The sequence below is a fragment of the Morganella sp. BCCO 40_0007 genome (assembly GCF_032989665.1).
In the GTDB taxonomy this organism is placed as follows: domain Bacteria; phylum Pseudomonadota; class Gammaproteobacteria; order Enterobacterales; family Enterobacteriaceae; genus Morganella; species Morganella sibonii.
In genome coordinates this window covers 287,524-402,866 of record NZ_JAVBIN010000002.1, presented here as the reverse complement: position 1 = coordinate 402,866, position 115,343 = coordinate 287,524, and the positions used below count along the sequence as shown (strand labels likewise).

Below are 115,343 nucleotides of genomic sequence, written 5' to 3'. Positions count from 1 at the left end.
TACCGCACCGTTTCTCGGCACGGCCGTCGCATTTGCCCTGGTGGCACCGTATTCTCAGTTGTGGATGATCTTTACCGCACTGGGGATCGGAATGAGCCTGCCGTGGTTGCTGATTGCCGCGTTTCCGGGGATCGCAAAAGCACTGCCGAAACCCGGCCGCTGGATGAACGGCCTGCGTCTGGTACTGGGTGCCATGATGTTTATTACGGCACTGTGGCTGATTAGTCTGCTTATCCCGCACACCGGGCCGGAAACGGCTGCGGTGATGGTGGGGGTTGTGCTGCTGGTATTGGCGCTGCTGGCTTTCCGCCGCGCCGGTATTAAGCGGGGCACTGCGGCACTGGTGGCGCTGCTGATAGCGGGTGGTGTCTGGGCCGGTATCAATATGACGGATGACCGGCAGCAGAGCCTGGTCAGTGATCAGGTGGAGTGGCAGCCACTGACGGAAGAGGCGGTGACCACCGCACTTTCGCAGGGGAAACGGGTCTTTGTGGACGTGACCGCCGAATGGTGTGTGACCTGCAAAGCAAACAAATACAATGTATTATTACGCGATGACGTTCAGGATGCTCTCCGTGAACCGGATGTTGTTGCACTGCGCGGGGACTGGACAAAACCGTCGCCGGATATTAACGCATTTTTACAAAAGCGCGGGCATCTGGCGGTACCGTTTAACCAGATTTACGGCCCTGCTTTACCTGAAGGTGAAATATTGTCACCATTACTGGATAAAGAAACTCTCTTACATCTGTTAAATCAGTCACAAGGAATTGAACCATGAAAAAAACACTCGCGGCTTTAATGATTGCTCCGCTTATCTTTACAGCCACAGCTCACGCGGCCGCTCTCACCGCTGACCAGGAAGCGCAGGTGCGCGTATTGGTTCGTGACACGCTGGTTAAAAACCCGGAAATTCTGGAAGAGGCGATTATGGCGCTTCAGCAGAAACAGACCGAAAAACAGAGCGCACAGATGAAAGATGCCGTGAAAGCCAATGCTGACGCGCTGTTCAATGATAAATACACACCGCGTATCGGCTCAAAATCGCCGAAACTGACCATTGTATCTTTCACCGATTATAACTGTCCGTACTGCAAACGTTTTGATCCGCAGCTGGAAGCAGTGGTGAAAAAATATCCTGACGTGGCGGTTGTCTTCAAACTGCTGTCGTTCAAAGGGGAAAGCTCCCTGAATGCCAGCCGCGCGGCTCTTTCTGTATGGGAGACCAAGCCGGAAGCCTTTGCACCACTGCACAGCCGCCTGATGCAGAAGAAAACCGCACTGACTCAGGATGATATCAACAGCGCACTGAAAACCGCGAAAGCGGGTGATGTGAAAGTCACCGACAACAGCATGAATACCATGCGTATGAATATGATGCTGGCAGAGCAATTAGGTGTTCAGGGAACCCCTGCGACGCTGATTGGTGATGTGATGCTGCCGGGTGCCGTGGATGATGCACAGCTGGAATCTGTCATTAAGGAACAGCTGGCTAAGGTTAAATAATGCGGTTACTGCGCAGATGGGGAAAGGAATTTCTCCTGCTGCTGGTGATTTTATTTATTGCGTCACAGGCGATGGACTACTGGCGCAAACCGGAGGCACCGGATTTAAACACGGTGCCTTCACTGACACTGACTGACGGCACACCGGTGTCCATTGCGCAGATGAGTGCGGAAAAACCGTTACTGGTCTACTTCTGGGCATCCTGGTGCGGGATCTGCAAACTGACCTCGCCATCAGTCAGCGATCTGTCTGAGTCCGGCTACAATGTGGTGACGGTTGCTATCCGCTCCGGTGACGATGACCGGCTGGCGAAAGGGATGGCGGCAAAAGGTTACCATTTTCCGGTAATTAACGACCCGGATGGCCGGATTTCTCAGCTCTGGGGTGTGAATGTCACACCAACCTTTGTGATTTATCACAAAGGAGAGATAGTCAGCTACACCAGCGGCTGGACCAGCCAATTGGGTATGATGGTGCGGCTGTGGCTGGCGAAATAATCCGTCTGAAATGAAAAATCCCGCCGGTGAGCAATCATGGCGGGATTTTTTTATCTGCGTAATCGCCTCGTATCAGCGAAAATGCAGACCGCGCTCGGTGGTCTTTCTGCGTTTTATCAGCGCCAGACCCAGGAAGATAACGGTGGCACCCCAGACCGGCCATGTTCCCATGCGGTAATACGGTGTAAAACCGGATGCAGAGGTAATGGTGGCACTCAGAGTGGCCTGTGTGAACTGCGGTAACTGCGCGGTGACTGAACCGTCCGGTGCAATAATCGCGGTGATGCCGTTATTGGTGGCGCGCAGCAGCGGACGTCCCAGCTCCAGTGCGCGCATCCGCGCCATCTGGAAATGCTGCCACGGACCGATGGAACGGCCGAACCAGGCATCATTGGAGGCGGTCAGCAGTACGCCGGTTTTATCGGTCATATTGCGGCGCACCTGCTCACCGAGGATCACTTCATAGCAGATCTCGGCGGTCAGCGTCATTTTTCCGGCGGTCAGCGGCGGCTGGACATAATCCCCGCGGCTGAAAGCGGACATCGGCAGATTAAAGAACGGCGCCAGCGGACGCAGCAAATCTTCCAGCGGAACAAATTCCCCGAACGGCACTAAATGGTGTTTGTAATAGCGGTTTTTGTCCCGGCTGTCGTATTCGCTCTTATTACCCAGCACAATCAGTGTGTTGTAAACATTGTATTCTTTACCGTCTGCTTTAGGAACGGCATCCACCACACCGGTAATAAGCTGTGCACCGCTGAGTGTCAGCAGGCCGTTGAGCTGCTCCAGGAACGCGGACTGACTGGCGGCGAAATCAGGAATGGCGGATTCAGGCCAGATAATCAGCGTGTCAGGGCGGAAGTACGGACGGCTCTCCTGAAGATAGATACCCAGCGTTTTATCCAGCATGCCCGGTTCCCATTTCAGGGACTGCGCGATATTTCCCTGTACCAGTGCGACCTGAGTCGGATCGTTGTTCATCTGATACCATTGGTAGTTACGTGCAAGCCACGGGGCGAACAGCAGCACCAGTGCGGGAACCAGCGGCCAGGCACGGCGTCGTGAGAGCGTCAGGGCAATCAGGCCGCTTATCACCATCAGCAGGAAAGTGATGGCATTGACGCCCAGGAGCGGTGCCAGTGCACGCATCGGGCCGTCAATCTGAGTGTAGCCGAATTCCAGCCACGGGAAGCCGGTCAGTACCCAGCCGCGCAGGAATTCAGTGAGCTGCCAGAGTGCCGGAGCGGCAATCACCAGACGCCAGACCGTGGCGTGCGGAAAACATTTGGCCAGCAGGCCGGCAAACAGCATCGGATAGAGCGCCAGATAGGCAGCCAGCAGGACAACAAGGAACAGGTTGGCGATTTCCGGCATACCGCCGAAATCCGCGATACTGACATATACCCAGTTTACGCCGCTGCCGAATAACCCCAGCCCCCAGGCGAAACCGATAGCACATGCCTGTTTGCCGGTCCGGTTCAGTGTCAGCAGCAGCAGCGCTGTCAGCGCGGGCAGCGCGAAAAACCAGAGATCAAAAGGCGAAAAGGCCAGCGTTCCGCCGGCCCCGAAAATCAGTGCCAGCAGCAGACGCGGCCACTGGCGTAAACCCTGAGGTGATTTCATCATGTCAGATTATCTTCATCCAAAGACGGGATAGGAGCATCGTCCGGAATCTTAACATGTAACTGGATAATTTTACGACTGTCCGCCATCGCAACTTTGAACTGATAGTTGTCAATTTCAATGGTTTCACCCCGGGTCGGCAGATGGCCGAAGGCCTGCATCACCAGCCCGCCGACAGTATCCACCTCTTCATCGCTGAAGCGGGTGCCGAATGCGTCGTTAAAATCTTCTATCTGGGTGAGGGCGCGGACAGAATAGGAGTGCAGACTGAGCTGACGGATATCCACGTCATCCTCATCATCATATTCATCCTCAATTTCACCGACGATTAATTCCAGAATGTCTTCGATAGTGACAAGTCCGGATACGCCGCCGAATTCATCGATCACAATCGCCATATGGTAGCGCTGGGAGCGGAACTCTTTAAGCAGACGGTCAACACGCTTACTTTCCGGCACAACAACCGCCTGGCGCAGAACTTTGTCAATACTGAACTCTTCGGAATCACTGCGCATAAACGGCAGTAAATCTTTTGCCATCAGCAGGCCTTCGATGTGATCTTTATCTTCGCTGATCACCGGAAAGCGGGAGTGGGCAGAGTCAATAATGACATCCAGGCACTCGTCGAGTGTCTGATTGCGCTTGAGTGTCACAATTTGTGACCGCGGGATCATGATGTCACGGACACGCTGATCGGAAATATCCATTACCCCTTCGAGCATGTCGCGGGTGTCAGGATCGATCAGTGCATTTTGTTCGGAATCACGGATGACCTCAACGAGGTCTTCACGGCTTTTTGGCTCGCCGTGGAACAGTTGCTGGCGCAGCAGAGAAAAGAAACCCTTTTTCTGGTTCGGTGTATCACTACCCGATGGATGGTCGTCGCTCATGGCGGTTTTTTTACATTCCCCGATTTAATGAAAGATGCCGTATTATGTAGCATAAAAACGGCATCGCTGACTACGCTTTTTCTGTGATATACGGATCAGAATAGCCTAATTTTTTTAAGATTTCCGTTTCCAGGCCTTCCATCTCTTCCGCTTCATCGTCTTCGATGTGGTCATAACCCAGCAAATGCAGGCAGCCGTGGACAACCATGTGTGCCCAGTGCTCCTCTTCGGTTTTTTCCTGTTCGGCGGCTTCGCGTTCCACCACCTGGCGGCAGATAATCAGGTCGCCCAGCAGCGGCAGTTCAATTTCCGGCGGTGCTTCGAACGGGAAAGAGAGCACGTTGGTCGGTTTGTCCATGCCGCGGTAAGTCAGATTCAGCTCATGGCTTTCTGCTTCATCCACCAGGCGGATGGTCACTTCACTCTCTTCCTGAAACATCGGCAGCACGCCGTCAACCCAGCGCTGAAACTGTGCCTCAGAAGGCAGATTGTCTGTGTTTTCACAGACGATTTGTAAATCAAGAACCGGATTACTCATGGGATTGTTCCTGCTGCGCCTGCGCACGTTCGGCATCACGCTGCTGCTTCAGCATTTGTTTGCGTTTCTGTTCTGCGGCTTCCCACGCTTCATAGGCAATCACCACTTTTGCCACGATAGGATGCCGTACCACATCTTCACTGTGGAAGAAGTTAAAGCTCAGTTCCGGTACATCCGCCAGCACTTCAATGGCGTGACGCAGACCGGATTTGTTGCCGTTCGGCAGGTCAATCTGGGTGATATCCCCGGTGATGACCGCTTTGGAGTTGAAACCGATACGGGTCAGAAACATTTTCATCTGTTCGATGGTGGTGTTCTGGCTCTCATCGAGAATGATAAAGGCGTCGTTCAGTGTCCGGCCGCGCATATAGGCCAGCGGCGCGACTTCAATCACGTTGCGCTCAATCAGCTTTTCCACTTTCTCAAAGCCGAGCATTTCAAACAGTGCGTCATACAGCGGACGCAGATACGGATCGACTTTCTGGCTGAGATCGCCGGGCAGGAACCCGAGTTTTTCACCGGCCTCAACGGCAGGGCGGGTCAGCAGAATGCGGCGGATTTCCTGACGCTCCAGGGCATCCACAGCAGCAGCCACGGCCAGATAGGTCTTCCCGGTCCCGGCAGGGCCGATACCAAAGGTGATATCGTGATCGAGAATGTGAGCGATATACTGCGCCTGGTTTGGCGTACGCGGTTTAACCACACCACGTTTGGTTTTGATATTGACGGACTTGCCGTAATCCGGTACATGTTCGTCGCTCTGTTCAAGCACACGGCTCTCTGCCACGGCGAGGTGAACCTGTTCCGGGTCGATATCGCGGATCACGCCGCGTACCGGGGCGGTTTCCACATAGAGCTGGCGCAGGATCGCCGCAGCGGCTTTGACACAGTGCGGTTTGCCGGTCAACCGGAAGCGGTTGTCGCGGCGGCTGATTTCGGTACCGAGGCGGCGCTCGAGCAGTTTGATGTTATCGTCGAAGGGACCGCAGAGGCTTTGCAGACGCTGATTTTCGGCGGGTTCGAGGAAAATTTCCTGTGTTGCTACCTGTGAAGGTGATGTATAGGTTTCTGTCACTGAATCTCTCTGTGTATTCTCACGCGCAGAGAGATCTGCGCGTGACGGGTTTTAGTTAGTGTACGGTTGGCTGGTAGATGCCGACACCCAGTTCGTCTTCTTTACGGGTGCGGGCAATGACGGATTCCGGGGTTTCGTGAACACGCAGGTTCATCTGCTCTTCTGTCCGGATCACGCTGCCGCGCAGTGAGTTGGTATAGACATCGGTAATTTCGACATCCACAAATTTGCCGATCATGTCCGGGGTGCCCTCAAAGTTCACCACACGGTTATTTTCGGTGCGTCCGGATAACTCCATCACGTCTTTGCGGGACGGTCCCTCTACCAGGATGCGCTGTGTGGTACCGAGCATCTGACGGCTGTAGCTCATCGCCTGCTGGTTAATCCGCTGCTGTAACAGGTACAGGCGCTGTTTTTTCTCGTCTTCGGTCACGTCATCCGGCAGGTCAGCCGCCGGGGTTCCCGGACGCGGGGAGTAGATAAAACTGAAGCTCATATCGAAATTCACATCAGCAATCAGCTGCATGGTTTTTTCGAAGTCGTCATTGGTTTCTCCCGGGAAGCCGACGATAAAGTCAGAGCTTATCAGGATATCCGGACGTGCTTTGCGCAGTTTGCGGATAATGGATTTGTATTCCAGCGCGGTATGGGCACGCTTCATCTGGGTCAGAATACGGTCTGAGCCGCTCTGTACCGGCAGATGCAGGAAACTGACCAGTTCCGGGGTATCTTCATAAACAGCGATAATATCATCGGTGAATTCAATCGGATGGCTGGTAGTGAAGCGGATGCGGTCGATACCGTCAATGGCGGCCACCAGACGGATCAGTTCGGCAAAACTGCAGATGCTGCCGTCAAACGCCGGGCCGCGGTAAGCATTCACGTTCTGGCCGAGCAGGTTCACTTCACGCACGCCCTGTGCGGCTAACTGAGCGATTTCAAACAGGACATCATCACACGGACGGCTGACTTCCTCACCACGGGTATAGGGAACCACGCAGAAGGTGCAGTATTTGTTACAGCCTTCCATGATGGAGACAAAGGCGGACGGGCCTTCTGCACGTGGTTCCGGCAGACGGTCAAATTTCTCGATTTCCGGGAAGCTGATGTCCACAATCGGGCTGCGGTCGCCTCTGAGTTTGTTGATCATCTCCGGCAGGCGGTGAAGTGTCTGCGGGCCGAAGACAATGTCCACGGCCGGTGCGCGGCGGCGGATAAAATCCCCTTCCTGCGAGGCCACACAGCCCCCGACACCGATGATAATGTCCGGATTCACATCCTTGAGATTTTTCCAGCGGCCGAGCTGGTGAAATACTTTTTCCTGCGCTTTTTCACGGATAGAACAGGTATTAAGCAGGAGAATATCGGCTTCATCGGCATTGTCTGTTAAAGTGTAGCCGTGGGTGCTTTCCAGCAGGTCAGCCATTTTGGATGAATCGTACTCATTCATCTGACAGCCCCAGGTTTTTATGTACAGTTTTTTACTCGTCGACATTTTCTCAATCCGCTGTTTTCAGTGAAACAATACCCGCAACACGGAAAAGCATTGTGTGTATTCAATCAGTTTTTGATGTAACCAATGGTCGATATTGTAGTCATTTGATACACCAGTGACCAGACCCGGCAGCACGGATCTTCACCTTTCCCGGTGAATTTACGGCAATTGAACAAAAAATCAACGTATTAGAATAGGTAGGTCATGGATAACCCGTTAACACATTCTGAAGTCACCGTTATCGGCGGGGGAATGATTGGTGCAGCCACCGCCCTGGGACTGGCTCAGGCCGGTTTCCGCGTCACAGTGGCTGAATTACAGGCACCGGCACCGTTCGATGCTCAGAGCCGCCCTGATGTGCGGATTTCCGCTGTCAGCCGCGCCTCTGTTGAGTTACTGGATAGCCTCGGTGTGTGGGAGCGAGTCCGTGAAATGCGCTGTGTGCCGTACCGCACACTGGAAACGTATGAGGAACCGGGCTCGGAAGTGACCTTTACCGCAGACAGCCTCGGATTACCCGAACTGGGGTATATGGTGGAAAACCCGGTACTGCAACGGGCATTATGGGAAAAAATCACGGCTCATGAGCTGATCACCTGTCTGTGTCCGGCACGGTTGCAGACTATGACAAAAGATGACGGGGAGTGGTTACTGTCGTTTGATAACGGTGATGTGATAAAAACCCGGCTGGTAATCGGCGCGGACGGTGCGAAATCACAGGTCAGAACCCTGGCCGGTATCGGCAGCCGCGGCTGGCAGTATCGTCAGTCCTGTATGCTGATCACCGTGGATACCGGACGTGAACAGCAGGATATCACCTGGCAGCAGTTTTTCCCGTCCGGCCCGCGTGCGTTTCTGCCGTTGTTTGATTCTTATGCTTCGCTGGTCTGGTATGACTCACCGGCGCGGATACGCCAGCTCAGTAAACTGCCGCCTGAACAGCTGAAAACGGAAATCCGTGCGTCATTCCCTGAACGTCTCGGCGATGTCACGCCACTTGCCTGCGGCTCTTTCCCGCTGGTGCGGCACCATGCCGCACATTATGTGCAGGACGGGCTGGCACTGATCGGCGATGCGGCTCATACCATCAATCCGCTGGCCGGGCAGGGGGTAAACCTCGGTTACCGTGATGCGGATATATTACTGAATACCCTGATTGCAGCGCGTGAGTGCTGTGAGGACTGGGGCAGCGAATCCGTTCTTAAACGGTATGAGCGCCGTCGTCGTCCGGATAACCTGCTGATGCAGGCCGGGATGGATGCCTTTTATCTGACCTTCAGTAATACCCTGCCGGCGTTACAGCCGCTGCGTAATCTGGCGCTGACAGTGGCACAACGTGCGACACCGCTGAAAAAGCTGGCGCTGAAATATGCACTGGGAGTTTGATTGCTGATTCAGGCAGGGCGGGAGATTCTCTTCTGCTTCCGGGGATGGCGGGCAGCAGGCAAAAACGAAAAGCCGCTGTAAACACGTCCGTGTGCGCTCAGGCGCGTCATCCCTGACGCGCCTGCTTTTCGTTGTTTTTGCCTGCTGTCGCGCGTTGTACATTGAGTACAAATGAAATCTTTTCCGGATTCAGAAAAGCAAAAAGCCCGTCAGAGACGGGCTTTCAGAATTTGGCTGGGGTACCAGGATTCGAACCTGGGAATGCTGGAATCAGAATCCAGTGCCTTACCGCTTGGCGATACCCCAAAAGATACTTATTGCAAAAAAGATGGTGGCTACGACGGGATTCGAACCTGTGACCCCAACATTATGAGTGTTGTGCTCTAACCAACTGAGCTACGTAGCCATCTTTTACTGCTTTAACAAAGCCGTTTTTCAGAATATGGCTGGGGTACCAGGATTCGAACCTGGGCATGCCAGGATCAAAACCTGGTGCCTTACCGCTTGGCGATACCCCACCTGAAAAACGAGGCTTATCATACTTCATTTTTCCACTGAGTGGAAGATGGCTGGGGTACCAGGATTCGAACCTGGGAATGCCAGGATCAAAACCTGGTGCCTTACCGCTTGGCGATACCCCATCCGGAAATACAATAAGCAACAACGAATGTCACGAGAAATGGTGCGGGAGGCGAGACTTGAACTCGCACACCTTGCGGCGCCAGAACCTAAATCTGGTGCGTCTACCAATTTCGCCACTCCCGCAAAAAAGATGGTGGCTACGACGGGATTCGAACCTGTGACCCCAACATTATGAGTGTTGTGCTCTAACCAACTGAGCTACGTAGCCATCTTTTTTTTGCGTGACCTTCATCGGCGTTGCGGGGCGCATTATGCGGATTACAGCCAAAAGCGTCAACTGCTTTTTGCAGATATTTTGATGAAATCCGTTTGTTTGCCTGCATAATAATCACTTTGAAGATAAACAGAACAAAAAACAGGATAAAATCACAGAGTTGATGCATTTATCAGGCAGCAGATTATTCTTCCGCATCCGGTTTGTTTTCGAGAACATGCAACAGCAATTCACCGTACAGCATGGCCCGTTTTATCAGGGCAAATGCACCGATAGCGGAGTTTGGCGGCAGCTGTGAAATCACGACCGGCAGATCCTCGCGGAAATTTTTCAGTGACTGCGTATTTATGCAGCTTTGCAGTGCGGGCAGAAGGACATTTTCAGCGGCGGTTATCTCACCGGCAATCACGACTTTTTGCGGGTTAAACAGGTTTATTGTGATAGCAATCGCTTTTCCGAGAGAATTGCCGACCTGTTTTATCACTTCAGCCGCAAGTGCATCGCCCCGGTTGGCTGCCCGGCAGATAGCACGAATGGAGCAGTTATCCGGTGTTAATTCGCTTTCAAACCCTTGTTCCAGCTGATGTTTTACCCGTGTTTCAATAGCGGCATCTGATGCGACGGTTTCCAGACAACCGAAGTTTCCGCAATGACAGCGCCCGCCGAGCGGATCAATCTGAATATGGCCTATTTCACCGAGATTACCGCGCCGGTTAAGCAGGATCTGATTGTTGATAATGATCCCCGCTCCGGCTCCGCGGTGAATACGTACCAGCAGCGAATCTGCGCAGTCGCGGGTGGCACCGAAATAGTGTTCAGCCAGCGCGAGGCTGCGGATATCATGCCCGGCGTAGCAGGGCAGGTTAAAATGCTGATGGAGGTTTTCGGTCAGCGGCCAGTCACTGACGGCAATATGCGGCATATAACGGACAATGCCGTGATCAGGGTCGACCAGCCCCGGCAAAATCACCGCAATGGCGATCAGCTCACGGATACGGCGCTGTTGTGCCTGCCTGAAGTTATCGATCAGTGCGATAAGTTTTGCTTCCGCATCCGCCTGAGAGGTGGCTTCCAGAGGACTGGTTTCCTCTGCAATGGCACGTCCGCTGAGATCAAACAGTGCGATGGTGGCGTCATGGCGGCCGAGACGCACGCCGATAGTCTGGAAAGCGCGGTGCTCGGAAATAATGGAGATAGCGCGGCGTCCGCCGGTGGATGCCTGCTGATCCACCTCTTTTATCAGGCCGCGCTCAAGAAGCTGACGGGTAATTTTGGTGACGCTGGCGGGGGCCAGCTGGCTTTGTTCGGCAATCTGAATGCGTGAAATCGGGCCGGAACGATCTATCAGGCGGTAAACTACCGCCCCGTTCAGCTGTTTGACTAAATCAATATTACCTATCTGCGGAATTCCGTTACCCATCGGCATCTTTTACTCATGATAAATGAACCACATTCCCGTTAACGATTGTCATACAGACAGAAAAATCAGCGGTGAAGGCGGTCAGGTTGGCAATACTGCCGGATTTAATACTTCCCAGTCTGTCCTGAACACCAATTGCCCGTGCCGGATAGAGTGTGGCCATGCGCAGGGTTTCATCCAGCGGGATACCGACATGCTGAACACAGTTTGCCACTGCGCGGATCATGGTGAGCGAAGAACCACTCAGAGTGCCGTTTTCGTCCACACATAAACCATCACGATAATATATCGTTTTGCCGGCAAAGATAAAATGATCCAGCTCGCTGGTTTGCGGATCAAGTCCTGCCGGTGCGGTGGCATCGGTGACCAGAATCAGCTTGTCGCGCTTGAGCGCTTTACTGTTGCGGATATTCGGCCAGGAGACATGCAGGCCGTCAGCAATAATCCCGGCATATATTTCAGAAGTATCATAAATCGCACCAATCAGTCCCGGCTGACGGCCGGAAATGTACGGCATCGCATTAAACAGGTGAGTGGAGAGGGTAATGCCGTTTTCAAATCCGGCACGGGACTCTTCATAGCTCGCATTGGAGTGCCCGGATGAAACCACAATGCCGGCATCCGTCAGTTTGCGGATAACAGCGGGCTCCACCATTTCCGGTGCCAGGGTGAGTTTGGTTATCACATCTGCGTTGTCACACAGGAAATCGATCATCGCGGCATCCGGTTTGCGGATATAAGCCGGGTTGTGCGTGCCTTTTTTCACCGGGTTGATATACGGCCCTTCAAGATGCAGCCCCAGCGCCTGGTTTTTATGTGTTTTCAGATAGTCGCGCATGGTGCTGACACTCAGTTTCATCAGCGAATCGGGGCTGGTGATCAGTGTCGGCAGGAAGCTGGTGCAGCCGGTACGCTCATTGGCTTTCTGCATTATGTCCAGGGTGCGGACAGTGATGTCGTCCTCATTGTCGTTAAACTGTACGCCGCCGCAGCCGTTGACCTGCAAATCAATAAATCCCGGGGAGAGGATGGCACCGCCCAGATCACGGGTATCAATTCCGTCCGGTAACTCACTGACCGGACACACGCTGCGGATTAATTCGCCGTCAATAATGACCGCGTGGTTTTCCAGACGATCGTGACCGGTATAAATAATGGCATTGGTTAATGCGTACATAACGCCTCCTGGGGGAGAGAATACTTATTTAAAGATAAGACAACACAACAAAAACCGCCCGGATAAAGGGCGGTCAGCATCGGTTATTCAGCAGAAAATTGTTCGATAATGTCAGATTCAAGGTGACAGAAATACTTCAGGGTTTTTACTTTCAGCTCAAGTGTGGCCGGTTCATCACACACCACAATGGCTTTCGGATGGATCTGCACACAGGTGATTGTCCACATATGGTTCACTGAGCCTTCAACCGCCTGCTGTACCGCCATTGCCTTGTTATGACCGGTGGCAAGGATCAGCAGCTCTTTGGCATCCATCAGGGTACCGACACCGACAGTGAGTGCATACTTAGGCACTTTATTGATGTCATTATCAAAGAAACGGGAGTTGGCGATACGGGTTTCCGGTGTCAGTGTTTTGACACGGGTGCGTGAGGTCAGTGATGAACCCGGTTCGTTGAACGCAATATGGCCGTCATTACCGACGCCGCCCATAAACAGCTGTACGCCGCCGTACGCTTTTATTTTCGCTTCATAGCGTTCACATTCCGCATCGGTATCCGGGGCATTGCCATTGAGCAGATTGATGTTTTCTGCCGGGATATCAATGTGATTAAAAAAGTTTTCATGCATAAATGAGTGATAGCTCTGCGGATGTGATTCCGGCAGGCCGATGTACTCATCCATGTTAAAGGTCACCACATGACGGAAGCTGACTTTCCCGGCCTGATGCAGGGCGATCAGCGCCTTGTAGGTCGCCAGAGGGGTGCCGCCGGTCGGCAGTCCCAGAACAAACGGGCGCTCTGCCGAAGGGCGGAACGCATTGATTTTGTCAGCGATGTACTGTGCGGACCACTGACCGACATCCTGCGCTTTCGCAAGAGGGATTAAACGCATATCGATTCTACCTCATTAAGTTATACCGGATTATCGGCCCGGTACCTGCTGTGCTGTCTCAGGAAGATTATTCCTTTCTCATCTATAACATGAATACCCGGGATTTATTAGTCACGGGGGAGAATACAGCCGCCGGAAAAGATATTTTTTATCTTAAAATAAGTTTTGTGTGACTGCCAGCATTTTAACCAGCCGGTGATGAATATTGGTGACAATAATCACAAATCACAGCTATTTAATTTGCGATGCAAAATAAACTTTTTAGACTGATACGTATAGTTGGCAGTAAAATAAGTGTTACACAATCCGGCAGGTAATCAGGCCGGTTGTTAAATAATCCGGTTGTACACAATAAGGCAGTCAGTCATGACTGTGATAATAATGCAGTAAAACAAAAAGGCCGTTCGTCAGGGCGGCAAGGGGGAGTGAGTGGGTATACTGAACTATCTGCAGCGGATTGGCCGGGCACTGATGGTGCCTGTCGCCACATTACCGGCAGCGGCAATTCTGATGGGGGTCGGCTACTGGATCGACCCGACGGGCTGGGGTGCGGACAACGTGGTTGCCGCGTTCCTGATTAAATCCGGTGCGGCGATCATTGAAAATATGTCAATGCTGTTCGCTATCGGTATCGCGTACGGGATGTCAAAAGACAAAGACGGTGCGGCAGCACTGACCGGTTTTGTCAGCTTTATGGTGGTCACCACTCTGTGTTCCACCGCGACAGTCGGTATGATTCAGGGTATCCCTCCGGAAGCGGTTCCGGCGGCATTCGGTAAGATCAATAACCAGTTTATCGGTATTCTGGTCGGTGTTATTTCTGCCGAACTGTATAACCGTTACAGCGGTGTTGAACTGCCGATGGCTCTGTCATTCTTCAGCGGCCGTCGTCTGGTGCCGATCCTGGCATCCTTCGTGATGATTCTGGTTGCTGCGGTGCTGATGTATGTCTGGCCGGTCATTTATGATGCACTGGTTTCCTTCGGTAAGAGCATTAAAGACCTGGGCGCATGGGGCGCGGGGATTTACGGCTTCTTTAACCGTCTCCTGATCCCTGTCGGTCTGCACCACGCACTGAACTCAGTATTCTGGTTTAACGTGGCAGATATCAACGATATCCCTAACTTCCTGGCCGGGCAGCAATCCATTGATGCAGGCACAGCGGTTGCGGGTATCACCGGCCGTTACCAGGCTGGTTTCTTCCCGATCATGATGTTTGGTATTCCGGGGGCTGCACTGGCGATTTATCACTGCGCCAAACCGGAAAATAAAGCAAAAGTGGCCGGTATTATGATCGCCGGTGCCTTTGCCGCGTTCTTCACCGGTATCACCGAACCGATTGAATTCTCCTTTATGTTTGTGGCTCCGGTGCTGTATGTCATCCATGCTTTCCTGACCGGTATCTCTCTGTTTATCGCCGCAACCATGCAGTGGATTTCCGGTTTCGGCTTCAGTGCGGGGCTGGTGGATATGGCGCTGTCCTCACGCAACCCGCTGGCGACTAACTGGTATATGCTGATTTTACAGGGGCTGGTCTTCTTTGCCCTGTACTATGTGGTATTCCGCTTTGTTATCACCAAATTTAATCTGTTAACTCCGGGTCGTGAAGCGGCGATGGCAACCAACGATACCGTTGATGGTTACAGCGAGAATGTCAGCAGCAACAATAAAGATGAGAAAAAATCCATCAGCAGCGAAGCGCGTCAGTATATCGCGGCTGTCGGCGGATCAGATAACCTGACCGGTATTGATGCCTGTATCACCCGTCTGCGTCTGACCGTGAAAGATTCTGCACAGGTGAATGATGCTTATGCGAAAAATATCGGTGCTTCCGGTGTTATCCGTCTGAACAAAGAGAGTGTGCAGGTGATTGTCGGTACCCGTGCCGAACTGATTGCCAATGCGATGCGTGATGTGCTGAAAGAAGGCCCGGTGGCTCCGGCTCAGGCTGCGGCAGCCGCCCCGGAAGCGGTTAAAGCCAAAGCGCAGGGCGACGGTAACGTGGTACTGACGCTGGTGGCACCATTCGACGGTGAAGTGGTTGATTTATCTGCTGTACCGGATGAAGCATTTGCCAGTCGTGTTGTTGGTGACGGTATCGCTATCAAACCGGAAAGTGACACCGTATATGCGCCGGCAGCAGGTACCGTGGTGAAAATTTTCGATACCAACCATGCGTTCTGTCTGGAAACGGATAATGGTGCGGAGATTATTGTTCACATGGGTATTGATACCGTGAATCTGAACGGTAACGGCTTTACCCGCCTGATTGAGGAAGGCGCGCAGGTTGCGGCCGGTGATGCGGTGCTGAAACTGGATCTGGCTTATCTGAACGAACATGCCAAATCAATGATAAGCCCGGTAATCATCAGTAATATCGACGATTATGATCGTGTGGAGATTGTTGCCAAAGGTCTGGTTAAGGCAAACGAATCTGAGTTGTATCACGTCATTAAATAAGTGATTGCAGTTATGATAATAACGGGAGGCATCTGCTTCCCGTTTTTTATCTGTTTTTTGCGCGAAGGCACCTGTCCTGCTGATATTTCCGTGATCAAGTGGTTGTATATGAGCGCATCATATCGGATGATATGGGGTTATTAACGCGCATATTGCATTGAGGAATTATGACAATGAACGAGGCTGATGCCCGCCCGACAAACTTTATTCGTCAGATTATTGACGAAGACCTGGCTTCCGGAAAACATACCACGGTTCACACGCGCTTCCCGCCTGAGCCGAACGGATACCTGCATATTGGTCATGCAAAATCAATCTGCCTGAATTTCGGCATTGCACAAGACTATCAGGGGCAATGCAATCTGCGTTTTGATGATACCAACCCGGTGAAAGAAGACGTGGAATACGTCAATTCCATTGAAAACGATGTCAAATGGCTCGGTTTTCAGTGGAGCGGCAAAGTTTGTTATTCCTCCGACTATTTCGACACGCTGTATAACTACGCTGTTGAGCTGATCAACAAAGGTCTGGCGTATGTCTGCGAATTAAGTCCGGAAGAAATCCGCCAGTACCGCGGTACCCTGAAAGAGCCGGGCAGAAACAGCCCGTACCGTGACCGCACCCCGGAAGAGAACCTCGCGCTGTTTGAAAAAATGCGTGACGGCGGTTTTGAGGAAGGGAAAGCGTGTCTGCGTGCCAAAATTGATATGGCATCCTCCTTTATGGTGATGCGTGACCCGGTTATTTACCGTATTAAATTTGCCACACACCATCAGTCCGGTGATAAATGGTGCATCTATCCGATGTACGATTTCACGCACTGTATTTCTGATGCGCTGGAAGGGATCACTCATTCACTCTGTACCCTGGAATTCCAGGATAACCGCCGTCTGTATGACTGGGTTCTGGATAACATCACTATCGATTGTCATCCGCGTCAGTATGAATTCTCACGCCTGAATCTCGAATACACCGTGATGTCCAAGCGTAAGCTGAATCAGCTGGTGACCGAGAAATTTGTTGAGGGCTGGGACGACCCGCGCATGCTGACTATTTCCGGTCTGCGCCGCCGTGGTTATACTGCCGCCTCTATCCGTGAATTCTGCCGCCGTATCGGCGTTACCAAACAGGATAACAACGTCGAAATGGCGGCGCTGGAATCCTGTATCCGTGACGATCTGAACGAAAGTGCACCGCGCGCCATGGCTGTTATTGATCCGGTGAAAGTCGTGATCGAAAACATGCCGGAAGGCGATGTGATGGTGACCATGCCGAATCATCCGAACAAACCGGAAATGGGCAGCCGTGAAGTGCCGTTCAGCCGTGAAATCTGGATTGACCGTGCTGACTTCCGTGAAGAAGCTAACAAACAGTACAAGCGTCTGGTGCTGAATAAAGAAGTGCGTCTGCGCAACGCGTTTGTGATTAAAGCTGAACGTGCGGATAAAGACAGCGAAGGTAATATCACCACTATCTACTGTACTTATGATCCGGAAACCCTGAACAAAGATCCGGCTGACGGCCGTAAAGTAAAAGGTGTTATTCACTGGGTCAGCGTGAAACACGCGGTACCGGCGGAAATCCGTCTGTATGATCGTCTGTTCAGTGTGCCTAACCCGGGTGCGGAAGATGACTTCCTGGCAACACTTAACCCGGATTCTCTGGTGATCCGTCAGGGCTTTGTGGAGCCGTCACTGGTGGCCGCAGACAGCAGCAAGCCGTATCAGTTTGAGCGTGAAGGGTATTTCTGTGCCGATGCCAAATTATCCTCAGCGGATAAATTAGTCTTTAACCGGACTGTCGGCCTGCGTGATACCTGGGCAAAAATGGAAAGTAAATAACAGATAACACATTGTTACTGATATAAAAAAGCCGTTCATGCGAACGGTTTTTTTGTTTGTGTCTGACGGAAAAAACACAATAAAAAAGGTGCATTACGCACCTTTCATACAATTCGGTTACCGGAGAGAATTATTTTTTCTCGTCGTGGATACCATCATCAGAACGGCAGTCGCCATCCGCACAGTGACCGTACAGGTACAGGCTGTGGTTGGTGAGTTTAATACCGTGACGTTCCGCGATATTTTTCTGACGTGTCTCAATGGATTCATCACTGAACTCAATGACTTTACCGCAATCCAGGCAGATCAGGTGATCGTGATGGTGTTGCTGGGTCAGTTCGAATACGGATTTACCGCCTTCAAAATTATGGCGGGTGACGATACCGGCATCATCAAACTGATTCAGAACGCGGTAGACAGTTGCGAGTCCAATCTCTTCACCGATATCGATCAGTTTTTTGTAGAGATCTTCCGCACTGACGTGATGGCACTCCGGATCCTGTAACACTTCCAGAATCTTCAGGCGGGGAAGTGTGACTTTCAGTCCTGCATTTTTCAATGCTTTATTGTTATCGGTCATGCGGATTTAGTCCTATATTGTCGCTGGTGAGCGCACTTCAGGGGAACGCTCAACGGCTGAACACAATGCCCGGCTATCAAAAGGCGTCAGGTGCGATTCGCCTGACCGATGCCGGACCGGATAATAATATCATTACATAAATAAGCAGAATTATCATTCGCAATTTACGGGGTAACCCTTAAATTGCCAGAATCTCGTCGAGACTCATTTCTTCGCGGATCTGCTCAACCCATTTTGCCACGCGTTCATTCGTCAGCTCAGGCTGGCGATCTTCATCAATCGCAAGGCCGATAAAGTGACTGTCATCTGCCAGTCCTTTTGACTCTTCAAAGTGGTAGCCTTCTGTCGGCCAGTGACCCACGATGGTGGCGCCGCGCGGCTCAATGATGTCACGGATGGTACCCATGGCGTCACAGAAATACTCTGCGTAATCCTCCTGGTCACCACAACCGAAGATCGCCACAATTTTACCGCTGAAATCAATTTCTTCCAGCGTCGGGAAAAAATCATCCCAGTCACACTGTGCTTCGCCGTAATACCAGGTCGGGATACCCAGCAGCAGGAAATCAAACCCTTCGATGTCCTCTTTGCTGCACTTGGCAACATCCCTGACTTCTGCGACATCATCGCCGAGTGATTTCTGAATCATTTTAGCGATATTTTCTGTGTTACCGGTGTCACTACCGAAAAATATACCTGCGATTGCCATAAATAAGCCTCTCAACCGAAAATCTCTGTACCTGCAAAAAGGACGCCGCAGCGACAACAAGCAGAAATTATAACTATTTCATCTTTATAAATACTATTCTGACGAAAACAGTATTTGAAGTCTGTCAAATTTGTGTGGTGTGTCGTCTCACAATTTGGTGCATAAATCTGAACGCTGAAGATAATCAAGCAGAATTTGCTCGATAAGTTCTCCCCGGTTCACGTTTTCTTCGTATGCCAGCTGGTTCAGGGCATCGACAATATCCGCATTCAGTTTGAGCTCAACACGGCGTAATCCGTTAACTTTGTCACGCCGCAGCTGATTGCGTTTGTTAATCCGCAACTGCTCATCACGGGAGAGCGGGTTTGTTTTCGGGCGTCCGGGCCGGCGTTCATCAGCGAACAAATCCAGCGTGGTACGATCCGTTTGTTCTTTGGCCATAATTTTACTACGAAAATGCGGATTACAATGATAAACGCGCAATGATACACCGCCATCCCGCATACCGCTACCGCTTCGCGGTCTGTTGCCGCGGATTTTGTACAGATTGATTAACATCGCACCGCACGGCGGCAGTGTTATCGCGGATGATATGGTGTATTGATGGTTTTTTGATTGCAATTATCATTATGAATATATTAGAAAAAAGAGATCGTTCCCATCAGGATAACGGAGTGTTTTTGACGGCGGGCATTACGTAGTATGTATTTTCGGCAAGGGAATAACAGAGGACGCGTACATGGAACGTATCTCAGAACCAGCACTATCATCGCGTATGTCACACAAAAAGCGTCTGTCCGGCAAAACAATCAAACAGATACTGGCCGTATTAAGCGGCCCGCTTCAGTATTTTTGTCTGATTTTATCGGGCTGCTGCCTGCTGGATATCTGCGTTGATTTGCCGGGACAGGATGTCAGACAGCAGGTACGTTCTGTTGTGGCCTGGTGGCAGGAGAGTGACACTGACAATCTGATACTGAGTTTCCGTCAGTGAATAAACGCCGCCGTGACGGCGGCACCGGTATCAGGCTTTATCCAGGAAACGACCGATGGCGCGCAGAACCGCGTCCGGTTTTTCAGCGTGTACCCAGTGTCCGCATCCGGCAATCACATGCGCGGTTGCCTGCGGGAACTGCGCCATAATTGCGTCGCGGTATTCCGGTTTTACATAGGATGAATTACCGCCCGGGATAAGCAGCAGCGGAACCTGTTGCGGGGGCAGGGTTTCCCAGCCGATGATGGATTCATACTGCGCTTTGATCACCGGCAGATTGAATTTCCACTCTCCCTGTTTAAAGGATTTCAGCAGAAACGGGATGACGCCATCTTCACGGATGCGCTGCGCCATAATTGCGGCGGCGTCTGTCCGGGTGCTGACACCGGCAGCGGTGACATCTTCCAGTGCCGCGATAATCTCATCGTGACGGCGTACGCCGTAAGCTACCGGAGCCATATCAATAACAATCAGCTTTTCAGTGACATCCGGTGCCAGTGCCGCCAGTGCCATGGCAATTTTTCCGCCCATGGAGTGGCCAATCACAATCGCTTTTTCAATATTCAGGGCACGGATAAGATCAAGCACATCCTGCGCCATTTCCCCGTAAGTCATGGATTGCGCACGTGGTGAATCACCGTGGTTACGGACATCAATCTGTACCACGGTATGCGTTTTCCGCAGTTCACGGCCAAGCACCCCGAGATTATGCAGATCACCGAACAGACCATGGATAAGTACAATGGGTGTGGTGTGATGTGATATTTCAGGCGTGAATATTTCATGATGAAGTAATGCAGGTAATTTCATATTAACAACCGATCCGCAGAGCAAAACAGGCAGCTATGATGACACGGCCACCTCCGGAAACCAACATGTTAAGCAAATGTTTCTGCACCGGATTATGCGTCAGGAAACGATAACTTACTGATTTATTTTTTAAATGCCGGATGTGGCAAACTGCGGTGGTTTTTAGTTTAAGTTATTGAAATTTTAATTGTTTTGTTTTGTGTTTTTCTATCTTATAATAACGTGTTTCGCGTTAACGAATAAAAGAACCGGGTAGAAATGAAAACAATCGATGTAGATGAAGAACTTTACAGTTATATTGCCAGCCACACACAGCACATTGGCGAAAGCGCATCGGTAATTTTACGCCGTATGCTTAATTTAGGCCCGCAGACGCCGGATGCCACCTGCGCACCCGCTGCAACGGACAGCGCAGATAATAACATCCCGCAGGTTACCGCCCGTCCGGTGAAAACCGTTTCTCAGGACCCGGTCCGCGTCATGCGCGAGCTGTTGTTATCTGATACCTATTCAGAGAAAAAGAAAACGATCGATCGTTTTATGCTGGTGTTATCCGCACTGTATAACATTGATCCGAACGGGTTCAGTAAAAGCACGGATGAGCTCCACGGCCGCACCCGCGTATACTTTGCCGGTGATGAACACACGCTGCTGGCCAGCGGTAAAACCAGCAAACCGCGCCACATTCCGGGCACGCCGTTCTGGGTTATCACCAACACCAATACTCAGCGCAAACAGAGCATGGTAGAACAGATTATGCAGGGAATGGGCTTCCCGGCAAATACTGTCGAGAAAGTCTGCAATACCCTGTAAGGGGTATTTATCTGCCGGTGACGGCGTAATCAGGGGAGAATGACACAGTGGCTCATACGCACCCGCGGGCTGGTCAGCCAGCGCAGCAATCCGATTTAATCAACGTGGCGCAGCTGACCTCTCAGTATTATACCCTTGCACCTGATGCGGCGGACCCGGCACAGCAGGTCAAATTCGGGACTTCCGGCCACCGCGGCAGCGCGGCGCGCGGCAGTTTTAACGAAGCACATATTCTGGCGGTCACTCAGGCTATTGCCGAAATCCGTCAGCAGCAGGGTATTACCGGGCCGTGCTATGTGGGCAAAGATACCCACGCGCTGTCTGAAGCCGCGTTTCAGACTGTATTGTCTGTACTGGCTGCCAATAATGTCCGCGTTATTATTCAGGAAAATAATGGTTTCACTCCGACACCGGCGGTGTCACATGCCATTCTGACTTACAACCGGGCACATACGGATAAAGCTGACGGCATTGTTATCACGCCGTCACACAATCCGCCGGAAGATGGCGGTATCAAATATAATCCGCCGACCGGCGGCCCGGCGGATACTGACCTCACCTCTGTTATCGAAAAACGTGCTAACGACCTGCTGGCCGGTCATATGGCACAGGTAAAACAAATGCCGGTGTGTGAGGCGCTGCGCAGTCCGCTGGTGAGTGCAGTCAACCTGATTGAGCCGTATGTCAGCTCGCTCAGTGATGTGATCAATATGGATGCTATCCGTAACGCGAAACTCAAAATCGGTGTGGACCCGCTGGGTGGTGCCGGGATTGAGTACTGGAAACGCATCCGTGATTTTTATGATCTCGATATTGAGCTGGTCAATGAACAGGTGGATCAGACATTCCGCTTTATGCCGCTGGACCATGACGGTGTGATCCGCATGGATTGCTCCTCAAAATGGGCAATGGCCGGGCTGCTCAGTATGCGTGACCGCTTTTCACTGGCTTTCGCCAATGACCCCGATTACGACCGCCACGGTATTGTGACGCCGAAAGGGCTGATGAATCCGAACCATTATCTGGCAGTTGCGATTAACTATTTATTTCAGCACCGTCCGGACTGGCCTGCGTCTGTCGGTGTCGGTAAGACGCTGGTGTCCAGCGCAATGATTGATCGCGTGGTGGCTGATTTACAGCGTGATCTGGCGGAAGTCCCTGTCGGGTTTAAGTGGTTTGTTGACGGACTGTATAACGGCACACTGGGCTTCGGCGGTGAAGAGAGCGCCGGTGCTTCTTTCCTGCGTTTTGACGGCACGCCGTGGTCAACCGATAAAGACGGTATTATCCTCTGCCTGCTGGCTGCGGAACTGACTGCCGTGACCGGTAAAAACCCGCAGCAGCATTATGATGAGCTGGCAGAAAAATTCGGGTCGCCGTGCTACAGCCGGATTCAGGCTGCGGCGAGTCATGCGGAGAAATCCCGCTTATCGAAACTGTCTCCGGAAATGGTAACCGCAGATACTCTGGCCGGTGATCCGATCACGGCACGCCTGACTACCGCTCCGGGGAACGGTGCATCGATCGGCGGTCTGAAAGTGATGAGTGAGCAGGGATGGTTTGCCGCGCGTCCTTCCGGTACGGAAGAGGCCTATAAAATCTACTGTGAAAGTTTCCGTGGCCCGGAACATCTGGCACAGATAGAAAAAGAAGCGATTGAGATAGTCAACCAGGTGATTGCAGACTGACGCATTCCCGGAAAAAGCGACGCGGAGCGGATTTTCCCCTCCGCGTTTTTTTTACCGCGGGCAGGGGGATATCAATTAACAACAGGAATATCATAAGGTATTTTCATCACTGTGGTAGCTTAATTTTTTAATAATAAATATGTTAATAAAATGATAAAAAGTAACAATTATGTAATTTAATTACCGGGAAAAGGGCGTTTTGTGCGCATTGTGCCGGGTTTAAGTGGTCAGATGAGTGGTAAAGTTTCACCAGCCGGGTTAATATGAAAGTGAAATACATTCGGTGATTATTGCCATTTTGCGATAATCCGTTATTAAGGAGGGTCTCAATGTCAACATTTCAGGAATATCCGTTGCATAAGGTTCTCTTGCGCCGTGCCGGTGCAGTCTCTTTAGGTATCCTGGCGTTCCCGTTCATGTTGTTTTACCGGGATCGCGCCCGCTTCTGGAGTTATCTGTACCGTGTGTGGACCAAGACGAGCGATAAGCCGGTCTGGCTGGCACGTTCAGAGAATGCGATCAGCAGTACACAGCATCACTGATACCGGCATCCGGCAGCAAAAGAGGCGCCCGGCGATATTATCGCGGGGCGTTTTTTTTGTCTGTAAATTGCTATTGGCAGGCCGGAAAGGTATGGTAAAGCGTATCCGCACGGACAGGAAAAAAGTATGAATCACATTGAATTAGAACAGATTATTAATGAAAAACTGGCAGTACAGGAATTTCAGGATTATGCCCCGAACGGTTTACAGGTTGAAGGACGTGAACAGGTTCAGCGGGTGGTAACCGGCGTCACCGCCTGTCAGGCTTTACTGGATGAAGCGGTAAGACTGAATGCCGATGCGGTGCTGGTGCATCACGGTTATTTCTGGAAAAACGAGCCGGTCAGTATCCGCGGAATGAAACAGCGCCGGATCAAAACACTGCTGTGTAATGATATGAATTTATACGGTTATCATCTGCCGCTGGATGCGCATCCGGAACTGGGTAATAACGCGAAACTGGCAGAGCTGATGGGGGTTACGGTGACCGGACAGGTCGACCCGTTACTTCCCTGCGGAGAGTTTGCTCAGCCGGTCAGCGGTGAGGAACTGGCACAGCGTTTACAGCAGGGACTGGATCGGGAGATTCTGCATTGCGGGGATAATGCGCCTGCTCAGATTAAAAAACTGGGCTGGTGTACCGGTGGTGGTCAGAGTTTTATTCAGGCGGCAGCTGATGCCGGTCTGGATGGTTTTGTGACCGGCGAGGTATCAGAGCAGACAATTCATATCGCCCGTGAATGCGGAATGCACTTCTTTGCAGCGGGCCACCATGCTACCGAACGCGGCGGGATTCGCGCACTGGGTGAGTGGTTACAGGCTGAACATGGTCTCGACGTGATATTTGTGGATATTCCGAATCCGGCATAACACGTAACAAGAAGAAAGCCGGTCATCTGACCGGCTTTTACTATATGGTTATCATGTCTTACTGCGCAGTTTGTGTACTTTGCCGTGCGTTGCGCGGTGCACAGATAAGTGTTCCCGCTGCACAGATAAACAGTGACATACCGAGATTCTGGCTCAATCCGGCCAGCGCCAGTCCGCCGCCAATCAGCAGGTAATACATCAGACCCAGCAGGGCGCCTGCAGTACCGAGGCGATCGCGGTAATCCCGTAACACACCGGCCAGAATATTCGGAATGGCCAGCCCGTAGGAAACAACAACTCCGGTGACCGGCAGTACGAACAGAACCGAGTCAGATAACAGCCAGACCGCAGAGGCACTGATAATCCCGATCACTGCCGCCAGACGAATCAGTGAATGGGTGTGCCATCCGCGTTTGAGTAACCGCCGGTTAATCAGTGATCCGGCTGCGACACCGAGAGCCAGCAATAATCCGCTGTAACCGAATTCCTGTTGTGTTAATCCCAGCTCACTGAAATAAAACGGTGCTAACTGGTAATAACTGAACAGACTGATATTCAGAAAGGCAATCAGCAGCACATTACGCAGGATAAATCCGTCTCTCAGCATTCGTCCTGCTGTTTCCGGCAGAGAGATGACGGTAATATGAGCCGGCGCTGTTTCCGGCAGCCGGAGCGCAGTCCAGACCAGTAAAACAACGGCCAGTACCGCAAGCCCGGTAAAGACGCCCTGATAACCGGCAAAACCGGTCAGTGCCGCGCCGCTGAACATACCCAGCGCCGGACTGACAGCCAGTGCGATCCCCATAACAGAGAACACCTTTGCCAGCTCATCGCCTCTGTAACAATCACGCATGATGGTTTGTGTGCCGACTGAACCGACCGCCGCCCCGAAAGCAGATAACATCCGCAGGATCAGTAATACACTGAAATCCTTCGTGATAACCGCACCGCAGGATGCGGCCGCGTAAAGAGCAAGCCCGCTCAGCATAGTGCGCCTGCGGCCTGCAATATCACATAAACGTCCCCAGGTGATCACGCCAAAAGCAAAGGCAAAAAAGTACAGTGACAGTGTCTGCCCTGCCTGTGCCGCACTGACACCAAAGCCTTGTGCAATATCTGTCAGCGCCGGGCTGTAAATGGTTTCCACTATCTGCGGGAACATCATCAGCGCAATGGCGAGCGTTAATGTCGGTTTTTGTATTGTCATTTTTGTCCCCTTTTCTGTAACTGAAATGAACGGGACGAAGATTAGCAAAAGAGCTGATGTCTTATTATAATAATCCGGACATTCTGTTTATCAAAAGGGACAACATGGCGTGGCTGAAACAAAGTGATGAATTTGATGCAGACAGCTATTCCGTACCGCTGATTGGTATTGCCGCAGAGATGGCTGCGCAGCATGATTCCGGCTTTCACCGTCATCAGCGCGGACAATTGCTGTTTACTGAACGCGGGGCGATTCAGATCACTCTGACTGATACGTTATCAGTGCTGCCGCCGACGCGGGTGGCGTGGATCCCGCCGCGGGTGCTGCACCGTGTGCAGATGTTTGAGGCTGTCGGCTACCGGTCGCTGTATCCGGATGCACAGCTCAGTGCCTGCCTGCCGGCAACCTGTGTCATTTCCGGGGTATCGCCGCTGCTGCGCGAGATCCTGTTTTTGTTTGCCGGGCTGCCGTTTGACAGTGACTGGACACAGCCACGGTTACAGCATCTGTTACCGGTATTTATGGATGAGATGGCGCTGGCCGGACGTGAAGATATGCAGTTACCGCTGCCGTCTGACCGGCGGCTGAAAACGCTTGATCCGCAGATTTTACCGCCGCCGCTGAATGAACTGGCATCGCGCTGTGGTGCGGGGGAAAAAACGATCACACGGATTTTCCGCCGGGAAACCGGCATGAGTTATCAGCAATGGCGGCAGCAGTGGCGACTAATTAAATCTGTTGAACTTTTGGCGAAAAAATACCGCAGCAGTGATATTGCACAGGCACTCGGATTTGCCAGTGACAGCGCCTTTGTCTCTTTCTTCCGCAAGATGACCGGAAAAACCCCCGGTGAATATATGGGAAAATGAATAAGACGCGGACAAAAATGCATAAAAAAACCCTCCGGAGAGGGTTTTATAAGGACGGATGCGGTATTAATACTATGAACAACGTTTAGTGACTTTGGTTTCAAACGAACGTTCAGTATAACCGGTATAAAGCTGGCGCGGACGGGCAATTTTGAGGCCGTCGTCGTGCATTTCGCTCCAGTGTGCGATCCAGCCGATGGTGCGGCCGATAGCAAAGATCACGGTAAACATATTCGACGGAATACCCAGTGCTTTCAGGATGATACCGGAGTAGAAATCCACGTTCGGGTAAAGTTTCTTCTCGATGAAATACGGGTCGTTCAGTGCGATACGCTCCAGCTCCATCGCCACTTCCAGCAGACTGTCATTCAGGCCCAGTTCATTGAGCACTTCGTGGCAGGTTTCACGCATTACTTTGGCACGCGGGTCATGGTTTTTGTACACGCGGTGACCGAAGCCCATCAGACGGAAAGAGTCATTTTTATCTTTCGCGCGCTCAATAAAGGCCGGGATGTGTTCAACGGTCTGGATCTCTTCCAGCATACGCAGGCAGGCTTCGTTCGCACCGCCGTGTGCAGGTCCCCACAGGGAGGCAATACCGGCTGCGATACAGGCGAACGGGTTGGCACCGGAAGAACCGGCGGTCCGCACGGTTGAGGTGGATGCGTTCTGTTCGTGATCGGCGTGCAGGATCAGAATTCTGTCCATTGCACGTTCCAGTACCGGATTTACCACATATTCTTCACACGGGGTGGCAAACATCATACGCAGGAAGTTACCGGCGTAGGAAAGATTGTTCTTCGGATAGACAAACGGCTGTCCGACAGAGTATTTATAACACATTGCCGCCACGGTCGGCATTTTGGAGAGCAGACGGTAGGCCGCAATTTCGCGGTGGCGCGGATTATTCACATCCAGCGAATCATGGTAGAACGCTGCCAGTGCACCGGTTACGCCGCAGAGGACGGCCATCGGGTGAGAGTCACGGCGGAACCCGTTGAATAAGCGGGTAATTTGCTCGTGGATCATGGTGTGGCGTTTTACGGTTTCTTTAAACTCGTCATACTCTTTCTGGCCGGGCGCTTCGCCGTAGAGCAGGATATAACACACTTCCAGATAATCAGATTTCATCGCCAGCTCTTCGATAGGGAAGCCGCGATGTAACAGGATACCTTCATCACCGTCGATATACGTGATTTTGGATTCACAGGACGCAGTGGAGGTGAAGCCGGGGTCAAAGGTGTAATAGCCTTTGCCGCCGAGCGTCCGGACATCGACTACGGGCTGGCCGAGAGTCGGGCTCAGGATATCCAGATCAGTAACCCTGACGCCGTTTAGTGTCAGCTCCGCCTTTATATTAGACATGTAGGTCTCCTTAGCGCATTTATTATTTGTTTTGCAATCTTTTGTGATAACCACGGGTGCGTTACCTGAATGGATACCGTACCTGGTATTACGTTATCCGGTACGGCGCACCAATGTGTTATCAGATTGTTAGTGAAACTTTGTGTTGCGATAAAAGTTATGTTGTACAGCAAGATATTGTGCATTTTTTGCAAGTTACACTTTTGCATAAGTTTGCACTTACGGGAAGTCTTTCTTGCCGGTAATCGTCAGTTTAATTTTTGTATTTAACCACATAATGTAATTCAATTGTTGTCAAAATGTCACAAGTAATAATAATGGGCGTTTTTATTGTGTGAACCGTGATCTTATTCACTGTTCTGGCTAAATCTGACCAAACATTTTGTATGGGAATTGTAATCATATTGTGAAGTCCATATACTGCCCCAAGGTCTCCGGAATTCCCTGAAGCAGGAGCACCCAGCGTAACTGAATCATTACTTTTGTAAAACAATACGGATGTGGATTTTACTTAAGGATTGTTCTTATTTCCCCAGCGCTGTCTGATTTCCGCCCGGGTCCGGAGGAAGGAAAAATAATAAAGAGCTGTGTGGGCAAAATTGTGAAAAAACAACGACCTGTCAATTTAGACTTGCAGACGATCCACTTTCCGATCCCTGCAATCGCTTCAATTTTACACCGTGTCTCAGGCGTCATTACCTTTGTGGCTGTAGCGATTCTGCTGTGGCTGTTAGGGTTGTCGCTGTCCTCACCGGAAGGGTTTGCGCAGGCTGCTGATATTATGAGCGGTTTCTTCGCGAAGTTTATCCTCTGGGGCATCCTCACTGCATTGGCTTATCACATCTGTGGCGGTATCCGTCACATGTTAATGGATTTCGGATTTGTTGATGAAACACTGGCTGCCGGTATTTCATCCGCGAAGATTTCCATGGTTCTGACTGTGATTTTAGCCGTGTTAGCGGGGGTTCTGGTATGGTGAATAATTCAAAAATCAGTGCGACCACGCTCGGCCGTAACGGTATTCAGGATTGGTTAATTCTGCGTGCCAGTGCGATTGTGATTACACTTTATGTACTCTACCTCATCGGCTTTGTGGCCTTTACTTCAGACATCACTTATGACGTCTGGCGTGGCTTCTTTGCCTCTTCATTCACTCAGGTGTTCACCACGCTGACATTGATAGCCATTCTCGCCCACGCCTGGGTCGGGTTATGGCAGGTACTGACGGATTACGTCAAGTGCCTGAGCCTGCGTCTGCTGCTGCAATTTATTGTGATTATTGCACTGGCCGCTTATGTCATTTACGGTTCAATCATTGTGTGGGGTGTCTAAATGAGCTTACCTGTCAGAGAGTTTGACGCAGTTGTTATCGGTGCAGGCGGCGCAGGTATGCGCGCGGCACTCCAGATTTCTCAGTCCGGCCTGTCCTGTGCCCTGTTATCCAAAGTGTTTCCGACCCGCTCTCATACCGTATCCGCCCAGGGTGGTATCACGGTGGCGCTGGGGAATACCCATCCGGATAACTGGGAATGGCATATGTACGACACTGTAAAAGGGTCGGATTACATCGGTGACCAGGACGCTATCGAATACATGTGTAAAACCGGCCCGGAAGCGGTGCTGGAACTGGAACACATGGGATTACCGTTTTCCCGCCTGGATGACGGCAGTATTTATCAGCGTCCGTTCGGCGGACAATCCAAAGATTTCGGGGGCGAGCAGGCTGCACGTACGGCCGCCGCGGCTGACCGTACCGGTCATGCACTGCTGCATACGCTGTATCAGCAGAACCTGAAAAATCACACCACAATTTTCTCCGAATGGTATGCCCTCGATCTGGTGAAAAACCAGGACGGCGCCATTATGGGTACCACCGCTATCTGTATCGAAACCGGTGAAGTGGTCTATTTCAAAGCCAAAGCCACGATTCTGGCAACCGGTGGTGCAGGACGTATCTATCAGTCCACCACTAACGCCCATATCAACACCGGTGATGGTGTCGGCATGGCCGTTCGTGCCGGTATTCCGTTGCAGGATATGGAGATGTGGCAGTTCCACCCGACCGGGATTGCCGGTGCCGGGGTTCTGGTCACAGAAGGCTGCCGTGGTGAGGGTGGTTATCTGCTTAATAAAGACGGCGAACGCTTTATGGAGCGCTACGCACCGAACGCCAAAGACCTTGCCGGGCGCGATGTGGTTGCCCGTTCCATTATGATCGAAATCCGCGAAGGCCGTGGTTGTGACGGCCCGTGGGGACCGCATGCGAAACTGAAACTCGACCATCTGGGTAAAGAGGTGCTGGAATCCCGTCTGCCGGGTATTCTGGAGCTGTCACGGACATTCGCTCACGTTGACCCTGTCAAAGAACCGATCCCGGTTATCCCGACCTGCCACTATATGATGGGCGGTATCCCGACTAAAGTGACCGGCCAGGTTGTGAGCATGAATGAGCAGGGTGAGGATGTGCTGGTTCCTGGTCTGTTTGCTGTCGGTGAAATTGCCTGTGTATCCGTCCACGGCGCAAACCGCCTCGGCGGTAACTCGCTGCTTGACCTGGTGGTCTTCGGCCGTTCAGCCGGTCTGCATCTGAAAGAGTCTATTCTGGAGCAGGGCGCAATGCGCGATGCCGGTGAATCGGATGTTGATGCGGCGCTGGCGCGTCTGAACCGCTGGAACAACACCCGCAGTGGTGAAGATCCGGTGGCTATCCGCAAGGCTCTGCAATCCTGCATGCAGCATAACTTCTCGGTATTCCGTGAAGGGGATGCGATGGCAAAAGGACTGGAAGAGCTGAAAGCCATTAAAGAGCGCCTGCAGTATGCGCGCCTGGATGACACCTCATCAGAATTCAACACCCAGCGTATTGAGTGCCTGGAACTGGATAACCTGATGGAAACGGCGTATTCCACTGCAATGGCCGCCAACTTCCGTACCGAAAGCCGTGGTGCGCACAGTCGTTTTGACTATCCGGATCGCGATGATGCGAACTGGCTGTGTCATTCCCTGTACCTGCCGCAATCTAAAACCATGACACGTCGTGCGGTGAACATGCAGCCTAAGCTGCGTGAACCTTTCCCGCCGAAGATTCGTACTTACTGATGTGTGGTGATGAGGCATTTGCGGAGAGAATACTATGAAAGTTGAATTTTCAGTTTATCGCTATAACCCGGATGTGGATAACGCACCTCACATGCAAAACTATCAGCTGGATGTGGAAGAAGGCCGGGACATGATGGTGCTGGATGCATTGATCCAGCTGAAAGAGCAGGACCCTAGCCTGTCATTCCGCCGTTCCTGTCGTGAAGGGGTGTGTGGTTCTGACGGTATCAATATGAACGGCAAAAACGGTCTGGCCTGTATCACACCGCTGTCGGCACTGACGAAAGGCGGCAAAAAGGTGGTGATCCGCCCGCTGCCGGGTTTACCGGTGGTACGGGATCTGGTCGTGGATATGGGGCAGTTCTACGCGCAGTATGAAAAGATCCGTCCGTATCTGATCAACGACAACAAAAACCCGCCGGCGCGTGAGCATTTACAGTCACCTGCGCAGCGTGAAAAGCTCGATGGTCTGTACGAATGTATCCTGTGTGCCTGCTGCTCGACGTCCTGCCCGTCTTTCTGGTGGAACCCGGATAAATTTATCGGCCCGGCCGGTTTATTAGCGGCGTACCGCTTCCTGACAGACAGCCGTGATACCGAGACAGAATCCCGCCTCGACGACATCAGTGATGCTTTCAGCGTATTCCGCTGTCACGGCATCATGAACTGCGTCAGTGTCTGTCCTAAAGGGCTGAATCCGACAAAAGCAATCGGTCATATTAAATCAATGTTACTGAAACGCAGTGCATAATTAACTTTATTCTGCTTAAGCGATTGATAATAATAAGATGCCTGCAAGGCAGGCATCTTTTACCAACCCGTAACAATAGGCATAATCTATCGCAGTAAGTGTTAGAAGCGACAATAAATGTAGTTAATTGTGATTAAGATGTGAGTTTTTTGGTTCAAATGTAAGTATGGTTATAGACAGCACAGGGATTTTCAGCAACGGTTATTCCGTTGCTAAAGGTTCCTCAGGGATACACAGAACATAAGATGCACAAGCACCACCCGGGAATCCTTTACGCACCGCAATGTATCGCGGTATTAGTTATCACGGCGAAAACTAAACCCGGCCTCATTCAGGTTGCAGGCAGCGGCAGACGGGGTAATCCGCAGAACAGCGTTATTCTGTTTTCCGGACGGACACGCAGCCGGAACACCGCAGCCGGAAAGACAACGGGGATAAAGCTCTAAGCTTAAGGGATCATAATGCAGAACGGCGCACTGAAGGACTGGCTGGATTCCAGCTTTCTGGCTGGAGAAAACCAGGCCTACATAGAAGATATCTATGAAGACTATCTGAACGATCCGGCCTCCGTCGATGAAAGTTGGCGGGAGATTTTCGACTCACTGCCGAAAGCGGATATTACAGAACAACCTCATTCACAGACACGCGACTATTTCCGTCGTCTGGCCAAAGATTCAACACGCTACCATACCTCCGTCAGCGATCCGGCGATGGATTCCAAGCAGGTCAAAGTCCTGCAGCTTATCAACGCATTCCGCTTCCGCGGTCATCAGAATGCCAACCTTGACCCGCTCGGCCTGTGGAAACAGGAACCGGTTCCGGATCTGGACCCGGCGTTCCACAATCTGACCAAAGCCGATTTTGATGAAACCTTTAACGTCGGTTCTTTTGCCATCGGCAGCGAAACCATGCAGCTGAACGAGCTGTTTGACGCATTAAAACGTATTTACTGCGGCTCCATCGGTGCCGAGTACATGCATATCACCAATACCGAAGAGAAACGCTGGCTCCAGCAACGCCTGGAATCCGTTGACGTCAGTAAACTGTTCAGTGCTGATGAAAAACGGCGTTTCCTGGCAGACCTGACCGCAGCCGAAGGGCTGGAGCGTTATCTCGGTGCGAAATTCCCGGGCGCAAAACGTTTCTCACTGGAAGGGGGCGATTCCCTCATTCCGATGCTGAAAGACCTGATTCGTCATGCCGGTAAACAGGACACCCGCGAAGTGGTGCTGGGTATGGCACACCGTGGTCGTCTGAACGTCCTGGTTAACCTGTTCGGTAAAAAACCGGCGGATCTGTTTGATGAGTTTGCCGGTAAACATAAAGATCATCTCGGCACCGGTGACGTGAAATACCACCAGGGCTTCTCGTCCGATTTCGTGACAGAAGGTGCTCAGGTGCATCTGGCGCTTGCCTTTAACCCGTCTCACCTTGAGATCGTCAGCCCGGTGGTGATCGGCTCCGTCCGTGCCCGCCGTGACCGTCTGCCGGAAAACCTGAGCAAAATGGTTCTGCCGATCACTATCCACGGTGACTCAGCGGTAACCGGTCAGGGGATTGTACAGGAAACCCTGAATATGTCTCAGGCGCGGGGCTATGAAGTGGGCGGGACTGTCCGCATTGTTATCAATAACCAGATTGGTTTCACCACCTCCAACCCGAAAGATACCCGGTCAACGGAATATTGTACTGACATCATGAAGATGGTTCAGGCACCGATCTTCCACGTCAATGCGGATGATCCGGAAGCGGTGGCCTTTGTGACCCGCCTGGCATTGGATTTCCGTAATACCTTTAACCGCGATGTGATGATTGATCTGGTCTGCTACCGCCGTCACGGCCATAACGAGGCAGATGAGCCGAGTGCAACCCAGCCGATGATGTATCAGAAAATCAAACAGCATCCGACACCGCGCAAAATCTACGGCGATAAACTGATTGCCGAAGGTGTGGTGGCCGCCGGTGATGTGACTGAAATGGTCAATATGTACCGTGATGCTATGGACCGCGGTGACTGCGTGGTGGAAGAGTGGCGTGAAATCGGTAAAGCGGCACTCACCTGGGAACCGTACCTGAATCATAACTGGAACGACAGCTACGCCAATAAAGTGGAACTGAAACGCCTCAGTGATCTGGCGCGCCGTATCAGTACTGTTCCGGAAGAAGTGCATATGCACCCGCGTGTCGAAAAAATCTATACCGACCGTGCGGAAATGGCGGAAGGCAACAAACTGCTCGACTGGGGTGCGGCGGAAAATCTGGCTTACGCAACGCTGGTGGATGAAGGTGTTCCGGTGCGTCTGTCCGGTGAGGATGCGGGACGCGGTACTTTCTTCCATCGTCATGCGGTTATCCATAACCAGAGCAACGGCTCCTGCTATGTGCCGCTGATGAATGTCCATAACGCCCAGGGTCGCTTCAATGTGTGGGACTCTGTCCTGTCTGAGGAAGCGGTACTGGCCTTTGAATACGGCTATGCAACGACTGATCCGCGTGGTCTGACTATCTGGGAAGCCCAGTTCGGTGACTTTGCCAACGTGGCGCAGGTGGTGATTGATCAGTTCATCAGCTCCGGCGAACAGAAATGGGGTCGTATGTGCGGGCTGGTAATGTTACTGCCGCACGGCTACGAAGGTCAGGGTCCTGAGCACTCCAGCGCCCGTCTGGAACGTTATCTCCAGCTTTGCGCGGAACAAAACATGCAGGTCTGTATTCCGTCAACCCCGGCACAGGTTTACCATATGCTGCGCCGTCAGGCACTGCGCGGAATGCGCCGTCCTCTGATTGTTATGTCACCGAAATCACTGCTGCGTCATCCGCTGGCGGTCTCTTCTCTGGAAGAGCTGGCTGAGGGCCATTTTGAAGCGGTTATCGGTGAGGCTGATGATCTGAATCCGGCGGATGTGAAGCGTGTTGTGCTGTGTTCCGGTAAGGTTTACTACGATTTACTGGAGCAGCGCCGCAAGAATAATCAGACGGATGTGGCGATTATCCGTATTGAACAGCTCTATCCGTTCCCGCATGAAGATATTCATGCGATTCTCGCACCATTCAGCCATGTGAAAGATTTTGTCTGGTGTCAGGAAGAGCCGCTCAACCAGGGCGCCTGGTATTGCTGCCAGCACAATTTCCGTGATGCGGTCCCGGCAGGCGCGTCACTGCGCTATGCGGGTCGTCCTGCATCTGCCTCTCCGGCCGTGGGTTATACGTCTGTTCACCAGCAGCAACAACAAGAGCTGGTTAATGATGCACTGAACGTTGAATAAATTAAGGAAAAGCAATGAGTAGCATAGAAATTCTGGTTCCTGACCTCCCTGAGTCTGTTGCCGATGCCACTGTGGCAACCTGGCACAAAAAACCGGGTGACAGCGTCGAACGTGATGAAGTGCTGGTAGAAATCGAAACAGACAAAGTTGTGCTGGAAGTGCCTGCCAGCGATTCCGGTGTTCTGGAAGCCGTGCTGGAAGAAGAGGGGGCGACTGTCCTCTCAAAACAGCTGCTCGGACGTATCCGTCTGGGTGACAGCACCGGTCTGCCTGCGGAAGTAAAAGAAAAAGTGCAGTCCACACCGGCACAGCGTCAAAATGCCGGCCTGGATGAAGAAAGCAATGATGCGCTGAGCCCGGCTGTCCGCCGCCTGATCGCAGAACACGGCCTGAAAGCAGCCGATATTGCCGGCAGTGGTGTCGGCGGACGTCTGACCCGTGAGGATGTTGAGAAACATCTGGCACAGCAGCCGAAAGCACCGGTGAAAGCGGCTGCGGAGCCGGTTTCTCAGGCTGGTTTACCGCATCGCAGTGAAAAACGTGTACCGATGACCCGTCTGCGCAAGCGTGTTGCAGAGCGTCTGCTGGAAGCGAAAAACAACACCGCAATGCTGACCACCTTTAACGAGGTGAGCATGAAGCCGGTGATGGATATGCGCAAACAGTACGGCGAATCATTTGAAAAACGTCACGGTGTGCGCCTCGGTTTCATGTCGTTCTATGTGAAAGCAGTGGTTGAGGCACTGAAACGTTATCCGGAAGTGAACGCTTCTATCGACGGTACCGATGTGGTGTATCACAACTATTTCGATATCAGTATTGCGGTTTCCACGCCGCGCGGTCTGGTGACCCCGGTTCTGCGTGATGCGGATGCGCTGAGCATGGCTGAAATTGAAAAACGCATTAAAGAGCTGGCTGTCAAAGGTCAGGAAGGCAAACTGACAGTCGAAGATCTGACCGGCGGTAATTTCACGATTACTAACGGTGGTGTATTCGGATCACTGATGTCCACGCCTATCATTAACCCGCCGCAGAGTGCGATTCTGGGGATGCATGCTATCAAAGATCGTCCGATGGCGGTAAATGGTCAGGTGGTGATCCTGCCGATGATGTACCTGGCACTCTCTTATGACCACCGTCTGATTGATGGCCGTGAATCTGTCGGGTTCCTCGTGACCATTAAAGAGATGTTAGAAGATCCGGCACGTTTACTGCTCGACGTGTAATGCTTTTTGTTTTTTAGTTTGGCTCATCCGGGCGGCATCGCGCTAAAACCGCCCGGCTGAACTCGCGACAGTGAATCTGTGTCCCTGCGCCGGGAAATCGGCGCTATCCAGGCAACAACAATAAGAGAGCCCGCTCTCATCAGACAAATTATGGATAGAACATCATGAATTTACACGAGTATCAGGCAAAACAACTCTTCACCCGGTATGGTTTACCTGCACCGGCAGGCTATGCCTGCTCCACACCCCGTGAAGCGGAAGAAGCAGCATCCAAAATCGGCAGCGGCCCGTGGGTCGTCAAATGTCAGGTTCATGCCGGCGGCCGCGGGAAAGCGGGCGGAGTGAAACTGGTTAAGAGCAAAGATGAAATTCGCGCGTTTGCCGAACAGTGGTTAGGCAAGCGTCTGGTGACCTATCAGACAGATGCACAGGGACAGCCTGTACATCAGGTACTGGTGGAAGGGGCAACAGATATCGCCAAAGAGCTGTATCTGGGTGCCGTGGTGGATCGCGGTTCGCGCCGTGTGGTCTTTATGGCCTCCACCGAAGGTGGTGTCGAAATTGAAAAAGTGGCACATGAAACACCGGAACTGATTCACAAAGCCGTGATTGAACCGCTGACCGGCCCGATGCCGTATCAGGGGCGTGAGCTGGCGTTTAAACTGGGCTTAACCGGTAAATTAGTCAGTCAGTTCACCAAAATCTTTATGGGACTGGCAACCATGTTCCTGGAGCGTGATCTGGCGATGGCAGAAATCAACCCGCTGGTGATCACCACTCAGGACGAACTTATCTGCCTCGACGGTAAATTAGGTATTGACGGCAACGCCCTGTACCGTCAGCCGGAACTGCGTGAAATGCATGACCCGTCACAGGAAGATGCCCGCGAAGCACAGGCTGCGCAATGGGAACTGAACTATGTGGCGCTGGACGGCAATATCGGCTGTATGGTGAACGGTGCCGGTCTGGCGATGGGCACCATGGATATCGTCAAACTGCATGGCGGTGAACCGGCAAACTTCCTGGATGTCGGCGGCGGCGCAACCAAAGAGCGCGTGACAGAAGCCTTTAAAATCATTCTGTCCGATGAAAATGTTAAAGCCGTATTCGTCAATATCTTCGGCGGGATCGTCCGTTGTGACCTGATTGCAGACGGGATTATCGGTGCGGTTGAGGAAGTCGGCGTCAGTGTGCCGGTTGTTGTGCGCCTGGAAGGGAACAACGCGGAGCTGGGGGCGGAAAAACTGGCGAAAAGTGGTCTGAATATTATTGCGGCAACCAGCCTGACGGATGCTGCGAAACGTGTTGTTGCAGCAGTGGGAGCGAAATAATGTCTATTTTAATCGATAAGAACACCAAAGTTATCTGTCAGGGATTCACAGGTAGCCAGGGGACTTTCCACTCTGAACAGGCGATTGCGTACGGTACCAAAATGGTCGGCGGTGTGACACCGGGCAAAGGCGGCACAACACATTTAGGTTTACCGGTCTTTAACACCGTGCGTGACGCGGTGGAAGCCACCGGTGCTACCGCCTCTGTTATTTATGTTCCGGCACCATTCTGCAAAGATTCCATCCTGGAAGCGATCGATGCGGGTATCAAACTGATTATCACCATCACCGAAGGTATTCCGACCCTGGATATGCTGACAGTCAAGGTGAAGCTGGATGAAGCCGGTGTGCGGATGATCGGTCCTAACTGTCCGGGCGTTATCACCCCGGGTGAGTGCAAAATCGGGATTATGCCGGGGCATATCCACCTGCCGGGTAAAGTGGGGATCGTTTCCCGTTCCGGTACGCTGACTTATGAAGCGGTGAAACAGACGACTGATGCCGGTCTGGGACAATCCACCTGTGTGGGGATCGGCGGTGACCCGATTCCGGGCTCTAACTTTATCGATATCCTGCGTATGTTCCAGAATGACCCGCAGACAGAAGCGATTGTGATGATCGGTGAAATCGGCGGCAGCGCGGAAGAAGAAGCGGCAGCCTTTATCAAAGACCATGTCACCAAACCGGTTGTGGCTTATATCGCAGGTGTGACTGCACCGAAAGGCAAGCGTATGGGCCATGCGGGGGCGATTATCGCGGGCGGTAAAGGTACTGCGGATGAGAAATTTGCAGCCCTCGAAGCTGCCGGTGTGAAGACTGTCCGCAGTCTGGCTGATATCGGTGATGCGGTAAAAGCGATCCTGGGTAAATAATTCCGGGCATTTTTATACAGCCGGGGCAGGCCTGATGCTGCTTCCGGCTGTTTTTTGATCTGAACACAATTCAGCTGTATCTGTCATATTGCGTATTTTTACGCAGCTGTTCCCTCCATTGCTGTCCTTTTAATCAATTTTCTGAATTAAGCCAAAACGCTTGCTGTATCGTTTACACAGCAAAAAGTCTCAGGTATAAAAGGGCGTTTTTATCATCTTGATTTATACTTAATTTTTAAGCCGGAAATGATTATTGCTCTGTGTTAATACAAACAGACAATAACAGTTTTAGTGATAATTTATTTATAATTGAATTATCGGGCTCATGAAATTAACCAGAAATACTGATGAAAATAAAACGTTAATGAAAAGAGCATATATTATTGGTATTTTTCTGTTTGGTTGTGTTTGTGTGCACATTGCATTAACAATAAAGCAACTCAATTACCATATATGCGATTTTAATTAACACGGTGAGGAAAAATTGACGTAAATCAATCTATTGCACTGGCATTATTTCGGTGATTTGTTTAAATTGTGGCAGATCAAAATAGCCGAAAATGACTGCGCTGTGCATTATTTGATATATCCTCAGAATTCCAATCTGAATCACGCAAAAGCAGTTTATTGTGTGCAAATATAAGCGTACTATTATTAGGGTGTCTATTTAGGTGTTTTTTTGTTACTAATTTGTTATTGCATTTAGAGGCATTTATTGCTGGTAGTTATGTTGCTTTCTTTCTTCAGGAAAGCTTGGGTTGCCGCATGTCGGTGTCTTCCTGCTAGGAGCAAGGAGTCAAGATGTTTGATATTGTCGAACTGTCGCGATTACAGTTTGCCTTAACAGCGATGTACCACTTCTTATTTGTACCGCTAACATTAGGGATGTCCTTCATGTTAGCGATCATGGAAACGGTATACGTCCTGTCCGGTAAACAAATCTATAAAGATATGACGAAGTTCTGGGGTAAGTTATTTGGTATTAACTTCGCTCTGGGTGTTGCTACCGGTCTGACTATGGAGTTCCAGTTCGGGACAAACTGGTCATACTACTCTCACTATGTCGGTGATATCTTCGGTGCGCCTCTGGCAATCGAAGGTCTGATGGCATTCTTCCTCGAGTCCACCTTCGTGGGTCTGTTCTTCTTCGGCTGGGATCGTCTCAGCAAGAAACAGCACCTGATGGTGACCTGGCTCGTTGCGCTCGGTTCCAACTTCTCTGCACTGTGGATTCTGGTGGCAAACGGCTGGATGCAAAACCCGATTGCTGCTGACTTCAACTTTGAAACCATGCGTATGGAGATGCTGAGCTTCTCCGAACTGGTTCTCAACCCGGTTGCACAGGTTAAATTTGTGCATACAGTAGCGGCCGGTTACTGTACCGGTGCGATCTTCGTACTGTCTATCAGTGCGTGGTATCTGATGAAAGGCCGTGATATCGCATTTGCAAAACGCTCTTTTGCGATTGCAGCAAGCTTTGGTATCGCTGCTGTGTTATCCGTTATCGTGCTGGGTGATGAATCCGGTTATGAAATGGGTGACGTACAGAAAACCAAACTCGCCGCGATTGAAGGTGAATGGCATACTCAGCCTGCACCTGCATCATTTAACGTGATTGCGTTCCCGAATCAGGAAAAAATGGAAAACAGTTTTGCGATTGAAATTCCGTACCTGATGGGGATTATCACCACCCGCTCTATCGATACTCCGGTTCTCGGCCTGCGCGACCTGATGGTGCAGCATGAAGCCCGTATCCGTAACGGTATGGTGGCGTATGATCTGTTACAGCAGCTGCGTGGCGGTAATACCGACCCGGCAATTCGTGATGCCTTTAATCAGAGCAAACAAGACCTTGGTTACGGCTTACTGCTGAAGCGCTATACCGACAACGTCGGTCAGGCAACTGAAGAGCAGATTCAGGCAGCAACCAAAGACTCTATCCCGCGTGTTGCACCGCTGTTCTGGGCATTCCGCCTGATGGTGGCAGCCGGTGGTCTGATGCTGATCGTTCTGGGTCTGTCATTCCTGAGTGTACTGCGCAACCGTATCGGCAAATCAAAATGGCTGCTGCGCGCTGCTTTCCTCAGCCTGCCGTTACCGTGGATTGGTGTTGAAGCGGGCTGGTTCGTTGCTGAATATGGCCGTCAGCCATGGGCAGTCGGTGAAGTATTACCGACAGCATATGCAACGTCACATCTGGCAGCCGGAGACATTCTGTTCTCTATGGCGCTGATTTGCGGCCTGTATACCTTATTCCTGATTGCTGAAATGTTCCTGATGTTCAAATTTGCACGTCTTGGTCCAAGCAGCTTAAAAACCGGCCGTTATCATTTCGAAACGTCCCCGGCACAAGACGCTAAGTAAACAGGAGCCCACTTATGTTTGATTATGAAATATTACGGTTTGTATGGTGGATCCTGATTGGCGTACTGCTGATTGGCTTCACTGTAACTGATGGCTTTGATATGGGCGTTGGTGTTCTGCTGCGTGTTATCGGCAGAAATGATACTGAACGCCGTATCATGATTAACGCAATCGCACCGCACTGGGATGGTAACCAGGTATGGCTTATCACCGCAGGTGGTGCACTGTTCGCAGCATGGCCGATGGTCTATGCGGCGGCATTCTCCGGTTTCTATATCGCTATGATTCTGGTACTGGCGGCATTATTCTTCCGTCCGGTCGGTTTTGACTACCGTTCAAAACTGGAATCACCAAAATGGCGTGGTATGTGGGACTGGGGTATCTTTATCGGCAGTTTCGTACCGTCATTAGTGATCGGTGTGGCATTCGGTAACCTGTTACAGGGCGTGCCGGTAGAAGTTAACTCTCAGCTGCAGGTATCTTATGCAGGGAGTTTCTTCGGTCTGCTGAACCCGTACGGTCTGTTAGCCGGTTTAATCAGCCTGATGATGATCGTGGCGCACGGCGGGACTTACCTGCAGATGCGTACCACCGGTGATCTGCATGTACGTGTGCGTAAAGCCACCAGTGTTACTGCTCTGCTGACATTTGTTCTGTTCGCAGTTGCCGGTGCATGGCTGATGTGGGGCGGTATTGAAGGCTTCCGTGTCGTGTCTGACATTGACCACTTCGGTGCTTCTAACCCGGTGACCAAAGAAGTGGTACAGGAAGCAGGCGCATGGATGGCAAACTTCAATGCTTATCCGATCCTGTGGATCCTGCCTGCTATCGGTCTGGCATCTCCGCTGCTGGTTGTGATGTTCACTGCAATGGATAAAGGTGCATGGGCATTCCTGTTCTCTGCACTGACAATTGCCGGTGTGATCCTGACCTGCGGTACAGCGATGTTCCCGTTCGTTATGCCTTCAAGCATCGACCCGAACGTCAGTCTGACCATGTGGGATGCGACTTCCAGCCTGTTTACACTTCAGGTAATGACGGTTGTTGCGATTATCTTCGTTCCGACAGTTCTCCTGTACACCATCTGGTGTTACGTGAAGATGGCAGGGCGTCTTGATAAGTCCTTCATCGAAGATAACAAACATAGCTTGTACTAAGGAGCAGACGAATATGTGGTATTTTGCATGGATCCTCGGAACGCTCCTGGCCTGCAGCATTGCTGTTATTGCAGCACTGGCTATTGAGCATCACGAAGATAAAGCCGCGTCAGGCGAGTAAGACTGATGCTGAATAAGTCTTACCAACTACTGGATAAGGGTCCCTTACGGGCCCTTGTCCTTGTAATGGCGTTGGGGCTGGCATTGTGTGTGATCTGGGATCCGTCGCGTTTTGCGGCAAACACCAGTTCATTACAGATCTGGCAGGGACTGCTGATGATCTGGGCAGTATGCAGCGGTGCAATTTTCGGTACGGCATTCCGTCCGGAGCGCACAATCTGGAAGATTATTTTCCATCCGCTTCCGGCGGTGGTGATTCTGGGTTACGGCCTTTATCATTTTTTCAGCTGATATGAACGTTTATAATAAAAGCGTTTATGACAACAAGCCGTTCATCTGAACGGCTTTTTTCTTTTCTGTTTTCGCCCCGGTTCACGGATAGCGCAGTAATGCGGTATTACCGGCAAAAAAGCGGGCAAAATAATCAATAAATACCCTGGTCTTCTGCGGCAGATGCGCTGCGGGCGGAAACACCATATTAATGCTCTGATCCGGTACCGGCTGGTGTGTGAATACCGGAACAAGTTTCTCCTCAGTCAGTTGCTCCCGGATATACCAGACCGGCAGCAGGCTGTAACCCTGATGTGCCAGCGTCATAGTACGGATCGCCTGAATTGAGTTAGAGATAAACACCCGGTTATCCGGAGCGGGAAGATGCGGACGACGGCTGAAACGGGCGGTGAGATTACTGTTGGCGATAAAGGGCAGGGCGGCGGGATCACTGTTTTCCGTTATCCGGTGCTGCCGGATAAATTCAGGCGTTGCCACATAACAGACCGGAAAATCAGCCAGTTTGCGGAACCTCAGACCGCTGTCACTCAGCGTACCCAGCCGGAACACCACATCCAGTTTCAGGGCAATTAAATCACTCAGACTGTGATCGACACGGTAATCCGCCCTGATCAGCGGATAGCGCTGTGTAAAGGCGGGCAGCTGCGGAAGCAGAAACTGACCGCCGAATTCGGCGGCGGCACTGAAACTCAGCGGCCCCTGAGGTTGCATCGTCCCCGTTCTGACCGCATCCATCGCACTGTCAAACTGCTGTAACAACGGTTTGAATTGCTGATACAGCGCCTGACCGGACTCTGTCAGAGTAAATTGCCGGGTGGTCCGGTGCAGCAATGTGGTGCTGAGTTCGGATTCCAGCGCTTTGATATGCAGACTGACCACCGATTTGCTCAGATTCAGGCGTGCAGCAGCCCGGGTAAAGGAACCGGTATCCACAACATAGATAAAGGTATTGATCTTCTCAACGGATGTCAGCATAAGATTGTTTCGTTTTCTCAAACAGTATTGTCTATTTTGATGCATAGACGGCTGTGGTCAACTGCTTTTACACTGCTGGCCGGAGGAAACCATGACTTATCGTTACCGTATCGCCCTGATTTTTTTACTGGGCTTTTTTATTGATTGCATCAATATCTTTATGTCTGCCATCACACTGCCTGCGATTGCAGAAGCTATGCAGGTTACATCCCTGTCGGTGACCTGGGTGGCAAACAGTTATATTCTCGGGCTGACACTGATTATCCCGCTCAGCCCGCGGCTGGCAGCGCGTTTCGGGATCAGGGAACTGATGACGGCCTCTATGCTGCTGTTTGCGGCGGCCGCCGTGCTGGCAGGCAGTGCGGAATCTTTTGCTTCGCTGATTTTCTGGCGCTTTTTACAGGGCGTGGCGGGCGGATTGCTGATCCCGGCCGGGCAGTCACTGACCTTTCAGTATTTTCAGGGGCGTGAGCGAAGCAAAATCTCTACCATTATTATGATGATTGCGCTGATTGCGCCGGCACTTTCCCCGATGGCAGGGGGAATTATCGTGGATCTGGCCGGATGGCGGCCTGTTTTTTACGTCAATGCGCCAGTGGCACTCTTTACCGCACTGCTGGCCTGGTGCTGGATACGTGAACCGAAAACAGACGCCGGAGACGCACCGGATCTCAAAGGGCTGCTTCTGGTCAGCCTGACACTGGCGTCACTCCTGATAGGCCTCTCTTTATACGGCGAATATCACAATATTGCCGGAGCGATGGCACTTGGCGCGCTGATGCTGCTCAGTGCCCTGGGATACTACCGCCACTACCGGCAGACACCTCAGGCTATTATCGATTTATCCCTGCTGAAAAATACCCGGCTGTGGCTCTCTGTCGCCGTGTATTACGCGGTGCCCGGCGTATTTACCGGTGCGAATATCCTTGCCATTTTTTATCTGACCACGGTTCTCGGCCTGACAACAGCGGTTACCGGGTCGTTTATGCTGCTGTATGCGGCAGGGGCGATGGTGGCGATGCTGATCAGCGGTGCGGTGTATAACCGGATCGGCGCCGGACGACTGTTTATTATCAGCCTGCTGCTGCACAGCGGTGGTATCGCACTGTTCGCACTGACTGACAGTCATACGCCGCTGTATCTGATCGGCCTGATTTATCTGCTGACCGGCACCGGCGGCGGTATTGCGGCAAATTGTGCACAAACTACCGCGCTGTATGACTTTCAGGGGGCGCAACTGAATAAAGCCAGTGTGATCTGGAATATTAACCGTCAGGTGGTGTTCAGCATCGGGGCGGCTGTCATGATGACGTTATATCAGACGCTGAACACCATTTTCCCGGGACAGGCATTTGCGCTGACATTTCTGGGGGGCGCACTGGCCGGGCTTATCCCGCTGATTTTTCTGTTCCGCCCGCAGTACCGCACATCACTTAAACCCGCAAAGGAGATTATCCGTGACTAACAGTATGTTTCAGCAGGCCTGTGACGAGATTCATCGTGTTCATGACCTTATTTTTAAGACATTTACAGTTTCCGGGGCAGAAGGGCAGTCGGCGCTGTCTGAGCTGCTGACCCATTTCACACCTGAGTTTTCTATGACCGGGATCAGCGGGGCGGTAATCGACCTCGCGGCGGTGAAAGAGATGTTTACCCGTATACAGGGTAAGAGGCAGGGAGCACCGATTGAAACGGCAGAATATCAGTGTATCAGCCTGACAGAAAACACCATATCAGTGCGTTATCAGGAGACGCAGCACTTTGCCGGAAGCACCACATCGCGGCGCTCACTGGTTATTCTGCGCCGGGGAGATAACGATAACTGGCTGTGGCATTATTTACATGAAACGCCATTGTCCGCAGAAAACACCACCGATAAGTAAAAGCGAGTTTTCAGCCGGTAAATCCGGACGGAAAATCTGTTTTCATAAAATAAAGATAAGGCGATTTAATTTATGGAATTACAATAAGTTAGAGTATGCCGTAAATAAATCGGTAGCACAAAAATCCGGATAATTCCGGATTTTTGCATATTCATGAGGAAAAATGTCTTTTAATAAGTGTTTAATGATAGCTTTAGAAGCAAAAAATAACGCCTCTAAGGTATTGTAATACGTAACAAAATATTTTTTCATCCCGAGCCCTTCAGGGGCTTGCGTGTTGGATAAAGGCGAGTATGATTAGCGCGCGGACAAACGGGCTTTTCTTATCTTTACGAACTAAGCATTTTCAATACGTTTGCTCTTCACGTATAGTTTGCAAAGCATGTTGTCTGATAAAGGTAAGTTGCGGGATATTCAATGTTCAGTTGGCCAATACGGGTTTATTACGAAGATACCGATGCTGGTGGTGTGGTATACCACGGGCAGTATCTGGCATTTCTTGAGCGTGCCAGAACCGAAATGTTACGGGAACGGGGCTTTCACCAGCAGCGTCTGCTGGAAGAGCAGCTCGGCTTTGTAGTCCGCAAATTAACTATCGATTACCACCATCCGGCAAGGTTAGACGATCTGTTAGAGGTACGCAGTGAGATCACGGACATCCGTCGTGCGTCTCTGACATTTACGCAGACACTTATGCATAAAAACGGAACTCTTTTATGTCGCGCAGAGGTACTGGTCGCCTGCGTGAATATTTCTTTAATGAAGCCGGTAGCGCTTCCTGAGTCTATTGTCGCGGAGTTTAAGCAGTGACTGACATGAATATCTGGGATTTATTCCTGAAAGCAAGTTACCTCGTGCAATTTATCATGCTGGTATTGCTGGGCTTTTCTGTTGCCTCGTGGGCCATTATTATTCAGCGCACCAAAGTTCTGAATGCCGCCACCCGTGAAGCAGAAGCGTTTGAAGACAAATTCTGGTCAGGAATCGAACTGTCCCGCCTGTATAAAGAAAGCCAGGCGCGCCGTGATGAACTGAGCGGCACAGAACAGATTTTCTACTCCGGTTTCAAGGAATTTGCCCGCCTGCATCAGGCGAACGTACACTCTCCGCAGGCGGTGGAAACCGGCGCGGCACGTGCTATGCGCATCTCCATGAACCGTGAGATGGAAAGCCTGGAAAACCATATTCCGTTCCTCGGAACTGTCGGTTCGATCAGCCCGTACATCGGTCTGTTCGGTACTGTCTGGGGGATCATGCATGCCTTTATCGCACTGGGTGCGGTAAAACAGGCAACGTTACAGATGGTGGCGCCGGGTATCGCGGAAGCACTGATTGCAACGGCAATCGGTCTGTTTGCGGCGATTCCTGCGGTTATGGCATACAACCGTCTTAATCAGCGCGTGAATAAATTAGAACAGAACTACGACAACTTCAGCGAAGAATTTCTGGCGATTTTACACCGTCAGGCCTTTGCTACTGCTGATAAGAAATAAGGCAGGAGATTATCATGGCACGTCATCGCGGACGCCGGCGGGAGCTGAAATCCGAAATTAACATCGTTCCTTTACTGGACGTGTTACTCGTGTTGCTGCTGATCTTCATGGCAACAGCGCCGATCATCAGTCAGAGCGTGGAAGTGGATCTGCCGGATGCCTCCGATTCTCAGTCCGTTTCCACTAATGATAATCCGCCGGTGATTCTGGAAGTCTCCGGTGTCGGCCGTTACACCCTGGTGGTGAAGCAGGATCGTCTGGAGCTGCTGCCGGAAGAGCAGATCATTGCCGCGGCAAAACAGTATCTGGCTGAAGATCCGAAGACTATTTTCCTGGTCGGCGGTGCCAAAGATGTGCCTTACGAAGAGATTATTAATGGCCTGAATATTCTGAAACAGGCCGGAGTGAAATCTGTGGGCCTGATGACGAAGCCGATGTAAGGTTTGTTATGCAGATGTTTTCACTCAGAAGGTTAGGGAATTAAGCGTGGGAAAGCTGAAAGAGCGTAAAGATAAATTAAATCGTTCTGTCATCACCTCTGTGGTGTTGCATCTTTTGCTGATTGCGCTTGTGATCTGGGGATCGTTTGTAACCAAATCAGGGCTGACCGGCGGTGGTGAAGGCGGTCAGGTGATCGATGCGATTATGGTTGATCCGAACGCCATGGTTGAGAACTTTAACCAGCAGCAACAGCAGCAGGCCAATGCAAAGCAGGCTCAGGCGCAGCGCGAGAAAAAAGCGAAGCAGCAGGAAGAAGAATTACGTCAGAAAGAACTGCGTGAGCAGGAGCGCTTAAAAGCTATCGAAGAAGAGCGCCTGAAAACCGAACAAAAAGTTGAAGATCAGAAAAAACAGGCTGAAGAGCAGCAAAAACAAGCTCAGGAAGCCGTGAAGAAAGCCAAAGAAGAGCAGAAGCTGGCGGAAGAAGCCGCAGCCAAAGCTCAGGCTGAAAAAGAAAAAGTGATTAAAGAGCAGGCGCTGGCGAAGAAACAGGCTGACGAAAAAGCCGCCGCACAGAAAGCCGCTGAAGAAGAAAAAGCCAAAGCAGAAAAAGCGGCTCAGGAAAAGGCCGCCAAGGCCGAAGCAGCTAAAGCGGAAGCCGCCAAAGCAGAAGCCGCTAAAGCTGAAAAAGCCGCCAAAGAAAAAGCGGCTAAAGAAAAAGCAGCCAAAGCCGCAGCGAAAAAACAGGCCAGTGAAGTGGATGATCTCCTCGGCGGACTGGCATCCAACGCACCGGGCACTGAAAGCGGCGGCGCATCCGCGGCTGGTCAGGGCGGCGGCAAGAAAAGCGGAACCAACTCGGATGGCGATATGAACGGTTATATCGCGCAGGTCCGGTTAGCGATTCAGGCGAAGTTTTATAATGCGGATATGTACCGCGGTAAAACCTGTACGCTGGAAATTAATATCACTGATAAGGGAACACTTATCAGTGTGAATGCGGTCGGTGGTGATGACGGTTTATGTCAGGCAGCTCTCGCGGCGGCCAAACAGGCTCGTATTCCTGCTCCGCCGAGTAAATCGGTCTGGCAGCAGTTTAAAAATACTAAACTGGACTTTAAACCGGAATAAATGGCAAAACAGCGTCAGTAACCTGTTATATCCTGTGATAGTTTTTAACAGGGTATCTGGTTTTGGTTATGAACGTTTGTTAAAATATGGGTTTGATGCGGGCATTGGTGCAACGAGGGAGAGAGAATGAAGCAGGCAGTGAAATACATGCTCGGTTTTCTGATGCTGTGGGCGACGGTTGCTCAGGCTGAAGTTCGTATCGAGATTACTCAGGGTGTTGATTCAGCACGCCCTATCGGAATCGTGCCTTTCCAGGTCGCCGGCGGCGGTACTGTGCCGGAAGAAGTCGGTGCAATTATTGCAGCGGATCTGCGTAACAGCGGAAAATTTAATCCTATCGATCCTAACCGTATGCCGCAGTTACCGGGCACCGCGTCTGAAGTGGTTCCTGAATCCTGGACCGCGTTAGGTATTGATGCAGTTGTTGTCGGCCAGGTTCAGCCGGGTGCCGACGGTAATTATCTGGTGAGTTATCAGCTGGTGGACACCTCAGGTGCTCCGGGCAGCGTACTCGCACAGAACCAGTTTAAAGTCACCAAACAGTGGCTGCGCTATGCCGCACACACTGCCAGTGATGAAGTTTTTGAAAAATTAACCGGTATTCGTGGTGCATTCCGCACACGTATTGCTTATGTGGTGGTTAAGAACAGCGGTGACTATCGTCACGAGCTGCGTGTGTCTGACTATGACGGCTATAACCAGTTCACCGTTCACCGTTCACCGGAGCCGCTGATGTCCCCGGCGTGGTCACCGGATGGTGAGAAACTGGCTTATGTTACTTTTGAGAGCGGAAGTTCAGCTCTGGTTATCCAGAATCTGTCCAGCGGACAGGTACGCCAGGTTGCTTCATTCCCGCGTCACAATGGTGCACCGGCATTTTCACCGGACGGAACCAAACTGGCATTTGCGTTATCAAAAACCGGTAGTCTGAATCTGTATGTGATGGATCTCGGCTCAGGCCAGATGCGTCAGGTAACAGATGGTCGCAGTAATAACACCGAACCTGCATGGTTCCCGGACAGCCAGACGTTAGCGTTCACGTCTGACCAGGCTGGTCGTCCGCAGATCTATAAGGTTGGGATTAATGGCGGTGCGCCTGAGCGCCTGACGTGGGATGGGACTCAGAACCAGAATGGTGACGTCAGTGCTGACGGCAGTTTCCTGGTAATGGTCAGTTCAGGCGGCGGGAAACAGCATATCGCCAAACAAGATCTAGTAGCGAACAATTTCCAGATTTTAACGGATACGTTCCTAGATGAAACGCCAAGTATCGCACCTAACGGCACTATGGTTATTTATAGCTCCTCACAAGGTATGGGAACTATATTGCAGCTGGTTTCGACCGACGGGCGTTTCAAAGCGCGTCTTCCGGCGACTGACGGACAGGTAAAATTCCCTGCCTGGTCGCCGTATCTGTGATGCATTAAAAATATGTATGGCAAATTATAAAAGGATCAAAGAGATGCAACTTAACAAAGTGCTTAAAGGGCTGATGTTAGCTTTACCTGTTCTGGCTGTTGCTGCGTGTAGTTCTAACAAAAACGACCAGACTGATGCGGGCACTGTCGACAATGGCGCAAACGCTGGTATGTCTGCGGAAGAACTGGCACGTCAGCAGCTGCAGGAACTTCAGAACAACAATATCGTATACTTCGGTTTCGACAAATACGATATCTCTCCTGAATTCCAGCAAATGCTGGATGCACACGCTGCATTCCTGCGTAACAACCCGTCTTACAAAGTGACTGTAGAAGGTCATGCTGACGAACGTGGTACTCCTGAGTACAACATCGCGCTGGGCGAGCGTCGTGCTAACGCAGCTAAAATGTACCTGCAGGGTAAAGGCGTGAACGGCGAACAAATCTCTATCGTTTCTTACGGTAAAGAGAAGCCGGCAGTTCTGGGTCACACCGAAGCTGACTACGCTAAAAACCGTCGTGCAGTCATCGTATACTAAGAGATATACATGAAAAGTAACTTCAGACGCCTGATGGTGAGTCTGTCGTTATTGATAGGTGTAGCGGCCCCCTGGGCCGCTATTGCTCAGGCACCCATCATCAATATCGGCTCAGGCTCCACTGATGACCGCCTTACGCAGCTCGAGCGTATTTCTAACGCTCATGGTCAGTTATTAACCCAACTTCAGCAACAAGTCATGGATAACCAGCGCGATATCGATATGCTGCGCGGGCAAATCCAGGAAAGTCAGTACCAGCTGAATCAATTGACAGAACGCCAGCGCGAACTTTTCTCACAGTTGGATTCGCTCAGCGGCGGCGGCAGCGCATCAACAGATAACACGTCCGCAGCATCCGGCAGTACGGGTTCTGCGGATAATACATCTGCGCCGGCCACTGCAGGTAAGGGCAATGAGAAAGATGACTATAACGCTGCAGTAAACCTGGCGATGAACACCAAAGATTACGATGGTGCAATCAGCGCATTTCAGAGTTTTATCCAAAGCTATCCGAAGTCCGGTTATCTTCCTAATGCCAATTACTGGTTAGGTCAGCTGAACTACAACAAAGGCAAAAAAGATGACGCTGCGGCGTATTTTGCTTCTGTGGTAAAAAACTGGCCGAAATCCCAGAAAGCAGGAGAGTCCTTCTATAAAGTCGGGCTGATCATGCAGGAGAAAGGGGATAAAGCGAAAGCGAAAGCGATTTATCAGCAGGTTGTTGCGAAATACCCGGGATCTTCCGGTGCAAAACTGGCTGAGAAAAAACTGGCTGGTTTATAACAGCCGGTTTATTTTTTTGCTCAGAGTATAGCCCCGACCGGTGGTTTTTTTACCAAACCGGGGCTAAGTGAGTGAATTATAAGCGTTTGAATAAGTTAATTTGAAAAAATCGTTGCACCGGCCGGATAAATCAGTATTATATCGTGCCGTTGGCAAGAGAGTACGGGTCGTTAGCTCAGTTGGTAGAGCAGTTGACTTTTAATCAATTGGTCACAGGTTCGAATCCTGTACGACCCACCATTCTCTTTTGCCCGAAATCTGAAACGGGTCGTTAGCTCAGTTGGTAGAGCAGTTGACTTTTAATCAATTGGTCACAGGTTCGAATCCTGTACGACCCACCATTTCAGACCTCCTCCGCAGTATGCAGTATTACGATGGGTCGTTAGCTCAGTTGGTAGAGCAGTTGACTTTTAATCAATTGGTCACAGGTTCGAATCCTGTACGACCCACCATCGTATCTTTCCCTCTGAGTTTTATTCTCCCCGGTCTCATACCGGAGATTATCTGCCGGTTACGATTTATTTTCCTGCGTCAGCAAATCAGCGGTATTTAACCGGTCAGTGACCAGTGCAATAATTTTATCTGCCAACGTTATATCAATATCAAATTTCTGTGCATCAATTACGCGGATCGCCACATCGCGGTAGAGCGTCAGCATCGCCATGTAAGCCCGTGCGGCACGGACACGATCACGGTTATCAAGTGTCGCCATAAAACGGCCGTACAGGGCCGGTGGCAGCCAGGTGCTCAGGTGGCGTCCGGCATACCAGACATCCTGTGTGCCGTCGCTGCGGAGCAGTACATGCCACTCCAGCAGGGTGATCAGCCACTGTTTCATGGCGACATCGCGCAGACGGGCTGTCCAGGTTTCATTACGCAGATAATAAACCGGCACTTGTGATGCCTCCAGCCAGAAATTTTGCCAGTTTTCCAGGAATGCCTGCTGATCCGGCGGGGTAAGTAAGGACGCAGGATCGGCATACTCCGGTAATCCGGCGGTCACACCGGTTTTATCCAGCAAAACGGCATAACCCCGCTGATAGATGTTATCCAGTCCGTGTTCAGCCATCCGTGTAATACGCTCACGTCCTGCCAGCATAAAACCGGCTTTACGGCCTTTCTCATACAGCACCTGACAACATGGCCAGCGGACACCATCGCTTTCATGGGAAAGCGCTTTACGGATAATCAGCGGCACACCAAACCGGTTCAGCCAGCGGCTGTCGTTAAACAGTTCATCAGGGGTGCTGCCAATCAGTTCGGTATTAATATCAGAAAAACGCTCTGCCTGGTTCTGACGCGCCGCAGGGCCGGTGATAATGACCGCATCAATACGGGGATCTAATAGGGCAAAAGAGATTATAGTGTTTATAATTTGCTCAATTGATTCCATTTCACATCTCATTCATATAATTAATAACTGGCCAGATAGTACGTCATAATCAAAAATAGCGGGAGTGCTCAGGTTAAAAAAACGTTATTATGTTTAGTGTATTAAACGAAATTTGTTACTATGGGATGATTTCACTGAAAACAGCAGGGTGAAACACACTACAATAAACATGCGGCAGGTAATTATCTGCGAGCTTCGGTAAATTTACTTAGTGCGGGTGGCGGAATGGAATTTTTTGATATCAATAATATTCTCGTGGTAATCCCTTACTGGAAAGAGGGGTCCTATGCTCTGTCCTGGATTGAAGCGGTGGGGGCGACCGCCGGGTTGTTGTGTATCTGGCTGGCAAGTCTGGAAAAAACAATCAACTATCTGTTTGGTCTGATTAATGTCACGCTGTTTGCGGTGATTTTCTTTCAGATTCAGCTCTATGCCAATCTTCTGCTGCAGATTTTCTTTTTCGCGGCCAATATCTACGGCTGGTATGCCTGGACCAGACAAAATGAGAAAGCAGAAGCGGAGCTGAAAATCCGCTGGATGCCGCTGCGGCAGACGGCTGTGATTGCCGCCGTCTCACTGGCGGCGATTTTACTGCTGGCGCGTTTTATCGACCCGGTCTTTACGTGGCTGGCACAGAGTATGGTCAGTATACTGAATGTCGCAGGGGCTGATCTGGCGATGCCGGTATTACTGCCGGATGCCTTCCCGTTCTGGGATGCGGCAATGACCGTGCTGTCCGTGGTGGCGATGATTCTGATGACCCGTAAGCTGGTGGAAAACTGGCTGCTGTGGGTAGTGATTAATATTATCAGTATTGTTATCTATGCTCTCCAGGGCGTATATGCGCTGTCACTGGAATATATCATTCTGCTGGGTGTTGCACTCAACGGCTCGCGGATGTGGATAAAAGCAGCGAAGCAGTCGTAAAACTATTTTCCGTACAATAATCCGGTGATTATAATGAGAGTCTGATAACAATCAGATTCTCATTAATCAGCAACAAAAGGAAATTCCTGTGGCCGGTGGCAGCTTACTCGCACTACTCGATGATATCGCAACTGTACTGGATGATATCTCCGTGATGACCAAAATGGCCGCCAAAAAGACGTCCGGGGTGCTGGGGGACGATCTGGCGCTGAATGCGCAGCAGGTGGCCGGGGTTCGTGCAGAACGCGAGATCCCGGTGGTCTGGGCGGTGGCGAAAGGCTCTTTTCTCAATAAGCTGATTCTGGTGCCGCTGGCACTGCTGATCAATGCCTTTGCCCCCTGGGCGGTCACACCGCTGCTGATGGTCGGTGGGGCGTTTCTCTGTTTTGAAGGTGCTGAAAAACTGGCACATAAATTTCTGCATAAAGCAGAGGGGGAATCCGGTGAAACGGCACCGGCGGAAGATCTTCAGACGCCGGAAGAACTGGCCGCATTTGAAAAGCGCAAAGTCAAAGGGGCCATCCGCACCGATTTTGTATTATCAGCGGAAATTATTGCGATCACACTCGGGATTGTTGCCACATCTCCCTTTATTAATCAGCTGGTGGTGCTGTCACTGATTGCAGTGGTTATGACTATCGGGGTATACGGTCTGGTGGCCGGTATTGTCAAACTTGATGACCTGGGATTTTACCTGCAAAAGAAATCAGCCGCGCTGCTGAAAAAGCTGGGTGACGGCCTGATCCACGCCACGCCGTATTTAATGAAAACCTTGTCAGTGGTAGGGACTGCCGCCATGTTTATGGTCGGCGGCGGTATTCTGACACACGGTATTCCGCTGATCCATAATCTGATTGAGAACCTGGCTCAGCAGAGTGCGCTGGTACCGGCATTTGGCGGCGTGCTGCATTTTATGACACCGCCGGTTGCTAATCTGTTGTTTGGCCTCGTCGCCGGTCTGGTGATTGTCCTCCTGTTTACTGTGATTAAACGTATTAAAACAGGATTAACGGCATAAACACCCCTCTCACAGGCAGCGGCTGATGAAGCCGCTGTTTTCCATCTGATTCATAACAATTTGTCCTGCTGATCTGAATATTTTCGGGGCGAAAAATTAATTTCAATTCCGGTGGCAGCTAATTGTTTACAGCTTGTTGACAAGCAGTTAGATTAAAATAACGACAATAACGAAACAGGACACCGGAAGAGACGGGTTATGAACTATCAGAACGATGATGTAAAAATAAAAGAAATTCGGGAATTATTACCACCAGTGGCGTTATTAGAGTCGTTTCCCGCGACTGAAACTGCCGCAGACACCGTTCGCCGCACCCGTCATGCAATCCACGAAATCCTGGAAGGCCGGGATGACCGCCTGCTGGTCGTTATCGGGCCGTGCTCAATTCACGATCCGAAAGCAGCGGTTGAATATGCTAATCGCCTGCTGGCACTGCGCAACACACTGAAAGGTGAGCTGGAAATCGTTATGCGCGTCTATTTTGAAAAACCGCGCACCACAGTCGGCTGGAAAGGGCTGATTAACGACCCGCACCTTGATCACTCCTTCGCTATCAATGATGGTCTGCGTATTGCGCGTAAACTGCTGCTGGACATCAATGATAAAGGGCTGCCGGCTGCCGGCGAGTTCCTGGATATGATCACACCGCAGTATCTGGCGGATCTGATGAGCTGGGGCGCTATCGGCGCACGTACTACCGAATCCCAGGTACACCGCGAGCTGGCCTCCGGGTTGTCCTGCCCGGTCGGATTTAAAAACGGCACAGACGGTACTATCAAAGTGGCGATCGACGCCATTAATGCTGCGGGATCACCGCACTGTTTTCTGTCCGTGACCAAGTGGGGACACTCGGCCATTGTGAATACGACCGGTAACGGCGATTGCCATATCATTCTGCGCGGCGGTAAAAAGCCGAACTACAGCGCGGAAGATGTCAGTGCGGTAAAAGACGGGCTGGCACAGGCCGGTCTGGCACCACGCATCATGATAGATTTCAGCCACGCCAACAGCAGCAAACAGTACAAGCGTCAGATGGATGTGAGTACCGATGTGGCACAGCAGATCGCCGGTGGTGAAAAAGCCATTATGGGCGTGATGGTGGAAAGCCACCTTGAGGAAGGAAATCAGAATCTGGAAGGCGATGCACCATTAGTGTACGGCAAGAGCGTGACAGATGCCTGCATCGGCTGGGAAGATACGGAGACACTGCTGCGTCAGCTCTCTGATGCGGTAAAAGCCCGCCGCGGCTGATAACACAAAGCAGGAAAAACCACGTTTTATCCTGCTTTGTCAGCAATCTCAACCCTGACAATGTCAGGGTTTTTTTTCACCGGAGAAAGCGGATTACTTCGCTTTACCCTGGTTGGCAACCGCAGCGGCTTTGGCAGCAATCGCATCCTGGTCACCCAGGTAGTAGCGGCGCAATGGTTTCATGTTTTCATCAAACTCATACACCAGCGGCACAGCGGTCGGGATATTCAGTTCGAGGATCTCATCCTCACCCATGTTATCCAGGTATTTTACCAGTGCACGCAGGGAGTTACCGTGTGCGGCGATGATCACTTTCTCGCCGGAAGCAACGCGTGGTTTGATAACATCAGTCCAGTAAGGCACAACGCGGTCGATGGTGATCGCCAGGCTTTCTGTTGCAGGCAGTTCACTTTCAGCCAGTTTTGCATAACGCGGGTCGTGGCCCGGGAAACGCTCATCACTTTTTTCCAGTGCCGGCGGGGTGACAGCAAAACCACGACGCCACAGTTTGACCTGCTCGTCACCGTATTTTGCTGCGGTTTCTGCTTTATCCAGACCCTGGAGCGCACCGTAATGACGCTCGTTCAGTTTCCAGCTTTTTTCAACCGGCAGCCACTGCTGGTTTACCTGATCCAGGATATTCCACAGCGTGTGAATAGCGCGTTTCAGTACAGAGGTATAGGCGAAATCAAAAGAGAAGCCTTCTTTTTTGAGTAACTGACCAGCCTCTTGTGCTTCAGCACGGCCTTTTTCAGATAACTCAACATCAGTCCAGCCGGTAAAGCGGTTCTCTTTGTTCCACTCACTTTCACCGTGACGTACAAGCACCAGTTTAGTTACTGCCATAGCGTAAACTCCTGTTGTGTTTCAGATAGGGGGTTTCAGAATTGAAACAGACCCGGCACATTGTCCATTATATTGGTCACCGGCGCCTTTCGGCAAACTTTCCGTACAGGTATTTCCGCCCGAGCGTGTGCGTAAAGCATCAATTCCGTCCTGTTTACCGGATAGTGTACACTAAAACTGAATCGATTCCGCTATAAATGTTTATGCAAAGTGTGATACACAGAAAAAAACAGTTTTTTACGCCACCTTAAACGGCCAGGTAAAAAACAGCAGATGACAGAGGTTCAGACCGAAGTGAAATGCGGTTGCGACCCACAACCGGCCGCTCCACATCCAGGCAAGCCCGTAGATAACACCCGCCAGACCGGCAAATACCACCAGCAGCGGCCCCCCGGCAAGATGCGCCAGTCCGAAAACGGCGGCGGTGATCAGCAGGGCGGCATACGGCGGCAGATAACGGGAAAGTACCTGCTGGATAGTCCCGCGGAACAGGGCTTCCTCCGCCAGCGAAACAAACAGCAGATTCGTCATGATAAACACCGGCAGCCACTCAGGCAGATGCGGCTCAAATCCCAGCCCGCCAAGGGCCGTTGCCAGTAACAGCAAAGCAGGCACCGCAAGAACCAGCAGCAGCCAGCGCAGACGGGTCGCCGGACGCAGCGGGGCGGTGACGAATAACTGCGGAATGATAATCAGCAGAACAAACGGAAGCAGGGCTTTATCGGCATTCAGCCAGAATGAATACGGCGGACTGTGCGGCCCGGCGGCTTCCGGCGGCATCCAGCGCAGGTTATGAAATCCCGGCAGCAGATGAAAAGCCAGCCCCAGTGCAACGGTGAGCACCATGAGTGTCACCAGCGCACGCGGCCATGAGCGCGGTGCGGTATAAGGCCGGGCAACAGCCAGCAGGATCACAAACCACAGTGTGAGCAGGGCGTGCCAATCCATCACGCCGGTGAACAGGGCACTGATGGTGGCGGTCAGAAGCACTGCCAGTGACAGCGTCCGGTGAAATTGTAATAACAGCAGAGATAATGCAAGTAAAAGCCAGGTCATGGGATCGTGTCAGAAAATCAGAAAAGGAGGACGCAGGGTAAAAGAGAAGTGCGCGATGCACCAGTAAAAAAAGCGGACAGATAATAATGGATAATAAGATTATTCTTAATAACAAACTGAATACATTCAGAAAATAACGGCTGTTTCCGGTGAAATAAAAAAGTAAAACAGCCGTTTGATAATCTGGTTACAACTCATTGATTTCGTAACGATAACTACCGTTATCAGGAATAAACGCCAGCCGCCGGTTGATACAGGCCGGGGTATCTTCACTGTGATGACTGACAAACAGCAACTGCGTATCACCGCGGCTTATCATAATATCGATAAAACGCAGTACCAGCAGGCGATTGAGTGTATCCAGCCCCTGTAACGGCTCATCAAGGATCAGAAGTGCCGGATGTTTCACCAGCGCTCTGGCAATCAGTATCAGCCGCTGCTGTCCCCATGACAGGCTGTGAAACGGCGCGTCGCGGTAAGCTTTAAGGCCGAGCAGTGCCAGCCATTCATCCGCCAGTTTTACCTGCCGGTCGGAGGGTTTCTGATAAAGTCCGACAGAATCAAAAAAACCGGAAATCAGCGTGTTACGCACGCTGATATTCACACGATAACTGAGGTGGATGCTGTTGCTGACATACCCGATATGCCGTTTGATATCCCACACGGTTTCACCACTGCCGCGGCGGCGGCCGAACAGCGTCAGGTCATTACTGTAGCCCTGAGGATGGTCACCGGTGATAAGACTGAGCAGTGTGGATTTGCCTGCGCCGTTTTCGCCGGTAATTTGCCAGTGCTCGCCGGGCAGCACCCGCCAGGTCAGATCATGCAGAATAGGTTTGTCGTTATAACTGACGCAACCGTGATTGAGGATCACCCGCGGAATATCCGGGGCAAGGAGTTCTGCGGCCGGGTCATCCCGCTCCGGCAGTGTCAGATGTTCTGTCTGCTCACTGCGGGCCAGTTGTGCCTGTAACAGTGCGGACAAGGTGTCCGCCGGTGCCAGCACACATTCTGTCAGCAGCCCGGCACGGGTGATAAAGTCCGGAATATCACTGAAACGGTTGAGGATCAGAATAACGGTCAGTCCGTCTGCCGCAAGTTCTGCCAGCATCTCACTGAGCATGCGGCGGGAGTCAGCATCCAGTCCGTCATAAGGCTCATCCAGTACCAGCAGATCCGGCTCTGTCATCAGTGCCTGACACAGCAGGGCTTTGCGGGTTTCGCCGGTGGAAAGGTATTTAAAACGGCGTGACAGGCGATCAGAAATACCGAACTGCGCCGCCAGTTGCAGACAGCGTTCATTATCACGGTATTCCGCCTGAATAATATCGGCGGTGGTACGCCCGTTATCGGTGTCATCGCCGTCAATCAGGTCAGTATTATTGAGGTTCCATTCTTCATCAATCAGCGCCTGCAATTTTTCAAACGCGACCAGAACCGGACGGCGGAAAGTGGTGCTCATCTCCCCGGAAAGCAGCGGCAGTTCCTGCACCAGTGCACGGGCAAGGGCAGATTTTCCGCTGCCGTTGGTGCCGATAAAGGCATGATGCTGCCCGGTGTCCAGCTGTAATGACGGAACAGACAGCTGTTTATCCGCGCTTAACCGGAAAATCCCTTGTGTGATATGCAGGTATGCCATAGTGAGCAGCCTTATTATTAGTTTAATTATTCCCCAGAAATAAGCGGAACCGGCAGCGATGTCAAGATATGGCTCCGGTGTTACATTCCGTATCATGAAAAGAAGATCTGCTTCACAGAAACGTCATTATTCAGTCTGCTGTTTTTGTTATACTTTTTAGCACAGAAATCACGGCATCACGGAAATTAAACGGAAGAGGGTGTTATGGTGAGAACAGGATTAAAATATTCGGTACTGGCATTACTGATCAGCGGAACGGTTAATGCCGCGACAGTCGATCTGCGGGTGATGGAAACCTCGGATATTCACAGTAACTTAATTGATTTTGATTATTTCAAAGATAAACCGACAGATCAGTTCGGTTTAGTCCGCACCGCCGCGTTAATTAAAGCGGCAAAAGGTGAAGTCACCAATGCGGTATTAGTGGATAACGGAGATTTAATTCAGGGCAGCCCGCTGGCCGATTATATGGTCAGTAAAGGACTGAATGACGGTGAGGCGCATCCGGCACACAAGTTAATGAATACCATGGGCTATACCGTTGGTAATTTTGGTAACCATGAATTTAACTTTGGCCTGGATTATCTGCAAAAAGCCATTGCCGGTGCGGATTTCCCGTATGTAAACGCCAATATTATTGATGAAAAAACCGGTAAGAATCTGTTTACGCCTTATATTATCGTCGATACCCCGGTCAAAGATCGCGACGGCAAAGAGCATGTGATTAAAATCGGTTATATCGGTTTTGTACCGCCGCAGATCCTTATCTGGGATAAAGCCAATCTGGAAGGAAAAGTCCGCGTTAATGATATTACGGAAACCGCGAAAAAATTTGTACCTCAAATGAAAGCAGAAGGTGCTGATTTAATTGTCGCTATTCCGCACTCCGGTTTTTCTCAGGAGCCGTATAAAGCGATGGCAGAGAACTCGGTGTATTATCTCAGTGAAGTCCCGGGTATTAATGCCATTATGTTCGGTCACTCGCACGGCGTATTTCCGGGTAAAGATTTTGCGGATATCAAAGGCGTTAATATTGAGCAGGGAACCGTTAACGGTATTCCGGCGGTGATGCCGGGCCAGTGGGGTGATCACCTCGGTGTGGTCGATCTGGTACTGAATAATGATGACGGCGCATGGAAAGTGGCGGATGCCAAATCACAGGCACGTCCGGTTTATGACAAGATCAATAAAAAGCCGCTGGTGGCGCGGGATGACAAGCTGGCTTCCGTGATTGATGAGCAGCACAATGCGACCCGGGCCTTTGTCGGTAAACTGATTGGTAAATCACCGGATAATATGTACAGCTATCTCGCTCTGTTGCAGAGCGACCCGACAGTGCAGATTGTTAATAACGCGCAGACAGATTATACCCTCCGCTTTATTCAGGGTGATCCGGATCTGGCGGATTTGCCGGTATTATCAGCCGCCGCGCCGTTTAAAGTGGGCGGACGCAAAAATGCTCCGGCAGATTTTGTCGAGGTGGAAAAAGGCGATATGACGTTCCGCAACGCGGCCGATCTCTATCTCTACCCGAATACGCTGGTGGTGGTAAAAGCGACCGGTGCGGAAGTCACAGAATGGCTGGAGTGCTCCGCCGGGATGTTTAATCAGATTGATCCGCAGTCTGAAGCACCGCAGAGCCTGGTTAACTGGGATGGTTTCAGAACCTATAATTTTGATACTATTTCCGGGGTCAATTACCAGATAGACCTGACCCAACCGGCAAAATATGATGTGGACTGCCAGACCGTTAATCCGCAGGCTAACCGCATCAAAAATGTGACTTATCAGGGTAAACCGATTGATCCGAAAGCAGTCTTCCTGGTTGCCACCAATAACTACCGTGCTTACGGCGGAAAATTTGCCGGTACCGGCGATAAACATATTGCGTTTGCCTCACCGGATGAAAACCGCAGTGTGCTGGCAGGTTATATTGCGGCAGAAACCAAAGAGAAAGGCGGGGTATCGGCCAGGGCAGAGCAGAACTGGACATTTGTGCCGGTGAAAACGGATAAAAAATTGGATATCCGCTTTGAAACCTCACCGGGTGAAAAAGCCACGCAGTTTATTGAAGAAAATGCACGTTATCCGATGACGCGGGTTGGCACTGATGATGTAGGCTTTGCTGTTTATCAGGTTGATTTAACAGCGAAGTAAGCAGTTACTGACGAAAAGCCGCCGTCCGCGGCGGCTTTGATCCGTTTCTTTTATCAGCACAACGTCGCAATAATGACCTGGTCTGCATTAAACAGCGCGGTGACCTTATCACCGTCTTTCAGCTGCTGATTATCAGCATCCTGATTATCCACCGTTGCGCATAACTGTGCGCCGCCGGTCAGCGTCACCATCACTTCACTGTTTTCCGCGCCTCTGGCAACGGAACAGATATGACCGCTCAGGCGGTTGTCATAGTCTGTATCGTTTCCGGCGGATTTACTGATTTTCACCCACGGCGCTTTAATCAGAGTGAGTACTTCTTTACCTACGGATAACCCCAGCCGGTTGGCGCTTTGTTCGGTCAGTGCGACGGCCAGCTCCGTTTTTTTATCTGCCAGCAGAACGTTAACATGCTGCTGCACATGGGTATGGTTGCGTGACATGATAGTGCCGAAGAACTGGTTACGGGCACTGGTCTGCAATGAGAAGCGGGAGATAGCTGCCAGCAGGCTGTCGAGCGGCAGTGAATCCTCTTTGAGGACATCAAACGCTTTCTGCTGGATTTGTGCCAGCAAATCATAAAGCTGAAGTAAGCGCTCACCATAGCGCGTCAGTGTCGCGCCGCCGCCGCCTTTGCCGCCGGTCGCCCGGTCAACTATGGTTTCCTCGGCAAGCTGGTTCATTTCATTGATGGCATCCCAGGCGCTTTTATAGCTTATACCGGCAAGTTTTGCCCCCTGACTGATGGAGCCGGTAGCTTTGACCTGCTTGAGTAAGGAAATCCGCCGCGGATCGGCAAATAAATGACCTTCTGATTTCAGTGTTAATAAAATATCCAACGGAAAATACCCCGTATATTAATCAGACAGAATCACCGGCGCAGTTTCTCCGCCCGGTGCGGCGTTGCTTTCCGGTTAGTGTAGCAAACTGCGGTTTTTTTTCATCTGCCAATATGGCGGTTACATTTCACTTAATAATTTGTGAGCCGGATAAAAACAGGTATGGTATAGCTATTAATTATCAGCCAGAGATTATTTCATGCAGAATGTATTATTCCGTCTTCATCAGGCAGTCAAAGATTCCCCGGAACCGGAAGGGGAAGGTACTGAAACAGAAGCATTTGCCCGCATGCTGGCAGAGCAGGCATTCTGGGCTGAATCTCAGGATCAGGAAAGTGGCGGCCAAATTGGTCTGGCGTTCACGCAGGGCGAAGATGATGAAGAGCCGTTGCTGCTTGTTTATATGCGTGATGACGGCGGTCATGAAGCTCCGGCAAAAGTTGCGGAAGAGATCGCTTGCGGTGAGCGGGAGTATACCTGGCTGCCGGGTGCTTTTTTACTGGGACTGAGCAGAAAAATTGATTTTACACTGTGCATCATTGGTGAGGATGGTCAGACCCTGCCACTGAACAGTCAGTTTATGAAAACGATGTTTCTCTATATTCAGGAGCTTTACCGCGAAGATGAAGAGGGTGAAACACCTGCACAATCCCCGTCTGCGCCTGTCTCACCGCGCAGTGGTGATATTGTGGAAAAACCGGGCGGTGCCGGAAAGGTGGTCGGTTTTCTTATCCTGGCGGCAGTGATTGTGGCTGTTGTTTATTTTATGCAGACCTGACCGCACGAATCGCTATGCTTTCGGCTGCGTGATTTATATAGAATAGCGGGCAATATGACGCTATTATTGTCATGCTGAATATTCTTTCGCCTGATATAAAGAGATGAAGTGCTATGTTTGAGTTAATTAAAAGTTTAGGTTTTGCACTGTTAATGGTTCCTGTTGTCATGGCAGGCCTGGCGGCTCTGATCTGGGGATTAGGTGAGATTTTCAACCTGATTTCAAAAGGCGATCGCCACGAAAAACAGCACTGATTATCCTGTATTCAGGATCACCTGCCTGTGCAGGTGATCCGTCTTTGCTTTTGTTTTCCCGCTCACTCCCGATGTAATCCCCCCATTTTATAGTGTTTTCCGCTTAACTGACGATAGTGGGATAAACCTCCTTTCATTTTTCGCTGTATCTTGTTATATACAACGGGTTAATCCTAATCTATCCTGGTGGAAAAAATGAAAAAACAGTTCAGTAAGTTATTGGCCGGTGTTGTTATCTCTGCTGCTGTCATGGGTCAGGCATGGGCCGCTGAAAAAGTGACCGTCTTTGCGGCGGCATCGCTGACAAATGCCGTTGATGAAATCTCGGCAAAATATAAGCAGGAGAAAAAGGGGGAAGTTGTTGCGTCTTATGCCTCTTCTTCCACGCTGGCCCGTCAGATTGAAAATGGCGCTCCGGCAGATATCTTTATCTCTGCTGACCAGAAATGGATGGATTATGCTCAGGAAAAAAATCTGATCATCAATGACACCCGTAAAACCCTGCTGGGTAATGAGCTGGTGCTGATTGCCGCGAAAGACAGCAAGATTGATAAAGTCGATATTAATAAGCAGACTGACTGGGTTAAATTACTGGATGGCGGCCGTCTGGCTGTCGGCGATCCTGATCATGTGCCGGTCGGTATTTATGCACAGGAAGCCCTGGAAAACCTGGGTGCCTGGAAAGTGGTTGATCCGATGCTGGCCCGTACTAATAATGTGCGCAGCGGCATGGCGCTGGTGGAGCGCGGCGAAGCGCCGCTGGGTATCGTGTACGGCTCTGACGCGGTTGCCAGTGATAAAGTGAAAGTGGTCGGCATTTTCCCGGCGGATACCCATAAACCGGTTGAATACCCGATTGCTATCCTGAAAGATCGCAATAATGCCGGTGTTAAAGGTTTCTATGATTATCTGCAGACACCGGAAGCAAAAGAAATCTTCAAACGTTACGGTTTCAGCCCTCTGTAATAAGTAAGGACTAACAGACAGCGATGTTGAATGAGTATGAATGGCAGGCGGTCATCCTCAGCCTGAAAGTATCAACGGTTGCCGTGGCAGTCAGTCTGCCGTTCGGCATACTGATGGCATGGGTACTGGTGCGCTGCCGTTTTCCGGGCAAGTCGCTGCTGGACAGTCTTATCCACTTACCGCTGGTGTTACCGCCGGTGGTAGTGGGTTATCTGCTGCTGATCAGCATGGGCCGCAAAGGTATTATCGGTGAGTGGCTCTATAACTGGTTCGGCTTCAGTTTTACCTTCAGCTGGCGCGGTGCCGCGCTGGCTGCTGCAGTGGTGGCATTTCCGCTGATGGTGCGGGCGATCCGCCTGGCACTGGAGGCGGTGGATATGCGCCTGGAGCAGGCAGCACGGACACTTGGTGCTTCTCCGTTGCGGGTCTTTTTCACCATCACACTGCCGTTATCTCTGCCGGGAATTATTGTCGGCACCGTGCTGGCATTTGCCCGCTCACTGGGTGAATTCGGCGCGACAATCACCTTTGTTTCAAATATCCCGGGGGAAACCCGGACTATCCCGCTGGCCATGTACTCTCTGCTTGAAACACCGGGGGCGGAAATGGACGCGGCACGGCTCTGTATTATCGCGATTATTCTGGCACTGGCCTCACTGCTGGCCTCGGAATGGCTGACCCGCTGGGGACGTAAACGTCTGGGGGTTGCCGTATGTTAGTGCTTGATTTCGAACAGCAGCTCGGTGATTTATCGATGGTCATCAATACGGAGCTGGCCAGTGATCGTATTACCGCGGTCTTCGGGCTTTCAGGGGCCGGGAAAACCTCCTTTATTAATGTGATCGGCGGGCTGACAAAGCCGCAGAAAGGGCGGATTGAGCTTAACGGTCACACACTGGTTAATATTGAAAAACGTATCTGTCTGCCGCCGGAAAAGCGCAAAATCGGCTATGTTTTCCAGGATGCGCGTCTGTTTCCTCATTACCGGATAAGAGGCAATCTGCGCTATGGCATGGCGCGGGAAATGGAAGATCAGTTTGACAGTATTGTGGAACTGCTGGGTATCGGGCATCTGCTGAACCGCCTGCCGATAACTCTCTCAGGCGGGGAAAAACAACGGGTGGCGATTGGCCGTGCATTGCTGACTGCGCCGGATATCCTGCTGATGGATGAACCGCTGGCGTCTCTGGATCTGCCGCGCAAACGCGAACTGTTGCCGTATCTGGAAAAGATGGCGCAGGATATCAGTATTCCGATCCTTTATGTCAGTCACAGTCTGGATGAAATCCTGCGGCTGGCGGAAGATGTGGTGATTCTGGAGAAAGGCCGTATTCTGGCACAAGGGCCGCTGGAAGAAGTATGGGCAGGGGCGGCACTGCGTCCGTGGCTCACACAGGAAAGCCTCTCAAGCGTATTAAGTGTTACGGTGCTTGAGCACCATGACCGCTATGCGATGACTGCCGCCGCTATCGGTGACCAGGTGCTGTGGGTGCCGCATATCGCCGGTGAACGTGACACACCGGTGCGGGTACGGGTCAGTGCGGATGATGTGTCAATCGCGCTGGAAAAACCGAAAAGCAGCAGTATCCGCAATATATTACGGGCAAAAATCACGGAAATGTATGATGGCGACAACGGTCAGACCGATGTGAGACTGGCGGTCGGCAATCATTTCCTCTGGGCGCGGATTACCGGCTGGGCGCGGGATGATTTGCAGCTTAAACCCGGGCAATGGGTGTACGCACAGGTAAAAAGTGTGTCACTGAGCCGCGAATTATAACCTGTCTGAATATACGTACTTTTCATTAATAAAAGGGGCATTCATATTATTCTGATTGCCCTTCCGCTGCACCGGCGATATATATTATCGCCGGTTCATCACTGACCCCGCATTATCATATAATATTCTCCGCACACGGAAATAAGTGTAAGACGTGCGTTATTGCATAAAAACCACTGAGTCAGAGGGATACAATGAAAAAAGCACTTCTCTTTTTATTACTGGGTATTTTCTCCGGCGGTCAGGCGCTGGCCGCAAATCAGGTGATGTGTTACACCTATCTGAAAAAAGTGAAAGATGTTGAAATCGAAAACTTAAAAGTCTGGTGTATCGGTACCACTGACGGCTCACAGGGTGGAATGCGCATCCCGGAACTGCTGAGTATGGGATATAAAGTGGTGGCGACAGAAAGTTTTCCGTATCAGTATGCGGAGGGTGGTTATACTTATGACGGCTCTAAATTACTGCTGATTGTTGAAAATGATAAATTCCCGAATCAGAACCCGGCAGAAAAACCAAAAAATAACTGGAGTTTTGATAAGTATAAATAACAGGTTTTATTCTCTGGTCAGCGGAAAATAATAAAAAAATGCCTTTATTAAAAGGCATTTTTTATAGTTCAGAACACTGCATTTATCAGCTGAGAATATGGCGGCGGATCGCCTGTGCAATACCCGGCTGGGTATTATCCGGGATAATCAGGTCGGCATGTGCTTTGACTTCGTCCGCAGCATTGCCCATTGCCACTCCGAGGCCGGCAGAAGAAAGCATGCTGATATCATTGTGGTTATCACCAAATGCCATCACATCTTTCATCGACATTCCCTGAGATTCCACCCATTCCTGCAAACGGCGGCCTTTGCTGTTACCTTTGCGGGCGATATCAACCTGGTTTACCCACGACCACTCGCAGGACAGCCCCATATCCGCTTCCACGGCATCGGTAAATTCGCGCAGTTTGTTCAGATCGTCTGAGCAGGTGGCGAATTTCCAGATAGTGTCAGCGCGCTCAACTTCATCAAGGAAGTTATCCACTTTACGCATCACCGGGCGCTGGTGTTCAGGCAGGGACGCAGACCAGTTCAGTGTCCGCTCAATGGTGCTGCTGTCAGTGTGATACAGCATGGCATCAGAGATATACATCAGATGTTCGATATCCGTCTGTGCCAGACGTTCCAGCAACTGACGGGATTCACTGATACTCATCGGATCGGCGGAAAGTACTTTTTTCCCCGGATAGTCGTACAGATAGGTACCGTTACAGCAGATAGCCGGTGTATCCAGCTGCAATGTCTGATAAAACGGATGGATAGCAACGTGATGACGGCCGGTGACAATCAGCACCTGTACCCCGGCACGGCGGGCTTCGCGGATGGCATCCAGCGACTCCTGTAAAATATGTTTATCCGGATCGAGAAGTGTACCATCGAGATCAAATGCGAGGACGCGGTAAGACATAACAGGAAGCCCCTTGTATGAGTGTCAGAACCGGAATAACAGCGGGCATCAGGGAATATTATTGCACCCTGACGGCATCCTGAATGATTCCGGGCGGCGATAACTGGTAATATAGCATGTTAATTGTTTCGCGATAAACGCTAAGTGCGGTATTATTATACAGAAATGCTTACATTACCTGTTAAAAATCAAACGGGTAAGTGATGATATTAAGGAGCGCGAATGAAGCAGGTGGTTTATGTTGCCAGTACGGAAAGTCATCAGATTCATGTCTGGCAGATGAATGAACGCGGTGAGATGTCACTGTTACAGACAGTATCAACGCCTGATCAGGTGCAGCCGCTGATCACCGCGCCGGATGGCCGTCATCTTTATGCTGCGGTAAAACCGGGCAATGCGGTGGTCACGTATGAAATTGCCGCAGACGGCAAGCTGACGCAAACCGGTCTGACGCCGCTCCCGGGCACTGCCGCGTATATCACCCTTGATAATGCCGGGCGTACACTGTATGCCGCGTCTTATCATCAGGGTAATCTGGCGGTGCTGCCGATCTGCGATAACGGTCTTCCTGCCCGTGCTGTACAGGTGATTGAGGGATTAAGAAATCCGCATTCCGCCAATATTGCGCAGGATGGCCGTACACTGTTTGTGCCGTGCCTCGGGGAAGATCATATCCGTGCTTATACTATCGGTGACGACGGGCGCTTAACTGAACGCCATGCCGATATGCTGACCGTTGCTGCCGGTGCCGGGCCGCGCCATATGGCGTTTCATCCGGAAAAACATGTGGCGTATTGCTTGAATGAATTAAATGCGACCATCAATGTTTACCGTGAATGGGTGAAAGTCCGTGAAATTCAGTCTGTCGATATGATGGCGGATGATTATTCAGGGCGCCGCTGGGCAGCTGATATTCATATCACACCGGACGGGCATCACCTCTATGCCTGCGAGCGGGCATCAAGTGTGATTAATCACTACCGGGTGTCTGATGACGGCGGCCATCTGCAACTGGCAGGACGTTATCCGACAGAAACTCAGCCGCGCGGTTTTGCGGTGGATAACAGCGGGCGTTTTCTGATCTCAACCGGACAACTTTCTCATCATGTTGCGGTTTCCCATATTGATGCGATTACCGGCGAACTGCACTTTATCAACCGCTATCCGGCAGGACAGGGGCCGATGTGGGTGGCGGTGCTGACGCTGAAATAATTCATTTTTTTCAATACAGAGTTTGCCGGTCAGGTAATAAGCGATAACGGGCAGGCGAAACGAAAAGCATGCGCGTCAGGGATGACGCGCCTGAGCGTACAGGGAGGTATTCACAGCGGCTTTTCGTTTTTGCCCGTTATCAGCGCTTCTCCGGTGCTGATATCAGCAGCCTGCTTTTTATCCTGCCGTCACCTTATCGATCGCCTGTGTCAGTTTTTCCAGTTGCGCACCGGTAATAATGTATGGCGGCATAATATAAATCAGTCGTCCGAACGGGCGTATCCATACGCCTGCGTCAACAAAACGGCGCTGCAATTCTGCCATATTCACCGGCTCTTCCGTTTCAATAACACCAATGGTGCCGAGCACCCGGGCATCCCAGACGCCGCGGCGGGATTTCAGCGGCAGCAGGGCGGTTTTCAGTTGTGTTTCGATCTCCTTCACGCGCGCCACCCAGTCTCCGGACAACAACAGATCAATACTCGCCACGGCGGTGGCACAGGCCAGCGGATTCCCCATAAAGGTCGGGCCGTGCATAAAGCAGCCTGCGTCCCCCTGACTGATGGTGTCCGCAATATGACGGGTGGTGAGCGTGGCCGAGAGGGTCATATAACCACCGGTAATCGCTTTTCCGAGACACATGATATCCGGTGATATTTCTGCGTGTTCGCAGGCAAATAACTTACCGGTACGACCGAATCCGGTGGCGATCTCATCGCAAATCAGCAGGACATTGTAGTGATCACACAGTGATCTTACCCCTTTCAGATATTCAGGATGGTAAAAGCGCATCCCGCCTGCACCCTGAACAACCGGTTCCAGGATCACGGCCGCGACTTCATGATGATGTTGTTCCAGCAGCGTTTCCACGGAGCGGAGATCATCCGGCCGCCATTCCTCATCAAATCCGCACTGCGGCGCATCCGCAAACAGGTGATCCGGCAGATAGCCCTGCCAGAGAGAGTGCATGGAGTTTTGCGGATCACACACTGACATCGCACCGAATGTATCGCCGTGGTAGCCGTGACGCGGCGTGATGATCCGGTGACGCTTCTCACCGCGGGCCTGCCAGTATTGCAGCGCCATTTTCAGTGCCACTTCCACCGCCACAGAGCCGGAATCGGCAAGAAACACACACTCCAGCGGGGCCGGGGTGATTGTTACCAGGCGGCGGCACAGTGCAACAGCTGACGGATGAGTGATGCCGCCGAACATCACATGTGACATCTGCGACAGCTGCTTTGTGACTGCGGCATTCAGTACCGGATGATTGTAGCCGTGGATGGCCGCCCACCAGGAGGACATACCGTCAACCAGTTCGCGGCCGTCAGCGAGTGTCAGGACAGCCCCCTGAGCGGAGACGACCGGATAGACCGAAAGTGGCTGAGTCATTGATGTATAAGGATGCCAGATGTGGCGGCGGTCAAAATCCGCATCATCAGCCGAAAAGGTGTGATCTGAAATATTCCCTGAAAAAGCCATTATGTAAACCATTTCAATGCAAATAAAGTTGACATGATAATGCTGATATTTAAACTGGCAACACTTTTTTATCGGGAGTTACAGTTATGAGTCAAGGTCGTCAGTGGACATTAAAAGAAGCCAACGCATTGTTTGAAAAACCTTTTTTTGAACTTTTGTTTGAAGCTCAGACCATACATCGCCAGCATTTTGACCCGCAGCAGGTGCAAATCAGCACGCTGCTTTCTATCAAAACCGGTGCGTGTCCGGAAGATTGTAAATACTGTGCACAGAGTGCGCGATACAAGACCGGGCTGGAAAAAGAGCGTCTGATGGAAGTTCAGCAGGTGGTGGAGACAGCGCGTAAGGCGCGGGCGGCCGGTTCGACCCGGTTCTGTATGGGGGCGGCGTGGAAGAATCCGCATGAGCGCGATATGCCGTATCTGGAAACCATGGTGAAAGAAGTACGGGCGCTGGGTATGGAAACCTGCATGACACTCGGTATGCTGAACAGTTCACAGGCGGAACGTCTTGCCAAAGCGGGTCTGGATTATTACAACCACAACCTCGATACTTCGCCGGAATTTTACGGCTCGATTGTGACCACCCGGACCTATCAGGACAGGCTCGATACCCTCGATAATGTGCGTGATGCGGGGATCAAAGTGTGTTCCGGCGGAATTCTGGGGCTGGGTGAGGCGGTGCGTGACCGTGCGGCGATGCTGGTACAGCTGGCGAATTTGCCGAAAGCTCCGGAAAGTGTGCCGATCAACATGCTGGCGAAAATCAAAGGCACGCCGTTTGAGGATAATGAGGAAGTCGATCCGTTTGATTTCGTCCGCACCATTGCGGTGGCCCGCATTATGATGCCAACATCTCATGTGCGCCTCTCCGCCGGGCGTGAAATGATGAATGAACAGACCCAGGCGCTTTGCTTTATGGCGGGTGCGAACTCCATTTTTTACGGTTGCAAACTGCTCACCACCACTAACCCGGAAGAAAATACCGATATCGCACTGTTTAAAAAACTGGGAATCAAACGTGAAGCGATCCACGTTACTCAAGGGGATAATGAGCAGACAGATTATTTGCTGGATGCCATCAGCCACAGTGACGACGAAAAATTCTATAACGCAGCCCTGTGAGCCGGACCATGTGGCAGACTTTTCTTTCTGAGCGCCTGAAACAGGCGCAGGAACAGGATGCTGTGCGCCGCCGTGACGCCAATGACGGCGCGGACGGACGTACTCTCCTGATTAACGGCAGACGCGCCGTGAATTTCTCCGGCAATGATTATCTCGGCCTCAGCCGCCATCCGGCGGTGATCCGCGCCTGGTGTGACGGCACTGAACAATACGGCGTGGGCAGTGGCGGCTCCGGTCATGTCACCGGTTACACGTCGGCTCACCGGGATCTGGAACAGATGCTGGCAGAGTGGCTCGGGTTTGATCGCGCGATCTTATTTGTTTCCGGTTTCAGTGCTAATCAGGCGGTGATCACGGCACTGATGCAGCGCGGTGATCATCTTATCTGCGATAAACTCGCTCACGCCTCCATTATGGAAGCGGCGATACATTCACCTGCTGAATTCAGCCGTTTTCATCATAACGATACTGCTCATCTGAGCACTCGTCTGAGCCGGACTGAAAACAGCACCGGCAAAACCCTGGTGGTCACCGAGGGGATCTTCAGTATGGACGGTGATGCCGCGCCGCTGGCGGCGATCCTGCCGCTCACCCGGCAGCATAACGCCCGGCTGATGGCGGATGATGCGCACGGCATTGGTGTCTGCGGCCGTGAGGGGCGGGGCAGCTGTGATGCGGCGGGAATACACCCGGATATTCAGGTTGTCACCTTCGGCAAAGCGGCCGGAGTCAGCGGTGCGGCAGTGCTGTGCGATGCACAGACGGCGGATTACCTGACGCAATATGCCCGTCATCTTATCTACAGCACCACATTCCCGGCCGCGCAGGCGTGTGCCATTCAGGCTGCGGTACAGGCAATCCGCAATGGTGACGGACTGCGTGACAAACTGGCGGAGAATATCCGTCTCTTCCGTCAGCAGGTGGCGCATCTGCCGCTGCAATTACTGCCGTCCGCCTCGGCGATCCAGCCGCTGATCGCAGGGGATAACCGTACTGCGCTGGCGCTGTCGCACTATTTACAGGAGCGCGGCCTGTGGGTGAAAGCGATCCGCCCGCCGACCGTGCCGCCGAATACCGCCCGTCTGCGTATCACGCTGACCAGTGCACATCACCGCGACGATATCACACAGCTTACGGAGGCGCTGGATGCATTCTGCCGTCACTACCGCCCCGGTGAATAAAGCTGCCGTTGCTGCCGCTTTCGGGCGTGCCGCAGAGCAATATGACTCAGTTGCACATCTTCAGCAGAAAACCGGCCATCATCTGCGTCAGCTGACCACTCAGGCACTTTCCGGGCAAATCGTGTCTGAACTGCAGGGGCTGGATGCCGGATGCGGTACCGGATTCTTCAGTGAACAATGGAAAGCGGAATGCCGCAGTGTGACGGCCTTTGATCTCTCTCCGGCAATGCTGGCGCATGCAGCGGAACAGCAGCGGGCAACCCGCTATGTGCAGGGGGATATCGAACAACTGCCTTTTGCGGATAGTCAGTTTGATTTCTGTTTCAGCAATCTGGCGGTGCAATGGTGTGATTCCCTGGCGGCTGCTCTGGCCGGACTGGTACGGGTGACCCGGCCCGGTGGTGTGGTGGCGTTCTCCACGTTACTCAGCGGGTCGCTGGATGAACTGAATCAGGCGTTTGCCCGGGTGGACAGCAACCGTCACGCCAACGGTTTTCTCAGCCGGGAGGACGTTTCTGCTGCCTGTCAGCCTTACCGGCACGTGTTGTCAGAGGTCTGTTACCGGCTTTCTTTCGGCTCTCTGCCCGCGCTGCTGCACTCCCTTAAGGGGATCGGCGCCACCCATGTTCATCAGGGGCGTGCTGCCGGGCTGATGACACGCAATAAACTCATTCAGCTGGCAGATCATTACCCCGCCGAAAACGGGCGGTTTCCGCTCAGCTATCTTATTCAGTACGGAGTCATTCATGTTGAAAAATAACTGGTTTTTAACCGGCACCGATACGGATGCCGGTAAAACCGTGGTCAGTTGCGCCCTGTTGCAGACCGCCCGCAACGCCGGTTTCCGTTGTGCCGGATATAAACCGGTGGCCTCGGGCAGTGAGATGACAGAGGACGGCCTGCGCAACAGCGATGCACTGGCACTGTGGCGGCATACGGTGCCGCCGGTCAGCTACGCACAGATCAATCCGTATACCTTTGCCGAGCCGACCTCGCCGCACATTGTCAGCGAACTGACACAAACCCCGCTGGAATTTGAAGTGATGACTGACGGGCTGCATGCGCTGAATCAGCAGGCTGACTGGGTGCTGACCGAGGGAGCGGGCGGATGGTTTACCCCGCTGTCGGCCACACAAACTTATGCGGACTGGGCGGCACACATGCAGATGCCGGTGATCCTGGTCGTTGGTGTGAAGCTCGGCTGTATTAATCACGCGCTGCTGACGGTGATGGCGATACAGCAGGCCGGGTTGCCGCTGGCGGGCTGGGTGGCTAATGAGGTCACGCCGCCGGGACTGTGGCAGCAGGCGTATCTGGCGACACTCAGTAATCTGATCCCGGCACCGTGTCTGGGTGTGCTTCCCCATCTGCCGGATCCGCTGAATCAGGACTTATCCGGTTATCTTTCTCTGCCGGTTTCCGCACACTGATCCTGCCCCCGGCCGTGGTGTGAAGCCCGATGAGGTCACGCCGCCGGGACTGCGGCAGCAGGCGTATCTGGCGACACTCAGTAATCTGATCCCGGCACTGTGCCCGGGTGTGCTTCCCCATCTGCCGGATCCGCTGAATCAGGACTTATCCGGCTATCTTTCTCTGCCGGTTTCCGCACACTGATCCTGCTCCCGGCAGGATCGTGCCGGGATCACGGCAAATCTTCCGGCCGGGTGTTTTTTATCAGGAAAAAATCCTGAATTATTTTTTCTCTTTGTGCTGAAAGTGACAATTTTATGGCTGCACAATGTCACGCAACCATGCACCGGCAAACGACTTTATTAAGTTATCCACTATTCCTGTGGATAACCTTGTGTATTAACTTTAGAAAACTCACGCCATCCTTGCAGATACGGGGCTTTCACTGACATTGTTGTAAAATCGGGCTTTTATGATTTATCTATAAATAACAAATAGATAAATAAAATCAAGAGTCCTCCGGCGTGAAAAATAGCAATTGGTCAGAGGCGCATCAGATTTCAGCATAATTTAAAATTGCAAGTGCTTTTTTTTGGGGATAACTGTGGAAAGGCAATAAAATTTTCCCCAGTTTTGCAAGCAAAAAATCACAAAATAACGGATTTTTTCTGCCGGGGGTTGAAGCTGGTTTTTTATCCAGTATCATAGTGACCCTATTCGCGCAGGGGGGCCCATGAGCAAACTATTTAAACTGCATTCTGACTTTAAACCGGCCGGTGACCAGCCGCAGGCTATTGCAAAACTGGTTGAGGGCCTGGAAGACGGGCTGGCGCATCAGACGCTGCTGGGGGTAACCGGTTCAGGGAAAACCTTTACTATTGCCAATGTTATCGCCACGCTGAACCGTCCGACTATGATTATGGCGCCTAACAAAACCCTTGCCGCGCAGCTCTACAGTGAGATTAAAGATTTCTTTCCCGAAAACGCGGTGGAATATTTTGTCTCCTACTATGACTATTACCAGCCGGAAGCCTATGTGCCGAGCTCAGACACCTTTATCGAAAAGGATGCCTCGGTTAACGAACATATTGAGCAGATGCGGCTCTCTGCCACCAAAGCCCTGCTGGAACGGCGGGATGTGGTGGTGGTGGCATCGGTTTCCGCTATCTACGGTCTGGGTGATCCGGACAGTTACCTGAAAATGATGCTGCATCTGACGGAAGGGATGATCATCGATCAGCGCTCGATCCTGCACCGGCTTTCCGATCTCCAGTACACCCGTAACGACCAGGCTTTTCAGCGCGGCACATTCCGTGTACGCGGTGAGGTGGTGGATATTTTCCCGGCGGAATCGGATGATTACGCGCTGCGCGTCGAACTGTTTGATGATGAGGTGGAGCGCCTGTCACTGTTTGACCCGCTGACCGGGCACATCCATTATCAGGTGCCGCGTTTTACCGTTTACCCGAAAACCCACTATGTGACGCCGCGTGAGCGCATCATTGAGGCGATGGAAGGGATTAAAACCGAGCTGGCGGAGCGGCGCAAATTCCTGATCGACAATAACAAGCTGGTGGAAGAGCAGCGACTTGCCCAGCGCACCCAGTTTGATCTGGAAATGATGAATGAACTGGGTTACTGCTCGGGTATCGAAAACTACTCGCGCTATCTCTCCGGACGTAAATCCGGCGAATCCCCGCCGACCCTGTTTGATTACCTGCCGGCAGATGGCCTGCTGGTGATCGATGAATCCCACGTCACGATTCCGCAAATCGGCGGGATGTACAAAGGCGACCGTTCACGCAAAGAAACCCTGGTGGAATACGGCTTCCGTCTGCCGTCCGCGCTGGATAACCGCCCGCTGCGTTTTGAGGAATTTGAATCCCTCGCCCCGCAGAGTATTTATGTGTCTGCCACGCCGGGTAAATATGAAACGGAGAAATCCGGCTCTGATGTGGTTGAACAGGTTGTGCGGCCGACCGGGCTGCTCGATCCGGAAGTGGAAGTGCGGCCGGTCACCACGCAGGTGGATGATCTGCTGTCTGAAATCCGCATCCGCGCGCAGAAAAATGAGCGTGTGCTGGTCACCACACTGACCAAACGGATGGCGGAAGATCTTACTGAATATCTGGAAGAGCACGGTGAGCGGGTGCGTTATCTGCACTCGGATATCGATACAGTCGAGCGCGTGGAGATTATCCGTGACCTGCGCCTCGGGGAGTTTGATGTGCTGGTGGGCATCAACTTACTGCGTGAGGGGCTGGATATGCCGGAAGTATCGCTGGTGGCTATCCTGGATGCGGACAAAGAAGGTTTCCTGCGTTCCGAACGTTCCCTGATCCAGACCATCGGCCGTGCCGCCCGTAACCTGCACGGTAAGGCGATTCTCTACGGCGATAAAATTACGGCCTCAATGGCGAAAGCGATTGAGGAAACCGAACGCCGCAGAGAGAAGCAGATGGCGTTTAACGAAGCACACGGTATTGTGCCGAAAGGGCTGAACAAAAAGATTGGCGATATCCTGAAAATCGGTCAGCCGTCTGCGGGATCGAAAAACAAAGGCAAAGGAAAAGCTGCTGCGAAAAGCAGCGATTACCAGCGTATGTCGCCGAAAGAGCTGGAAGTTAAAATTCAGGAACTGGAAGCGCAGATGTACCGCCACGCTCAGGATCTGGAATTTGAACAGGCGGCAGCGGTACGGGATGAATTACAGGGATTGCGTGAGCAGTTTATTGCCAACTCCTGACTGTATCAGGGCAACAGGCCGATTGTTTTATCCAGCGCACTCAGCAGCAGGTTGCGGTCATGGCGGTACGGGACATCCTGTGCCTCCAGGACCTCTCTGACAATCAGGCGGTCGCCCAGATCGCCGGTATTGATATGCGGTGCGCATACCACAGCATCTATCCGTTTGCGGCCGATGCGTTTTTCCAGCACGGCTATTTTTTCACTCAGACTGAGTGACGCGGCCGCAGGGCTCAGCTCTTTGCCGAGATTTTCAATGTAGATCATCGGCGCCTGATTGAAATTAATGGCTTTGGTGAAATCGGGCAGCAGCATCAGCGGCATCAGGCTGGTGAAGAAACTGCCGGGACCGATAATGATCAGCTCTGCACGGCAGATAGCGTCCAGCGCTTCTTTGGTGGTTTTCACCGGCGGTGAGAGCTGTAACTCCTGCGGCGGGCAGGTCAGCTGATCCACATTGACTTCGCCGTACACCTCGTGGCCGTCGCTGTCGATAGCCATCAAATCAACCGGCGTTTCCGACATCGGGATTAACTTCGCTTTCACTTTCAGCATATTGCGGATCAGATTGATCGCATCCAGCGGGCGCACACTCATATGATCCAGTGCCTTGAGCATCAGATTCCCCAGGTTATGGCCCGCCAGCTCACCATTGCCGCTGAAACGGTATTCAAACATGGTGGAGGCAATTGACGGCTCGGTGATCATCTGATTGAGGCAGTTGCGCATATCCCCCCAGGCAATGCCGCCCTCCGCCCGGCGGATCCGGCCGGTGGAGCCGCCGTTATCCGTGGTGGTGACCACGCCGGTCAGCCGCGATCCCAGACCGTTCAGGCAGGACATCACCCGTCCCAGCCCGTGGCCTCCGCCTAAAGCAACAACATGTTCCAGCGACGTGAGTGTGCGGTTTCCCATAGTGTTTATGCATTCCCTGAGTTTTCATATTTATTTGCGCGCTAATCTATCATAAAAACCAATTTTTCGCGTCACGATACTGAGATTTATCAAACTCTGCTCAATCATAAAGATAAATTATCTTTTTGCTGCGTACTATTACGCGTAATTCGGTGGTGGCAACGGCAGGGAAGTCATGGTATGAGTGGATGTGATGACTGAAAGCATCATAAATAAACATCAATAACTAAAATCAATAAATGGCAGGAAGAACATCATGAATGACCTGACGTGCACCATTCCGGTGCTGGAAACTGAACGCCTGATCCTGAGCGCTCACCGCAGAGAGGATCATGCGGCAGTCGCTGACATGTGGTCGGATACCGCGGTAACGCATCATATCATGGCCGGGCAAATCTCCACGCCCCGTGACAGCTGGATGCGGATGCTGGCGTATCTCGGATTGTGGCCGCTGCTGGGGTATGGTTACTGGGCGGTCAGGGAAAAAAGTACCGGAGAGTATATCGGCGATATCGGTTTTGCGGATTTTTACCGTGAAATGGAAAAAGACATCAGCCGCTATCCGGAAGCGGGCTGGGTATTTGCAGAGCGGGCGCACGGCAAGGGCTATGCCGGTGAAGCATTGGGAGCCATACTGACCTGGCTGAAAGAGGTGCGCGGCATTAATGAATGTGTGTGTATTATCGCTCCTGAGAATAAACCGTCTGCCCGGCTGGCAGAGCGTCACGGGTTCCGTCCGCAGGAGACACTGATGATGAATTATAAATCCGTTATTTTCTATCACCTTACACTGGACTGACCGGGCAGGATATACGGGTGTCAGATCAAGAAAGTGGTAAATAATTTTCCCGGCAAACCGCCGTATTTCCGGCGGTTTGTTGGTTGTTATTTGTTCGGCAACCTATAATTTATTTGCTAATTAATTGAAAAATGGTGTGAAATTTTCGTTATCCCGCGTGTAAGTCTTTTTCTCCGGAGTCCCGGTAACTCGTTGTATAATAAGATATATAGCGTATTTGTCATGGTAATTCCCGCAGGGCGACGCTAGAATCAATTCACTTAGCGTGGTTATTAACAGTATTAATGACAACGATTAACTCCTAGCCTTCACACCTACGTTTCAGTCAGAACAGGAAATAGGGTGAGCTGGCCGTGGCACTCCAGAGTGTCACCAGGGTGCAGGATAGAAATGTCCGCATCTCCCGTATTTGGAAAGGTGTTATGACTGAACAACTGACAGATCCCTTTGCGCGCAAGTTTTATTATCTGCGCCTCTCCGTGACAGACGTTTGCAATTTCCGTTGCAACTATTGTCTGCCTGATGGTTATAAACCAAACGAACACAAATCCTTTCTTTCGCTCGGTGAAATCCGCCGGGTGACCCGCGCGTTTGCTCAGCTGGGCACGGAAAAAATCCGTCTGACCGGCGGAGAGCCGACCATGCGCCGCGATTTTACCGATATTGTTGCCGCTATCCGCGAAAATGAGAATATCCGCACCATCGCCGTGACCACCAACGGTTACCGCATGGCACGGGATATCCGCGACTGGCGTGCTGCCGGGCTGAGCGCCGTGAATGTCAGTGTTGACAGTCTCGACCCGCGCCAGTTTCACGCTATCACCGGGCAGGATAAATTCATGCAGGTGATGAACGGTATCGATGCCGCGTTTGAGGCCGGTTTTGAGAAGGTCAAAGTAAATGTGGTGCTGATGAAGAATGTCAATGACATCCATCTGCCCGCGTTTCTGAACTGGATCAAAGACCGCCCGATTCAGCTGCGTTTTATTGAACTGATGGAAACCGGCGACGGCAGTGATGTATTCCGCCGTTTTCATATCTCCGGCAATGTTATCCGTGCCCGTCTGCTACAGGCAGGCTGGCAGCAGGTGGCGCGTGCCCGCAGTGACGGCCCGGCGCAGGTGTTCAGTCATCCGGATTATCAGGGCGAAATCGGCCTGATCATGCCGTATGAAAAAGACTTCTGTCAGAGCTGTAACCGTCTGCGGGTGTCTGCGGTCGGTAATCTGCATCTGTGCCTGTTCGGTGAGCAGGGGATCACGCTGCGTGACCTGCTGGCGGAAGACGGACACGATGACGAGCTGAAAGCACGGCTTCAGCGGGCATTGCAGCACAAACGCGAAACCCATTTCCTCCATCAGGGGGACAGCGGTATTACCCCGAATTTATCTGTTATCGGCGGCTGATCCGCCGGTCATATCAGGAGTTTACATGTCTCAACTCACCCATATTAATGCGGCGGGCGAAGCCAACATGGTGGATGTGTCCGGAAAACAGGAAACGGTCCGTGAAGCGCGCGCCGAAGCCTTTATCACCATGGATGCCAAAACCTTACAGATGATTATTGACGGTAACCATCATAAAGGGGATGTCTTTGCGACAGCCCGTATCGCCGGTATTCAGGCCGCCAAACGAACCTGGGATTTGATCCCGCTGTGTCACCCGCTGATGCTGAGCAAAGTCGAAGTTCAGCTGAGTGCGGAGCCGGAAACATCCCGTGTGCGTATTGAATCCTGCTGCCGTCTGACCGGTAAAACCGGGGTGGAGATGGAAGCCCTGACCGCCGCTTCTGTGGCCGCGCTGACGATTTATGATATGTGCAAAGCGGTGCAGAAAGACATGGTCATCGGGCCGGTGCGCTTACTGGAAAAAAGCGGCGGGAAATCAGGACATTTTAAGGCGGACGCATGATTAAGGTACTGTTTTTTGCGCAGGTGCGCGAGCTGGTGAACACTGACGAACTTTCTCTGCCGTGTGATTACGCCACCGCAGAAGATTTGCGGGCGGCACTGTGTGAGCGTGGTGATCGCTGGGCGCTGGCGCTGGAATCCGGCAAACTGCTGTGTGCGGTAAATCAGTCTTTTGTACCGCTGTCGCATCCGCTGACAGATGGTGACGAGGTCGCATTCTTCCCGCCGGTTACCGGAGGCTGAACCATGAATAATACCCGGATTGCTGTTCAGACGGACAATTTCAGTGTCGGTGAGGAATATCAGTGGCTGGCCGGTTGCGCGGATGATGGTGCGGTGGTGACCTTTACCGGCAAAGTCCGTAATCATAACCTGGGTGATAATGTGGCAGCGCTGACGCTGGAGCATTATCCGGGCATGACCGAAAAGGCCCTGACAGATATAGTCACACAGGCGCGCGGACGCTGGGAATTACAGCGGGTGACGCTGATCCACCGGGTCGGCAGTTTATACCCGAATGATGAGATTGTATTTGTCGGTGTCAGTGCGGCTCATCGCGGGATGGCATTTGAAGCGGCTGAATTCCTTATGGATTACTTAAAAACCCGTGCGCCGTTCTGGAAAAAAGAGACATTGCCTGAGGGCGGCACCCGCTGGGTGGATGCCAGAGAAAGCGACCAAAAAGCCGCAGATCGCTGGTAATTTACCGCCAATCCCCGCCTGATCGCCGGATTTTTTCCGGCGCCCGCATATCAGGTTAAAAATATTCCCTGTTTGTAAAGAAAAGGGGAGAATTCCTGACAGTTTGCCTGCTGGCAACACCCCTTTTATGTGATAATCTATAGGCCTTGGTCGTTTATCATCCGATAAACAATTTGATACAGATGAAAGGGTTATCCATCATGGACCGATTTCCTCGTTCTAACGGCTCGATAGTTTCACAGGCGGGCTCCGGTATTCAGGCTTATATGGCCCAGGTTTACGGCTGGATGGCATGCGGTCTGCTGCTGACTGCTTTTGTCGCCTGGTATTCGTCTAACTCCATGGCGATTATGAGCTTTGTTTTCTCCAGCAAAATCACCTTCTTCGGTCTGATTATTGCTCAGCTGGCACTGGTCTGGGTTATCTCCGGTATGGTTGAGCGCCTGAGTGCTTCTGTGGCGACCGGGCTGTTTATGCTGTATTCCGCACTGACGGGTCTGACACTCGCCAGTATCTTTATCGTGTATACCGAAGCGTCTATCGTCAGCACCTTCTTTATCACGGCAGGGATGTTCGGTGCGCTGAGTATTTACGGCTACACCACCAAACGCAGCCTGTCCGGGATGGGTAACTTCCTGTTTATGGGGCTGATTGGTATTATCATCGCGTCACTGGTCAATATCTGGCTGAAAAGCGAAGGTATGACACTGATCATCACCTATATCGGCGTGATTGTGTTTGCCGGCCTGACCGCGTATGACACGCAGAAACTGCGTGAACTGGGTGAGCAGATTGACAGCAACAACAAAGACACCATGCGCCGCTATGCGATCGTGGGTGCGCTGTCTCTGTACCTGGACTTCATCAACCTGTTCCTGATGCTGCTGCGCCTGCTGGGCGACCGCCGCTAATCACAGACAGAATAATGTGTAAAAAATGAAAGGCCGGTGAAAACCGGCCTTTTTTGCGTTTACTGCCCGGCATCTGCAATAATCTGTTCCAGCGTCCGGGCTGCCTGTCCGGCCTCCGTCACATTGGTATTCTGCGGGGCTGCACTGACAATCAGTGCTTTCCACAGCGCCCAGCCCATTGCTCTTGCGCGGGTTCCGGCGTCACATCGCAGCCGTTCAAAGAAAATGTCACGGCTTTCTCTGTCAAAGAAGGTCCAGGCGATTACCAGATCACTGGCCGGGTCACCGGTACCAAGTTGCCCGAAGTCAATCACGGCACTCAGACGGCCGTCAGCAGTGAGAAGATTACCCGCACTGATATCACCGTGAACCCAGACAGGCTCAGCCGTCCTCGGCGATTGCAGGGCGTTTTCCCATATCCGCAGAAACAGCGGAATACAGGTTTTATCTTTTAGGTTCGCCAGCGCCTGACGGGTTTCACTGTCATAAACTGCTAAATTACCGCCACGGTGAAAATTCTGCTCACCGGCTGCCGGGCCGCCGGTGGTATCCATACTCTGAAACGCCGTCAGAAAATCTGCGAGGTCACGGGCAAACACGGCTTTATCTGCCGGCGGGTGTGCCGCAATCGTTTCTCCCGGGATCCAGCGGTACACAGACCACGGCAGCGGAAATCTTTCTGATGGTTTACCCGTACCGAGCGGGACCGGGATCTGAATCTTCAGTCCTGTTGCCAGACGCGGCAACCACCGCTGTTCTTTCAGCACCTGACCGGCATAATCCTGTGAAGACGGCAGGCGGATCAGCATCTCTTCACCCAGATGAAATGTCCGGTTATCCCAGCCGCTGGTCGCGACCGGTGTCACCGGCAGATGTGCCCACTGCGGGAATTGTTCCGCTATCAGCGCAGCGGCAAGGTGTGTATCGGGTATCACAATAGTTAATATTTCTTTTTACCGGACGTTATCACGCAATCTTGCGCCGGAATAACGCATAGGCAGCCGATCCGGTGGTGACCGCGATCACCAGAAGCGGCCAGAGGCTCTGGCGGATAACACTGAAATCCGCATCTTTGAGGTAAATCTGTTTGGTGATTTCATTGAAATGGCGGATAGGATTGACCCAGGTGATATGTTGCAGCCAGACCGGCATATTCTCCACCGGGGCAATATAACCGGACAGCAGCACGGCAGGCATCATAAAGACAAACACGCCGATAAAGGCCTGCTGCTGGGTGGCGGAAAGGGCGGAGATTAACAGGCCGAATCCGACCAGCGACAGCCCGTATATCACCATGGTGAAATAAAACAGGAGCAGTGAGCCGGAGAAAGGGATGTGATAAGCGAAAATGCCGATCACCAGCACGATACTGGCCTGAACCGTTGCCACAATCAGCGCGGGAACGGCTTTGCCGACAAAGATTTCACCGGTGGTCAGCGGCGAAACCAGCAGCTGATCCAGCGTGCCCTGTTCCCGTTCGCGGGCAACAGAGAGTGAGGTCACAATCATCACACCGATGGTGGTGATCAGCGCCACCAGCGAGGGCACGATAAACCATTTGTAATCCAGGTTCGGGTTATACCAGTTGCGCACCACCAGCTCACTGGTGACCGCCTGCGGCATCCGTTCCTGCTGATAATGCGCGGTAATTTGCTGAACATAATTGGCGGCTATCTGCGCACTGTTGGAATTCCGCCCGTCGAGCAGAATTTGCAGCTGTGCCGGTTTGTGTCCGGCAAGCTGCGCACTGAAATTCTGCGGGAAATGTACCAGCAGCAGCGCTTTGCGGTTATCAATCACATCCCGTACGTCCTGCCGGTTTTGGATCAGCAGTACGTCTGAAAAGGCACTGGCTTTGGCAAACTGCTGGGTCAGTTCAATGGATGCGGGGCCTTTGTCCTCATCGTAAATCTCGATAGTCGCGTTGGTGACTTCCAGCGTTGCCGCCAGCGGGAACAAAATCATCTGAAAAATTACCGGTACGATCAGGATCGTACGGGTCTGCCGCTCCCGCAGAAGCAATTGCAGCTCTTTAATAATTAAGGTGAATATCCGGTGGAACATGCGCTTCTCCTTAATCAAGCCGGCGGCGGGTTTTCAGGGCGGTCAGGCCGATAAACACAATGGCTGACAGGATCAGCAGCACCAGATTGCTGATAATCACCGGCATAATATTGCCCGCCAGAAACAGGGTTTGCAGGCTTTCCACAAAGTAGCGCGCCGGGATCACATAGGTCACCACCTGTATCGCCACCGGCATACTGTCGATTTCAAACACAAATCCGGACAGCATAATCGCGGGCAGAAATGCGGCATTCAGGGAGATCATCGCGGCATTAAACTGATTGCGGGTTACCGTGGAAATCAACAGCCCCATGCCGAGTGCAGTGGCAAGATAAAGGGAAGTCACCAGAGCCAGCAGCCACAGCGAACCGCGATACGGCACATCCAGCACATACACCGTCACCACCATACAGAGCACCATCACAAAACTGCCGAGCACCTGATAGGGCAGCAGTTTGGAGAGCAGCAGTTCCGTTTTGGTCACCTGTGTGGAAAGCAGCGCTTCCATGGTACCGCGCTCCCATTCCCGCGCCACCACCAGCGAGGTCAGGATCGCACCGACCACGGTAATAATGATGCTGATTGCGCCCGGAATAATAAAATGCTGGCTGACAGCGGCCGGGTTAAACCAGTAGCGCAGCCGGACATCAATGAGCGGTTCACTGCTGATCCCCTTATCCTGTGCGCGCTGCTGCTGCCAGATTTGCCAGATACCGCTGGCATAGCCCTGCACAAAATTGGCAGTATTTGGCTCGCTGCCGTCCGTAATCACCTGAATTGGTGCGATATCACCCTGACGGGCAAGGCGTTTGTCAAAATCGGCCGGGATCACCACAATACCGCGGATATGTCCTGCCTGAAGTTTATCGATTAATTCATGGCGGTTATCGCTGAGGGTGGCATCAATAAACGGAGAACCGGTAAACGTGCTGATCAGTTCCCGCGCCGGTTCACTCTGCTGATTCACCAGAATCCCGAGGCGCAGTTTTGATGAATCCAGATTGATGCCATAGCCGAAAATAAATAACAGAATCAGCGGAATAACAATGGCGATCAGGGCACTCGACGGGTCGCGGACAATTTGTTTGCTCTCTTTGATGCACAGCGCCCGCAGACGACGCCATGAAAAACCGGAAGGTGCGCTCATGATGCGGCCTCCTGTGCGCTTTCTTTGTCATATTCTTCGACCAGCCCGATAAAGGCATCTTCCATCGACGGATCAGGATGGGTGTCATCCGCGACAGAGGCTTTTAGTTCATCCGGCGTACCGGCGGCAATGATTTTGCCGTGATAGACCAGTCCGATACGGTCACAATATTCCGCCTCATCCATAAAGTGAGTGGTCACCATCACGGTTACACCTTTATCCACCATACCGTTGATATGCAGCCAGAACTCGCGGCGGGTCAGCGGATCAACTCCGGAAGTCGGTTCGTCGAGAAAAAGAATATCCGGCTCATGCATCAGGGCGCAGGCCAGCGCCAGCCGCTGTTTGAAACCGAGCGGTAAATCTTCGGTGGTCTGGCGCAGGATCGGGGTGAAATTAAAGGCATTCACCATATCGTCGATTTTCTGCTGTTGTGCTTTGCCGCGCAGCCCGTAAACACCGGAGAAAAATGTCAGATTCTGGGCGACGGTCAGATTACCGTAGAGGGAAAATTTCTGTGCCATATAACCCAGGCGGCTGCGGGCTTTGGCTGAGCTGGTTTTCAGATCCAGCCCCAGTACCAGGGCGCGGCCGCTGCTCGGGATCATCAGGCCGCACATCATTTTGAACGTGGTGGATTTCCCCGCACCGTTCGGGCCGAGCAGGCCGAAAATCTCCCCGCGCTTAACCTGAAAATCCACATGATCGGTTGCGGCAAAATCACCGAATTTTTTGGTCAGACTGACGGCTTCAATTACGGTTTCATCCGGTGCCGCCGGGATCTGCGGCATAATCTGTGCCAGCTGCGAACGGTGTGACGGGCCGCCGCCGAGCAGATCAATAAACGCATCCTCAAAACGCGGTTTGGCGGGCAGCAGTTCCGCATCCGGGGTATTCAGCGCGCTGAGCAGAGCGCGGGTATCCGCCTGTGGTTTCACAATCAGCCGGACATAACGCCCCTGAATAACACCGTCTGTCACCTGTGGCTGAATCAATGCCTCCTGTAAGATACGGCGGCGCTCACCGGGTTCAGCGGACAGCAGGAAAGAGCGGCCCTCCATGGTTTCTGTCAGCTGTGCCGGTTTGCCTTCATAAATCACTTTTCCCTGATTGAGCAGCAGCACATCGCGGCACTGTTCCGCTTCATCCAGATAAGAGGTACTCCAGAGGATCAGCATGCCGTCATCGGCGAGGGAGTGCACCATCCGCCACAACTCGCGGCGGGCGATAGGATCGACCCCCACACCCGGCTCATCGAGCAGCAGTACCTGCGGCTGCCCGAGCAGTGTACAGGCCAGGCCCAACTTCTGTTTCATACCGCCGGAGAGTTTGCCTGCCATACGGCCGGTAAAGCGGGTCAGATCGGTAAAGGTCAGCAGGCGGTCAAAAACCGCCTGTTGTTCGTGGTGTGGCAGGCCGCGCAGTTCGGCATATAAACGGAGGTTTTCCATCACGGACAGATCTTCATACAGCCCGAATTTTTGCGGCATATAACCGAGCTGTGCGCGCAAAGCGACACTGTCCTCAATCGGATCAAACCCGGCGACGCGGATCTCTCCGCTGTCCGGTTTCAGCAGCCCGGCCAGCATACGGATCAGCGTGGTTTTTCCGGCACCGTCAGGCCCGGCAAGCCCGGTCACACCACCGCCCTGAATCGTGGTGGTCAGCCGGTCAACGGCCGGATTATCAAGGCCGGGAAAATGCTTTTCGACCGCACTGAGGGAGATAGTGATGTCTGACATCGTCTCTCCTTACGACTGCGGCTCTTCGTTATCAAAGCGGATGGTGACCGGCATCCCCTGACGCAGCAGCGGATCGGCATCGGTCACGACAATGCGCAGACGGTAGACCAGATCGGTTCTCAGCGCCGGGGTTTCAACGGATTTCGGGGTAAATTCGGCGGTCGGGGAAACAAATCCCACATGACCGTGATACGGTTTGCCCGGGCGGCTGTCGGTTTCCAGCAGGACTTTGCGTCCGGGTTGTGCCTGTCCCAGTTCATTTTCACTGACATACGCCCGTACCCATACCGGATTGGTCAGCGTCAGTGTAAACACCGTGCTGCCTGCCGGTAAAATTGTGCCGGGTTCAATGGCTCGGGTCAGAATAGTTCCTTCTGCCGGTGCGGTCAGCCGGGTATCGGCCAGATCAAGCTTCGCCTGCTCCACTGCGGCTTCGGCCTGTTTCAGCTGTCCGCGTGCTTCGGCAATCTCTTCTTTGCGGTAACCGTTTTCCAGCTGATTGAGTTTATCCTGTGAGGCTTTCAGTGCCGCATCGGCCTGATTGCGCTGATTCCGGGCATTTTCCAGGTCATTGGCGGAGATGGCACGACTTTTCATCAGTCCGGCCTGGCGCTGATAAAACTGACGGGCGAATTCTGCCGCCGCGGTATTGCGGGCAACATCCGCTTTTGCCTGTGCGATTTCTTCCGGACGGTAGCCGGTTTCCATCAGCAATAGTGCAGCCTGCGCACTGTCCCGTACCCCCTCTGCTTTCAGCAGGGCGTGGCGGTACGGCGTATCATCCAGCATACCGAGTAACTCTCCGGGCTGCACAGCAGCACCTTCATCCGCATTCAGGGATTGCAGCTTGCCGCCGACACGAAAACCAAGATTCACCGTCCGGATATCCACATTACCGTACAGCAGGGCGGGCCCCGACGGGCGGGACTCCCACCAGTACCATCCGCCGGCACCCGCCAGCAGAATCAGAATAATGATAAATATCCCGGTTTTTTTCATTGGTTTCATGAATTGGTTTCCAGTGAGTTATCAGAGACAGTGGTGTATCAGTTCCGGTAATGCTGCTGTAATCCGCTGAGCAGCAGGCGGATATGTTCACGCAGCACATTATTGATCATGTCATACTCTTTCGGACCGATATTGTCCCAGCCGGTCTGGCGCAGCAGATTTTCCCGTGCCAGACGGAAAGACAATATTTCACCCATCAGGGCGTGCGTATGGATAAGGGTATTGATATGACCGTCCGGCAGCCCGGTATAGCGGGCAACTAACCTGGCCTGACGGGTAAAAATCGCTGACAGCGCCTGTTCGTGGATAAGCGTGTAGGCTTTGGTCGGAATTAACTGTTCACGTGACATAATCCGGCTGATATTAATATTGCCCTTCTTCAGTACCAGTTCATTATAGGCGAGAAAACTCAGCTCAATCAGCTGCAAACAGCGGGATTCATCCTGCCCGTCCGTACCGTTTGCCAGAAACAAATCAATTTCTTCAATGACAGGACGGAATTCATCACGGATAATGTCGGCAATATGCTGTGCCACGGCCAGATACAACCCGTCTTTTGAGCCGAAATAATAAGCAATAGCTGCGATATTTTGATCCGCACGTTGTGCAATCTGGCGAGTAGTGGCACTATTTGGGCCGTTCAGTCCGAAAATCTCAATAGCGGCTTCCAGTAAAGCGAGTTTGGCTTGTTCGCCTCGCGGCGTATTAGTCGTATTGACTGACATGGCGTATATCCTTATAGGTGTGTCGGCATAAACGAGAGATCAATCATATGATTAACTGTATGCTCATCAGTATCTGTTGTAAATGAGCAGTAAGCAACGGATTGATCACAGACGTATTTTATCGATATTTCTTCCGGAGTGACGGATTAATTTTCGACATTCAATTATCAGCAGGCCCCGCAGACAACAGACCGGGGCGGAGTCTTAACAATTCATGAGTTTTTCATCATTACCATTATGCCCGGAAATTCAGAAGGCCGTCGCAGAGATGGGCTACGAGCAGCCGACCCCGATTCAGATGCAGGCCATTCCTCAGGTGCTTGCCGGACATGACTTATTAGCCAGCGCACAAACCGGTACAGGAAAAACCGCCGGTTTTACCTTACCTATCCTGCAATATTTACAGGATAATCCGCGCAAAGGCGGCGGGCGTCCGGTACGCGCGCTGATCCTGTCCCCGACCCGCGAACTGGCAGCACAGATCGGCGAAAACGTCCGTGAGTACAGCCGTCACCTGCGTACCCGCTCTCTGGTTGTCTTCGGCGGGGTGAGTATCAATCCGCAGATGATGAAACTGCGCAGCGGCGTGGATATCCTGATTGCCACCCCGGGGCGTCTGCTGGATCTGGAACATCAGAATGCGGTGGATTTATCCAAAGTTGAAATTCTGGTGCTGGATGAAGCTGACCGCATGCTGGATATGGGCTTTATCCATGATATCCGCCGTGTTATCAAAAAATTACCGGTAAAACGTCAGAATCTGCTGTTTTCCGCGACATTCTCCACCGGCATCAAATCACTGGCGAATACCATCCTGAATAATCCGGTGACGGTGGAAGTTTCCCCGCGCAACAGTGCCTCACAGCAGATCACGCAGTTTGTGCATCTGGTGGATAAAAAACGTAAAGCCGAACTGCTGGCACACCTGATTGGCCGTGATAACTGGGAGCAGGTACTGATTTTCACCCGCACCAAACACGGTGCCAACCGTCTGGCGGAATTCCTCAACGGCAGCGGCATTAAAGCGGCGGCTATTCACGGTAACAAATCCCAGGGCGCACGTACCCGTGCACTGGCAGATTTCAAAAGCGGAGCGATCCGCGCACTGGTCGCGACAGATATCGCGGCACGCGGCCTGGATATCGAACAGCTGCCGTATGTCGTGAACTATGAACTGCCGAATGTGGCGGAAGATTACGTTCACCGTATCGGCCGTACCGGGCGTGCGGAGGCTACCGGCCTGGCATTATCACTGGTATGTGTCGATGAGCATGATTTATTACGCGACATCGAAAAACTGCTGAAAAAGCAAATCGAACGGATGGCTGAACCGGGCTACGATCCGGACCCGTCTATCAAAGCCGAACCTATCCAGAAAGCGAAGCAGGGCCGCGGCGGTAACGGCCGTTCCGGCGGCGGACGTCAGGGCGGACAGGGACGCAGCACTGAAGGCCGCAGTAACAGCGGTGGCGGCGACAAACGTCCGCCGCGTCCGCGCCAGCACAAACCGCGTTCCGGTAACAGCGACTCCGGCAGCCCGTGGGGTAACCGGGGTAAATAACGGTACCGGCTCATGCGTGTCCTTTTAGCACCGATGCAGGGGGTCCTTGACCCCCTTGTCCGCCATCTGCTGACGGCGGTGAATGATTATGATCTCTGTATTACCGAGTTTGTCCGTGTGGTGGATATGCTGCTGCCGGAGAAACTGTTTTTCCGTCTCTGCCCGGAGCTGGAACACGGCGGCCTGACTGAATCCGGAACACCGGTGCGGGTTCAGCTGCTGGGGCAGTTCCCGCAGTGGCTGGCAGAAAATGCCGCGCGGGCGGCAGAACTCGGCTCGCACGGGGTGGATCTCAACTGCGGCTGTCCGTCCAAAACCGTGAACGGCAGCGGCGGCGGGGCGACTCTGCTGAAAGACCCGGAACTGATTTATCAGGGTACCAAAGCTATCCGTGAGGCGGTTCCCGCGCATCTGCCGGTATCTGTGAAAGTGCGGCTCGGCTGGAGCAGCAATGCCCATCAGTTTGAAATCGCTGATGCGGTGGCACAGGGCGGGGCGACCGAGATCACTGTACACGGGCGCACCAAAGAGGCGGGCTATCGCGCGGATCTGATTGACTGGCCGGCGATTGCCGCTATCCGTCACCGGCTGCCCATTCCGGTGATTGCCAACGGTGAGATCCGCGACCGGCAGAGTGCTCTGCAATGTCTGGCGGTCACCGGATGTGATGCGGTGATGCTCGGACGCGGGGCGCTCAATGTGCCCAACCTGAGCCGTGTGGTCAAACACGATGCGCCTTTTATGCCGTGGCCGGATGTTGTGGCATTACTGCACCGTTATACGCAGCTGGAAAAACAGGGTGATACCGGGCTGTATCATGTGGCACGTATCAAACAGTGGTTCAGTTATCTGCATAAAGCGTATCCGCAGGAAGCGGATGAGCTCTTTGCTGTTATCCGTCCGCTGAAAGATTCCTCATCGATTGCACAGGCGATTGCCCGGGCTCAGAGCGCATAAAATTTGCTTTTTTTGTCATATGACACTTTAATTGACAGGTGAACCGGATTTTTTCTTAACCCGTTAATACAGCAGGAGGCAGTAATGAATTTTCTTTCCTGGATTATTTTTGGTTTGATTGCAGGTGTGCTGGCGAAGTGGATTATGCCCGGAACCTATAGTATCGGATTTATTATGACCATTATATTAGGGGTCGTCGGTGCTGTTGTCGGGGGATATATCAGTGTTTTCTTCGGCAAAGGCCGGGTTGACGGGTTTAATTTCGGTAGTTTTGTTGTGGCCGTTATCGGTGCGATGGTTGTGCTGTTTCTTGCCGGGAAGTTTACGGGCTGACAGCCATATAACAGATAAAAAAATGCCGGAGTCACTGATGTGCTCCGGCATTTTTTTATGGTTCGATCGGCAGGGTATCTGAACCGCCCCATTCCGCCCATGAACCGTCATACAGACGGACATTCTGATGGCCGGTAAGTGTCAGCGCCAGCAGCAGCACCGCAGCGGTCATGCCGGAGCCGCAGGACACCACAAGGTATTTGCTTAAATCCACACCCGCATCACGGAACAATTGCTGAATCTGTGTCGGGGATTTGAAGATCCCGTTTTCCACCAGTGTATTCCACGGCACATTGCAACTGCCCGGAATATGGCCGGAACGCACGCCGGGACGCGGGTCCGGAGCCAGTGCCTGAAAACGGTCGGCAGAACGGGCATCAACAATCTGAATTTCCGGGTCGGTAATCGCCAGCAGCACATCATCTTTATTCACGGCATTATGGCGCTGAAACTCAGGAACAAACGTTTTTGCCTGCGGCAGCGGGATCTCACCACTTTCGGTGTTATAACCGGCATTGATCCAGGCGTGCAGTCCGCCCTGTAAAATACACAGATTTTTCACACCGAAGGTTTTCAGTGTCCACCAGGCACGCGGGGCGGAGAACAGGTTACCCTGATCATAAATAATCACCATGGTGTCATTATCAATCCCCAGCTCACCGGCGGCCTGCGCGAATACTTCCGGTGACGGCAGCATATGCGGCAGCGGGGAGGCGCGATCAGCGACTTTATCCTGATCAAAATAGTGTGCGCCGGGAATATGGCGCTCAAGCCACAACTGACGGCAATCTGCGGGCTGAACGGGTGGTGCTTTGCTGACATCGAGCACGACAAGATTTTCATCATTCAGGTGCGTGTGCAGCCAGTCTGCTGTCACAAAATAGTCTCGGTACATCGCAATAACCTCGTTAGCAGGACGCAGAGTATTACCGGGTTTCTCCGGTGGTCGTTTCCTGCGCCGTGGATGGAGTCTCAGGGGCAACCGAACGATTATACATGTTCATTCCGGCAAGAAAAACGCCGCCGAGAGAGCCGAAAGCAAAAATAAAAATGAAAATAATCAATAATTTCTTCATAGATGTATTCTGATCTTATCTGATATAGCCTGTCTGCCGGATAAATCCGGAGTGATGTTGATTAATTGTAACAAACTATTGAAAGAACCGTATGCAGAAAATGAGCGGTAACGGCCCGGACATGCTGATTTTTTTTCTGTAGTGTGAAACAATAGCGCCCTGTTTATTTATCCATAGGTTTTTCTGATGCCCCTTTCCGCCACCGTCAAACAACAAATCAGCGCCTGGTACAAAGCCCTGCCGGAGCAGATTGACGGCTTTGTTCCGCGCGCACCGCAGCGGGAGATGATTGCGGAAGTCGCCCGGACCATGGCGGGGGATGAGGGACGGCATCTGGTGATTGAAGCTCCGACCGGGGTGGGGAAAACCCTCTCTTATCTGATCCCCGGGATTGCCGTGGCGCGTGAGCAGCAAAAACTGCTGGTGATCAGCACCGCTAACGTCGCATTACAGGATCAGATCTACAGCAAAGATCTGCCGCTGCTGGCAAAAATTATCCCTGATCTGCGTTTTACCGGCGCATTCGGGCGCGGGCGCTATGTCTGTCCGCGCAATATGGCGGTGATCGGTGCGGCAGAAGGCGAACAGATAGATCTGATGCTGCTGCTGGAAGATAAAGCGGATGTGGCAACAGCGTCTGAACGTGACACGGTGCGGCAGCTGCAGAATGATTTTACCTCTTTCGGCTGGGACGGCCTGCGCGACCACCATAAAACATCTATTCCGGACAGCCTATGGCGTAAAATCAGCACCGACAAACTCAGCTGCCTCGGCCGCAACTGCCAGTACTACTCGCGTTGTCCGTTTTTCCTGGCGCGGCGTGAAATTGAAAGTGTGGATGTGGTGGTTGCCAACCATGCGCTGGTGATGGCGGCAATGGAAAATGAATCTGTTCTGCCGGAAAGCAAAAAACTGCTGCTGGTGCTGGATGAGGGGCACCATATTGCCGATGTGGCCCGTGACTCCCTGGAAGTGGAGGGGGATATCACCCTGGTATCACTTCAGGCACAACTGGATAACCTTTCCCGCTTTGTCACGCAGTATCTGCAACAGTTTCGTCCGGTAAAACCACCGAAACTGGCGGACAGCGCGCGTCTGCAAAAACATCTGGAAGCGATGTCGGACGTGTACCGTGATGTGGCAATGTATACACAGGCGCTGCTGCCGGAGCAGGCAGCAGATCCGCACTATCTGTTTCCGCTTGGGGAACTGCCGGAACCGCTGACCGCAGCTGCTCAGCAGCTGTCAAAACAGACAGATGCCCTGCACAGCATGGTGGAGGGGATTCTCAGTGACCTGAACGAACAGACAGCAAAACAGGATATTGTCCGGCTGCACAAGGCTATCCTCACCGCCGGTAAATTTCTCGGCGCACTGGAAAGCAGCGCTAAACTGTGGCGTCTGGCGGCGCTCTCTGAAATCTCACACGCGCCGGTTTCAAAATGGCTCAGCCGCCGCTATGAAAAGAATCAGTCTCACCTCTGGTTCCACTGCGCGGGTATCCGCGTCAGCGAACAGCTCGGGCATCTGTTATGGCGCAATGTGCCGAATATCGTGGTGACCTCAGCGACACTGCGTTCACTCAACAGTTTCAGCCGGTTACAGGAAATGACCGGACTGAGTGAAAAGGCGGATGACCGCTTTGTGGCACTCGGTTCCCCGTTTGATCACTGCCGCCAGGGGCGTCTGGTGATCCCGAAAATGCATTATGAGCCGACGCCGGCGGATGAAGCCGCGCATATCAGTGAAATGGCGCGTTACTTCCGCTCACAGCTGGCATCCGGTGAACACCGCGGTATGCTGGTGCTGTTTAACAGTCAGCGGGCGATGGATCTTTTTCTTACCCATGTGACGGACTTGCGGCTGCAACTGCTGGTACAGGGCGATCAGCCCCGTTACCGGCTGGTGGAAACCCACTGTCAGCGGATACGGGACGGGCAGACCAGTGTGCTGATTGGTCTTCACTCTTTTGCGGAGGGGCTTGATCTGAAAGGTGATTACCTGACGCAGGTTCATATCCATAAAATCGCGTTTCCGCCGGTCACTAACCCGGTGATTATCACGGAAAACGACTGGCTGAAATCCCTGAACCGTTATCCGTTTGAAGTCCAGAGCCTGCCGGGCGCGTCATTTACCCTGATCCAGCAGGTCGGACGGCTGATCCGCAGTCATCAGTGTCACGGTGATGTGGTGATTTATGACCAGCGCCTGCTGACCAAACGGTACGGCAGCAGGCTGCTTAATGCATTACCGGTGTTTCCGATTGTGCGTCCGGATATTGAACCGGAAAAATAATATAAACAAATAACGGTTATTCTGCTGTGGCGGTAAAGGTCACATTACCGCCATAATCATTGATATTGCTGATAATCAGCCGGTCACCGCGTTTAACCGCTCTTTTTACCGCGATTTCTGAACGGCTTTTCGGTTGCAGCATAAAGGATTTATGCAGTATTTGTTTTTTATCCGCCAGCGTTATTTCCGTAATGGTAATGTGATACGGCGAATTATTATTTATCAGGATTGAATGACTGCCGGACTGAAATGTAACCTGCTGAGTGGCGGTATTTCTGTCACTTAACCCGGCGGGACGGTAAAACATTTTAAACCGGGAACGAACGGCCAGTTGCACGGAATCTTTTGCTTCCGCTGAAGGCGTTTTACTGACCGGCGGAATATCCAGAACATTCAGCCACCACAGACTTTCTCTGTCGGCCGGTATTGTGCTTTTATCCATCAGCCGGATGCGCAGTGTCTGACTTGAGCCGGGATTAATACGCGAGATCGGCGGTGTCAGCTCAAACGGTGTGACAGGTAATTTTGCGGTCAGCTCTTCAGAATCACCGGGGTCAAGCCAGTACTGAACAAATGCCGCATTGGCGGATTCATTACTTATCAGGGCCGTAATATTATGTGCATCTTCCGGATAAATATACCGTGTGCTGTCCGGACTGACACCGTCAGCGAAAGAAAAGGCACTGATAAAATACACGATCAATAACAGATGTAATTTCATTTTATTTCCCCGCTATGCCCAAAGGAATATATAAGCAGGTATTATTACTTAGATAATCATCTGCTATAATTACGTGTTAACGTATTCCTCTTATCTCATTTAATTTTATGGTTTTTTTCTGTTTTTGAAATACGTATTTCTTCGGCTTATAGCGTATTATGGAATACCACTGATACCACAGAATAAAAAGCAAAAAAATACCGCCCGGAGGCGGTATAAAGGGTAGGATTGACTCACAAGGTCTTACTGTTTTTATTTTTTACGACACATACTCACACATGAGATGTCTATTTCAGCCCGCAACCCGCCGGTTACGGTGCTGTATTTCTGATCATTATTCGATATTGGCTTCGATAAACCACAGGTACTGGTCGAGGTCGCGGGAGGCGGCAGTAAACATGTCTGCGGTATTTTCATCCTCAGCACGGCTGACGGCACGGCGGATATCGTTGGCGACGATGGCATAACGGTCGGCCAGTGCTTTCAGGTGATCCTGCACGCTGTGGATATCGGTCGGATAAGCCGGTAAAGCGGTGGCCTTACTGATAGCCTGTGAGGTGCCGAGTGCCACACCACCGAGCTGAACAGCGCGTTCGGCAAAGGTATCGAGGTGGCTGTTCAGGCTGTCGCGGAAGCCGTCCAGCATTTCATGTATGGCAATGAAGTTGCGGCCGCGCAGATTCCAGTGCGCCTGTTTGGTCATCAGAGACAGGTCGATAAACTGCAGAACCTGATGATTCAGTTCATCAATGGTTTCTTGTTTAATATCATCAGTAACATCGTTACGGGTGTACACTAAGTGAGAAGCGGTGGTTTTCACTAATTTTGCGGTGCTCATTATTGTTCCCCTTATTTATTCCGTTAAACATTATTCAGTTAAACATTTCTGTTTCGATGGGGTTACTATAGGGCAGCGCAGATAATAGTTAAATTCGATTAAATCTATAGAATCGATAGGCAAACCGGCACAAGGCCGGTTTCAGTATGGCAGGTGATTACTCAACAGATTTGATTTTTGACTTCGGTTTGATGGTCAGAGCCGCGCCCATGGAGGCTACCACAATGCAGCTCAGCGCCAGCCATTGTGCGAATGACAGATGCTCATGCAGGAAAATAATCCCGACCATTGCACCAATGACCGGCTCCAGACTCATCAGGATGCCGAATGTCCGTGTCGGCAGGCGGGTCAGTGCCACCATCTCCAGCGAATACGGAAAGGCGGTTGATAAGATTGCCACTGCCACACCAACCGGCAGTACCGCCCAGCTGAACATCACACTCAGATCACTGTGATATGCCCCGACAGGGAAGAAAATCAGCGCGGCGATAAGCGAGCCGACGGACACTGTGGCTGCGCCGTAAAAGCGCCCGGCCCGCTGGCCGAAAATAATATAGAGCGCCCAGCCCGCACCGGCACCCAGGGCATACAGCATCCCGATCGGGTCCAGTTGCTCAAGATCCCCGATCTGCTCACCGAGCGGCAGCAAAAAGGCCAGACCGGCGATCACCAGAATAATCCAGAGATAATCCGTTATTTTCCGTGCACCGAACATGGCCACAGCCAGTGGTCCGGTAAATTCCAGTGCCACCGCGATCCCGAGCGGGATGGTGGTCAGTGCCAGATAGAACAGATAGTTCATCACCCCGAGAGACAGACCGTATCCCAGCACCGGCAGCAGTGATGCACGGGTAAAACGCAGCCGCCAGGGCTTAAAAATCACCAGCAGAATAGCCGTACCCAGCAGCAGACGCAGGGCGGTCACCCCCGGCGCGCCGATAACCGGGAACAGGGTTTTCGCCAGTGAGGCACCGCTCTGAATAGAGATCATCGACAACAGCAATAAGCCGATCGGTAACCACGGAGAACCATTTTGCTGGCGGGGAGACGCGGACATTAAGAACCTCGGGAGCAATAAAAATGCGGTGAAACAATCAGTTATGTGGAATTACATGCAAAAGGCAGAACTCGTTATGCAATCTTAGCGGGGCTGATGACGGATAGCAATTACTGATTTAAGAGGATATTAATCCGCCGGCAGAGGTTGCGGGATAACATAGCAAAATCTGACGAGTGCTATCTTCAGACCGCTTGCGTATACTGGCTCCCGGTTTTTCAATTCATCACGATAAGGACAGGGCAAATATGCGGGATATTAAACGAATAGCAGTCTATTGCGGGTCAGCAGCGGGTGCATCAGAGATTTACCGTCATGAAGCCGTGAAATTTGCCCGGGTTTTGGTTGAGCAGGGGATTACCCTGGTTTACGGCGGAGCCAGTGTGGGGATCATGGGAACGGTGGCGGATACCGTGCTGCGTGAGGGTGGACAGGCTATCGGTGTGATCCCGGCCTTGCTGGAGGGGCGTGAAATTGCCCATAAAAATCTGACTGAACTTCACCGTGTCAGCACCATGCATGAACGCAAAAGCAAAATGATTGAACTGGCAGACGGATTTGTCGCGCTGCCGGGCGGCTTCGGCACTCTGGAAGAGTTTGCGGAAGTCTTTACCTGGAGCCAGATCGGGCTGCATCAGAAGCCGGTCGGGCTGATGAACATCAATAACTATTATGATCCGCTGCTGTCACTGATCAATAAAATGACCGATGAACAGTTTATGCAGGAAAAATACCGTCATATGGCGATCACCGAAACTGACGGTAACGCACTTATCCGCCGTTTCCGTGACTATGAGGCGCCGGCGGTCAAAACCTACGATTAACAGGAGAACACCATGATAATCCGCCCCGCAACACTGAATGACACTGATCGCATTGCTGAGCTTTATCAGCAGTTATTTGTTCTGATGGCGGAATATCAGCCCGATCGCTGGCGTCCGGCGGAGCAGGATCGCGGATTTATCGAAAATGCCGTTGCGGATGAGAGATTTTGTCTGCTGGTCGCGGAAACGGAAGACGGTATCGCCGGGTTTGCCTTTGCACAGACACAGGATACCTCACCTTACACCTGCGTGGTGCCGCGCCGTTTCGGTTATATCTTTGATATTGTGGTTGATCCGGCAGTACGCGGGCAGGGCACCGGTAAAAAACTGCTGGATGCTGTCAAAACCTGGTCAAAAGAGCAGGGACATACACATCTGGAGTTATCGGTACTGCCGGAAAACACCGGTGCGCTGCGGTTATATGAGCGTGAAGGTTATCAGCCGGTGATCCACACGCTGGCAATTAAGCACTGAGATAAAAAAACCTCATCATGGATGAGGTTTCTGTTTTTCAGACTGCCGGTTACGGGCAGTTGGTCAGATGAACGGTTTTACCGCCGACAATCGTGCGCAGCACTTTCACATTGGCGATATCATCCGCAGGGATCTGAAACACATTGCGATCCAGCACAATCATATCCGCCAGTTTGCCCGGTTCCAGTGAGCCGAGAATATCTTCCCGGTGCTGGGCATAAGCAGAATCGATAGTAGCGGCACGCAGCACTTCCGTGATAGTCAGGTCGCGGTCAGTATCCAGACGCTGTGCAGGCTGGCCGTTAACCGGATGACCACGGCGGGTGGCCGCCACTTTCAGATCATACCATTCATCAAAATCATCAATCGGCCAGTCACTGCCGAACGCAACCACCGCCCCGGCATCAATAAACTTGGCGATAGGTTCCAGCTGCTGATAGCGGGTTTCACCGATCATATTACGGGTGAATTCCGCCAGTTCCGCAGTCGGTGCCGCCCACTGGAAAGAGAGGCAGGCGATGGTGCCGAGTCTGGCGAAGCGCGCATAATCTTTGGCATCCACCAGCTCATTGTGAGCCAGTCCCGGACGGATATCTTTCCCCGGATGTGCGGCACGCATTTTTTCGATACCGTTGAGCACCATATCAACCGCGCCTTCTCCGACGGTGTGCAGATGCGGATCATACCCGGCCGCTGCAATACGTTCGAGCAAAGCATCAATCACGTCTGAGGTGAAGTAGAGATCGCCGTAGTTATCTGTCTCACGCCAGTCCGGTTGTGCCGGAGTACCGTGATTGATGCGGTACGGTTTCAGCAGGGAAGCAGTCATTGTCGGGAACTGAAGTACACCATCGACAAACATTTTAATGTTTTTCACCGCAATGCCCGGCTCAGGGCCCCATTCCGGCTGATGATAGCGCTCTGCAAAGGCAACCGCGTTTTTTACGGCCTGCGGAACAGAGGCCACATCCGGCGCATCATCCGGGGTGATTTCACGGGCAGCCTGAATACGCAGTGTCAGTTCACCCTGTTCCTGCAATGTACGGAACGCATCCAGCTGCAATTCTGCCACGCGGGCATCCATCACCATGGTGACGCCCTGTTCATTGAGGACTTTTTGTACCAGGCGCGCAACATCCGGCGCGCGGTCGGCCTGAATGGACGGAATGCTGTCAGCCGCACGCATGGCCGGGGCATCCTCGAGAATACCGTTCAGTTCACCGTCAGCGTGTTTGCCGATTTTACCGTCACTCGGTGCCGGGGTCTCTTTGGTGATCCCGAACAGTTCCAGCGCACGGCTGTTGGCGAGCAGTGTATGGCAGTCATTGGAGAACAGCACGACAGGGCGGCGGGTATTGAGTTTGTCCATATCTTCGCGGTACATATCAATACCGGCCGGTAACATCCCCTGACGCAGCCAGGCGGTGACTTTCAGCCAGTCGTTTTCGCCGGTACGCGGATCGTTATCCAGATGCGCCTGTACGCGGGCGAGGATCTCATCAATGGTCAGGGATTCATAATTCAGATGGCAGCCGAACAGCTGAATACCGCCCCAGAACGGGTGCATATGACCGTCAATAATTCCCGGCATCATCATTTTGCCGTCGAGATCGATAAACTGTGTATGCTCACCACGGAATGCTGCCATGTCATCATTATCACCACAGGCAAGAATACGGCCGTCAGCAATGGCGATGGCTCCGGCGACGCGGTTTTCCGCATCCGCAGTATAGATGTAACCGTTGTGATAAATAATATCAGCGGCAGTCATTTTCATTATGCTCTCCAGTCCTCATCAACAGAGTTAATTGATAATTAAGTGAGTTTCTTCTTCCGTGATTGACGGCGGACGGCGGGTAAAGAACCGGGTGATCACACCGAGGTATACCACACCGATCCCCAGCCAGATCAGGCCGACAGTCAGTGCCTGAGCATCCAGACTGGTCCACAGCCACAGGGTCAGCAGAACCCCGATCGCCGGTACCACCAGACAGCGCAGGATCACGGCAGCTGTCAGCGGTTCCTTCCGGTCAATAATAAAGTGTTTGATAACACACAGGTTTACAAAGGTAAATGCAATCAGTGCGCCGAAGCTTATCATGGACGCCACCAGGCTCAGGGAGAGCACCAGTGCCATCAGAGAGGCAAGGGCGACAAACAGGATCGACAGCACCGGGGTGTTGAACCGGGCATGCAGACGGGCAAACACAGAGCGCGGCAGCACCCCTTCACGGCCCATGGCATAGAAAATCCGCACAATACTGGCCTGGGATGTCATCGCGGAGGCAAACACGCCGATCACATAAGCCGTAATAAAGGAGGATGCCATCAGCGCGCCGCCGACTTTTTCCATCACCTGAATACTGGCGATATCGGTGTTCGGCAGGAAATCACGCCACGCCGGATAGCTCAGATGTGCACCATAAGAGATAATGATAAACAACGTACCGGCGATAAACACGGTATAGAGAATCGCTTTCGGCAGCGCGCGTTTGGCATCTTTGGTCTCTTCCGCCATGGTGGAAATGGCATCAAACCCGAGGAACGCGAGACACAGAACCGCAGCACCGGCAAACAGCCCTGATACCTGATCAGACATCACCGTCAGCGGGGCGAGCAGCGCCTCTTTATCCAGGGTGAACGCCGAACTGAAGCTGAAGTACAGGAACAGCGCGATAAAGATCAGCTGCATCACAATAATCAGCATATTCATCGACGTGACCAGTTTGATCCCGAGAATATTCAGCAGGGAAACAATCACAATCGCGGAGACAATAATCAGCTCCATCGGCACCGACGGCAGGGCTTCATGCACAAAAATACCGATGGCGATATAGTTGATAATCGGCAGAAACAGATAATCCAGCAATTGCGCCCAGCCGACCAGAAACCCGGTATTTCCGCCGAAGATTTTCTGGACATAAGAATATGCAGAGCCGGCCAGCGGCAGTGTGCTGGTCATTTTACAATAGCTGAGTGCGGTAAACAGGACGGCTGTCAGAGTAATAATATAAGCAACCGGTAAATGACCTTCACTGAGGACGGTGACCTGTCCGTAAGTCGTGAAGATACCAAGGGGCACCATATAGGCGAGCCCGAAGAAAACCAACGCGGGGGTATTTAATACGCGTTTCATCTGCACAGTATTCTGTTGCATTTTTACAGCCCTTCCCAATAGCCTGAAACATGCCGCGGACATGGCGTCCCGGCACAGCACTTATTTTCCGGCCGTCAGCAGGTGACGGTCAGTCTGCATTTATTTTCAATAAACCTCGCACCTTGCGTCTGCATCGTGCGCACTTTACTGAAACGTCAGTGATAAACGGGCCATCACCACACGCTGGGGTAAATGCAGGCGGCGTACAATATATGAGTTATCTGTATTTGGCAATAAAAGTTGAACAGGATAATGACAATGAATATAGCGTATTTTCCCGGAAATTCCGCAAAATGATGACCAGGTAACTATAAGGATAAAACATCCTTACCGGTGATCGTTTACCGGGGAACTGAACGGGGCAGCGGAAACCGTAACGTAAGGTATTTTTTATAATAAAATCATAATTATATTGATTTTCATTAATAAGTTAATATTGAAATTGATACATTAAGCAGAATAACGTAATTACCGATGCTGTTTATTTTCAGGCAGGGATAATGATTTATCCGCTTGCTGCTTTTTTTTCACTGCCGGACGGATAAAAAACGATAAGTAACGATAAAGTGATAACAGACCGGAAAAGGCCGGTAAAAAATAATGTCATCGACCCGGGAATATCCGGGGGACATAAACGGTACTCCGGAACCGAAATAAGCTATCGTGAGATTCGGCGTTATATCCCTGATGTAATGTAAGGCTTACCGTTACATTTTGTGGTATCCGGTAATAAACAATTAATAAACTGATTTTTATGCGTTTTTTTATTTATGGAAACATCTTCAGGCAGACATTAATCATATCATGTTCATTTTCCGGCAACTGATACCGGTGTTCCGGCAGACAATAACGGGGGCGGTAATCAGGTATTATTTCCGGTTTTTTCCTTGTTGTTTTTTGCGTCAGGATGATTTTCAGCCGGAATATCATGTATGCGTTAATTCTCTTTAAGTGTGAACGAAATCGTTTGCTTTTGTTTTTTGCGGCTATAGAATTCGTCAGATTTTTTTGGCCTGAGAAAAGCAACAGGAGGCAATTGTGTCCGGGGATAAAAATTACAGTCATGGGCCTGTGCCCATATCCGCGCGGAAAGGCGGGCTGGCATTAACCTTTGTAATGCTGGGTTTAACCTTCTTTTCCGCCAGTATGTGGACCGGAGGTGCTCTCGGTACCGGTCTCAGTTTTAATGATTTCTTCCTCGCAGTTCTTATCGGTAATCTTCTTCTTGGTGTCTACACCGCTTTTCTTGGTTTCATTGGTTCCAAAACCGGCTTAACAACTCACCTTCTCGCGCGTTACTCCTTCGGTATTAAAGGCTCCTGGCTCCCTTCATTCTTACTCGGCGGCACACAAGTCGGCTGGTTTGGTGTCGGTGTGGCCATGTTTGCCATTCCGGTCGGTAAAGCGACAGGGTGGGATATCAACTGGCTGATCGGTATCTCCGGGGTGCTGATGACCGTGACAGTATTCTTCGGCATCTCCGCACTGACCGTACTCTCTGTGATTGCAGTACCGGCGATTGCCATTCTCGGCAGTTACTCGGTTTACCTGGCGGTAACCGGTATGGGCGGAATGAGTGCACTGCGTGAAGTGATCCCCGCTCAGCCGATTGATTTTAATCTGGCGCTCGCCATGGTGGTCGGTTCATTTGTCAGTGCGGGCACGCTGACGGCAGATTTTGTCCGCTTCGGCCGCAAACCGAAAATTGCGGTGCTGGTGGCGATTATCGCTTTCTTCCTCGGTAACTCACTGATGTTTATCTTCGGTGCTGCCGGGGCGGCGTCTCTCGGTATGGCGGATATCTCTGATGTGATGATTGCCCAGGGGCTGTTATTACCGGCAATTATTGTGCTCGGGCTGAATATCTGGACCACCAATGATAACGCACTCTATGCGTCCGGCCTGGGATTTGCCAATATCACCGGGCTTTCCAGCAAAACCTTATCTATCATCAACGGGCTTATCGGCACACTGTGCGCCCTGTGGCTCTATAATAATTTTGTCGGCTGGCTGACGTTCTTATCCGCCGCTATTCCGCCAATCGGGGGAATTATCATCGCGGATTATCTGATGTACCGTCACCGCTATGAAACCTTTGACCGCAGTAAAATGCGTGATGTGAATGTCAGCGCACTGCTGGCGGTGGCGGCAGGTGTGATTGCCGGACACTGGCTGCCGGGGATTGTGCCGGTGAACGCAGTTCTCGGCGGTGCATTAAGCTATGCTGTCCTCAATCCGTTACTTAACCGCCGTCGCACAACCAACCCGGAGATGACCCGTGCTTAATCAAACCGTAAAACATATTTATAATGCCCGTCTGCCGGACCGTGACGGACTGTGGCGTATCGACATCGATAATCAGCGCATTACCGCGATTGTGCAGCAGCCTGCCGGTGAAGTGCTGCCGGAGAGCCTGGACGCCGAAGGCGGCCTGGTCACGGCACCGTTTGTCGAACCGCATATTCATCTTGATACCACCCAGACCGCCGGGGAACCGGCGTGGAACCAGTCCGGTACGCTGTTTGAAGGTATCGAACGCTGGGCAGAACGCAAAGCGCTGCTGACACACGACGATGTGAAAACCCGCGCCTGGCAGACCCTGAAATGGCAGATTGCCAACGGTATTCAGCATGTCCGCACCCACGTTGATGTCTCCGATGCCACACTGACCGCGCTGAAAGCGATGCTGGAAGTGAAGCAGGAAGTTGCGCCGTGGGTGGACTTACAGATTGTCGCGTTCCCGCAGGAAGGGATCATGTCTTACCCGGACGGTGAGGCACTGCTGGAAGAGGCACTGCGCCTGGGCGCAGATGTGGCCGGTGCTATCCCGCACTTTGAATTTACCCGTGAATACGGCGTGGAATCCCTGCACAAAACCTTTGCGCTGGCTCAGAAATACGATCGTCTGATCGACGTGCATTGTGATGAAATCGACGATGAACAGTCGCGTTTTGTGGAAACCGTTGCCGCGCTGGCACACCGCGAGGGAATGGGCGCGCGTGTTACCGCGAGCCACACCACGGCGATGCACTCGTATAACGGGGCTTATACCTCCCGCCTGTTCCGTCTGCTGAAAATGTCCGGTATTAACTTTGTGGCGAACCCGCTGGTGAACATTCACTTACAGGGGCGTTTTGATACGTATCCGAAGCGCCGCGGGATCACCCGTGTCAAAGAGATGCTGGCGGCAGATATTAATGTCTGCTTCGGTCACGATGACGTGTTTGACCCGTGGTATCCGCTGGGAACGGCCAATATGCTCCAGGTGTTGCATATGGGGCTGCATGTCTGTCAACTGATGGGATATGGTCAGATTAATGACGGGCTGAAGCTGATCACGGAATACAGTGCGCGCACCCTGAATTTACAGGATTACGGTGTGGCGGAAGGCAAACGCGCCAGCCTGCTGATCCTGCCGGCGGAAAACGGGTTTGATGCTGTCCGCCGTCAGGTGCCGGTGCGTTACTCTGTCCGTGACGGCCGTGTGATAGCCGAAACACAGCCTGCCGTCACACAGATCCATCTGGATAAACCGGAGACTATCCGTTACAGCCGCACACTTCGCACTGAGGATCAGGCTTAAGATTAATGGTGCGGAACTGCATGCGCATGGCATCAAACAGCACCACTTTTCCGCTGCTCACCTGCCCGTAGCCGGTGAGCAGTTTGATGCACTCCATCGCCTCCAGGGTGCCGATGGTGCCGACCAGCGGTGCCATCACACCCGCTTCCACACAGGTCAGACTGTTCTCCCCGAATAACCGGCTCAGACAGCGGTAACAGGGTTCGCCCTCCTGCCAGGTAAAGACAGAGATCTGTCCTTCCATACGGATAGCGGCACCGGACACCAGCGGGATCTTCAACTGATGACACGCGCGGTTAAGCTGTTCGCGGACGGCGACATTATCGGTGCAGTCCAGCACCACATGATGAGATTGAATCAGCGCGGTAAGCTCATCATCATCCAGCTGTTTGGTGACCGTTTCTGTATGACAGTGCGGATTGACTGCTTTCAGCGCAATGGCGGCGGATTCTGTTTTTGCCATCCCGATGCGGGCATCAGTATGCAGGATCTGGCGCTGCAAATTGGAGAGCGACACGGTATCAAAATCCAGCAGCGTAAGATGACCAACCCCTGCGGCAGCCAGATACTGCGCCGCTGCACAGCCCAGCCCGCCGAGGCCGGTGATCAGCACCCGCCCGGCTTTCAGGGCTTCCTGACCATCAAAATCAAAGCCGCGCAGTACGATCTGACGGTTATAACGCAGTGCTTCTTCATCACTGAGTTCAATATGTCCGGGTTCGGTCGCCATCAGTCGTTCTTCAGTAAATGATTAAAAAATTCGATTTCAATGGTGTCACCGGCGGCAACCGCACCGCGTTCACGCTCCAGCACAATAAAGCAGTTGGCGAGGCTGAAAGAACTGAAAATATGTGAGCCCTGATCGCCGGTGGTTCTGACCACCATCTGACCCTGTTCATTCACACCGGCAATACCGCGCTGGAAGTCCAGACGACCGGCGGATTTTTTCAGCGGCGTGGTGGCGATGGCTTTAAAGCGCATCGGCGGCTGCCACTGGCTGAAACCGGACAGACGGGCAATCAGCGGCTGTACCAGCTCATAGAACGTCACGGTGGTGGAAACCGGGTTGCCCGGCAGACCGCAGAACCAGGCGTTATTCAGCTTACCGAAAGCAAACGGCTTGCCCGGTTTGATCGCCAGTTTCCAGAAATTAATTTTACCGATCTCATCGAGGATCTGTTTGGTGTAATCCGCTTCACCGACAGACACACCGCCGCTGCTGATCACCAGGTCTGCCAGTGCATCGGCCTTCTCAAAGGTGGCGCGCAGAATCTCCGGGTTATCCGGGATCACACCGAGGTCAATCACGTCACAACCGAGTTTTTCCAGCATCAGACGAACCGCAAAACGGTTGGTATCATAAATCTGTCCGTCGCCCAGCGGCTGGCCGACAGCCTGCAATTCATCGCCGGTGGAGAACACCGCCACTTTCAGTTTGCGTACCACGGATAACTCCGCCAGACCAAGAGAGGCGATCAGCGGAAGCTGGGCAGCGGCCAGTTTGGTGCCTGCCGGTAAAACTTCGCTGTGCTGCGCGATATCCTCACCGATACGGCGGATATTTTGTCCGGCGGTAATACCGGCGGTAAAGGTGATACCGGCATCTGACACTTCTGCTTCTTCCTGCATCACCACGGTATCCACACCCGCCGGTACCGGGGCACCGGTCATAATACGGACACATTGTCCCGCCGGTAACGCGCCGTTAAACGGTACACCGGCCAGTGCCCGGCCAGCCACCGGCAGCGGGGTTTTTCCGTCCCAATCCGCCAGGCGCAGCCCGTAACCATCCATTGCGGAATTATCAAATGGCGGTACATTGATAGGGGAAATAACAGGTGCGGCAGTGATCCGCCCGGCAGCATCCGTCAGCGCGATAGTTTCCGTACCGGTGATCGCGGCCGGGGTCGCGAGCAGCTTATCCAGTGCTTCCTGTAAAGAGATTAACGAAGAGGTGTGACTTTCTGTCGGATTAGCCATGATGCTGTTTCACTCCCGGTGCCCGCAGGGCGCAGATAAAACGGATAATAAAGAGAAAGGCATTATGGCAGACTTACAGAACAAGTTGAATGATGTGGCACAAAAGCGTGAGCAACAGATCTGATTCCGGAAGTCATTATTGCATTTTAAAGGCTTCTTTTGGTATAACGAAGTTACAAATTATTAACATATTGTATTTCACATGACGACATCTCACTCCGCCCGTCAGACAACGGCACTTCATATCGCAATCAGTGGTTTTCTTGCGCTGGTGGTCGCCATGGGAATAGGGCGCTTTGCCTTTACCCCGCAGGTGCCGCTGATGATTGACGAGCATCAGCTTGATCTGACAACCGCCGGTATTGTCGCTGCCTGGAATTACCTCGGTTATCTTGCCGGGTCCTTTGATGCCATGCGGGCAAAACGCGGCATTGAGCTGCGGCTGTGGACCGGGTTATGGGGCGCGGTGATTATCACACTGCTGTCAGCAGTGATTTCCGGCGCGGTGCTGCACAGTATCGCACGCTTTTTTATCGGCTGGGCGAGCGGCTGGACACTGGTACTCGCTGCTGCCTGGACCAATGACGCACTGGCAAAACTCAATCGTCCGGCACTGAGTGTCGCGGTTTACGGCGGAACCGGTACCGGGATTCTGTTGTGCGGGCTGGCGGCAATCGGCATTCAGGGCTTATCGCTGACCGCCTCACAGGGCTGGTGGATCTATGGTGCAGCGGCGCTGGTGTTCAGCCTGTATGTCAGCCGCTATCTGCCGCGTCCGGGAGAACTGAGTACCGGCGCCTCCCCGCACAGCAAGCCGGTGATGACGCCGAAAATCCGCCGTTTATTGTGGAGCTATGCGCTGGCCGGGTTCGGTTATATCCTGCCCGCCACGTTTTTATCGCAGATGGCGGCGGCACGTTTTCCCGGCAGTCTGTTTGCTCAGTTTGTCTGGCCGGTATTTGGTATCGCAGCCGTTGCCGGTATCGCAGCTGCGATTGCCGCGCGGCATTTTTTCACACCGCAGCGGCGGCTGGCAATCACCCTCTGGGCACAGGCAGCGGGTATTCTGGCGGCGGAAGTCATGCCCGGAATCAGTGGCCTGGCAGTCAGTGCCTTTCTGGTCGGCGGCGGCCTAATGGCGGCGGTACAGCTGGCATTTCAGTGCGGGCGCGAACTGGCTCCGGAGCACGGCCGTTATATGGCCGGGCTGCTGACCACCTGGTATGCCGTCGGGCAGCTCGGCGGCCCGCTGGTATCCTCGGTTTCCGCGTATTTTACCGGCAAACTGGAACCGGCACTGTGGGTCGCCTTTGCGGCACTGATTACCGGTGGATTGCTGGTGTTCCGTGACCGCAGTGATATAAACGAATAATTATCCTCAGGGATAACAGGTTTATTATTTATTAATCCTGTTATCTTTTTAATTAATTAAAAATAAAAAACAGAGAACTAAAAAAACGGTTTTATCACTTAACCGGTTTATGCTTTATTTAATTTTCAGGGCATAAAGTCATCATGATGAAAAACAACCGGTAATCATTCCTGATGAGAAAGAAAAATATTATTAAGAAGGTAATTAATGATCCGAAAGATACACGCTTGCTGTCCATGAATATCAGTATGGTACTGACGCCATTGATGGTCACTCACTCATCACTGCGCATTGTCAGGCCGGATAATGTGATGACTGATGTCTTTCTTACACCGGTGATTTATGCGGGATTCTATGTTCTGACAAAAAAGATACTGTATTTTATATTTAAATAATTGAGAGGTTAATTATGAAAGAATTAAATCAGGAACAATTATTGTCTGTTTCAGGATCTGGTCTTGCCGCTGCCGGAACTCTATTTGCCGGAATGATATTTGATATCACTGCGGTGATGATGTCAGATATTTCCCGGAGCAGCGAAGAAATTGTTTTTGCTGATCATAAGGATATTTCCCGTCTCCGTTATGAGGTTATATAACACATTCGTTATCCGGTATTTTTCCGGTAAATGTTTTCGTTACTTTCTTTCCGGCTGATATCCGTAGTATTAACAGGGATTTCCGGTGCAAACTTTTCATCACCAAAACCACAAAATGGATTAACAAAACGGCGTATTGCTCTAAAATAGCAGGGCGGCGGGTATTGACCGGCCGCCGGGTGCAACACAGCACCGGGAGTCACCTGAAAAATAGTCGGAGAAGGTATGTCATCATTAAGCCGGGAAGCAGAACTTGTCCACGCCGCGCTGATCGCACGCGGGCTGGAGACACCATTACGGGAGCAGACACTGCCGCCGGAAACCCGTAAGGTTCAGATTGAAGCGCACATGACAGAAATTATGAAGCTGCTCAATCTCGACCTGAGCGACGACAGTCTGGCAGATACCCCGAAACGTATCGCGAAGATGTATGTGGATGAAATTTTTTCAGGGCTGGATTATCACAATTTCCCGAAAATCACCCTGATTGAAAATAAAATGAAAGTGGATGAGATGGTGACGGTTCGTGATATCACGCTGACCAGCACCTGTGAACATCACTTTGTCACTATCGACGGTAAAGCCACGGTGGCGTATATCCCGAAAGACACGGTTATCGGGTTATCGAAGATTAACCGGATTGTACAGTTCTTTGCCCAGCGTCCGCAGGTGCAGGAGCGACTGACACAACAAATTCTGCTGGCACTGCAAACACTGCTCGGCACCACCAATGTGGCGGTATCCATTGATGCGGTGCATTATTGTGTCAAAGCGCGTGGTATCCGTGATGCGACCAGTACCACCACCACCACCTCACTGGGCGGATTATTTAAATCCAGCCAGAACACCCGCCAGGAATTCCTGCGCGCAGCCCGTCATATTTAACCGATGACATTGTCTGCCACTCCCGCCTCTGCACGTATTGATGTTCTCGATATGGTGCGGGGGCTGGCCGTTCTCGGTATTTTTATCCTCAACATCAGTGGGTTCGCGCTGCCATCCGCAGCCTATATGAATCCGGTCTATATTTCGTCAGCGTCAGGAACGGATGTCACCACCTGGGCGGTACTGAGCGTACTGGTGCAGGGCAAATTCCTCGGTATGTTTGCGCTGCTGTTTGGTGCGACACTGATGATGCTCAGCCGCTACAGTCAGTCATGGAATATGGGGCGGCTGCTGGTGCTGGGGGGTATCGGTCTGCTGCATACGGCCCTGCTCTGGAGCGGGGATATCCTGCTGATGTATAGTCTGACTGGTATAGCCGCCTGCTGGATTATCCACAACGTCTCTTCCCGCTGGTGGCTGACGCTGGTGCCGGTACTGATTCTGACCGGGTTATTCCTGCTGTTCTTTCTGTTATCTGAGGGTGGTGAGCTGAAACTGCTGTACTGGCAGCCGTCGCAGGAGATGCTGGATTATGAAGTACTGATCGCCAATACCGGCGGCCTTGCGGGCATGCTGGACAGAGTAAACACCATCAGCGGCATGCTGATGATGATGGTGGTTCAGTATGGCTGGCAGTTACTGGCGATGATGCTGCTGGGAGCCGTGCTGATGAAAAACGGCTGGCTGAAAGGGGCATTCCCGCTGTCTCACTACCGGCGGCTGGCGGCATGGCTGCTGATCCCGTCATTGCTGTTACAGGCTATTGTTGTGTGGATGGAATACCTGAACGGCTGGAGTGTCTTCTGGTTAGGCACTGTCGGGTATCCGCTCGCCGATATTTTACAGCCGGTGCAGGCCACCGGGCTTATCGCACTGTTTTACGGTTTGCAGCCGCAGTTAAAACCGGTTTCGGCCTGTTTACAGCGGGTCGGGCGCACAGCCCTGAGCAGTTATCTGCTGCAATCGGTTTGCGGGGTGATAGTGTTTGAGTACTTCGGTTATTTTGGTCAGTTTGATCGCCTGACGCTGCTGGCGTTTGTGCCGCTGATGTGGATGATTAATATTTTATTCTCCACCCTGTGGCTGCGTTACTTTTCTCAGGGACCGGCGGAGTGGTTATGGCGGAAAGCAGCCGGTAAACTGGCTGCCCGCTGAGATGATGCTACGGTGCAGCCGGTGCCGGTTGCCCGGTTCCGGTTTTTGCCGGTTTTTCTGCGGTGGCTGGCGGCTCAGGATAAAGCACATTCAGCTCTTCCGGGGTCACTGCCGGGTATGACGGCACATTTTCAGGCAGGGTTTGCGGTGCAGGGATAGATTCCTGCGGACCGAGGAAACGCGGCTCACGGTTGAGAATATATAAGTCGGCCAGCGCCCCCAGCCGGGCAACCACTTCCCGCGCCCGGACAGTAAACATATTCTTCGGAGAAGAAACGGCATAACAGCGCGCCTCAATGCCTTTCTCCATCGCGATATACAGTGCCCGTTCGCAATGAAAACGCTGGGTAATAATGGTAAACCCATTGGTATCAAAGACTTTTCTTGTCCGTACCACTGAATCCAGCGTACGGAATCCGGCAAAATCGAGCACAATTTTGCTGGCCGGTATCCCGGCATTCACCAGATCTTTCCGCATCGTACTCGGCTCATTGTAGCTGTGCTGCGCGTTATCACCGCTCAACAGCAGATATTTCACCTTGCCGCTGTTATACGCATTGACCGCACCCTGAATACGATAGAGGTAATACTGGTTAATTGTCCCGTTTCTGTAGTACTTGGCTGTACCGAGTACCATACCGACTTCAGCCGGCGGCAGGTCATTGATATTTTCATAAATATAGGGCGCGGTTTTCCAGCTTATCCAGCGATCTGCCGCAACAGCCACCACTGCCGCCAGGATAATACCTGCCAGCATCCACAGAATGATCCGTTTCCATATCCGGGCTTTTCCCATTATTCCTGAGCCTTTATCACTATATAGTTACCATGAGGTTAAGATTACTTGAGCGGGGAAAAGCTGGCAAGGGTGAAAAAAAGAATAAAACCCGCACAGAGGCGGGTTTTCAGTGACAGTTCACCGGCTATTCGTCAGAAAGATGTCCGGCGGTAAACACGATATTCCGGATGCCAGAAGTTGCGTTCGATAGCTTCATCGAGAGCGCCGTCAGAGGTGACGGTGGCAACACCCTGGATCTGGGCTTCCTTGGCAACCTGTTTGGCGATGATGCGGGACACTTTTTTGATATCTTCGATATCCGGCAGTAACGAACCTTCGCCGTTGATAACCATCGGTGAACAATCAGCCAGTGCACGGCTTGCGGTCATCATCATACCGTCAGTCACACGTTTGGCACCGGCAGCCAGCACTCCCAGACCAATCCCCGGGAAGATAAATGAGTTGTTGCACTGAGAGATAGGATAGGTTTTATCCTTATAAATCACCGGATTGAACGGACTGCCGGTCGCAACCAGTGCATGGCCGTCTGTCCAGGCGATAATATCTTCCGGACGAGCTTCCACGCGGGAGGTCGGGTTAGACAGCGGCATGACCACCGGACGCTCACAGTTTTTGTGCATTTCACGGATAATCTCTTCCGTAAACAGCCCCGGCTGACCGGAAACCCCGATAAGCACCGTCGGTTTGGCGTTACGGACCACATCTTCCAGCGAAATGGCATCATTCTGCACATCCCAGCCCGCAATAATGTCACTTTTGGTGATCAGTTTGCTCTGGAAGTTCAGCAGGTTCGGCAGTTTATCGGTCAGCAGACCGAATCTGTCCACCATAAAGATACGGGCACGCGCCTGCTCTTCACTCAGACCTTCGGATTTCATCTGTGCGATGATCTGCTCAGCGATACCACATCCGGCAGAGCCTGCTCCCAGGAAAGCAACGGTCTGATCTTTCAGCTGTCCGCCCGCAGCACGGCTGGCGGCGATCAGGCTGCCGAGGGTGACTGACGCGGTTCCCTGAATATCATCATTGAAGCAGCACAGCTGATCGCGGTAGCGTTCCAGCAGCGGCATCGCATTTTTCTGGGCGAAATCTTCAAACTGTAACAACACATCCGGCCAGCGGCGTTTAACGGCATTGATAAATTCATCAACAAATTCATCATACTCTTCGCCGGTAATCCGCGGATGACGCCAGCCCATATAGAGCGGGTCGTTCAGGCGCTGCTGATTATTGGTACCGACATCCAGCACGATAGGCAGGGTATACGCCGGGCTGATACCGCCGCAGGCAGTATACAGGGAGAGTTTACCAATCGGGATACCCATCCCGCCGATCCCCTGGTCACCCAGACCGAGGATCCGCTCACCATCGGTCACCACGATGACTTTTACATTCTGCTTGGTGGCATTCTGCAGCATGTCATCAATGTAAGCGCGGTTCGGATAAGAGATAAACAGCCCGCGCGCACGGCGGTAACTGTCCGAGAAATGCTCACAGGCCGCCCCGACTGTCGGGGTGTAAATGATAGGCATCATTTCTTTGAGGTGAGCATTGAGCAGACGGTAGAACAGCGTTTCATTCGTATCCTGAATGTTACGCAGGTAGATATGTTTATCCGTATCGTTTTTAAAATCAGAATACTGACGATAGGCGCGTTCAGTCTGCTCTTCGATGGTCTCCACCGCTTCAGGCAGCAGGCCGTGGAGGTTGAAATTACTGCGCTCTTCTTCGGAGAAGGCGCTTCCCTTGTTCAGCAGCGGGAACTCTAACAGGATAGGGCCCGCATACGGGATATATAATGCACGTTTGCTTTCGTATTCCAGTTCCATGTATGACTACTCTTTGCCAATTGACATTTTTAAGACAGGACGCACTGATCCTAAGTTATCTGAAAAATATGTACAGTAATTGTTACGAAATTAGTGATACCGATGTGTGAAAGTGAGAGGCGGGATAGATTTATATTGAGTAATCACGTAAAGGTTGATGCCCGGAACCGGTGAGCACCAACCTCAGAGGGAGAGGATCAATAACTGAACAGAGCGATATCCTGACAGCCCAGGGCATTCAGTGTGGCAGAGGTGCTTTCCCATTGTGACAGTGTGGCATTACTGCCTTCCACCAGTACAGCGCGGTGGATATCGTGCAGGTCGCCGCCCGCCATATTCATAAAGATCAATGCAGCCTGTAACGGCGGCAGCCCCGGGTTAAAGGCGGCATTTTCAATATAAGCACCGCTGTAGATGCGTCCGCGGCTGTCCTGAAGAGCCACCCCGCTGTGGGAATGAGAGTACGGCGCATGGCTGCGGTTAGCTGCCTCGAGCGCTTTTCCGACCACCGCATTCGTGGCAAGGAAATGATAACCGTGATGCACCTGGTCAAACAGCCGGGTTTCAATCCCCAGATCCACCGGGCCGAAAGCATGCGGCAGCAGCGTTTTCAGCGGCATAGCGGCCAGTTCCGGTAACTGAATCAGCAGTTCTGTACCGCTGTTCAGTTCATTCATAAACTGACGGCAATGGCCGCACGGCGTGTAATTGACGGTGATTTTGCGCAAACCGTTCTCGCCGCGCAGCCAGGCGTGAGTGATCGCGCTCTGCTCCGCGTGTACCGTTTGCTGTAACGGCACATGGCAGAACTCCATATTGGCACCGAAATAGAGGTTTCCGCTCAGTCCGTGTGCAACCGCACCCACATTAAACCGGGATACCGGTGTCACGGCACAGGCTGCCGCCAGCGGCAGCATGGCCAGCGCGAGTGCATCCTCATCAGTACCTGCGGCGTGGCAGAGTGCACTGACCTGTTTGGCAGATAAATATCCGGGAAAAGTATCAGCGCACACAATATCTGTCAGCAGTGTCTGTAACGGGGAAGGGAGTGTGTTCAGGGCTGCATGAAAGCGGTTTTGCATAAAATGACCTCCATTATCAATGAGATCATTCTAGCGGGTAGTTATACATAATGAACGTGATTTTTGTCACGTTCATTATGAAAC

Annotated in this window: 111 protein-coding genes, 9 tRNA genes and 1 riboswitch (1 of these 121 running past the window's edge); of the genes, 72 read left to right on the top strand and 48 right to left on the bottom strand. The window is 52.0% G+C overall.

Going from position 1 to position 115,343, the window contains the following annotated elements; all coding sequences use genetic code 11:
* The 3 genes in view from R5268_RS03955 to R5268_RS03945 are tightly spaced (each overlapping or abutting the next) and all read left to right on the top strand, a layout consistent with a single transcriptional unit that may run on beyond the window.
* Positions 1-781, top strand: the final stretch of a protein-coding gene (locus R5268_RS03955) for a protein-disulfide reductase DsbD family protein (protein ID WP_317418628.1). 1,256 nt of this gene lie to the left of the window's left edge; 781 of the gene's 2,037 nt are visible here — the last part of the coding sequence; the start codon falls outside the window, past its left edge; the stop codon is at positions 779-781.
* Positions 778-1,506: a DsbA family protein gene (locus R5268_RS03950; RefSeq protein WP_317418629.1), complete on the top strand. Its 729-nt coding sequence runs from the start codon at positions 778-780 to the stop codon at positions 1,504-1,506. The genes R5268_RS03955 and R5268_RS03950 overlap by 4 nt, the downstream gene beginning before the upstream one ends.
* Complete coding sequence (locus tag R5268_RS03945) at positions 1,506-2,003, top strand: protein disulfide oxidoreductase (protein WP_317418630.1); 498 nt, start codon at positions 1,506-1,508, stop codon at positions 2,001-2,003. Before R5268_RS03950 ends, R5268_RS03945 begins: the two co-directional genes overlap by 1 nt.
* 72 nt (positions 2,004-2,075) lie before the next feature.
* Here the strand turns inward: R5268_RS03945 and lnt are convergent, their stop codons facing one another.
* From lnt to miaB, 5 genes are all read right to left on the bottom strand, one after another.
* Positions 2,076-3,629, bottom strand: coding sequence for an apolipoprotein N-acyltransferase (lnt, locus tag R5268_RS03940; RefSeq protein WP_317418631.1), 1,554 nt, complete (start codon positions 3,627-3,629; stop codon positions 2,076-2,078).
* Positions 3,626-4,516: a CNNM family magnesium/cobalt transport protein CorC gene (gene corC / locus R5268_RS03935; protein WP_004235612.1), complete on the bottom strand. Its 891-nt coding sequence runs from the start codon at positions 4,514-4,516 to the stop codon at positions 3,626-3,628. Before corC ends, lnt begins: the two co-directional genes overlap by 4 nt.
* A 70-nt stretch (positions 4,517-4,586) precedes the next feature.
* Positions 4,587-5,054: an rRNA maturation RNase YbeY gene (ybeY, locus tag R5268_RS03930; protein ID WP_317418632.1), complete on the bottom strand. Its 468-nt coding sequence runs from the start codon at positions 5,052-5,054 to the stop codon at positions 4,587-4,589.
* On the bottom strand, positions 5,047-6,129 hold the full coding sequence (locus R5268_RS03925) for a PhoH family protein (RefSeq protein WP_046893687.1): 1,083 nt from the start codon (positions 6,127-6,129) through the stop codon (positions 5,047-5,049). The genes ybeY and R5268_RS03925 overlap by 8 nt, the downstream gene beginning before the upstream one ends.
* A gap of 55 nt (positions 6,130-6,184) precedes the next feature.
* The gene (gene miaB / locus R5268_RS03920; protein ID WP_107680539.1) at positions 6,185-7,624 is read right to left on the bottom strand and encodes a tRNA (N6-isopentenyl adenosine(37)-C2)-methylthiotransferase MiaB; all 1,440 of its coding nucleotides are present in this window, start codon (positions 7,622-7,624) and stop codon (positions 6,185-6,187) included.
* A gap of 204 nt (positions 7,625-7,828) precedes the next feature.
* Here miaB and ubiF point away from each other — a divergent pair, with 204 nt between their 5' ends.
* Positions 7,829-9,010 (top strand): 3-demethoxyubiquinol 3-hydroxylase, encoded by a 1,182-nt coding sequence (gene ubiF, locus R5268_RS03915; protein WP_317418633.1) that lies wholly within the window; start codon positions 7,829-7,831, stop codon positions 9,008-9,010.
* A gap of 231 nt (positions 9,011-9,241) precedes the next feature.
* Here the strand turns inward: ubiF and R5268_RS03910 are convergent.
* The 9 genes from R5268_RS03910 to nagB all read right to left on the bottom strand — a co-directional run bounded on the left by R5268_RS03910 (position 9,242) and on the right by nagB (position 13,356).
* Positions 9,242-9,316 (bottom strand) — tRNA-Gln (locus R5268_RS03910).
* A gap of 23 nt (positions 9,317-9,339) precedes the next feature.
* Positions 9,340-9,416, bottom strand: a tRNA-Met gene (locus R5268_RS03905).
* A 37-nt stretch (positions 9,417-9,453) separates the two neighbouring features.
* Positions 9,454-9,528 (bottom strand) — tRNA-Gln (locus R5268_RS03900).
* Between the two features lie 48 nt (positions 9,529-9,576).
* Positions 9,577-9,651, bottom strand: a tRNA-Gln gene (locus R5268_RS03895).
* Between the two features lie 39 nt (positions 9,652-9,690).
* Positions 9,691-9,775, bottom strand: a tRNA-Leu gene (locus R5268_RS03890).
* 8 nt (positions 9,776-9,783) lie between these two features.
* Positions 9,784-9,860 (bottom strand) — tRNA-Met (locus R5268_RS03885).
* Positions 9,861-10,050: 190 nt separating this feature from the next.
* Positions 10,051-11,286 carry an ROK family protein gene (locus tag R5268_RS03880; protein ID WP_182105108.1) on the bottom strand — a complete coding sequence of 412 codons (1,236 nt, stop codon included), beginning with the start codon at positions 11,284-11,286 and terminating at the stop codon, positions 10,051-10,053.
* A 13-nt stretch (positions 11,287-11,299) separates the two neighbouring features.
* On the bottom strand, positions 11,300-12,463 hold the full coding sequence (nagA, locus tag R5268_RS03875; RefSeq protein ID WP_046893691.1) for an N-acetylglucosamine-6-phosphate deacetylase: 1,164 nt from the start codon (positions 12,461-12,463) through the stop codon (positions 11,300-11,302).
* Between the two features lie 83 nt (positions 12,464-12,546).
* Entirely contained in the window at positions 12,547-13,356 is an 810-nt protein-coding gene (gene nagB / locus R5268_RS03870) for a glucosamine-6-phosphate deaminase (RefSeq protein WP_046893692.1), read from the bottom strand.
* A 429-nt stretch (positions 13,357-13,785) separates the two neighbouring features.
* On the opposite strand from nagB, the gene nagE reads away from it, so the two are divergent.
* Entirely contained in the window at positions 13,786-15,816 is a 2,031-nt protein-coding gene (gene nagE / locus R5268_RS03865) for an N-acetylglucosamine-specific PTS transporter subunit IIBC (protein ID WP_317418634.1), read from the top strand.
* A 173-nt stretch (positions 15,817-15,989) separates the two neighbouring features.
* Positions 15,990-17,657, top strand: a complete 1,668-nt coding sequence (glnS, locus tag R5268_RS03860) for a glutamine--tRNA ligase (RefSeq protein ID WP_052926244.1) — start codon at positions 15,990-15,992, stop codon at positions 17,655-17,657.
* 130 nt (positions 17,658-17,787) lie between these two features.
* On the opposite strand, the gene fur is transcribed toward glnS, so the two are convergent.
* The 3 genes from fur to ybfE form a co-directional block, all read right to left on the bottom strand.
* Positions 17,788-18,237 carry a ferric iron uptake transcriptional regulator gene (fur, locus tag R5268_RS03855; protein ID WP_046893695.1) on the bottom strand — a complete coding sequence of 150 codons (450 nt, stop codon included), beginning with the start codon at positions 18,235-18,237 and terminating at the stop codon, positions 17,788-17,790.
* Positions 18,238-18,415: 178 nt separating this feature from the next.
* Positions 18,416-18,946 carry a flavodoxin FldA gene (fldA, locus tag R5268_RS03850; protein WP_046893696.1) on the bottom strand — a complete coding sequence of 177 codons (531 nt, stop codon included), beginning with the start codon at positions 18,944-18,946 and terminating at the stop codon, positions 18,416-18,418.
* A 147-nt stretch (positions 18,947-19,093) separates the two neighbouring features.
* Complete coding sequence (gene ybfE / locus R5268_RS03845) at positions 19,094-19,387, bottom strand: LexA regulated protein (RefSeq protein WP_004235627.1); 294 nt, start codon at positions 19,385-19,387, stop codon at positions 19,094-19,096.
* Between the two features lie 298 nt (positions 19,388-19,685).
* Here ybfE and R5268_RS03840 point away from each other — a divergent pair, with 298 nt between their 5' ends.
* Positions 19,686-19,940: a hypothetical protein gene (locus tag R5268_RS03840; RefSeq protein ID WP_317418635.1), complete on the top strand. Its 255-nt coding sequence runs from the start codon at positions 19,686-19,688 to the stop codon at positions 19,938-19,940.
* 30 nt (positions 19,941-19,970) lie between these two features.
* Here R5268_RS03840 and ybfF read toward each other — a convergent pair whose 3' ends face one another.
* Entirely contained in the window at positions 19,971-20,750 is a 780-nt protein-coding gene (ybfF, locus tag R5268_RS03835) for an esterase (protein ID WP_107680543.1), read from the bottom strand.
* 258 nt (positions 20,751-21,008) lie between these two features.
* On the opposite strand from ybfF, the gene seqA reads away from it, so the two are divergent.
* The 4 genes from seqA to R5268_RS03815 all read left to right on the top strand — a co-directional run bounded on the left by seqA (position 21,009) and on the right by R5268_RS03815 (position 24,663).
* Positions 21,009-21,563: a replication initiation negative regulator SeqA gene (seqA, locus tag R5268_RS03830; RefSeq protein ID WP_107680544.1), complete on the top strand. Its 555-nt coding sequence runs from the start codon at positions 21,009-21,011 to the stop codon at positions 21,561-21,563.
* A gap of 47 nt (positions 21,564-21,610) precedes the next feature.
* Positions 21,611-23,251 carry a phosphoglucomutase (alpha-D-glucose-1,6-bisphosphate-dependent) gene (pgm, locus tag R5268_RS03825; protein ID WP_107680545.1) on the top strand — a complete coding sequence of 547 codons (1,641 nt, stop codon included), beginning with the start codon at positions 21,611-21,613 and terminating at the stop codon, positions 23,249-23,251.
* 329 nt (positions 23,252-23,580) lie between these two features.
* Entirely contained in the window at positions 23,581-23,793 is a 213-nt protein-coding gene (locus R5268_RS03820) for a YbfA family protein (RefSeq protein WP_046893701.1), read from the top strand.
* A 126-nt stretch (positions 23,794-23,919) separates the two neighbouring features.
* A complete protein-coding gene (locus R5268_RS03815) occupies positions 23,920-24,663 on the top strand; it encodes a type 2 GTP cyclohydrolase I (RefSeq protein WP_166707230.1) in 744 nt (247 codons plus the stop codon).
* A 58-nt stretch (positions 24,664-24,721) separates the two neighbouring features.
* On the opposite strand, the gene R5268_RS03810 is transcribed toward R5268_RS03815, so the two are convergent.
* A complete protein-coding gene (locus R5268_RS03810; protein ID WP_317418638.1) occupies positions 24,722-25,870 on the bottom strand; it encodes a multidrug effflux MFS transporter in 1,149 nt (382 codons plus the stop codon).
* 104 nt (positions 25,871-25,974) lie between these two features.
* Here R5268_RS03810 and R5268_RS03805 point away from each other — a divergent pair, with 104 nt between their 5' ends.
* Positions 25,975-26,739: a helix-turn-helix transcriptional regulator gene (locus R5268_RS03805; RefSeq protein WP_317418639.1), complete on the top strand. Its 765-nt coding sequence runs from the start codon at positions 25,975-25,977 to the stop codon at positions 26,737-26,739.
* 72 nt (positions 26,740-26,811) lie between these two features.
* Here the strand turns inward: R5268_RS03805 and R5268_RS03800 are convergent, their stop codons facing one another.
* Positions 26,812-28,104, bottom strand: coding sequence for a citrate synthase (locus R5268_RS03800; protein ID WP_166707233.1), 1,293 nt, complete (start codon positions 28,102-28,104; stop codon positions 26,812-26,814).
* A 589-nt stretch (positions 28,105-28,693) separates the two neighbouring features.
* Between R5268_RS03800 and sdhC the strand changes: the two genes are divergently transcribed.
* From sdhC to ybgE, 12 genes are all read left to right on the top strand, one after another.
* The gene (sdhC, locus tag R5268_RS03795; protein ID WP_046893704.1) at positions 28,694-29,083 is read left to right on the top strand and encodes a succinate dehydrogenase cytochrome b556 subunit; all 390 of its coding nucleotides are present in this window, start codon (positions 28,694-28,696) and stop codon (positions 29,081-29,083) included.
* Complete coding sequence (gene sdhD, locus R5268_RS03790; protein WP_046893705.1) at positions 29,077-29,436, top strand: succinate dehydrogenase membrane anchor subunit; 360 nt, start codon at positions 29,077-29,079, stop codon at positions 29,434-29,436. The genes sdhC and sdhD overlap by 7 nt, the downstream gene beginning before the upstream one ends.
* Positions 29,437-31,203, top strand: coding sequence for a succinate dehydrogenase flavoprotein subunit (gene sdhA, locus R5268_RS03785; RefSeq protein ID WP_317418640.1), 1,767 nt, complete (start codon positions 29,437-29,439; stop codon positions 31,201-31,203).
* A gap of 34 nt (positions 31,204-31,237) precedes the next feature.
* Entirely contained in the window at positions 31,238-31,954 is a 717-nt protein-coding gene (locus R5268_RS03780; protein WP_046893707.1) for a succinate dehydrogenase iron-sulfur subunit, read from the top strand.
* A gap of 461 nt (positions 31,955-32,415) precedes the next feature.
* Positions 32,416-35,220, top strand: coding sequence for a 2-oxoglutarate dehydrogenase E1 component (gene sucA, locus R5268_RS03775; RefSeq protein WP_317418641.1), 2,805 nt, complete (start codon positions 32,416-32,418; stop codon positions 35,218-35,220).
* 14 nt (positions 35,221-35,234) lie between these two features.
* On the top strand, positions 35,235-36,446 hold the full coding sequence (odhB, locus tag R5268_RS03770; protein WP_107680550.1) for a 2-oxoglutarate dehydrogenase complex dihydrolipoyllysine-residue succinyltransferase: 1,212 nt from the start codon (positions 35,235-35,237) through the stop codon (positions 36,444-36,446).
* A 164-nt stretch (positions 36,447-36,610) separates the two neighbouring features.
* Positions 36,611-37,777: an ADP-forming succinate--CoA ligase subunit beta gene (gene sucC, locus R5268_RS03765; protein ID WP_317418642.1), complete on the top strand. Its 1,167-nt coding sequence runs from the start codon at positions 36,611-36,613 to the stop codon at positions 37,775-37,777.
* Entirely contained in the window at positions 37,777-38,649 is an 873-nt protein-coding gene (sucD, locus tag R5268_RS03760; protein WP_052926236.1) for a succinate--CoA ligase subunit alpha, read from the top strand. The genes sucC and sucD overlap by 1 nt, the downstream gene beginning before the upstream one ends.
* 801 nt (positions 38,650-39,450) lie before the next feature.
* On the top strand, positions 39,451-41,013 hold the full coding sequence (gene cydA / locus R5268_RS03755; RefSeq protein WP_046893712.1) for a cytochrome ubiquinol oxidase subunit I: 1,563 nt from the start codon (positions 39,451-39,453) through the stop codon (positions 41,011-41,013).
* Positions 41,014-41,027: 14 nt separating this feature from the next.
* The gene (gene cydB / locus R5268_RS03750; RefSeq protein WP_317418643.1) at positions 41,028-42,170 is read left to right on the top strand and encodes a cytochrome d ubiquinol oxidase subunit II; all 1,143 of its coding nucleotides are present in this window, start codon (positions 41,028-41,030) and stop codon (positions 42,168-42,170) included.
* Between the two features lie 13 nt (positions 42,171-42,183).
* Positions 42,184-42,291: a cytochrome bd-I oxidase subunit CydX gene (cydX, locus tag R5268_RS03745; RefSeq protein WP_004235652.1), complete on the top strand. Its 108-nt coding sequence runs from the start codon at positions 42,184-42,186 to the stop codon at positions 42,289-42,291.
* Positions 42,292-42,296: 5 nt separating this feature from the next.
* On the top strand, positions 42,297-42,581 hold the full coding sequence (gene ybgE, locus R5268_RS03740; RefSeq protein ID WP_046893714.1) for a cyd operon protein YbgE: 285 nt from the start codon (positions 42,297-42,299) through the stop codon (positions 42,579-42,581).
* A gap of 81 nt (positions 42,582-42,662) precedes the next feature.
* Here ybgE and R5268_RS03735 read toward each other — a convergent pair whose 3' ends face one another.
* Positions 42,663-43,556, bottom strand: a complete 894-nt coding sequence (locus tag R5268_RS03735) for a LysR family transcriptional regulator (RefSeq protein WP_317418644.1) — start codon at positions 43,554-43,556, stop codon at positions 42,663-42,665.
* 91 nt (positions 43,557-43,647) lie between these two features.
* Here R5268_RS03735 and R5268_RS03730 point away from each other — a divergent pair, with 91 nt between their 5' ends.
* The 12 genes from R5268_RS03730 to R5268_RS03675 all read left to right on the top strand — a co-directional run bounded on the left by R5268_RS03730 (position 43,648) and on the right by R5268_RS03675 (position 51,696).
* Entirely contained in the window at positions 43,648-45,021 is a 1,374-nt protein-coding gene (locus R5268_RS03730; RefSeq protein WP_317418645.1) for an MFS transporter, read from the top strand.
* Complete coding sequence (locus R5268_RS03725) at positions 45,014-45,439, top strand: hypothetical protein (protein ID WP_317418646.1); 426 nt, start codon at positions 45,014-45,016, stop codon at positions 45,437-45,439. Before R5268_RS03730 ends, R5268_RS03725 begins: the two co-directional genes overlap by 8 nt.
* Before the next feature lie 417 nt (positions 45,440-45,856).
* Positions 45,857-46,249 carry a tol-pal system-associated acyl-CoA thioesterase gene (gene ybgC, locus R5268_RS03720; RefSeq protein WP_045138323.1) on the top strand — a complete coding sequence of 131 codons (393 nt, stop codon included), beginning with the start codon at positions 45,857-45,859 and terminating at the stop codon, positions 46,247-46,249.
* Complete coding sequence (gene tolQ / locus R5268_RS03715) at positions 46,246-46,932, top strand: Tol-Pal system protein TolQ (protein WP_107680555.1); 687 nt, start codon at positions 46,246-46,248, stop codon at positions 46,930-46,932. Before ybgC ends, tolQ begins: the two co-directional genes overlap by 4 nt.
* Before the next feature lie 14 nt (positions 46,933-46,946).
* Complete coding sequence (gene tolR / locus R5268_RS03710; RefSeq protein ID WP_004235659.1) at positions 46,947-47,372, top strand: colicin uptake protein TolR; 426 nt, start codon at positions 46,947-46,949, stop codon at positions 47,370-47,372.
* Positions 47,373-47,418: 46 nt separating this feature from the next.
* Complete coding sequence (tolA, locus tag R5268_RS03705) at positions 47,419-48,504, top strand: cell envelope integrity protein TolA (RefSeq protein WP_107680556.1); 1,086 nt, start codon at positions 47,419-47,421, stop codon at positions 48,502-48,504.
* A gap of 126 nt (positions 48,505-48,630) precedes the next feature.
* Complete coding sequence (gene tolB, locus R5268_RS03700; protein WP_046893718.1) at positions 48,631-49,923, top strand: Tol-Pal system beta propeller repeat protein TolB; 1,293 nt, start codon at positions 48,631-48,633, stop codon at positions 49,921-49,923.
* Between the two features lie 43 nt (positions 49,924-49,966).
* Positions 49,967-50,461, top strand: a complete 495-nt coding sequence (gene pal / locus R5268_RS03695) for a peptidoglycan-associated lipoprotein Pal (protein WP_025153442.1) — start codon at positions 49,967-49,969, stop codon at positions 50,459-50,461.
* 9 nt (positions 50,462-50,470) lie between these two features.
* Entirely contained in the window at positions 50,471-51,244 is a 774-nt protein-coding gene (cpoB, locus tag R5268_RS03690) for a cell division protein CpoB (RefSeq protein WP_046893719.1), read from the top strand.
* 164 nt (positions 51,245-51,408) lie between these two features.
* Positions 51,409-51,484, top strand: a tRNA-Lys gene (locus R5268_RS03685).
* A 25-nt stretch (positions 51,485-51,509) separates the two neighbouring features.
* Positions 51,510-51,585 (top strand) — tRNA-Lys (locus R5268_RS03680).
* Positions 51,586-51,620: 35 nt separating this feature from the next.
* Positions 51,621-51,696 (top strand) — tRNA-Lys (locus R5268_RS03675).
* A 59-nt stretch (positions 51,697-51,755) separates the two neighbouring features.
* Here R5268_RS03675 and R5268_RS03670 read toward each other — a convergent pair.
* The gene (locus tag R5268_RS03670) at positions 51,756-52,637 is read right to left on the bottom strand and encodes an aminoglycoside 6-adenylyltransferase (RefSeq protein WP_317418647.1); all 882 of its coding nucleotides are present in this window, start codon (positions 52,635-52,637) and stop codon (positions 51,756-51,758) included.
* Between the two features lie 225 nt (positions 52,638-52,862).
* Here R5268_RS03670 and pnuC point away from each other — a divergent pair, with 225 nt between their 5' ends.
* The 3 genes from pnuC (at position 52,863) to aroG (ending at position 55,833) form a co-directional block, all read left to right on the top strand.
* Positions 52,863-53,564 (top strand): nicotinamide riboside transporter PnuC, encoded by a 702-nt coding sequence (pnuC, locus tag R5268_RS03665; protein WP_218427696.1) that lies wholly within the window; start codon positions 52,863-52,865, stop codon positions 53,562-53,564.
* A gap of 88 nt (positions 53,565-53,652) precedes the next feature.
* Positions 53,653-54,582, top strand: a complete 930-nt coding sequence (locus tag R5268_RS03660; RefSeq protein ID WP_317418648.1) for a DUF808 domain-containing protein — start codon at positions 53,653-53,655, stop codon at positions 54,580-54,582.
* Between the two features lie 198 nt (positions 54,583-54,780).
* Positions 54,781-55,833, top strand: coding sequence for a 3-deoxy-7-phosphoheptulonate synthase AroG (gene aroG / locus R5268_RS03655; RefSeq protein WP_317418649.1), 1,053 nt, complete (start codon positions 54,781-54,783; stop codon positions 55,831-55,833).
* Between the two features lie 93 nt (positions 55,834-55,926).
* Here aroG and gpmA read toward each other — a convergent pair whose 3' ends face one another.
* From gpmA to modF, 3 genes are all read right to left on the bottom strand, one after another.
* Entirely contained in the window at positions 55,927-56,679 is a 753-nt protein-coding gene (gene gpmA, locus R5268_RS03650; RefSeq protein ID WP_046893725.1) for a 2,3-diphosphoglycerate-dependent phosphoglycerate mutase, read from the bottom strand.
* A 237-nt stretch (positions 56,680-56,916) separates the two neighbouring features.
* A complete protein-coding gene (locus R5268_RS03645) occupies positions 56,917-57,735 on the bottom strand; it encodes a CPBP family intramembrane glutamic endopeptidase (RefSeq protein WP_218455215.1) in 819 nt (272 codons plus the stop codon).
* 187 nt (positions 57,736-57,922) lie between these two features.
* Positions 57,923-59,374, bottom strand: coding sequence for a molybdate ABC transporter ATP-binding protein ModF (gene modF / locus R5268_RS03640; RefSeq protein ID WP_317418650.1), 1,452 nt, complete (start codon positions 59,372-59,374; stop codon positions 57,923-57,925).
* 204 nt (positions 59,375-59,578) lie between these two features.
* Here modF and R5268_RS03635 point away from each other — a divergent pair, with 204 nt between their 5' ends.
* Complete coding sequence (locus R5268_RS03635) at positions 59,579-61,531, top strand: bifunctional 2',3'-cyclic-nucleotide 2'-phosphodiesterase/3'-nucleotidase (protein ID WP_317418651.1); 1,953 nt, start codon at positions 59,579-59,581, stop codon at positions 61,529-61,531.
* A gap of 53 nt (positions 61,532-61,584) precedes the next feature.
* On the opposite strand, the gene modE is transcribed toward R5268_RS03635, so the two are convergent.
* Entirely contained in the window at positions 61,585-62,370 is a 786-nt protein-coding gene (gene modE / locus R5268_RS03630; RefSeq protein WP_317418652.1) for a molybdenum-dependent transcriptional regulator, read from the bottom strand.
* A gap of 199 nt (positions 62,371-62,569) precedes the next feature.
* On the opposite strand from modE, the gene R5268_RS03625 reads away from it, so the two are divergent.
* From R5268_RS03625 to R5268_RS03600, 6 genes are all read left to right on the top strand, one after another.
* Positions 62,570-63,148 carry a hypothetical protein gene (locus R5268_RS03625; protein ID WP_317418653.1) on the top strand — a complete coding sequence of 193 codons (579 nt, stop codon included), beginning with the start codon at positions 62,570-62,572 and terminating at the stop codon, positions 63,146-63,148.
* A 113-nt stretch (positions 63,149-63,261) separates the two neighbouring features.
* On the top strand, positions 63,262-63,402 hold the full coding sequence (locus R5268_RS03620) for an AcrZ family multidrug efflux pump-associated protein (protein WP_107678135.1): 141 nt from the start codon (positions 63,262-63,264) through the stop codon (positions 63,400-63,402).
* Between the two features lie 195 nt (positions 63,403-63,597).
* Positions 63,598-64,368: a molybdate ABC transporter substrate-binding protein gene (gene modA / locus R5268_RS03615; RefSeq protein ID WP_112550842.1), complete on the top strand. Its 771-nt coding sequence runs from the start codon at positions 63,598-63,600 to the stop codon at positions 64,366-64,368.
* A 23-nt stretch (positions 64,369-64,391) separates the two neighbouring features.
* A complete protein-coding gene (modB, locus tag R5268_RS03610) occupies positions 64,392-65,087 on the top strand; it encodes a molybdate ABC transporter permease subunit (protein WP_046893732.1) in 696 nt (231 codons plus the stop codon).
* Positions 65,081-66,148: a molybdenum ABC transporter ATP-binding protein ModC gene (gene modC, locus R5268_RS03605; protein WP_218455220.1), complete on the top strand. Its 1,068-nt coding sequence runs from the start codon at positions 65,081-65,083 to the stop codon at positions 66,146-66,148. The genes modB and modC overlap by 7 nt, the downstream gene beginning before the upstream one ends.
* A gap of 194 nt (positions 66,149-66,342) precedes the next feature.
* Positions 66,343-66,699, top strand: a complete 357-nt coding sequence (locus R5268_RS03600) for a hypothetical protein (RefSeq protein WP_046893734.1) — start codon at positions 66,343-66,345, stop codon at positions 66,697-66,699.
* 85 nt (positions 66,700-66,784) lie between these two features.
* On the opposite strand, the gene R5268_RS03595 is transcribed toward R5268_RS03600, so the two are convergent.
* Positions 66,785-67,606 (bottom strand): pyridoxal phosphatase, encoded by an 822-nt coding sequence (locus R5268_RS03595; protein ID WP_107678136.1) that lies wholly within the window; start codon positions 67,604-67,606, stop codon positions 66,785-66,787.
* A gap of 222 nt (positions 67,607-67,828) precedes the next feature.
* Here R5268_RS03595 and pgl point away from each other — a divergent pair, with 222 nt between their 5' ends.
* Entirely contained in the window at positions 67,829-68,818 is a 990-nt protein-coding gene (gene pgl, locus R5268_RS03590; protein WP_317418654.1) for a 6-phosphogluconolactonase, read from the top strand.
* Positions 68,819-68,995: 177 nt separating this feature from the next.
* Here pgl and bioA read toward each other — a convergent pair whose 3' ends face one another.
* Positions 68,996-70,300, bottom strand: coding sequence for an adenosylmethionine--8-amino-7-oxononanoate transaminase (bioA, locus tag R5268_RS03585; protein ID WP_317418655.1), 1,305 nt, complete (start codon positions 70,298-70,300; stop codon positions 68,996-68,998).
* 86 nt (positions 70,301-70,386) lie between these two features.
* On the opposite strand from bioA, the gene bioB reads away from it, so the two are divergent.
* Genes bioB through R5268_RS03560 form a run of 5 tightly spaced genes read left to right on the top strand, consistent with a single transcriptional unit; the run spans position 70,387 to position 74,219 of the window.
* Complete coding sequence (gene bioB, locus R5268_RS03580; protein WP_107678139.1) at positions 70,387-71,424, top strand: biotin synthase BioB; 1,038 nt, start codon at positions 70,387-70,389, stop codon at positions 71,422-71,424.
* 8 nt (positions 71,425-71,432) lie between these two features.
* On the top strand, positions 71,433-72,605 hold the full coding sequence (bioF, locus tag R5268_RS03575; protein WP_218427719.1) for an 8-amino-7-oxononanoate synthase: 1,173 nt from the start codon (positions 71,433-71,435) through the stop codon (positions 72,603-72,605).
* Positions 72,571-73,365: a malonyl-ACP O-methyltransferase BioC gene (bioC, locus tag R5268_RS03570; RefSeq protein ID WP_317418657.1), complete on the top strand. Its 795-nt coding sequence runs from the start codon at positions 72,571-72,573 to the stop codon at positions 73,363-73,365. The genes bioF and bioC overlap by 35 nt, the downstream gene beginning before the upstream one ends.
* On the top strand, positions 73,352-74,035 hold the full coding sequence (bioD, locus tag R5268_RS03565) for a dethiobiotin synthase (protein WP_317418658.1): 684 nt from the start codon (positions 73,352-73,354) through the stop codon (positions 74,033-74,035). The genes bioC and bioD overlap by 14 nt, the downstream gene beginning before the upstream one ends.
* 19 nt (positions 74,036-74,054) lie before the next feature.
* Positions 74,055-74,219 (top strand): hypothetical protein, encoded by a 165-nt coding sequence (locus R5268_RS03560; protein ID WP_230059243.1) that lies wholly within the window; start codon positions 74,055-74,057, stop codon positions 74,217-74,219.
* A gap of 349 nt (positions 74,220-74,568) precedes the next feature.
* Here the strand turns inward: R5268_RS03560 and R5268_RS03555 are convergent, their stop codons facing one another.
* Positions 74,569-74,721, bottom strand: coding sequence for a hypothetical protein (locus tag R5268_RS03555; RefSeq protein WP_317418659.1), 153 nt, complete (start codon positions 74,719-74,721; stop codon positions 74,569-74,571).
* A gap of 27 nt (positions 74,722-74,748) precedes the next feature.
* Between R5268_RS03555 and uvrB the strand changes: the two genes are divergently transcribed.
* On the top strand, positions 74,749-76,761 hold the full coding sequence (uvrB, locus tag R5268_RS03550; RefSeq protein WP_054425562.1) for an excinuclease ABC subunit UvrB: 2,013 nt from the start codon (positions 74,749-74,751) through the stop codon (positions 76,759-76,761).
* Positions 76,762-76,766: 5 nt separating this feature from the next.
* Here the strand turns inward: uvrB and R5268_RS03545 are convergent, their stop codons facing one another.
* A complete protein-coding gene (locus tag R5268_RS03545) occupies positions 76,767-77,675 on the bottom strand; it encodes a uridine diphosphate-N-acetylglucosamine-binding protein YvcK (protein ID WP_046893742.1) in 909 nt (302 codons plus the stop codon).
* Positions 77,676-77,931: 256 nt separating this feature from the next.
* Here R5268_RS03545 and R5268_RS03540 point away from each other — a divergent pair, with 256 nt between their 5' ends.
* The 6 genes from R5268_RS03540 to R5268_RS03515 all read left to right on the top strand — a co-directional run bounded on the left by R5268_RS03540 (position 77,932) and on the right by R5268_RS03515 (position 81,997).
* The gene (locus tag R5268_RS03540) at positions 77,932-78,474 is read left to right on the top strand and encodes a GNAT family N-acetyltransferase (protein ID WP_166707260.1); all 543 of its coding nucleotides are present in this window, start codon (positions 77,932-77,934) and stop codon (positions 78,472-78,474) included.
* Between the two features lie 286 nt (positions 78,475-78,760).
* Positions 78,761-78,909, top strand: a riboswitch (molybdenum cofactor riboswitch).
* Complete coding sequence (moaA, locus tag R5268_RS03535) at positions 78,897-79,880, top strand: GTP 3',8-cyclase MoaA (protein ID WP_317418660.1); 984 nt, start codon at positions 78,897-78,899, stop codon at positions 79,878-79,880. It overlaps the preceding riboswitch by 13 nt.
* Before the next feature lie 25 nt (positions 79,881-79,905).
* Positions 79,906-80,385 (top strand): cyclic pyranopterin monophosphate synthase MoaC, encoded by a 480-nt coding sequence (moaC, locus tag R5268_RS03530; RefSeq protein ID WP_046893744.1) that lies wholly within the window; start codon positions 79,906-79,908, stop codon positions 80,383-80,385.
* Positions 80,382-80,627 carry a molybdopterin synthase sulfur carrier subunit gene (moaD, locus tag R5268_RS03525; protein ID WP_182104834.1) on the top strand — a complete coding sequence of 82 codons (246 nt, stop codon included), beginning with the start codon at positions 80,382-80,384 and terminating at the stop codon, positions 80,625-80,627. Before moaC ends, moaD begins: the two co-directional genes overlap by 4 nt.
* 3 nt (positions 80,628-80,630) lie before the next feature.
* Complete coding sequence (gene moaE, locus R5268_RS03520) at positions 80,631-81,086, top strand: molybdopterin synthase catalytic subunit MoaE (RefSeq protein WP_054425568.1); 456 nt, start codon at positions 80,631-80,633, stop codon at positions 81,084-81,086.
* A 200-nt stretch (positions 81,087-81,286) separates the two neighbouring features.
* Entirely contained in the window at positions 81,287-81,997 is a 711-nt protein-coding gene (locus tag R5268_RS03515; protein ID WP_046893747.1) for a Bax inhibitor-1 family protein, read from the top strand.
* 59 nt (positions 81,998-82,056) lie between these two features.
* Here R5268_RS03515 and R5268_RS03510 read toward each other — a convergent pair whose 3' ends face one another.
* The 6 genes from R5268_RS03510 to cecR are packed head-to-tail and all read right to left on the bottom strand — an operon-like array spanning position 82,057 to position 88,683.
* On the bottom strand, positions 82,057-82,932 hold the full coding sequence (locus tag R5268_RS03510) for an aminoglycoside phosphotransferase family protein (protein WP_317418661.1): 876 nt from the start codon (positions 82,930-82,932) through the stop codon (positions 82,057-82,059).
* 31 nt (positions 82,933-82,963) lie between these two features.
* Positions 82,964-84,061 carry an ABC transporter permease gene (locus R5268_RS03505; protein WP_317418662.1) on the bottom strand — a complete coding sequence of 366 codons (1,098 nt, stop codon included), beginning with the start codon at positions 84,059-84,061 and terminating at the stop codon, positions 82,964-82,966.
* Between the two features lie 10 nt (positions 84,062-84,071).
* The gene (locus R5268_RS03500) at positions 84,072-85,208 is read right to left on the bottom strand and encodes an ABC transporter permease (RefSeq protein WP_046893751.1); all 1,137 of its coding nucleotides are present in this window, start codon (positions 85,206-85,208) and stop codon (positions 84,072-84,074) included.
* Entirely contained in the window at positions 85,205-86,950 is a 1,746-nt protein-coding gene (locus R5268_RS03495) for an ATP-binding cassette domain-containing protein (RefSeq protein ID WP_317418663.1), read from the bottom strand. Before R5268_RS03495 ends, R5268_RS03500 begins: the two co-directional genes overlap by 4 nt.
* A 9-nt stretch (positions 86,951-86,959) precedes the next feature.
* Positions 86,960-87,958 carry a secretion protein HlyD gene (hlyD, locus tag R5268_RS03490; RefSeq protein ID WP_107678151.1) on the bottom strand — a complete coding sequence of 333 codons (999 nt, stop codon included), beginning with the start codon at positions 87,956-87,958 and terminating at the stop codon, positions 86,960-86,962.
* Positions 87,959-87,996: 38 nt separating this feature from the next.
* Positions 87,997-88,683 (bottom strand): transcriptional regulator CecR, encoded by a 687-nt coding sequence (gene cecR / locus R5268_RS03485; RefSeq protein WP_317418664.1) that lies wholly within the window; start codon positions 88,681-88,683, stop codon positions 87,997-87,999.
* Positions 88,684-88,897: 214 nt separating this feature from the next.
* Between cecR and rhlE the strand changes: the two genes are divergently transcribed.
* From rhlE to R5268_RS03470, 3 genes are all read left to right on the top strand, one after another.
* A complete protein-coding gene (gene rhlE / locus R5268_RS03480) occupies positions 88,898-90,244 on the top strand; it encodes an ATP-dependent RNA helicase RhlE (RefSeq protein WP_107678152.1) in 1,347 nt (448 codons plus the stop codon).
* Positions 90,245-90,256: 12 nt separating this feature from the next.
* Entirely contained in the window at positions 90,257-91,201 is a 945-nt protein-coding gene (gene dusC / locus R5268_RS03475; RefSeq protein WP_317418665.1) for a tRNA dihydrouridine(16) synthase DusC, read from the top strand.
* 84 nt (positions 91,202-91,285) lie between these two features.
* Positions 91,286-91,534 (top strand): GlsB/YeaQ/YmgE family stress response membrane protein, encoded by a 249-nt coding sequence (locus tag R5268_RS03470; protein WP_317418666.1) that lies wholly within the window; start codon positions 91,286-91,288, stop codon positions 91,532-91,534.
* A 55-nt stretch (positions 91,535-91,589) separates the two neighbouring features.
* Here R5268_RS03470 and sseA read toward each other — a convergent pair whose 3' ends face one another.
* Both sseA and R5268_RS03460 read right to left on the bottom strand, forming a co-directional pair.
* Positions 91,590-92,429 (bottom strand): 3-mercaptopyruvate sulfurtransferase, encoded by an 840-nt coding sequence (gene sseA / locus R5268_RS03465; protein ID WP_317418667.1) that lies wholly within the window; start codon positions 92,427-92,429, stop codon positions 91,590-91,592.
* Between the two features lie 31 nt (positions 92,430-92,460).
* Positions 92,461-92,610 (bottom strand): hypothetical protein, encoded by a 150-nt coding sequence (locus R5268_RS03460; RefSeq protein ID WP_004235712.1) that lies wholly within the window; start codon positions 92,608-92,610, stop codon positions 92,461-92,463.
* Between the two features lie 186 nt (positions 92,611-92,796).
* On the opposite strand from R5268_RS03460, the gene dinG reads away from it, so the two are divergent.
* Positions 92,797-94,905: an ATP-dependent DNA helicase DinG gene (dinG, locus tag R5268_RS03455; RefSeq protein WP_182104842.1), complete on the top strand. Its 2,109-nt coding sequence runs from the start codon at positions 92,797-92,799 to the stop codon at positions 94,903-94,905.
* 16 nt (positions 94,906-94,921) lie between these two features.
* Here the strand turns inward: dinG and R5268_RS03450 are convergent, their stop codons facing one another.
* The 3 genes from R5268_RS03450 to rhtA all read right to left on the bottom strand — a co-directional run bounded on the left by R5268_RS03450 (position 94,922) and on the right by rhtA (position 97,521).
* Positions 94,922-95,626, bottom strand: coding sequence for a molecular chaperone (locus tag R5268_RS03450; RefSeq protein ID WP_317418668.1), 705 nt, complete (start codon positions 95,624-95,626; stop codon positions 94,922-94,924).
* 334 nt (positions 95,627-95,960) lie between these two features.
* Complete coding sequence (dps, locus tag R5268_RS03445) at positions 95,961-96,464, bottom strand: DNA starvation/stationary phase protection protein Dps (RefSeq protein WP_218455236.1); 504 nt, start codon at positions 96,462-96,464, stop codon at positions 95,961-95,963.
* A 157-nt stretch (positions 96,465-96,621) separates the two neighbouring features.
* The gene (gene rhtA / locus R5268_RS03440) at positions 96,622-97,521 is read right to left on the bottom strand and encodes a threonine/homoserine exporter RhtA (RefSeq protein WP_107678160.1); all 900 of its coding nucleotides are present in this window, start codon (positions 97,519-97,521) and stop codon (positions 96,622-96,624) included.
* Between the two features lie 248 nt (positions 97,522-97,769).
* Here rhtA and R5268_RS03435 point away from each other — a divergent pair, with 248 nt between their 5' ends.
* Both R5268_RS03435 and R5268_RS03430 read left to right on the top strand, forming a co-directional pair.
* On the top strand, positions 97,770-98,345 hold the full coding sequence (locus tag R5268_RS03435) for a TIGR00730 family Rossman fold protein (RefSeq protein ID WP_052926207.1): 576 nt from the start codon (positions 97,770-97,772) through the stop codon (positions 98,343-98,345).
* A gap of 12 nt (positions 98,346-98,357) precedes the next feature.
* Positions 98,358-98,819 carry a GNAT family N-acetyltransferase gene (locus tag R5268_RS03430; RefSeq protein ID WP_317418669.1) on the top strand — a complete coding sequence of 154 codons (462 nt, stop codon included), beginning with the start codon at positions 98,358-98,360 and terminating at the stop codon, positions 98,817-98,819.
* 49 nt (positions 98,820-98,868) lie between these two features.
* Here R5268_RS03430 and R5268_RS03425 read toward each other — a convergent pair whose 3' ends face one another.
* Together R5268_RS03425 and R5268_RS03420 are read right to left on the bottom strand one after the other, a co-directional pair.
* Entirely contained in the window at positions 98,869-100,596 is a 1,728-nt protein-coding gene (locus tag R5268_RS03425; RefSeq protein ID WP_317418670.1) for an amidohydrolase, read from the bottom strand.
* Between the two features lie 27 nt (positions 100,597-100,623).
* Positions 100,624-101,976 carry an APC family permease gene (locus R5268_RS03420; protein WP_317418671.1) on the bottom strand — a complete coding sequence of 451 codons (1,353 nt, stop codon included), beginning with the start codon at positions 101,974-101,976 and terminating at the stop codon, positions 100,624-100,626.
* 1,038 nt (positions 101,977-103,014) lie between these two features.
* Between R5268_RS03420 and codB the strand changes: the two genes are divergently transcribed.
* Positions 103,015-104,262, top strand: coding sequence for a cytosine permease (gene codB / locus R5268_RS03415; RefSeq protein ID WP_166707276.1), 1,248 nt, complete (start codon positions 103,015-103,017; stop codon positions 104,260-104,262).
* Positions 104,255-105,559, top strand: coding sequence for a cytosine deaminase (locus tag R5268_RS03410; protein WP_046893770.1), 1,305 nt, complete (start codon positions 104,255-104,257; stop codon positions 105,557-105,559). Before codB ends, R5268_RS03410 begins: the two co-directional genes overlap by 8 nt.
* Here the strand turns inward: R5268_RS03410 and moeB are convergent.
* A complete protein-coding gene (gene moeB / locus R5268_RS03405) occupies positions 105,516-106,289 on the bottom strand; it encodes a molybdopterin-synthase adenylyltransferase MoeB (protein WP_317418672.1) in 774 nt (257 codons plus the stop codon). The genes R5268_RS03410 and moeB overlap by 44 nt on opposite strands.
* Positions 106,289-107,539 carry a molybdopterin molybdotransferase MoeA gene (gene moeA / locus R5268_RS03400; protein ID WP_317418673.1) on the bottom strand — a complete coding sequence of 417 codons (1,251 nt, stop codon included), beginning with the start codon at positions 107,537-107,539 and terminating at the stop codon, positions 106,289-106,291. The genes moeB and moeA overlap by 1 nt, the downstream gene beginning before the upstream one ends.
* Between moeA and R5268_RS03395 the strand changes: the two genes are divergently transcribed.
* The 5 genes from R5268_RS03395 (at position 107,538) to yeiB (ending at position 111,549) form a co-directional block, all read left to right on the top strand.
* Positions 107,538-107,663 (top strand): hypothetical protein, encoded by a 126-nt coding sequence (locus R5268_RS03395; RefSeq protein ID WP_282097956.1) that lies wholly within the window; start codon positions 107,538-107,540, stop codon positions 107,661-107,663. The genes moeA and R5268_RS03395 overlap by 2 nt on opposite strands.
* A gap of 78 nt (positions 107,664-107,741) precedes the next feature.
* Positions 107,742-108,911, top strand: coding sequence for a YbfB/YjiJ family MFS transporter (locus R5268_RS03390; protein WP_317418674.1), 1,170 nt, complete (start codon positions 107,742-107,744; stop codon positions 108,909-108,911).
* 409 nt (positions 108,912-109,320) lie between these two features.
* Complete coding sequence (locus R5268_RS03385) at positions 109,321-109,509, top strand: hypothetical protein (protein ID WP_218455245.1); 189 nt, start codon at positions 109,321-109,323, stop codon at positions 109,507-109,509.
* 225 nt (positions 109,510-109,734) lie between these two features.
* Positions 109,735-110,394, top strand: a complete 660-nt coding sequence (gene folE, locus R5268_RS03380; protein WP_004235735.1) for a GTP cyclohydrolase I FolE — start codon at positions 109,735-109,737, stop codon at positions 110,392-110,394.
* A gap of 3 nt (positions 110,395-110,397) precedes the next feature.
* Positions 110,398-111,549, top strand: a complete 1,152-nt coding sequence (gene yeiB / locus R5268_RS03375; RefSeq protein ID WP_317418675.1) for a DUF418 domain-containing protein YeiB — start codon at positions 110,398-110,400, stop codon at positions 111,547-111,549.
* 7 nt (positions 111,550-111,556) lie between these two features.
* On the opposite strand, the gene sanA is transcribed toward yeiB, so the two are convergent.
* The 3 genes from sanA to cdd form a co-directional block, all read right to left on the bottom strand.
* Positions 111,557-112,330, bottom strand: coding sequence for an outer membrane permeability protein SanA (gene sanA, locus R5268_RS03370; protein WP_410795820.1), 774 nt, complete (start codon positions 112,328-112,330; stop codon positions 111,557-111,559).
* 149 nt (positions 112,331-112,479) lie between these two features.
* Positions 112,480-114,177 carry an NAD-dependent malic enzyme gene (locus tag R5268_RS03365; protein WP_107678173.1) on the bottom strand — a complete coding sequence of 566 codons (1,698 nt, stop codon included), beginning with the start codon at positions 114,175-114,177 and terminating at the stop codon, positions 112,480-112,482.
* A gap of 197 nt (positions 114,178-114,374) precedes the next feature.
* Positions 114,375-115,259, bottom strand: coding sequence for a cytidine deaminase (cdd, locus tag R5268_RS03360; protein ID WP_317418677.1), 885 nt, complete (start codon positions 115,257-115,259; stop codon positions 114,375-114,377).
* Between the last annotated feature and the right edge of the window lie 84 nt (positions 115,260-115,343).

Coding starts and splice junctions, on each gene's coding strand:
- R5268_RS03950 (WP_317418629.1), top strand. CDS start 778: ATGAAAAAAACACTCGCGGCTTTAATGATTGCTCCGCTTATCTTTACA.
- R5268_RS03945 (WP_317418630.1), top strand. CDS start 1,506: ATGCGGTTACTGCGCAGATGGGGAAAGGAATTTCTCCTGCTGCTGGTG.
- lnt (WP_317418631.1), bottom strand. CDS start 3,629: ATGATGAAATCACCTCAGGGTTTACGCCAGTGGCCGCGTCTGCTGCTG.
- corC (WP_004235612.1), bottom strand. CDS start 4,516: ATGAGCGACGACCATCCATCGGGTAGTGATACACCGAACCAGAAAAAG.
- ybeY (WP_317418632.1), bottom strand. CDS start 5,054: ATGAGTAATCCGGTTCTTGATTTACAAATCGTCTGTGAAAACACAGAC.
- miaB (WP_107680539.1), bottom strand. CDS start 7,624: ATGTCGACGAGTAAAAAACTGTACATAAAAACCTGGGGCTGTCAGATG.
- ubiF (WP_317418633.1), top strand. CDS start 7,829: ATGGATAACCCGTTAACACATTCTGAAGTCACCGTTATCGGCGGGGGA.
- R5268_RS03880 (WP_182105108.1), bottom strand. CDS start 11,286: ATGGGTAACGGAATTCCGCAGATAGGTAATATTGATTTAGTCAAACAG.
- nagA (WP_046893691.1), bottom strand. CDS start 12,463: ATGTACGCATTAACCAATGCCATTATTTATACCGGTCACGATCGTCTG.
- nagB (WP_046893692.1), bottom strand. CDS start 13,356: ATGCGTTTAATCCCTCTTGCGAAAGCGCAGGATGTCGGTCAGTGGTCC.
- glnS (WP_052926244.1), top strand. CDS start 15,990: ATGAACGAGGCTGATGCCCGCCCGACAAACTTTATTCGTCAGATTATT.
- fur (WP_046893695.1), bottom strand. CDS start 18,237: ATGACCGATAACAATAAAGCATTGAAAAATGCAGGACTGAAAGTCACA.
- fldA (WP_046893696.1), bottom strand. CDS start 18,946: ATGGCAATCGCAGGTATATTTTTCGGTAGTGACACCGGTAACACAGAA.
- ybfE (WP_004235627.1), bottom strand. CDS start 19,387: ATGGCCAAAGAACAAACGGATCGTACCACGCTGGATTTGTTCGCTGAT.
- R5268_RS03840 (WP_317418635.1), top strand. CDS start 19,686: ATGGAACGTATCTCAGAACCAGCACTATCATCGCGTATGTCACACAAA.
- ybfF (WP_107680543.1), bottom strand. CDS start 20,750: ATGAAATTACCTGCATTACTTCATCATGAAATATTCACGCCTGAAATA.
- seqA (WP_107680544.1), top strand. CDS start 21,009: ATGAAAACAATCGATGTAGATGAAGAACTTTACAGTTATATTGCCAGC.
- R5268_RS03820 (WP_046893701.1), top strand. CDS start 23,581: ATGTCAACATTTCAGGAATATCCGTTGCATAAGGTTCTCTTGCGCCGT.
- R5268_RS03815 (WP_166707230.1), top strand. CDS start 23,920: ATGAATCACATTGAATTAGAACAGATTATTAATGAAAAACTGGCAGTA.
- R5268_RS03810 (WP_317418638.1), bottom strand. CDS start 25,870: ATGACAATACAAAAACCGACATTAACGCTCGCCATTGCGCTGATGATG.
- R5268_RS03805 (WP_317418639.1), top strand. CDS start 25,975: ATGGCGTGGCTGAAACAAAGTGATGAATTTGATGCAGACAGCTATTCC.
- R5268_RS03800 (WP_166707233.1), bottom strand. CDS start 28,104: ATGTCTAATATAAAGGCGGAGCTGACACTAAACGGCGTCAGGGTTACT.
- sdhD (WP_046893705.1), top strand. CDS start 29,077: ATGGTGAATAATTCAAAAATCAGTGCGACCACGCTCGGCCGTAACGGT.
- sdhA (WP_317418640.1), top strand. CDS start 29,437: ATGAGCTTACCTGTCAGAGAGTTTGACGCAGTTGTTATCGGTGCAGGC.
- R5268_RS03780 (WP_046893707.1), top strand. CDS start 31,238: ATGAAAGTTGAATTTTCAGTTTATCGCTATAACCCGGATGTGGATAAC.
- sucA (WP_317418641.1), top strand. CDS start 32,416: ATGCAGAACGGCGCACTGAAGGACTGGCTGGATTCCAGCTTTCTGGCT.
- odhB (WP_107680550.1), top strand. CDS start 35,235: ATGAGTAGCATAGAAATTCTGGTTCCTGACCTCCCTGAGTCTGTTGCC.
- sucC (WP_317418642.1), top strand. CDS start 36,611: ATGAATTTACACGAGTATCAGGCAAAACAACTCTTCACCCGGTATGGT.
- sucD (WP_052926236.1), top strand. CDS start 37,777: ATGTCTATTTTAATCGATAAGAACACCAAAGTTATCTGTCAGGGATTC.
- cydA (WP_046893712.1), top strand. CDS start 39,451: ATGTTTGATATTGTCGAACTGTCGCGATTACAGTTTGCCTTAACAGCG.
- cydB (WP_317418643.1), top strand. CDS start 41,028: ATGTTTGATTATGAAATATTACGGTTTGTATGGTGGATCCTGATTGGC.
- cydX (WP_004235652.1), top strand. CDS start 42,184: ATGTGGTATTTTGCATGGATCCTCGGAACGCTCCTGGCCTGCAGCATT.
- ybgE (WP_046893714.1), top strand. CDS start 42,297: ATGCTGAATAAGTCTTACCAACTACTGGATAAGGGTCCCTTACGGGCC.
- R5268_RS03735 (WP_317418644.1), bottom strand. CDS start 43,556: ATGCTGACATCCGTTGAGAAGATCAATACCTTTATCTATGTTGTGGAT.
- R5268_RS03730 (WP_317418645.1), top strand. CDS start 43,648: ATGACTTATCGTTACCGTATCGCCCTGATTTTTTTACTGGGCTTTTTT.
- ybgC (WP_045138323.1), top strand. CDS start 45,857: ATGTTCAGTTGGCCAATACGGGTTTATTACGAAGATACCGATGCTGGT.
- tolR (WP_004235659.1), top strand. CDS start 46,947: ATGGCACGTCATCGCGGACGCCGGCGGGAGCTGAAATCCGAAATTAAC.
- tolB (WP_046893718.1), top strand. CDS start 48,631: ATGAAGCAGGCAGTGAAATACATGCTCGGTTTTCTGATGCTGTGGGCG.
- pal (WP_025153442.1), top strand. CDS start 49,967: ATGCAACTTAACAAAGTGCTTAAAGGGCTGATGTTAGCTTTACCTGTT.
- cpoB (WP_046893719.1), top strand. CDS start 50,471: ATGAAAAGTAACTTCAGACGCCTGATGGTGAGTCTGTCGTTATTGATA.
- R5268_RS03670 (WP_317418647.1), bottom strand. CDS start 52,637: ATGGAATCAATTGAGCAAATTATAAACACTATAATCTCTTTTGCCCTA.
- pnuC (WP_218427696.1), top strand. CDS start 52,863: ATGGAATTTTTTGATATCAATAATATTCTCGTGGTAATCCCTTACTGG.
- aroG (WP_317418649.1), top strand. CDS start 54,781: ATGAACTATCAGAACGATGATGTAAAAATAAAAGAAATTCGGGAATTA.
- gpmA (WP_046893725.1), bottom strand. CDS start 56,679: ATGGCAGTAACTAAACTGGTGCTTGTACGTCACGGTGAAAGTGAGTGG.
- R5268_RS03645 (WP_218455215.1), bottom strand. CDS start 57,735: ATGACCTGGCTTTTACTTGCATTATCTCTGCTGTTATTACAATTTCAC.
- modF (WP_317418650.1), bottom strand. CDS start 59,374: ATGGCATACCTGCATATCACACAAGGGATTTTCCGGTTAAGCGCGGAT.
- R5268_RS03635 (WP_317418651.1), top strand. CDS start 59,579: ATGGTGAGAACAGGATTAAAATATTCGGTACTGGCATTACTGATCAGC.
- R5268_RS03625 (WP_317418653.1), top strand. CDS start 62,570: ATGCAGAATGTATTATTCCGTCTTCATCAGGCAGTCAAAGATTCCCCG.
- R5268_RS03620 (WP_107678135.1), top strand. CDS start 63,262: ATGTTTGAGTTAATTAAAAGTTTAGGTTTTGCACTGTTAATGGTTCCT.
- modA (WP_112550842.1), top strand. CDS start 63,598: ATGAAAAAACAGTTCAGTAAGTTATTGGCCGGTGTTGTTATCTCTGCT.
- modB (WP_046893732.1), top strand. CDS start 64,392: ATGTTGAATGAGTATGAATGGCAGGCGGTCATCCTCAGCCTGAAAGTA.
- modC (WP_218455220.1), top strand. CDS start 65,081: ATGTTAGTGCTTGATTTCGAACAGCAGCTCGGTGATTTATCGATGGTC.
- R5268_RS03600 (WP_046893734.1), top strand. CDS start 66,343: ATGAAAAAAGCACTTCTCTTTTTATTACTGGGTATTTTCTCCGGCGGT.
- R5268_RS03595 (WP_107678136.1), bottom strand. CDS start 67,606: ATGTCTTACCGCGTCCTCGCATTTGATCTCGATGGTACACTTCTCGAT.
- pgl (WP_317418654.1), top strand. CDS start 67,829: ATGAAGCAGGTGGTTTATGTTGCCAGTACGGAAAGTCATCAGATTCAT.
- bioA (WP_317418655.1), bottom strand. CDS start 70,300: ATGGCTTTTTCAGGGAATATTTCAGATCACACCTTTTCGGCTGATGAT.
- bioB (WP_107678139.1), top strand. CDS start 70,387: ATGAGTCAAGGTCGTCAGTGGACATTAAAAGAAGCCAACGCATTGTTT.
- bioF (WP_218427719.1), top strand. CDS start 71,433: ATGTGGCAGACTTTTCTTTCTGAGCGCCTGAAACAGGCGCAGGAACAG.
- bioC (WP_317418657.1), top strand. CDS start 72,571: ATGCATTCTGCCGTCACTACCGCCCCGGTGAATAAAGCTGCCGTTGCT.
- bioD (WP_317418658.1), top strand. CDS start 73,352: ATGTTGAAAAATAACTGGTTTTTAACCGGCACCGATACGGATGCCGGT.
- R5268_RS03555 (WP_317418659.1), bottom strand. CDS start 74,721: ATGATACTGGATAAAAAACCAGCTTCAACCCCCGGCAGAAAAAATCCG.
- uvrB (WP_054425562.1), top strand. CDS start 74,749: ATGAGCAAACTATTTAAACTGCATTCTGACTTTAAACCGGCCGGTGAC.
- R5268_RS03545 (WP_046893742.1), bottom strand. CDS start 77,675: ATGGGAAACCGCACACTCACGTCGCTGGAACATGTTGTTGCTTTAGGC.
- R5268_RS03540 (WP_166707260.1), top strand. CDS start 77,932: ATGAATGACCTGACGTGCACCATTCCGGTGCTGGAAACTGAACGCCTG.
- moaA (WP_317418660.1), top strand. CDS start 78,897: ATGACTGAACAACTGACAGATCCCTTTGCGCGCAAGTTTTATTATCTG.
- moaC (WP_046893744.1), top strand. CDS start 79,906: ATGTCTCAACTCACCCATATTAATGCGGCGGGCGAAGCCAACATGGTG.
- moaD (WP_182104834.1), top strand. CDS start 80,382: ATGATTAAGGTACTGTTTTTTGCGCAGGTGCGCGAGCTGGTGAACACT.
- moaE (WP_054425568.1), top strand. CDS start 80,631: ATGAATAATACCCGGATTGCTGTTCAGACGGACAATTTCAGTGTCGGT.
- R5268_RS03515 (WP_046893747.1), top strand. CDS start 81,287: ATGGACCGATTTCCTCGTTCTAACGGCTCGATAGTTTCACAGGCGGGC.
- R5268_RS03505 (WP_317418662.1), bottom strand. CDS start 84,061: ATGTTCCACCGGATATTCACCTTAATTATTAAAGAGCTGCAATTGCTT.
- R5268_RS03500 (WP_046893751.1), bottom strand. CDS start 85,208: ATGAGCGCACCTTCCGGTTTTTCATGGCGTCGTCTGCGGGCGCTGTGC.
- R5268_RS03495 (WP_317418663.1), bottom strand. CDS start 86,950: ATGTCAGACATCACTATCTCCCTCAGTGCGGTCGAAAAGCATTTTCCC.
- hlyD (WP_107678151.1), bottom strand. CDS start 87,958: ATGAAACCAATGAAAAAAACCGGGATATTTATCATTATTCTGATTCTG.
- cecR (WP_317418664.1), bottom strand. CDS start 88,683: ATGTCAGTCAATACGACTAATACGCCGCGAGGCGAACAAGCCAAACTC.
- rhlE (WP_107678152.1), top strand. CDS start 88,898: ATGAGTTTTTCATCATTACCATTATGCCCGGAAATTCAGAAGGCCGTC.
- dusC (WP_317418665.1), top strand. CDS start 90,257: ATGCGTGTCCTTTTAGCACCGATGCAGGGGGTCCTTGACCCCCTTGTC.
- R5268_RS03470 (WP_317418666.1), top strand. CDS start 91,286: ATGAATTTTCTTTCCTGGATTATTTTTGGTTTGATTGCAGGTGTGCTG.
- sseA (WP_317418667.1), bottom strand. CDS start 92,429: ATGTACCGAGACTATTTTGTGACAGCAGACTGGCTGCACACGCACCTG.
- R5268_RS03460 (WP_004235712.1), bottom strand. CDS start 92,610: ATGAAGAAATTATTGATTATTTTCATTTTTATTTTTGCTTTCGGCTCT.
- dinG (WP_182104842.1), top strand. CDS start 92,797: ATGCCCCTTTCCGCCACCGTCAAACAACAAATCAGCGCCTGGTACAAA.
- R5268_RS03450 (WP_317418668.1), bottom strand. CDS start 95,626: ATGAAATTACATCTGTTATTGATCGTGTATTTTATCAGTGCCTTTTCT.
- dps (WP_218455236.1), bottom strand. CDS start 96,464: ATGAGCACCGCAAAATTAGTGAAAACCACCGCTTCTCACTTAGTGTAC.
- rhtA (WP_107678160.1), bottom strand. CDS start 97,521: ATGTCCGCGTCTCCCCGCCAGCAAAATGGTTCTCCGTGGTTACCGATC.
- R5268_RS03435 (WP_052926207.1), top strand. CDS start 97,770: ATGCGGGATATTAAACGAATAGCAGTCTATTGCGGGTCAGCAGCGGGT.
- R5268_RS03430 (WP_317418669.1), top strand. CDS start 98,358: ATGATAATCCGCCCCGCAACACTGAATGACACTGATCGCATTGCTGAG.
- R5268_RS03425 (WP_317418670.1), bottom strand. CDS start 100,596: ATGAAAATGACTGCCGCTGATATTATTTATCACAACGGTTACATCTAT.
- R5268_RS03420 (WP_317418671.1), bottom strand. CDS start 101,976: ATGCAACAGAATACTGTGCAGATGAAACGCGTATTAAATACCCCCGCG.
- moeB (WP_317418672.1), bottom strand. CDS start 106,289: ATGGCGACCGAACCCGGACATATTGAACTCAGTGATGAAGAAGCACTG.
- R5268_RS03395 (WP_282097956.1), top strand. CDS start 107,538: ATGATGCTGTTTCACTCCCGGTGCCCGCAGGGCGCAGATAAAACGGAT.
- moeA (WP_317418673.1), bottom strand. CDS start 107,539: ATGGCTAATCCGACAGAAAGTCACACCTCTTCGTTAATCTCTTTACAG.
- R5268_RS03390 (WP_317418674.1), top strand. CDS start 107,742: ATGACGACATCTCACTCCGCCCGTCAGACAACGGCACTTCATATCGCA.
- R5268_RS03385 (WP_218455245.1), top strand. CDS start 109,321: ATGAAAGAATTAAATCAGGAACAATTATTGTCTGTTTCAGGATCTGGT.
- folE (WP_004235735.1), top strand. CDS start 109,735: ATGTCATCATTAAGCCGGGAAGCAGAACTTGTCCACGCCGCGCTGATC.
- yeiB (WP_317418675.1), top strand. CDS start 110,398: ATGACATTGTCTGCCACTCCCGCCTCTGCACGTATTGATGTTCTCGAT.
- R5268_RS03365 (WP_107678173.1), bottom strand. CDS start 114,177: ATGGAACTGGAATACGAAAGCAAACGTGCATTATATATCCCGTATGCG.
- cdd (WP_317418677.1), bottom strand. CDS start 115,259: ATGCAAAACCGCTTTCATGCAGCCCTGAACACACTCCCTTCCCCGTTA.